The sequence below is a fragment of the Rhizobium sp. SSA_523 genome, from assembly GCF_030435705.1.
GTDB lineage: Bacteria > Pseudomonadota > Alphaproteobacteria > Rhizobiales > Rhizobiaceae > Neorhizobium.
Genome location: NZ_CP129382.1, coordinates 565,096 through 678,371, shown reverse-complemented (window position 1 = coordinate 678,371; position 113,276 = coordinate 565,096). Strand labels below are relative to the sequence as shown.

The 113,276-nt window shown below is 61.3% G+C and carries 108 protein-coding genes, 5 tRNA genes and 1 pseudogene (2 of these 114 only partly in view); 32 read left to right on the top strand and 82 right to left on the bottom strand.

Annotated features, from left to right (window positions below; all coding sequences use genetic code 11):
- The 4 genes from QTJ18_RS11535 to QTJ18_RS11520 form a co-directional block, all read left to right on the top strand.
- A protein-coding gene (locus QTJ18_RS11535) for a cysteine synthase A (RefSeq protein ID WP_252754773.1) crosses the window boundary here: on the top strand, positions 1-676 show its 3' portion. 362 nt of this gene lie to the left of the window's left edge; 676 of the gene's 1,038 nt are visible here — the last part of the coding sequence; the start codon falls outside the window, past its left edge; it ends in the stop codon at positions 674-676.
- A 10-nt stretch (positions 677-686) separates the two neighbouring features.
- Positions 687-1,421, top strand: a complete 735-nt coding sequence (locus QTJ18_RS11530; protein ID WP_252754772.1) for an alanyl-tRNA editing protein — start codon at positions 687-689, stop codon at positions 1,419-1,421.
- Between the two features lie 36 nt (positions 1,422-1,457).
- A complete protein-coding gene (gene sseA, locus QTJ18_RS11525) occupies positions 1,458-2,879 on the top strand; it encodes a 3-mercaptopyruvate sulfurtransferase (protein ID WP_252754771.1) in 1,422 nt (473 codons plus the stop codon).
- Positions 2,880-3,127: 248 nt separating this feature from the next.
- On the top strand, positions 3,128-3,571 hold the full coding sequence (locus tag QTJ18_RS11520; protein WP_252754770.1) for a DUF1203 domain-containing protein: 444 nt from the start codon (positions 3,128-3,130) through the stop codon (positions 3,569-3,571).
- A 226-nt stretch (positions 3,572-3,797) separates the two neighbouring features.
- Here the strand turns inward: QTJ18_RS11520 and ald are convergent, their stop codons facing one another.
- Positions 3,798-4,916, bottom strand: a complete 1,119-nt coding sequence (ald, locus tag QTJ18_RS11515) for an alanine dehydrogenase (RefSeq protein ID WP_252754769.1) — start codon at positions 4,914-4,916, stop codon at positions 3,798-3,800.
- 180 nt (positions 4,917-5,096) lie between these two features.
- Here ald and QTJ18_RS11510 point away from each other — a divergent pair, with 180 nt between their 5' ends.
- From QTJ18_RS11510 to QTJ18_RS11500, 3 genes are all read left to right on the top strand, one after another.
- Positions 5,097-5,558, top strand: a complete 462-nt coding sequence (locus QTJ18_RS11510; protein ID WP_252754768.1) for an Lrp/AsnC family transcriptional regulator — start codon at positions 5,097-5,099, stop codon at positions 5,556-5,558.
- Positions 5,559-5,707: 149 nt separating this feature from the next.
- Positions 5,708-7,696 carry a bifunctional 2',3'-cyclic-nucleotide 2'-phosphodiesterase/3'-nucleotidase gene (locus tag QTJ18_RS11505; protein ID WP_252754767.1) on the top strand — a complete coding sequence of 663 codons (1,989 nt, stop codon included), beginning with the start codon at positions 5,708-5,710 and terminating at the stop codon, positions 7,694-7,696.
- A gap of 206 nt (positions 7,697-7,902) precedes the next feature.
- Entirely contained in the window at positions 7,903-8,622 is a 720-nt protein-coding gene (locus QTJ18_RS11500) for a Crp/Fnr family transcriptional regulator (protein ID WP_252754766.1), read from the top strand.
- A gap of 55 nt (positions 8,623-8,677) precedes the next feature.
- Here the strand turns inward: QTJ18_RS11500 and QTJ18_RS11495 are convergent, their stop codons facing one another.
- The gene (locus QTJ18_RS11495) at positions 8,678-9,325 is read right to left on the bottom strand and encodes a Crp/Fnr family transcriptional regulator (RefSeq protein WP_252754765.1); all 648 of its coding nucleotides are present in this window, start codon (positions 9,323-9,325) and stop codon (positions 8,678-8,680) included.
- 298 nt (positions 9,326-9,623) lie between these two features.
- On the opposite strand from QTJ18_RS11495, the gene QTJ18_RS11490 reads away from it, so the two are divergent.
- Entirely contained in the window at positions 9,624-10,034 is a 411-nt protein-coding gene (locus tag QTJ18_RS11490) for a hypothetical protein (protein ID WP_252754764.1), read from the top strand.
- Between the two features lie 12 nt (positions 10,035-10,046).
- On the opposite strand, the gene QTJ18_RS11485 is transcribed toward QTJ18_RS11490, so the two are convergent.
- Both QTJ18_RS11485 and QTJ18_RS11480 read right to left on the bottom strand, forming a co-directional pair.
- Positions 10,047-10,409, bottom strand: coding sequence for a hypothetical protein (locus QTJ18_RS11485; protein WP_252754763.1), 363 nt, complete (start codon positions 10,407-10,409; stop codon positions 10,047-10,049).
- Positions 10,410-10,554: 145 nt separating this feature from the next.
- On the bottom strand, positions 10,555-11,523 hold the full coding sequence (locus QTJ18_RS11480; RefSeq protein WP_252754893.1) for a LysR family transcriptional regulator: 969 nt from the start codon (positions 11,521-11,523) through the stop codon (positions 10,555-10,557).
- A gap of 118 nt (positions 11,524-11,641) precedes the next feature.
- Between QTJ18_RS11480 and QTJ18_RS11475 the strand changes: the two genes are divergently transcribed.
- A complete protein-coding gene (locus QTJ18_RS11475; RefSeq protein WP_252754762.1) occupies positions 11,642-12,256 on the top strand; it encodes an FMN-dependent NADH-azoreductase in 615 nt (204 codons plus the stop codon).
- A gap of 111 nt (positions 12,257-12,367) precedes the next feature.
- Here QTJ18_RS11475 and amt read toward each other — a convergent pair whose 3' ends face one another.
- The 3 genes from amt to ilvA all read right to left on the bottom strand — a co-directional run bounded on the left by amt (position 12,368) and on the right by ilvA (position 17,414).
- Positions 12,368-15,586, bottom strand: a complete 3,219-nt coding sequence (gene amt / locus QTJ18_RS11470; RefSeq protein WP_252754761.1) for an ammonium transporter — start codon at positions 15,584-15,586, stop codon at positions 12,368-12,370.
- A 134-nt stretch (positions 15,587-15,720) separates the two neighbouring features.
- A complete protein-coding gene (locus tag QTJ18_RS11465) occupies positions 15,721-16,044 on the bottom strand; it encodes an HlyU family transcriptional regulator (RefSeq protein ID WP_252754760.1) in 324 nt (107 codons plus the stop codon).
- A 119-nt stretch (positions 16,045-16,163) separates the two neighbouring features.
- Positions 16,164-17,414 carry a threonine ammonia-lyase gene (ilvA, locus tag QTJ18_RS11460; protein WP_252754759.1) on the bottom strand — a complete coding sequence of 417 codons (1,251 nt, stop codon included), beginning with the start codon at positions 17,412-17,414 and terminating at the stop codon, positions 16,164-16,166.
- A gap of 102 nt (positions 17,415-17,516) precedes the next feature.
- On the opposite strand from ilvA, the gene QTJ18_RS11455 reads away from it, so the two are divergent.
- Positions 17,517-18,971, top strand: a complete 1,455-nt coding sequence (locus QTJ18_RS11455) for a TrkH family potassium uptake protein (protein ID WP_252754758.1) — start codon at positions 17,517-17,519, stop codon at positions 18,969-18,971.
- 1 nt (position 18,972) lies between these two features.
- Here QTJ18_RS11455 and QTJ18_RS11450 read toward each other — a convergent pair.
- A tRNA-Leu gene (locus QTJ18_RS11450) sits at positions 18,973-19,057 on the bottom strand.
- Positions 19,058-19,279: 222 nt separating this feature from the next.
- Here QTJ18_RS11450 and QTJ18_RS11445 point away from each other — a divergent pair.
- Both QTJ18_RS11445 and QTJ18_RS11440 read left to right on the top strand, forming a co-directional pair.
- Positions 19,280-19,534 carry a hypothetical protein gene (locus tag QTJ18_RS11445; protein ID WP_252754757.1) on the top strand — a complete coding sequence of 85 codons (255 nt, stop codon included), beginning with the start codon at positions 19,280-19,282 and terminating at the stop codon, positions 19,532-19,534.
- 171 nt (positions 19,535-19,705) lie between these two features.
- The gene (locus QTJ18_RS11440) at positions 19,706-20,119 is read left to right on the top strand and encodes a response regulator (RefSeq protein ID WP_252754756.1); all 414 of its coding nucleotides are present in this window, start codon (positions 19,706-19,708) and stop codon (positions 20,117-20,119) included.
- 188 nt (positions 20,120-20,307) lie between these two features.
- On the opposite strand, the gene wrbA is transcribed toward QTJ18_RS11440, so the two are convergent.
- Positions 20,308-20,907 (bottom strand): NAD(P)H:quinone oxidoreductase, encoded by a 600-nt coding sequence (gene wrbA, locus QTJ18_RS11435; protein ID WP_252754755.1) that lies wholly within the window; start codon positions 20,905-20,907, stop codon positions 20,308-20,310.
- A gap of 254 nt (positions 20,908-21,161) precedes the next feature.
- On the opposite strand from wrbA, the gene QTJ18_RS11430 reads away from it, so the two are divergent.
- The 3 genes from QTJ18_RS11430 to gpt all read left to right on the top strand — a co-directional run bounded on the left by QTJ18_RS11430 (position 21,162) and on the right by gpt (position 23,571).
- Positions 21,162-21,932 (top strand): competence/damage-inducible protein A, encoded by a 771-nt coding sequence (locus QTJ18_RS11430; protein ID WP_252754754.1) that lies wholly within the window; start codon positions 21,162-21,164, stop codon positions 21,930-21,932.
- Between the two features lie 129 nt (positions 21,933-22,061).
- Complete coding sequence (locus tag QTJ18_RS11425) at positions 22,062-22,904, top strand: universal stress protein (RefSeq protein ID WP_252754753.1); 843 nt, start codon at positions 22,062-22,064, stop codon at positions 22,902-22,904.
- Between the two features lie 169 nt (positions 22,905-23,073).
- On the top strand, positions 23,074-23,571 hold the full coding sequence (gene gpt, locus QTJ18_RS11420) for a xanthine phosphoribosyltransferase (protein ID WP_252754752.1): 498 nt from the start codon (positions 23,074-23,076) through the stop codon (positions 23,569-23,571).
- 176 nt (positions 23,572-23,747) lie between these two features.
- Here the strand turns inward: gpt and QTJ18_RS11415 are convergent, their stop codons facing one another.
- On the bottom strand, positions 23,748-25,664 hold the full coding sequence (locus QTJ18_RS11415; RefSeq protein ID WP_252754751.1) for a methyl-accepting chemotaxis protein: 1,917 nt from the start codon (positions 25,662-25,664) through the stop codon (positions 23,748-23,750).
- 673 nt (positions 25,665-26,337) lie between these two features.
- Between QTJ18_RS11415 and QTJ18_RS11410 the strand changes: the two genes are divergently transcribed.
- Positions 26,338-30,147, top strand: coding sequence for a vitamin B12-dependent ribonucleotide reductase (locus QTJ18_RS11410; RefSeq protein WP_252754750.1), 3,810 nt, complete (start codon positions 26,338-26,340; stop codon positions 30,145-30,147).
- Between the two features lie 263 nt (positions 30,148-30,410).
- Here QTJ18_RS11410 and treS read toward each other — a convergent pair whose 3' ends face one another.
- The 6 genes from treS to QTJ18_RS11380 all read right to left on the bottom strand — a co-directional run bounded on the left by treS (position 30,411) and on the right by QTJ18_RS11380 (position 37,883).
- Positions 30,411-32,474 (bottom strand): maltose alpha-D-glucosyltransferase, encoded by a 2,064-nt coding sequence (gene treS / locus QTJ18_RS11405; RefSeq protein WP_252754749.1) that lies wholly within the window; start codon positions 32,472-32,474, stop codon positions 30,411-30,413.
- A gap of 167 nt (positions 32,475-32,641) precedes the next feature.
- Complete coding sequence (locus QTJ18_RS11400; RefSeq protein ID WP_252754748.1) at positions 32,642-32,989, bottom strand: hypothetical protein; 348 nt, start codon at positions 32,987-32,989, stop codon at positions 32,642-32,644.
- A gap of 1,197 nt (positions 32,990-34,186) precedes the next feature.
- Positions 34,187-35,215 carry a metallophosphoesterase family protein gene (locus QTJ18_RS11395; protein ID WP_252754747.1) on the bottom strand — a complete coding sequence of 343 codons (1,029 nt, stop codon included), beginning with the start codon at positions 35,213-35,215 and terminating at the stop codon, positions 34,187-34,189.
- A gap of 115 nt (positions 35,216-35,330) precedes the next feature.
- Positions 35,331-36,302, bottom strand: coding sequence for a cell division protein FtsZ (gene ftsZ, locus QTJ18_RS11390; protein ID WP_252754746.1), 972 nt, complete (start codon positions 36,300-36,302; stop codon positions 35,331-35,333).
- Between the two features lie 303 nt (positions 36,303-36,605).
- Positions 36,606-37,247, bottom strand: a complete 642-nt coding sequence (locus QTJ18_RS11385; protein WP_252754745.1) for an outer membrane protein — start codon at positions 37,245-37,247, stop codon at positions 36,606-36,608.
- Positions 37,248-37,490: 243 nt separating this feature from the next.
- Positions 37,491-37,883: a c-type cytochrome gene (locus tag QTJ18_RS11380; RefSeq protein ID WP_252754744.1), complete on the bottom strand. Its 393-nt coding sequence runs from the start codon at positions 37,881-37,883 to the stop codon at positions 37,491-37,493.
- 549 nt (positions 37,884-38,432) lie between these two features.
- Here QTJ18_RS11380 and QTJ18_RS11375 point away from each other — a divergent pair.
- Positions 38,433-38,738, top strand: coding sequence for a DUF1883 domain-containing protein (locus tag QTJ18_RS11375; RefSeq protein ID WP_252754743.1), 306 nt, complete (start codon positions 38,433-38,435; stop codon positions 38,736-38,738).
- Between the two features lie 23 nt (positions 38,739-38,761).
- Here the strand turns inward: QTJ18_RS11375 and QTJ18_RS11370 are convergent, their stop codons facing one another.
- Positions 38,762-40,078, bottom strand: coding sequence for a replication-associated recombination protein A (locus QTJ18_RS11370; protein ID WP_252754742.1), 1,317 nt, complete (start codon positions 40,076-40,078; stop codon positions 38,762-38,764).
- A complete protein-coding gene (locus tag QTJ18_RS11365; RefSeq protein ID WP_252754741.1) occupies positions 40,075-41,523 on the bottom strand; it encodes a DegQ family serine endoprotease in 1,449 nt (482 codons plus the stop codon). The genes QTJ18_RS11370 and QTJ18_RS11365 overlap by 4 nt, the downstream gene beginning before the upstream one ends.
- A gap of 414 nt (positions 41,524-41,937) precedes the next feature.
- Between QTJ18_RS11365 and QTJ18_RS11360 the strand changes: the two genes are divergently transcribed.
- The gene (locus QTJ18_RS11360; protein WP_252754892.1) at positions 41,938-42,258 is read left to right on the top strand and encodes a lysozyme inhibitor LprI family protein; all 321 of its coding nucleotides are present in this window, start codon (positions 41,938-41,940) and stop codon (positions 42,256-42,258) included.
- Between the two features lie 177 nt (positions 42,259-42,435).
- Here the strand turns inward: QTJ18_RS11360 and QTJ18_RS11355 are convergent, their stop codons facing one another.
- Positions 42,436-42,768: a hypothetical protein gene (locus tag QTJ18_RS11355; protein WP_252754740.1), complete on the bottom strand. Its 333-nt coding sequence runs from the start codon at positions 42,766-42,768 to the stop codon at positions 42,436-42,438.
- Positions 42,769-43,135: 367 nt separating this feature from the next.
- Positions 43,136-44,971: a dihydroxy-acid dehydratase gene (ilvD, locus tag QTJ18_RS11350; protein ID WP_252754739.1), complete on the bottom strand. Its 1,836-nt coding sequence runs from the start codon at positions 44,969-44,971 to the stop codon at positions 43,136-43,138.
- A 290-nt stretch (positions 44,972-45,261) separates the two neighbouring features.
- On the opposite strand from ilvD, the gene msrP reads away from it, so the two are divergent.
- The 4 genes from msrP (at position 45,262) to QTJ18_RS11330 (ending at position 48,944) form a co-directional block, all read left to right on the top strand.
- Positions 45,262-46,209 carry a protein-methionine-sulfoxide reductase catalytic subunit MsrP gene (gene msrP / locus QTJ18_RS11345; RefSeq protein WP_252754738.1) on the top strand — a complete coding sequence of 316 codons (948 nt, stop codon included), beginning with the start codon at positions 45,262-45,264 and terminating at the stop codon, positions 46,207-46,209.
- Positions 46,210-46,246: 37 nt separating this feature from the next.
- Entirely contained in the window at positions 46,247-46,897 is a 651-nt protein-coding gene (gene msrQ, locus QTJ18_RS11340; protein ID WP_252754737.1) for a protein-methionine-sulfoxide reductase heme-binding subunit MsrQ, read from the top strand.
- A gap of 242 nt (positions 46,898-47,139) precedes the next feature.
- Positions 47,140-47,568: a YciI family protein gene (locus QTJ18_RS11335; RefSeq protein ID WP_252754736.1), complete on the top strand. Its 429-nt coding sequence runs from the start codon at positions 47,140-47,142 to the stop codon at positions 47,566-47,568.
- Between the two features lie 53 nt (positions 47,569-47,621).
- Positions 47,622-48,944, top strand: coding sequence for an RNA polymerase sigma factor (locus QTJ18_RS11330; protein ID WP_252754735.1), 1,323 nt, complete (start codon positions 47,622-47,624; stop codon positions 48,942-48,944).
- A 106-nt stretch (positions 48,945-49,050) separates the two neighbouring features.
- Here the strand turns inward: QTJ18_RS11330 and rplQ are convergent, their stop codons facing one another.
- From rplQ to rpsL, 31 genes are all read right to left on the bottom strand, one after another.
- On the bottom strand, positions 49,051-49,476 hold the full coding sequence (gene rplQ, locus QTJ18_RS11325) for a 50S ribosomal protein L17 (RefSeq protein ID WP_165220107.1): 426 nt from the start codon (positions 49,474-49,476) through the stop codon (positions 49,051-49,053).
- Positions 49,477-49,521: 45 nt separating this feature from the next.
- The gene (locus QTJ18_RS11320) at positions 49,522-50,532 is read right to left on the bottom strand and encodes a DNA-directed RNA polymerase subunit alpha (protein WP_252754891.1); all 1,011 of its coding nucleotides are present in this window, start codon (positions 50,530-50,532) and stop codon (positions 49,522-49,524) included.
- Between the two features lie 186 nt (positions 50,533-50,718).
- Positions 50,719-51,108: a 30S ribosomal protein S11 gene (rpsK, locus tag QTJ18_RS11315; protein ID WP_015915761.1), complete on the bottom strand. Its 390-nt coding sequence runs from the start codon at positions 51,106-51,108 to the stop codon at positions 50,719-50,721.
- Positions 51,109-51,230: 122 nt separating this feature from the next.
- A complete protein-coding gene (gene rpsM, locus QTJ18_RS11310; RefSeq protein ID WP_252754734.1) occupies positions 51,231-51,599 on the bottom strand; it encodes a 30S ribosomal protein S13 in 369 nt (122 codons plus the stop codon).
- A gap of 244 nt (positions 51,600-51,843) precedes the next feature.
- Entirely contained in the window at positions 51,844-52,434 is a 591-nt protein-coding gene (locus QTJ18_RS11305) for an adenylate kinase (protein ID WP_252754733.1), read from the bottom strand.
- Entirely contained in the window at positions 52,431-53,771 is a 1,341-nt protein-coding gene (gene secY / locus QTJ18_RS11300; protein ID WP_252754732.1) for a preprotein translocase subunit SecY, read from the bottom strand. Before secY ends, QTJ18_RS11305 begins: the two co-directional genes overlap by 4 nt.
- Before the next feature lie 230 nt (positions 53,772-54,001).
- Positions 54,002-54,475, bottom strand: coding sequence for a 50S ribosomal protein L15 (gene rplO, locus QTJ18_RS11295; RefSeq protein WP_252754731.1), 474 nt, complete (start codon positions 54,473-54,475; stop codon positions 54,002-54,004).
- Between the two features lie 16 nt (positions 54,476-54,491).
- Complete coding sequence (rpmD, locus tag QTJ18_RS11290) at positions 54,492-54,689, bottom strand: 50S ribosomal protein L30 (protein ID WP_252754730.1); 198 nt, start codon at positions 54,687-54,689, stop codon at positions 54,492-54,494.
- 11 nt (positions 54,690-54,700) lie between these two features.
- Positions 54,701-55,270 (bottom strand): 30S ribosomal protein S5, encoded by a 570-nt coding sequence (rpsE, locus tag QTJ18_RS11285; protein ID WP_252754729.1) that lies wholly within the window; start codon positions 55,268-55,270, stop codon positions 54,701-54,703.
- 132 nt (positions 55,271-55,402) lie between these two features.
- Positions 55,403-55,765, bottom strand: coding sequence for a 50S ribosomal protein L18 (gene rplR / locus QTJ18_RS11280; RefSeq protein ID WP_252754728.1), 363 nt, complete (start codon positions 55,763-55,765; stop codon positions 55,403-55,405).
- A 12-nt stretch (positions 55,766-55,777) separates the two neighbouring features.
- Positions 55,778-56,311 (bottom strand): 50S ribosomal protein L6, encoded by a 534-nt coding sequence (rplF, locus tag QTJ18_RS11275; protein ID WP_252754727.1) that lies wholly within the window; start codon positions 56,309-56,311, stop codon positions 55,778-55,780.
- A 42-nt stretch (positions 56,312-56,353) separates the two neighbouring features.
- Complete coding sequence (rpsH, locus tag QTJ18_RS11270) at positions 56,354-56,752, bottom strand: 30S ribosomal protein S8 (protein WP_252754726.1); 399 nt, start codon at positions 56,750-56,752, stop codon at positions 56,354-56,356.
- Between the two features lie 12 nt (positions 56,753-56,764).
- On the bottom strand, positions 56,765-57,070 hold the full coding sequence (gene rpsN, locus QTJ18_RS11265; RefSeq protein WP_252754725.1) for a 30S ribosomal protein S14: 306 nt from the start codon (positions 57,068-57,070) through the stop codon (positions 56,765-56,767).
- 32 nt (positions 57,071-57,102) lie between these two features.
- The gene (gene rplE / locus QTJ18_RS11260) at positions 57,103-57,660 is read right to left on the bottom strand and encodes a 50S ribosomal protein L5 (RefSeq protein WP_252754724.1); all 558 of its coding nucleotides are present in this window, start codon (positions 57,658-57,660) and stop codon (positions 57,103-57,105) included.
- A complete protein-coding gene (gene rplX / locus QTJ18_RS11255; protein WP_252754723.1) occupies positions 57,653-57,961 on the bottom strand; it encodes a 50S ribosomal protein L24 in 309 nt (102 codons plus the stop codon). The genes rplE and rplX overlap by 8 nt, the downstream gene beginning before the upstream one ends.
- Before the next feature lie 15 nt (positions 57,962-57,976).
- The gene (rplN, locus tag QTJ18_RS11250) at positions 57,977-58,345 is read right to left on the bottom strand and encodes a 50S ribosomal protein L14 (RefSeq protein WP_052638136.1); all 369 of its coding nucleotides are present in this window, start codon (positions 58,343-58,345) and stop codon (positions 57,977-57,979) included.
- Positions 58,346-58,581: 236 nt separating this feature from the next.
- Positions 58,582-58,818 (bottom strand): 30S ribosomal protein S17, encoded by a 237-nt coding sequence (rpsQ, locus tag QTJ18_RS11245; protein WP_210102768.1) that lies wholly within the window; start codon positions 58,816-58,818, stop codon positions 58,582-58,584.
- 12 nt (positions 58,819-58,830) lie between these two features.
- A complete protein-coding gene (gene rpmC / locus QTJ18_RS11240; RefSeq protein ID WP_085423143.1) occupies positions 58,831-59,031 on the bottom strand; it encodes a 50S ribosomal protein L29 in 201 nt (66 codons plus the stop codon).
- Positions 59,032-59,043: 12 nt separating this feature from the next.
- Positions 59,044-59,457, bottom strand: a complete 414-nt coding sequence (gene rplP / locus QTJ18_RS11235) for a 50S ribosomal protein L16 (protein ID WP_252754722.1) — start codon at positions 59,455-59,457, stop codon at positions 59,044-59,046.
- A gap of 38 nt (positions 59,458-59,495) precedes the next feature.
- Entirely contained in the window at positions 59,496-60,215 is a 720-nt protein-coding gene (gene rpsC / locus QTJ18_RS11230) for a 30S ribosomal protein S3 (RefSeq protein WP_252754721.1), read from the bottom strand.
- Positions 60,215-60,604: a 50S ribosomal protein L22 gene (gene rplV, locus QTJ18_RS11225; protein ID WP_165220158.1), complete on the bottom strand. Its 390-nt coding sequence runs from the start codon at positions 60,602-60,604 to the stop codon at positions 60,215-60,217. The genes rpsC and rplV overlap by 1 nt, the downstream gene beginning before the upstream one ends.
- A 2-nt stretch (positions 60,605-60,606) precedes the next feature.
- The gene (rpsS, locus tag QTJ18_RS11220; protein ID WP_252754720.1) at positions 60,607-60,885 is read right to left on the bottom strand and encodes a 30S ribosomal protein S19; all 279 of its coding nucleotides are present in this window, start codon (positions 60,883-60,885) and stop codon (positions 60,607-60,609) included.
- A gap of 16 nt (positions 60,886-60,901) precedes the next feature.
- Positions 60,902-61,738 (bottom strand): 50S ribosomal protein L2, encoded by an 837-nt coding sequence (gene rplB / locus QTJ18_RS11215; RefSeq protein WP_252754719.1) that lies wholly within the window; start codon positions 61,736-61,738, stop codon positions 60,902-60,904.
- Positions 61,739-61,755: 17 nt separating this feature from the next.
- Positions 61,756-62,049 carry a 50S ribosomal protein L23 gene (locus tag QTJ18_RS11210; RefSeq protein WP_252754718.1) on the bottom strand — a complete coding sequence of 98 codons (294 nt, stop codon included), beginning with the start codon at positions 62,047-62,049 and terminating at the stop codon, positions 61,756-61,758.
- Positions 62,046-62,666, bottom strand: a complete 621-nt coding sequence (gene rplD / locus QTJ18_RS11205) for a 50S ribosomal protein L4 (RefSeq protein ID WP_252754717.1) — start codon at positions 62,664-62,666, stop codon at positions 62,046-62,048. Before rplD ends, QTJ18_RS11210 begins: the two co-directional genes overlap by 4 nt.
- Positions 62,667-62,680: 14 nt before the next feature.
- Complete coding sequence (gene rplC, locus QTJ18_RS11200; protein ID WP_252754716.1) at positions 62,681-63,322, bottom strand: 50S ribosomal protein L3; 642 nt, start codon at positions 63,320-63,322, stop codon at positions 62,681-62,683.
- Between the two features lie 38 nt (positions 63,323-63,360).
- On the bottom strand, positions 63,361-63,669 hold the full coding sequence (rpsJ, locus tag QTJ18_RS11195) for a 30S ribosomal protein S10 (RefSeq protein WP_003547547.1): 309 nt from the start codon (positions 63,667-63,669) through the stop codon (positions 63,361-63,363).
- 579 nt (positions 63,670-64,248) lie between these two features.
- A complete protein-coding gene (tuf, locus tag QTJ18_RS11190) occupies positions 64,249-65,424 on the bottom strand; it encodes an elongation factor Tu (RefSeq protein WP_301557802.1) in 1,176 nt (391 codons plus the stop codon).
- 75 nt (positions 65,425-65,499) lie between these two features.
- Positions 65,500-67,599, bottom strand: coding sequence for an elongation factor G (gene fusA, locus QTJ18_RS11185; RefSeq protein WP_252755586.1), 2,100 nt, complete (start codon positions 67,597-67,599; stop codon positions 65,500-65,502).
- A gap of 33 nt (positions 67,600-67,632) precedes the next feature.
- On the bottom strand, positions 67,633-68,103 hold the full coding sequence (rpsG, locus tag QTJ18_RS11180; protein WP_252755585.1) for a 30S ribosomal protein S7: 471 nt from the start codon (positions 68,101-68,103) through the stop codon (positions 67,633-67,635).
- Between the two features lie 76 nt (positions 68,104-68,179).
- Positions 68,180-68,551 carry a 30S ribosomal protein S12 gene (gene rpsL, locus QTJ18_RS11175; protein WP_003507760.1) on the bottom strand — a complete coding sequence of 124 codons (372 nt, stop codon included), beginning with the start codon at positions 68,549-68,551 and terminating at the stop codon, positions 68,180-68,182.
- 869 nt (positions 68,552-69,420) lie between these two features.
- Here rpsL and QTJ18_RS11170 point away from each other — a divergent pair.
- Positions 69,421-69,714 (top strand): transcriptional regulator, encoded by a 294-nt coding sequence (locus QTJ18_RS11170; protein WP_252755584.1) that lies wholly within the window; start codon positions 69,421-69,423, stop codon positions 69,712-69,714.
- Between the two features lie 204 nt (positions 69,715-69,918).
- Here the strand turns inward: QTJ18_RS11170 and rpoC are convergent, their stop codons facing one another.
- From rpoC to QTJ18_RS11105, 13 genes are all read right to left on the bottom strand, one after another.
- Positions 69,919-74,133: a DNA-directed RNA polymerase subunit beta' gene (gene rpoC / locus QTJ18_RS11165; protein WP_252755583.1), complete on the bottom strand. Its 4,215-nt coding sequence runs from the start codon at positions 74,131-74,133 to the stop codon at positions 69,919-69,921.
- Positions 74,134-74,326: 193 nt separating this feature from the next.
- A complete protein-coding gene (rpoB, locus tag QTJ18_RS11160) occupies positions 74,327-78,463 on the bottom strand; it encodes a DNA-directed RNA polymerase subunit beta (RefSeq protein ID WP_252755582.1) in 4,137 nt (1,378 codons plus the stop codon).
- Between the two features lie 256 nt (positions 78,464-78,719).
- A complete protein-coding gene (rplL, locus tag QTJ18_RS11155) occupies positions 78,720-79,100 on the bottom strand; it encodes a 50S ribosomal protein L7/L12 (RefSeq protein WP_252755581.1) in 381 nt (126 codons plus the stop codon).
- Positions 79,101-79,160: 60 nt separating this feature from the next.
- A complete protein-coding gene (gene rplJ / locus QTJ18_RS11150; RefSeq protein ID WP_252755580.1) occupies positions 79,161-79,679 on the bottom strand; it encodes a 50S ribosomal protein L10 in 519 nt (172 codons plus the stop codon).
- A gap of 353 nt (positions 79,680-80,032) precedes the next feature.
- Entirely contained in the window at positions 80,033-80,728 is a 696-nt protein-coding gene (rplA, locus tag QTJ18_RS11145; protein WP_252755579.1) for a 50S ribosomal protein L1, read from the bottom strand.
- Positions 80,729-80,730: 2 nt separating this feature from the next.
- Positions 80,731-81,162: a 50S ribosomal protein L11 gene (gene rplK, locus QTJ18_RS11140; protein ID WP_252755578.1), complete on the bottom strand. Its 432-nt coding sequence runs from the start codon at positions 81,160-81,162 to the stop codon at positions 80,731-80,733.
- Between the two features lie 137 nt (positions 81,163-81,299).
- A complete protein-coding gene (nusG, locus tag QTJ18_RS11135; protein ID WP_252755577.1) occupies positions 81,300-81,830 on the bottom strand; it encodes a transcription termination/antitermination protein NusG in 531 nt (176 codons plus the stop codon).
- Between the two features lie 17 nt (positions 81,831-81,847).
- A complete protein-coding gene (gene secE / locus QTJ18_RS11130) occupies positions 81,848-82,048 on the bottom strand; it encodes a preprotein translocase subunit SecE (protein WP_252755587.1) in 201 nt (66 codons plus the stop codon).
- Positions 82,049-82,237: 189 nt separating this feature from the next.
- Positions 82,238-82,313, bottom strand: a tRNA-Trp gene (locus QTJ18_RS11125).
- Positions 82,314-82,436: 123 nt separating this feature from the next.
- Positions 82,437-82,793, bottom strand: a complete 357-nt coding sequence (locus tag QTJ18_RS11120; RefSeq protein WP_252755576.1) for a hypothetical protein — start codon at positions 82,791-82,793, stop codon at positions 82,437-82,439.
- 201 nt (positions 82,794-82,994) lie between these two features.
- Positions 82,995-84,170 (bottom strand): elongation factor Tu, encoded by a 1,176-nt coding sequence (gene tuf / locus QTJ18_RS11115; protein WP_301557802.1) that lies wholly within the window; start codon positions 84,168-84,170, stop codon positions 82,995-82,997.
- A 194-nt stretch (positions 84,171-84,364) separates the two neighbouring features.
- Positions 84,365-84,438 (bottom strand) — tRNA-Gly (locus tag QTJ18_RS11110).
- Positions 84,439-84,463: 25 nt separating this feature from the next.
- Positions 84,464-84,548 (bottom strand) — tRNA-Tyr (locus tag QTJ18_RS11105).
- 197 nt (positions 84,549-84,745) lie between these two features.
- On the opposite strand from QTJ18_RS11105, the gene rlmB reads away from it, so the two are divergent.
- Entirely contained in the window at positions 84,746-85,636 is an 891-nt protein-coding gene (gene rlmB / locus QTJ18_RS11100) for a 23S rRNA (guanosine(2251)-2'-O)-methyltransferase RlmB (protein WP_252751369.1), read from the top strand.
- Between the two features lie 103 nt (positions 85,637-85,739).
- Here rlmB and QTJ18_RS11095 read toward each other — a convergent pair whose 3' ends face one another.
- The 6 genes from QTJ18_RS11095 to QTJ18_RS11070 form a co-directional block, all read right to left on the bottom strand.
- Positions 85,740-86,135, bottom strand: coding sequence for a response regulator (locus tag QTJ18_RS11095; protein WP_252751370.1), 396 nt, complete (start codon positions 86,133-86,135; stop codon positions 85,740-85,742).
- A 52-nt stretch (positions 86,136-86,187) separates the two neighbouring features.
- Entirely contained in the window at positions 86,188-87,249 is a 1,062-nt protein-coding gene (locus QTJ18_RS11090) for an HD-GYP domain-containing protein (protein ID WP_252751371.1), read from the bottom strand.
- An 11-nt stretch (positions 87,250-87,260) separates the two neighbouring features.
- Positions 87,261-89,510 (bottom strand): ATP-binding protein, encoded by a 2,250-nt coding sequence (locus tag QTJ18_RS11085; protein WP_252751372.1) that lies wholly within the window; start codon positions 89,508-89,510, stop codon positions 87,261-87,263.
- Positions 89,507-90,013 carry a putative pterin-binding protein gene (locus tag QTJ18_RS11080; protein ID WP_252751373.1) on the bottom strand — a complete coding sequence of 169 codons (507 nt, stop codon included), beginning with the start codon at positions 90,011-90,013 and terminating at the stop codon, positions 89,507-89,509. The genes QTJ18_RS11085 and QTJ18_RS11080 overlap by 4 nt, the downstream gene beginning before the upstream one ends.
- 129 nt (positions 90,014-90,142) lie before the next feature.
- Positions 90,143-90,610 (bottom strand): chemotaxis protein CheW, encoded by a 468-nt coding sequence (locus QTJ18_RS11075; RefSeq protein WP_489667173.1) that lies wholly within the window; start codon positions 90,608-90,610, stop codon positions 90,143-90,145.
- Positions 90,611-91,041: 431 nt separating this feature from the next.
- Positions 91,042-91,117 (bottom strand) — tRNA-Thr (locus QTJ18_RS11070).
- A 153-nt stretch (positions 91,118-91,270) separates the two neighbouring features.
- Here QTJ18_RS11070 and QTJ18_RS11065 point away from each other — a divergent pair.
- Positions 91,271-92,044 carry an NAD kinase gene (locus tag QTJ18_RS11065; protein ID WP_252751374.1) on the top strand — a complete coding sequence of 258 codons (774 nt, stop codon included), beginning with the start codon at positions 91,271-91,273 and terminating at the stop codon, positions 92,042-92,044.
- A gap of 75 nt (positions 92,045-92,119) precedes the next feature.
- On the opposite strand, the gene prfB is transcribed toward QTJ18_RS11065, so the two are convergent.
- The 3 genes from prfB to QTJ18_RS11050 all read right to left on the bottom strand — a co-directional run bounded on the left by prfB (position 92,120) and on the right by QTJ18_RS11050 (position 97,482).
- Positions 92,120-93,251 (bottom strand): peptide chain release factor 2 gene (gene prfB, locus QTJ18_RS11060; RefSeq protein ID WP_252751375.1). Its coding sequence is split into 2 segments (ribosomal slippage): positions 92,120-93,181 and positions 93,183-93,251, totalling 1,131 coding nucleotides; the frame shifts between segments, so codons are not numbered across the junction.
- Between the two features lie 210 nt (positions 93,252-93,461).
- Entirely contained in the window at positions 93,462-95,915 is a 2,454-nt protein-coding gene (locus QTJ18_RS11055) for a penicillin-binding protein 1A (protein ID WP_252751376.1), read from the bottom strand.
- 391 nt (positions 95,916-96,306) lie between these two features.
- On the bottom strand, positions 96,307-97,482 hold the full coding sequence (locus QTJ18_RS11050; RefSeq protein ID WP_252751886.1) for an N-acetylmuramoyl-L-alanine amidase: 1,176 nt from the start codon (positions 97,480-97,482) through the stop codon (positions 96,307-96,309).
- Positions 97,483-98,609: 1,127 nt separating this feature from the next.
- Here QTJ18_RS11050 and QTJ18_RS11045 point away from each other — a divergent pair.
- From QTJ18_RS11045 to aat, 6 genes and pseudogenes are all read left to right on the top strand, one after another.
- Positions 98,610-101,606, top strand: a pseudogene (locus tag QTJ18_RS11045) (Rne/Rng family ribonuclease); the annotation flags it as partial.
- 561 nt (positions 101,607-102,167) lie between these two features.
- Complete coding sequence (locus QTJ18_RS11040; protein ID WP_252751378.1) at positions 102,168-102,932, top strand: DsbA family protein; 765 nt, start codon at positions 102,168-102,170, stop codon at positions 102,930-102,932.
- 119 nt (positions 102,933-103,051) lie between these two features.
- On the top strand, positions 103,052-103,489 hold the full coding sequence (aroQ, locus tag QTJ18_RS11035; protein ID WP_252751379.1) for a type II 3-dehydroquinate dehydratase: 438 nt from the start codon (positions 103,052-103,054) through the stop codon (positions 103,487-103,489).
- A gap of 25 nt (positions 103,490-103,514) precedes the next feature.
- Positions 103,515-103,994: an acetyl-CoA carboxylase biotin carboxyl carrier protein gene (gene accB, locus QTJ18_RS11030; RefSeq protein WP_252751380.1), complete on the top strand. Its 480-nt coding sequence runs from the start codon at positions 103,515-103,517 to the stop codon at positions 103,992-103,994.
- Between the two features lie 19 nt (positions 103,995-104,013).
- Positions 104,014-105,363 carry an acetyl-CoA carboxylase biotin carboxylase subunit gene (gene accC, locus QTJ18_RS11025; protein ID WP_252751381.1) on the top strand — a complete coding sequence of 450 codons (1,350 nt, stop codon included), beginning with the start codon at positions 104,014-104,016 and terminating at the stop codon, positions 105,361-105,363.
- Between the two features lie 2 nt (positions 105,364-105,365).
- Entirely contained in the window at positions 105,366-105,986 is a 621-nt protein-coding gene (gene aat / locus QTJ18_RS11020; RefSeq protein ID WP_252751382.1) for a leucyl/phenylalanyl-tRNA--protein transferase, read from the top strand.
- Positions 105,987-106,090: 104 nt separating this feature from the next.
- On the opposite strand, the gene QTJ18_RS11015 is transcribed toward aat, so the two are convergent.
- The 6 genes from QTJ18_RS11015 to QTJ18_RS10990 form a co-directional block, all read right to left on the bottom strand.
- The gene (locus tag QTJ18_RS11015; RefSeq protein WP_252751383.1) at positions 106,091-106,513 is read right to left on the bottom strand and encodes a DUF2155 domain-containing protein; all 423 of its coding nucleotides are present in this window, start codon (positions 106,511-106,513) and stop codon (positions 106,091-106,093) included.
- A 98-nt stretch (positions 106,514-106,611) separates the two neighbouring features.
- Complete coding sequence (locus QTJ18_RS11010; protein WP_252751384.1) at positions 106,612-107,010, bottom strand: NADH:ubiquinone oxidoreductase subunit NDUFA12; 399 nt, start codon at positions 107,008-107,010, stop codon at positions 106,612-106,614.
- Between the two features lie 99 nt (positions 107,011-107,109).
- Complete coding sequence (locus QTJ18_RS11005) at positions 107,110-107,577, bottom strand: GNAT family N-acetyltransferase (protein ID WP_252751385.1); 468 nt, start codon at positions 107,575-107,577, stop codon at positions 107,110-107,112.
- Between the two features lie 129 nt (positions 107,578-107,706).
- Positions 107,707-108,207, bottom strand: coding sequence for a GNAT family N-acetyltransferase (locus QTJ18_RS11000; protein ID WP_252751887.1), 501 nt, complete (start codon positions 108,205-108,207; stop codon positions 107,707-107,709).
- Positions 108,208-108,284: 77 nt separating this feature from the next.
- Positions 108,285-109,790 carry an Asp-tRNA(Asn)/Glu-tRNA(Gln) amidotransferase subunit GatB gene (gene gatB / locus QTJ18_RS10995; protein ID WP_252751888.1) on the bottom strand — a complete coding sequence of 502 codons (1,506 nt, stop codon included), beginning with the start codon at positions 109,788-109,790 and terminating at the stop codon, positions 108,285-108,287.
- A gap of 117 nt (positions 109,791-109,907) precedes the next feature.
- Positions 109,908-110,417, bottom strand: coding sequence for a GNAT family N-acetyltransferase (locus tag QTJ18_RS10990; RefSeq protein ID WP_252751386.1), 510 nt, complete (start codon positions 110,415-110,417; stop codon positions 109,908-109,910).
- 273 nt (positions 110,418-110,690) lie between these two features.
- Here QTJ18_RS10990 and QTJ18_RS10985 point away from each other — a divergent pair, with 273 nt between their 5' ends.
- Entirely contained in the window at positions 110,691-110,948 is a 258-nt protein-coding gene (locus tag QTJ18_RS10985) for a YjhX family toxin (RefSeq protein WP_252751387.1), read from the top strand.
- Between the two features lie 102 nt (positions 110,949-111,050).
- On the opposite strand, the gene gatA is transcribed toward QTJ18_RS10985, so the two are convergent.
- From gatA to QTJ18_RS10970, 3 genes are all read right to left on the bottom strand, one after another.
- On the bottom strand, positions 111,051-112,532 hold the full coding sequence (gatA, locus tag QTJ18_RS10980) for an Asp-tRNA(Asn)/Glu-tRNA(Gln) amidotransferase subunit GatA (protein ID WP_252751388.1): 1,482 nt from the start codon (positions 112,530-112,532) through the stop codon (positions 111,051-111,053).
- Between the two features lie 62 nt (positions 112,533-112,594).
- Complete coding sequence (gene gatC, locus QTJ18_RS10975; protein WP_252751889.1) at positions 112,595-112,882, bottom strand: Asp-tRNA(Asn)/Glu-tRNA(Gln) amidotransferase subunit GatC; 288 nt, start codon at positions 112,880-112,882, stop codon at positions 112,595-112,597.
- Positions 112,883-113,087: 205 nt separating this feature from the next.
- Positions 113,088-113,276 carry the 3' portion of a DUF3857 domain-containing protein gene (locus QTJ18_RS10970; RefSeq protein ID WP_252751389.1) on the bottom strand. It continues 1,677 nt past the right edge of the window, so 189 of the gene's 1,866 nt are visible here — the last part of the coding sequence; its start codon lies beyond the right edge, outside the window — the gene reads right to left on this strand; it ends in the stop codon at positions 113,088-113,090.

The window sequence follows — 113,276 nt, the reverse complement described above, 5'->3', positions numbered from 1 at the left end:
CAAGAACCCGAACAATTACGTGAAATTGTCGGGCCGGCTGGCCGAGCAGCTGGCCAGGACCGAACCGAATGGCGCAATCTGGGCGAACCAGTTCGACAATGTCGCCAATCGCACGGCCCATATCGAGACGACGGCGCCGGAGATTTTCGAGCAGACGGACGGCAAGGTGGATGGTTTCATCTGTGCGGTGGGATCGGGCGGAACACTGGCCGGCACGGCGATCGGGCTGAAATCCAGAAATCCCGACATCAAGATCGGCCTTGCCGACCCGGAAGGCGCCGCGCTCTACGAGTATTATGCGCATGGCGAACTGAAATCGGACGGTTCCTCGATTACCGAAGGCATTGGTCAGGGCCGCATCACCGCCAATCTCGAAGGCTTCACGCCGGATTTCGCCTATCGCATTCAAGATAGCGAAGCCTTGCCGCTCGTCTTCGACCTGATCGAGAAGGAAGGTCTCTGCCTCGGTGGGTCGTCGGGCATCAATATTGCCGGCGCCATCCGGCTCGCCAAGGATCTCGGACCCGGTCACACCATCGTGACGATCCTCTGCGACTACGGCAATCGCTACCAGTCGAAGCTGTTCAACCCGGATTTCCTGAGATCCAAGGGCTTGCCCGTCCCGGCCTGGCTGCTAGAAAAGAGCAGGATCGACATACCGTTTCAAACAGTCTGAGTGAGCTTGCATGACCAGGGCCCTGTATCGCGACGATTTTTATCTTTCGACGGCGGAGGGCGTGGTCACCGCCGTGGCGGAGGATGGCGCAATCGAGCTGGACCAGACCTGCTTTTACGCCAGTTCCGGCGGCCAGCCGGGCGATACCGGTTTTCTCGAGCGGGCGGATGGCAGCCGGATAAGCCTGGGGCAGACCCGACACGGAGCGACCAAGGACATCATCCTGCATGTTCCGCTGGAAGGCGAGCCCCGCCCCGACATCGGCGAGACGCTGACGCTCCACGTGGACTGGGCGCGCCGCTATCGGCTGATGCGCATGCATACGGCCTGCCATCTTCTCTCCGTCGTGTGCCCCTACCCCATCACGGGGGCCGCGGTCGGCGAAGACGAGTCGCGCGTCGACTTCGACATGAGCGAGACCATCGACCGGCAGGAGGTGACCGCCGCTCTGATGCGTCTCGTCGACGAAAACCACCCGGTCTTCGTCAAATGGATCACCGATGAGGAACTGGCCGCCAATCCGGATATCGTCAAGTCGAAGAATGTCCGCCCGCCTACGGGGCTCGGCCGGGTCAGCCTTGTCTGCATCGGCGAAGACTTGAGCGTTGACAGCCAGCCATGCGGCGGCACACATGTTTCCGAGACCCAGGAAGTCGGGGCGATTCACATCGCCAAGATCGAGAAAAAGGGCAAGGAGAATCGCCGCTTCCGCATCCGCTTCGGCTCCGGCGCAGAGGAGGCGTAGGGCGCCGGCTCTCCTGCCGATCATGGAGAGGTTAGGATGAGTACTGGCAAGAGCCGCTTTGTCGTATCGGGCGATTGGGTCGAGCAGCAATTGGGCAGGCCCGATTTCAGGATAATCGACGCCTCCTGGTATCTTCCCGCGCAAAAGCGCAATGGCGCGGTCGAATATGCAGAGGGCCATATCCCAGGCGCTGTCTTTTTCGATCAGGATGCCATTGCCGATCATGCCACCGGCCTTCCGCATTCCCTGCCCTCCCCGGATTTTTTCGCCGAGGAAATGAGCAAGCTCGGCATCAGCGAGCAGGATGTCATCGTGGTCTATGACGGCCCGGGCTTTTTCTCGGCGCCCCGCCTGTGGTGGATGCTGCGCGCCATGGGCGCCGAAAAGGTCTATGTCCTGGATGGTGGTCTGGACGGCTGGAAAAAGGACGGGCGGCCGCTGGAATCCGAATTGCCGGAACCCGAACCGGCGGTGTTTTCCGCCAGGTTCCGCGGCCGGCGCGTCACGACGCTGGAGGAGATGCGCCGCATTGTCGACAGCCGTTCCTCGCAGATCGTCGATGCCCGGGGCGCCGGCCGCTTCACCGGCGAGGAACCGGAACCGCGCGAAGGCATGCGCTCCGGCCACATGCCCGGCGCCCGCAGCCTGCCCGCAGCAAGCCTTTCTGAAAACGGGCAGTTGAAGGATCTCGATGCCTTAAAGGCGCTCATGGATGAGGCGGGGATCGATCTGTCGCGGCCGGTCGTCACCAGCTGCGGTTCGGGCGTCACCGCTGCCGTCGTGACGCTGGCACTGGAATCACTCGGCCATACCAATAACTCGCTCTATGACGGATCCTGGTCCGAATGGGGCGGCCGGGCGGATACGCCGGTCGAAACAGGACCCGCCGAGGCTCTGGAAAAGCCGGAGCATGGCCCGGTCAAGGCGCATGTGACGCGGCTCGAAATGACCAGCCCGCCGCGCCAGAGCCTGCCCATGCCGGTCAATCTGCACACGGCGATCATCGTGGCGAAGGACATACCGCTCCATTATTACCGCTATCTCTACCGGCAGGTCGGCAAGCGATGGCACTGGTATAACCGGCTGCGGCTGTCGGATGACGAATTGCAGACGATCCTGCGCGATGAACGCGTCACGGTCACCGTGCTCTACGTCAATGGTGCGCCGGCCGGTTTCTTCGAACTGAACCGGCTCAATGATGATGAAGTGGAACTGGCCTATTTCGGCCTTATCGAACATGCGCTCGGTCTGGGCATCGGCAAATGGTTCCTCCTCCAGGCGCTCTACTCCGCCTGGCAGATGAACCCGAAGCGGGTGACCGTCACGACCAATACGCTCGATCATCCCCGGGCGCTGCCGCTCTACCAGATGATGGGCTTTGCCCCCGTCGGGACAAGCGAAGCCTGGGTCGAGCCGATGTCGGATGCCGAATTGCTGGCCCTCGCCAAGCGCGACTGAGCCTTGGCTTCCTTGGCAGGAATCGGGTGGCGGCATTCCGCCATCCGCGCAACATGTCTCCACATAGTTTCACTTGAGCGGAGACAGTCATGCCAGACACAGGTTTTGCCCACACGCAGGCGCCCGACGCATCCAATCCCGAACCCTATTCCCCGGATTTGCGGTTCGCCGACCCTGGTTCTGCGCGACACTTCTCTGCTCCAGTGCCAGACCGTCCGGCGCGGCATGCTTCAGTCCGGTTTGTCTGCATGCCGGAGGCAGATGCCGATGCCCTGCGTGGGGGCGCGCCCGATGCCTATGGCCGGCCTGCAGAGCGCCAGGTTTCACCGGGGGGAATGCCGTGCCGGCACTGCCTGGACAAGATCGAGGCGCAAGAGGAGATGCTTGTTCTCGCATACCGGCCCTTCCCCCGGCTCCAGCCCTATGCCGAAACGGGGCCGATTTTCCTGCATGCGCGCAGCTGTCGAGGCTATGGGGCATCGCATGTCCTGCCGCCCATGCTCGACAGCCCCGATTATATCGTGAGAGGCTATGGCGCCGATGACCGCATCGTCTATGGCACCGGCGCCGTGACGCCGACGGCAGAGATTGTCGAACGGGCTGCGGCTTTACTGTTGCGACCTGAAATCGCCTATCTGCACGTGCGCTCCGCCCGCAACAATTGCTATCAGTGCCGGATCGAGCGCAGTTGACGCCTCAGGACAGTGCATCCGGCCGGGCGCGGACCGGCGTCTTGCCACCACCTCCCGGAGGTGGAGAAGAGCGGCATCGACGCTGCGGGGCAGAGCCGGCCCGGGCTCGTCGCGCCATTCAGACCGCCTTTGCTGCGTTGGAGACAGATCATAAAAAAGATGCGGCCGAAGCCGCATCCCACTCACTTTTCGATATATCTCAGTTTTTCGGGCAGGAAACTCTGCGTCACGCGACGTTGAGCAGGCTGTCCGGCGAATGGCTCTCATAGCCAAGCGCCTCCGCGACGGCGCGGTTGGTGACGCGGCCGCGATGGACGTTCAGGCCGTTTTTCAGGTGGCGGTCTTCCGCCAGGGCTCGCAGGCCGCGATCGGCCAGCGCAAGCCCATGCTGCAGGGTGGCATTGTTGAGGGCGTGAGCCGAGGTGATGGGAACCGCGCCGGGCATGTTCGCGACGCAGTAATGGACGATGCCTTCCACCACATAGGTCGGATCGGAATGGGTGGTCGGCCGCGAGGTTTCAAAGCAGCCGCCCTGGTCGATCGCGACATCGACGATCACGGCGCCCTTCTGCATGCCTGTCAGCATGTCGCTGGTCACCAGCTTGGGGGCTGCCGCGCCGGGGATAAGGACGGCACCGATGACGAGATCGGCGGAGAAGACTTCTTCCTCCACAGCATCGATGGTGGAGTAGCGGGTATGAATGCGCCCGGCAAAGATGTCGTCCAACTGCCGAAGGCGTGGCAGCGACCGGTCCAGGATGGTGACATCGGCGCCAAGGCCGACCGCCATCCGCGCTGCATGCAGCCCGACGACGCCGCCGCCGATCACCGTCACCTTGGCCGGCAGAACACCCGGCACGCCGCCCAGCAGGATGCCGCGGCCGCCATTGGCCTTCTGCAGCGCTGTCGCGCCTGCCTGGATGGCCAGCCGGCCGGCAACCTCCGACATGGGCGCCAGAAGCGGAAGGCCGCCGCGATCATCCGTGACGGTCTCATAGGCGACGGCCGTCACGCCGGAGGCCAGCAGGCCCTTGGTCTGTTCCGGATCGGGCGCCAGGTGCAGATAGGTGTAGAGGATCTGCCCCTCGCGCAGCGCGCTCCATTCGCTCGGCTGCGGCTCCTTCACCTTGACGATCATGTCGCACCTGTCGAAGATCTCCCTCGCCGATCCGGCAATCTTGGCGCCGGCGGCGACATAGGCCGAATCCTCGGCGCCGATTCCGGCACCGGCCCTGGTTTCGATCAGAACCTCATGACCATGGGCCACATATTCGCGCACCGCCCCCGGGGTGAGCCCGACGCGATATTCATGATCCTTGATTTCCTTGGGACATCCCACACGCATTGCTGTTCTCCTCCAGCGAAACCATTCGTGCACACTCCTCCGTGCACGCGCCGCAGAAAAAGCGGCTCAACGTCCAGTGGACCAGAAAGGCCGCGCAATGTGTTTGCGAAGTTGCGCTTGCCAAACCTCCATTTTCGCAGAATCTTGCAGCTTTGGCTCGCACAACGGGGAAATCTTCGAATGACGTCACTGGATGCGACGGATCGTGCCATATTGCGGGCTCTCCAGACCAATGGCCGGATGTCAAACGCCGAACTGGCACAGAAGGTCGGCCTTTCGGCCTCCGCGTGCTCACGGCGGCTCGACAGTCTGGAAACGAGCGGCGTCATCAGTGGCTATCACGCCCGCCTGTCGCACAAGGCGATGGATTACAAGATGATGGTCATCGTCCACATCTCGCTTTCCGGACAATTCGCCAAGACGCTGTCGGAATTCGAAGCGGCGGTGAAGCTCTGCCCGAATGTCCTCGTCTGCTACCTGATGTCAGGCGAATATGATTATATCCTGCGGGTGGCTGCGAAAGACCTCGAAGATTACGAGCGCATTCACCGGGACTGGCTGTCGGCCCTGCCGCATGTCGTCAAGATCAATTCGAGTTTCGCGCTGCGGGAGGTCATCGACCGGCCGAATATCGGCCTCTGACGGTGGTTGCGGCACGAACGGGCATGCCGGTTCCCCCCTGCCGGACGGCGGCGCGCTGCCGGACGCTTGTGGATGGCCTGTCATTTTCCTGATGCTTTGCCATGACATTGCCCCTACAGTTTCGTCGCAAACGACCGAGGGAGTTCTCCATGTCATTCCTGTTCACACAACCGAAAATGTCTCGCCGCTCCCTGCTTGGCGGGATCGCCGCGGGCTCGGCACTGGTGATGCTGCATCCCTTTGCCGCCCGCGCCCAGGCCAATCAGGCGCATCTGCGGATCATGGAGACGACCGATATCCATGTGAACATCATGCCGTACGATTATTATGCCGATAAGCCGAACGATACGATGGGCCTGGTGCGCACTGCGAGCTTCATCGATCAGGTTCGCTCGGAAGCCGGCAATTCAATGCTGATCGACAATGGCGATCTGCTGCAGGGCAATCCCATGGGCGATTACATGGCCTATGAGAAGGGCATGAAGGCGGGAGACCTTCACCCGGTCATGAAGGCCATGAACGCGCTGGGCTATGATTGCGGCACGCTCGGCAATCACGAATTCAATTACGGCCTCGACTTCATGTTCAACGTGTTGAATGGAGCGGCATTCCCTGTCGTCTGCGCCAATCTCACAAAGGGGCAGCTGGCTTCCGATCCGAAGCAGGACGAGCTGTTCTTCAAGCCCTATGTGATCCTCGAAAAGCAGATTAAGGACGGTTCCGGATCGTCGAGCCCGATCAAGGTCGGCTTTATCGGCTTCGTCCCGCCGCAGATCATGGTGTGGGATGCCAAGAACCTGGAAGGCAAGGCGCAAACGCGCGACATCGTGCAGGCGGCAAAGGCCTGGGTTCCCGCCATGAAGGAAGAAGGCGCCGATATTGTCATCGCGCTCTCGCATTCCGGCATCGACGCGTCCGGCCAGACCGAGCGGATGGAGAATGCCTCCCTCTATCTCGCCGGCGTCGAAGGGATCGACGCCATTTTCACCGGGCATCAGCATCTTGTCTTCCCCGGACCCAAGGACTTCGAAGGCATTGCCGGCGCCGATGCGAAGAAGGGCACGCTGCAGGGCAAGCCTGCCGTGATGGCGGGGTTCTGGGGGTCCCATATGGGGCTGATCGACCTGCTTCTGGAAAAAGACGGCAAGAGCTGGAAGGTGGTCGACTTCACCACCGAGCCCCGGCCGATCTATCATCGTGACGACAGCCGCAAGGTCATTGCCGATGCCAAGGACAAGCCGGAGATTGTGGCGGCCGTGAAGGCGGAGCACGAGGCCACGCTTGCGTATGTGCGACGGCCCGTCGGCAAGACCTCCGCGCCGCTCTATTCCTATTTCGCTCTCGTTGCGGATGATCCGTCGGTGCAGATCGTTGCCAATGCGCAGACCTGGTACGTCAAGGATCTGCTGAAAGACGGAGAATACAAGGATCTTCCGGTTCTGTCGGCGGCGGCTCCGTTCAAAGCCGGCGGTCGTGGCGGCCCGGATTATTTCACCGATGTGCCAGCCGGCGACATAGCCATCAAGAATGTCGCGGACCTCTATCTGTACCCGAATACGGTGCAGGCCGTCCTCATCACCGGGGACCAGGTGAGAAACTGGCTGGAAATGTCGGCCGGCATGTTCAACCAGGTGGCCGCCGGCACAAAGGACGCCGCTCTGCTGAACCCGAAATTCCCCTCCTACAATTACGATGTCATCGATGGCGTGACCTACCAGATCGACCTCTCGCAGCCGGCGCGCTTCGATGGCGACGGCAAGCTTGCCAATCCCGATGCGCATCGCATCGTCAATCTCCAGTTCGACGGCAAGCCGATCGATCCGGCGCAGAAATTCGTGGTGGCGACCAATAATTATCGCGCCGGCGGCGGCGGCAAGTTTCCCGAGATCGCCGGCGACAAGGTCATCCTCGTCGCGCCCGATACCAATCGCGACGTGATCGTGCGCTACATCATCGAGCAGGGCACGATCAATCCCTCGGCGGATGCCAACTGGTCCTTCAAGGCTCTGCCGGGCACCACGGCTGTGTTCGAAAGCGGACCGAAGGGACGCCAGTATCTCGCCGAGATCAAGGGCGCCAAGATCGAAGATGCGGGCGAAGGCGCCGAAGGCTTCGCGAAATTCCGCCTAGTGCTTTGAATTGTCTCGCATTCACGGGCTTTAGCCGCCGGTTTTCGACCGGCGGCTTTTTCATGTGCGAGCGCTGTTTTTCGAGCGGCTGGAACTTCGTCTGCCAGCGTACGCATCACCACGGACAGGTTGAGGATGCTATAGGGGGCAACCGACTGAAATCACAGGGGCAAGAACGGCAGAGACATTTGGTCTTGCCTCAGCCAGCGAGAACCATGTCCGCTTATCAAAAGTCCGAAATCCGCAATCGATTGCTCTACACGCTTCCGGAACATGAGTTCGAAATCATCAGGCCCACCCTCAGACCGATCACGCTGACCAAGGGATTCGTTATCGTCGAACCGGACCAGCCGATCGACTATGTCTATTTCCCCTTTACCGGGATCGGCTCGGTCGTCACCGTCTCGCCGGAAGGCCATAAGGCGGAAGCAGGCATGTTCGGCCGCGAGGGTTTCTCGCCAACGCCGGCCGGCGTCGGCGGCAATGTCAGCATTCATGAAGTGATCATGCAGGTCGAAGGCGAAGGCGTTCGCATCGAGCTCGATCACCTAGCCGAATTGTTGAAGCAATGTCCCGTCTTCGCCAATTATCTGGCCCGCTTCATCCAGGCATTCGGCTCGCAGATCTCCTTCACCGCCCTGTCGAATGCCGTGCACAGTATCGACGAGCGGTTGGCGCGCTGGCTCCTCATGTGCCACGACCGCGTCGATGGCGACGAGATCGCGCTGACCCATGAGTTCATCTCGCTGATGCTGGCGGTGCGCAGGCCAAGTGTGACGACCGCCCTGCACGTGCTCGAAGGGCATAAGCTCATTCGGGCCGAACGCGGCAGAATCACCATTCGGGACCGGGCGGCGCTGGCCGCCTTTGCCGGCGACGCCTATGGCAAGCCCGAGGAAGAATATCGCCGGCTGATCGGCGAATTATGGGTCTAACCTTTGCTGCGGCTCGCTCGGTCTACATCGGCCATGGCAGCCGCGGCGGATCCGCTCAGACGGTCTCCAGATCCAGCCTGTCCTGCGGTACGGTCATCAGCCGCTCATAGGCCACCTCGGCCTGCCCATAGGCATCCTCGGCAAAGCGCTCCATGGCCGGCCGGTTGCGGATCGTGGTTCGGCCCCGCTCGGAGCGGATGAAGCCGTGCCCCTCCAAAACGTGAAGCGCAGACGTGACGCTCGGCCGCCGAACGGCGAGCATCAAGGCCAGGAATTCATGCGTCAGCGCGATCTCGTCGCCATCGACGCGGTCGTGGCACATGAGCAGCCAGCGCGTCAGCCGCTCGTCGACCGTGTGGACGGCATTCGACAGGGCGGTGGCCGCAATCTGGGCCGTGAAGGCCAGGATCGCCCGCATCACCAGCTCGCGCAGGTCCGGCATGTCCTGCTGCAGCCGAATGAAGGTCGATGCAGACAGCCGCCATCCCCAGCCTTCCAACTGCATGATGATGTCGGTCTCCGCATCCTGGCCGGCGACGGAGCCGGCAAGCGGCAGAAATCCTTCGCGTCCGAAGAGACCCGCCTCGGCACGTTTGCCCTGAGGCGACACCGCGACGGCAGAGGCGATGCCACCGCCGAGAAAATAGACGTGGTCAACTTCCACGCCCGCCTGTGCCAGTTGCATCCCTTTCGGAAGTTCCATCGGAACCACTTGCTGATTCAACCGGAGCAGATCGCGTTCCGGCAGGAGAGCCAGCAAGCGGTTGGACGTTGCGGAAGGGTGTGAGGTGAGCACGCCATCTCCTGTTGCTCCGCCATTTCGGCGGTGGTGATCTAATTTTCCGTGACAAGGGGGAACACAAATGACCGCAAGGAGTTCCCTCAAAATCCTGGAGCAATCCTATTTTTCGTACGGAACCGTACCGGAACGGTTGCAGCGTCTCGTGCATTGCATCGCATTGGTGCCATGTCATGGCATGAGGGGGCTAGGAGCGAACAAAGTGAGAAGTATCCGCTTTCCGAAAGGGATCACACTTTCCGACGACGCCAGTATCGATGATGCCGATGCCGACGGGGCCGATGTGAACGATATCGATGAAAACGATATCGATTCCAGCAATGCCCGTCCGGCCAGGCGGCTGAAGTTTCAGCAGCGCGTACCGGATATCGAACGGATGGCGGGACGGTACTGCCCCATACGCGCCGACGCGCTGCGCCTTGCGCAGGAGACGCTGCGGCAGACCGTTGCTGCACTGGCCGGCGAAAAACGCCTGCTTTCCCCCTTGCAGCTCGAACGGCTCATCTTTCGCATCATGCATGGCATCGCCCATTCCAGCCTCTTTGCCGGATCGGTCGAGGCGGCTGTCGACGACACGCCGCATCCGGAAGAGCGACGGCACCGGGATCTCTAGGATCTACAGACCCTAATGGACGCCGGCATCTTCCTGTGCCTGGCAGTCTCTCGTCAGCGCCTCGACGATCGCGTCGCGGGCCGCCATGTCGGTCGACAGGATATAGGGCTGGGCAGTTGCCGATTCCGGCATGTTCGGCATGACATAGAGGAAGGGGACGTCGCGCTCGTCAAGATCCTCCGACAATTGCAGCAGGTCATCGGCCGGCAGAGAGAGATCGAGCAGGATCCCGCCCGAACGACGTGCAAGATCCATATCCAGTGCGGCCGGCGCTATCGGTCCGTGCAGGCGCACCCCTGACCGCATCCAGGCTTCGCGTATGGCATCGTCAACCAGACCGTCCGGCCCGACCACGATCACATCAAATCCAATCACCAGCGTCCCTTTCAGCGGGCAATCATCTTCAGTCAGAGGTTACGCCGCAAGGCGGCGCGGCCGGTTCATGGCATTGTCACGCGCGCACTCAGGCTCGCCATGAACAGGCGGACATGCTGCGCGATCAACATGAATGACCTTCCGCCTATTCGGCAGCGAGTGCCTTGCGGCGTTCTTCGAAAGAATGCAAGGGCAGTTCATGGCTGGAGAGGTTCGGGCAGCGACTTAATTGCTGCGCCAGCGAATTGATCAGCCACAGGGTGGCGGGACCGGGGGAATCGGCGATGCGGCGTATGGCGTAAAGCGGGTATTCCGCCGTCTCATAGGCATCGATCTTCAGCGGGCAAAGGCGGCCGCTCGCCAGGTCTTCGAGAATGAGCGAGGCCGGCAGCCCGCCCCAGCCCAGGCCGCCGCGGATCAGCTGGTGCTTCGTGGCGATGTCGCTCACCCGCCAGATCTTGTAGGACAGGACGTTGAAGGTCTGGCCTTGGGTGATGCCGGAGGCGTCGGTGACCACCAGTTGCACCTCCTCCCGCACGTCCACCCGGGTGAGCGGACGTCCAAGCTGCGCCAGCGGATGATCATAGGCCGCCACCGGCACCATGTAGGAATGGCCGATCTTCTGGACGGTCAGCGAATCATCCTGCTTCATCAGCATGCCGCCGACGCCGACGGAAGCCTTGCCGCTCAGCACCATGTCCATCACCATGCCGAGCTCGCCGGAATTCAGGCTGAGCGCGACGGACGGAAAGAGCTTGCCGAACTCAGACAGGGTCTCCACCACCGCCTGGGTCGGAACCATTGTGCTGATGGCGAGCGACACTTCCGCCTCAAGCCCCTGTTTCAAGGCCTTGGCGCGCGCCCGCATGATCTGCAGATCGGAGACGATGCGGCGGGAATCGGCCAGCATCGCCTTTCCGGCCTCGGTCAGATGGGTCTGGCGGGTGCCGTTGCGCTCGAACAGCGACACTTCAAGCTGTGCTTCGAGATTGCTGATCGTATAGCTGATCACCGATTGCGCGCGGTTGAGATTGCGCGCCGCGGCACTGAAGCTGCCAGCTTCGGCCACCGCCAGAAACACCTGCAACTGATCCAGCGTCGGGTTCGGCTCCATCATCCATCCATTTCGTCGATAGGTAATTTCTATATTATCTCGATTTTCTTGATGAGTGTCCACTTCTAAATAGGGCGCAACGCAGCCGCGTTCCCGATCAAACCGTATGGATATGATGATGTCGAAGATCCTTCTCGTGACCTCGAGCCCCCGCGGAGACGAATCCGTTTCCTCCAAGATCGCCGCAGATCTGGCGCAGGCGCTTGCCGCGTCCACCGGCGCGACCATTGCCCGCCGCGATGTCGGCCAGCAGCCGATCGCTCATCTGGATACCGTCACCACGGCAGCGATCCGCAAGGCACCGGCCGACCGCACCGCTGAAGAAGCGGCAGCGGCCAAGACGTCCGATACGCTGATCGAGGAGCTTCTGTCGGCAGACCAGATCGTCATCGGCACCGGCCTCATCAACTTCAACATCTATTCCGGGCTGAAAAGCTGGATCGACAATATCGCACGGGCCGGGGCAACGTTCCGCTATACGGCTGCCGGTCCGGAAGGGCTTGCCACGGGCAAGAAGGTCTACATCGTCCTGGCAGCCGCCGGCGTCTATTCCGAAGGCCCGGCCGCCGGCATGAACCACGCCGTCCCCTACCTCAAGACCGTGCTGGGCTTCATGGGCATGACCGATATCGAAGTGGTCTATGTGGAAGGCCTGGCCTTCGGACCGGAAGCCGTGGCCAAGGCTCTGGCCTCTGCCGAAAGCCGCACGGCCGAACTGGCACGCGCCGCCTGATCCCACAAACCTGATCTAAGGCGCCTCATCGGGGGCGCCTCATCCGGGGGGCGCCTGATAGGGGGCGCCTCGTCCGGGGGGCACCTCTTCCGAGACGCCGGGATCCCGCCTTCAGGCCTGGAAGGCGAGCCGCCGTTCGCGATCATTGGCAATGGCGGCTCTATCCAGCGGGCGGTGCGCCAGACCCGCCTCACCCCCTCTGGCAGGAACCAGGCCGGGATCGATCTGCGTCAGCCGCTGGTCGAGCGGCACCGGACGGCCCAAGAGAAAGCCCTGCAACTCGTCGCAGCCGGCGGCGCACAGGAATTCCGCTTCCTCGATCCGCTCCACCCCTTCCGCGACGATCTTCATGCCAAGACTCGTGCCGAGATTGATGATCGTCTGGACGATGGCCTGCGCCTTTTCCGAATCATCGACAAAGGACACGAAGCTGCGGTCGATCTTGATGGAATCGAAGGGATAGCGCGAGAGATAGCTGAGCGAGGAATAGCCGGTGCCGAAATCGTCAAGCGCGATGGAAAAGCCGAGCTGTTTCAAGTCCTTCAAAGTCTGCACCGCCCGCTTGTCATTGTCGATGAGCATGCTTTCGGTGATTTCCAGCTCGATCAGATGCGCCGGCGCTTTCGTGATGCGCAGCGTCTCCACCATATTGGACAGGAAATCCGAATGGCGGAACTGCAACGGGCTGACATTGATGCTGATGCGCAGGCCGCCGAGGGAGGGAAGGATGCGACAGGCTTCCAGAACCACCCAGCGGCCAAGCGCGATGATCTGGCCGGAGGCTTCGGCCACGGGAATGAAATCGGAGGGCGGGATCAGCCCCTTTTCCGGATGACGCCAGCGCAAGAGCGCCTCATAGCCGCTGATCGTCGCGGTGGCCGTCTCGATGCGCGGCTGCAAATAGAGCTCGAATTCCCGCCGCTCCAGCCCGAGATCCAGATCCGCCTCCAGCGCTCGCCGCTTCTCGATCAGCTCATTCATGCCGTGCTTGTAGATGCAGGCCGTGTTCCGGCCATTCTCCTTGGCGCGGTAGAGCGCGATATCGGCACAACCGACAAGGCTGTCGACATGGCCGGCATGGTCGGGGCAGAGCGCGCTGCCAATACTGACCGTGACATGAACCTTCTCGCCCTGCCCCACGACGATCGGCTCGCGCATGGCCCGCAGCAGGCGATGAGCAAAATCCTCCAGCTGATTGCCGAAAGCCGCCTTTGTCAGGATCACGGCGAATTCGTCGCCGCCGAGACGCGCGACGACATCCGTCGGCGTCACCAGCTTTCGCAAACGCTGCGCCAGTTCGCGGATGACCGTATCGCCCGCCTGGTGACCGTGTACATCGTTGATGTCCTTGAAATGATCGATATCCACCAGCACGACGCCGCATCGCGCGCCACGGTCGGACCAGTGCACGAGGCTCTCCAGCCGTTCGGTGAACAGGGTCCGGTTGGGAAGCGCCGTAAGCGGATCATGCAAGGCCAGGAAGCGGATCCGATGCTCCGCCTCCTTTCTCTCGCGCAGATCGACGATACAGCCGATCCTTGCCTTGCGGCCGCGATAGACGATGTCGCGGCCCTTGACCTGAACCGGCACCCGCTCGCCATTGCTGCAGATCAGCGTCAGTTCATGGGCGCTGTCGTCGTTCAGCTCCGTCAGCGCCTTCAGCTCGACCCCGGCTTGCGTTTCGAGCAGTTCCGACAGGTGGCGGCCGGCCAGATCGGATAGCGGCGAGCCGACCAGCGCCTCGAGCTGACGGTTGCCGTCGACGAGGACGCCGTCGACATGAATGAGAATGGCTTCGAAGGTCGTATTGGCAAAGGCGGCAACGCGCTCCGCCTCCTCCTGGTCGCGCTGCATTTCCAGCAGGGCTCCGCGGCCCCGCTCGTCCTGCTCGATCGAATCCATCAGCCGGTTGAAAAGCCGCGTGAGCCGTTCGGATTCATCACCGCGCACCGGCGTCAGGCGCTTGGTGAGATCGGCCTGGCCCGCCAGAAGATCGGAAATGGCATCCTCGACATGACCTATGCCCATGGGCGTCGCATGTTCTGCGGCGTTCAGCCCGTCCTCTTCCGCCTTGGCCGTGACGCGCAGCCTGATTGTCCGGTCACAGATCCAGAAAAAGGCAAAGCCCAGTCCGAACGCCCAGTAGAAATTGATCCCCGCCCCCAGGGTCTGGATGTAAAGCTGGTCGATGCGGCTGCCGGCCGGCAGGTTTTCCACCGGCGCCAGCAGCGCGAGGCCGAGCGTGCCGACCACGCCTGCAAAGGCGTGGATGCCGATGGCGCCGACGGCGTCATCCACCTTCAGGCGCCGCTCGACAAAGGCATTGCCGAACAGCGCCACGGCACCGCCCGCAGCGCCGATGAGCAGCGCGCCGCCCGGCTCCAGCAGATGGCATCCGGCCGTGACCGCCACAAGGCCACCCAGCATGCCGCCATTCGATTTTTCCGGCAGGATCACCCCATCCTGATAAAAGCCGATGATATAGCCGACACAGGCGCCCATGCCGCCGGCAAGCACGGTATTCAAAATGATCGGCGCGATCTGCGCGCCGGCATGCAGGGTCGATCCCCCGTTGAAGCCGATCCAGCCGATGAACAGCAGGAAGGCCCCGGTGGTGGACAGAACGGGATTGTGACCGGCAATGCGGATGGGACTTCCATCCGCGTCGAAACGATCGAGCCGCGGGCCGATGACCATGCAGGCCGCCAGAGCGACCCAGCCGCCGGTGGCATGCACCACCGTCGATCCGGCGAAATCCACGAATCCCCAGTCGGCCAGGAAGGCGGAATTTTCGCCGCCAAGTGCCGCGCCCCATGTCCAGTGCGCAAAGATCGGATAGATCAAAGCCGACAGGAAGACCGAGCCGAAGACATAGGCCGAAAGCCGCATGCGCTCGGCCACCGCACCCGATACGATGGTGGCGGCCGTTCCGCAAAACATCACCTGGAATACGAAGAAGCCGGCCTGCCAGGGATCGAGGTTGCGCAGGAAGTAGAAGTCGCCGTCCCAGCCGAAGGGCAGGCCTTGCGACTTGCCGAAGGCCAGCATGAAGCCGATGGCCGCAAAGGCCACCACGCCGAAGACGAAGTCCAGAAGGTTCTTCTGTGCGACATTGATGGAATTCTTGGACCGGACCATGCCGGCTTCCAGCAGCAGAAAGCCCACCTGCATCATCATGACGAGGCCGGAGGCGGCCATCAGCCAGGTAAGATCGATCGAGAGGCGCGGATCGACGGGTGTCGTCTGTGCTGCAAGCGCGCCATCCGCCGCGATGATCACAATGCTCCAGGCGGTCGCAAAGGCAGGAAAACGTCTGGAGCAAAGCTTCATCAATACACCCGGCAATATTCATCGGCGAATATCGTTCGAGTCTAACCGAGAGGCTTTAATACAAGGTGATCATCGCAAGGCCGAGGCCAAAAGGCGCAAGCCTTTCCATGACTTGCCGTCGAGCTCGCCGAACGTCAGGCGGAGCGGCTCTCAACGCCATCGGCAAACAGGGACGCACCGTTCTGGTCGATGATCTGACGGCCCTTGCGGAAGGTGCAGTCCAGCGCATCTTCCATGGAGGTGAACATGTCGGCGCGAACGAAATTGCGCACCAGTTCCTGCCCTTCAACCTGCTTGACGATACGGCCGGCCAGGCGAAGCTGCGAGCCCTCCCGCACGGGTTCGGCATAGATCAGGCAGCCGGCATGTTCCTGAGGCTCGGCTTTCGCAGCCGGTTGCGCGCTGCTCTGGCCGCCGCCGGAAAAGGCAGACCGGATCTTTGAGAAGAGAGATGTCATGCTGCGTTCGCCTTTCAAGAAACAATCAATGTGTCATCCGTATATAGGGCATCCGGACGAGGGTCGATATCTTGCGATAGCTTAGGGTCAAAACCCGGCTGCAGCAAAGTGCGGCCCGGTCAGATGATGAGGTTGGCGAGGATCTCGTTGTCGGTAATGTCCTGGTAGCCGAGGCCGGCCGCATCGAAGCGGCCCAGAAGATCGGCGAAATTCTCCGGATCGCGGGTCTCGATGCCGATCAGGATGGAGCCGAAATTGCGCGCCGATTTCTTCAGATATTCGAAGCGGGCAATGTCATCGTCCGGTCCGAGAAGATTGAGGAAATCGCGCAGCGCGCCGGGCCGCTGGGCGAGGCGCAGAATGAAGTATTTCTTCAGCCCGGCATGCCGCATGGCGCGTTCCTTTACATCCGGCAGACGTTCGAAGTCGAAATTGCCGCCGGATACGATCGCCACGACCGTCTTGCCGCGCAGCTGATCGGGATCGAGCGCTGCAAGCGCCGTCAGCGACAGGGCGCCGGCCGGCTCCAGCACGACACCTTCGATGTTCAGCATGTCGATCATCGTGACGCAGATGGCGTTTTCCGGCACCGCCATCACCTGCGCTTCGGAAAATCGCTGCAGGGCGGCAAAGTTCATGTCGCCGATGCGGGCGACGGCCGCGCCATCGACGAAATTGTCGACCTTTGCCAGCGTGACCGGATGGCCGGCCTTCAGGCTCTCTTTGAGGCTCGGCGCACCCTCGGGCTCCACCATGAGGAAAGCCTCCTCGTGAAGCTCATCGCCGAGATAGCCGGTAAGGCCCGATGCAAGTCCGCCGCCGCCCACCGGCATGACCACGAGATCGGGACGCGTGCCTTCGGGCAGCTGCTGCCGGATCTCGGCTGCTACCGTTGCCTGGCCTTCGATGATATCGGCATGATCGAAGGGCGGAACCATCACGCCCTCGATCTCTTCGACATGGGCGCGCGCGGCAGCGTAGCACTGGTCGAAAATATCGCCCACCAGACGGATGCGGATGAACTCGCCGCCGAACATGCGCGTCTTGTCGATCTTCTGCTGCGGTGTCGTGACCGGCATGAAGACGACGCCATGCACCTGGAAATGGCGGCATACGAAAGCGAAGCCCTGTGCATGGTTGCCGGCCGAGGCGCAGACGAAGATGCGGGTCCGGTCGCCGTGCTGCAGCGCCTTGCGGAAGAAATTGAACGCGCCGCGGATCTTGTAGGAGCGCACGGGCGAGAGATCTTCGCGCTTGAGCCAGATGTCGGCATTGAAGCGGCGGCTGAGATGCTCGTTCAATTGGAGCGGCGTTTCGGGAAAGATCTCCCGCATCGCCTGCATCGCCTCATCCACAGCCTTGCTCGTCATCTTCGTCCATCCGTTGAATTTCCATCCGCGGCCCGCTATGCCATAGCTGATCGTGAGAGACAAAAGCTTCTTTCCGCAGCCAACAATTCGGGACTCACGCTTTTGAACGCGAACCTCTTCCGCTCTTCGATCTATGTGGCCGGCCTGTGCGGCCTTTACCTTGCAGCGGCGATGTTCGTGCCGGCGCTCGCCGATCTCTATTATGGCAATCGCGACTGGACGATCTTCGTGATCTCCGGCGTACTGGTCGGCGGTCTGTCGCTGGCAGCCGCCATGGCGACGCGCGGCACGCCTCCGGTCTTCAACAAGCGTTTCGGCTTTTTCATCGTCAACCTGCTATGGGCGGTGTTCTCGATCATCGGTGCCTTTCCCTTCTATGTCTCGCCGATCGGCCTGAGCTTCGCGCAGTCGCTGTTCGAATCGATCTCCGCCATCACCACCACCGGATCGACCGTGATCACGGGACTGGACAACATGCCGCCGGGAATCCTTCTGTGGCGCTCGCTGCTGCACTGGCTTGGCGGTATCGGCATCGTCGCGCTCGGCCTGTTCGTGCTGCCCTTCCTGCGGGTGGGCGGCATGTCCTTCTTCAAGCTGGAATCCTCCGACACCAACGACAAGCCCTTCGCCAAGCTGGCAAGCTTTACCCGCGCCTTCATGGCTGTCTATGTCGGCATCACCATTGCCTGCACGGTGGCTTTCGATCTTGCCGGAATGAGCCATTTCGACGCGCTCAACCATGCCATGGCGACAGTCGCGACCGGCGGCTTTTCCACCCATGACGCCTCGTTCGGCTATTTCAACAGCCTTCCGCTGATGTGGATCGCCACGATTTTCATGACCCTCTGCAGCCTGCCCTTCTCGATCCTGATCCTGTTTGCGGTGCGGCGCAGGCTGGACAGTCTTCGTGATCCGCAGGTCGCCTTCTTCCTTGGCTATCTCACCGTATTTTCACTGATGGCCGGCCTCTACAATCACCTGCGCAATGGGGTGGAGATCCCGGTGGCCATGGCGCATGCCTTCTTCAATATCTCGTCCCTGCTTTCCACCACGGGTTATGCCAGCGAGGATTACACGCTCTGGGGGCCTTTCGCGATCACGCTGGCCTTCATCGTGACCTTCATCGGCGGGTGCTCCGGCTCGACCGCCGGCGGCATCAAGGCCTATCGCTTCGTGGTGATCTTCAATGTCATCCGGGCGGGCATCAAGAAGCTGATCTATCCGAATGCCATCTATCCGGTGCGCTACGGCAATGCGACAGTCGATCCGGAAGTGCTGCGCGGCATCTTCATGTTCGTCAGCCTCTATATCCTGCTCTGGGCCTTCGGAAGCCTGTGCATGTCGCTTCTGGGATACGATTTTCTCACGTCGATCTCCGCCTCTATCACCTGCCTGTCGAATGTCGGGCCGGGCCTCGGCAGCATTATCGGTCCGGTCGGAAATTTCTCGACCCTGTCGGAGCCGGCGCTTTACCTGCTCTCGCTGCTGATGCTTCTGGGACGCCTCGAGGTTCTGACCGTTCTGGTGCTGATGTCGCCGCTCTTCTGGCGGCGCTGATTGGTGCGGACGACGGGGGTCGAACCCGTATACCCGAAGGCGAGGGATTTTAAGTCCCTTGCGTCTACCAGTTTCGCCACGTCCGCAATCGAGGTGCTTTATTCAGCGGGTTGCGCGAAAAATGCAAGGGCAGGATGAGAAAGAATCGTTCGCTCGGAGCGGCTCCGGCATGCTAAAGCCACCGCCCTCCCCGGCGGCGGAGATCACCCTCATCGCGCCGCATCCGCGGGTGCAACCAGGTGCACCCAAAGGAACTCCGAGCCCGCCATACCGTTTACAACGCAAGCCAAACGGATCAGGATCCGACCATGAAAAAGCGCATCGCGTCCCTCCTCAGCATCCTGTTGCTGACCGCCTGCACGACAGGAACCGTGGAGCCCATCCCCGGCAGCATCACCTATGGCGGCCAGCCGCGCACCAAGCTCACCAAATCGCCGGTGGGCAGCCTTCTGACGCATCAATTCTATTCCGAAGGCCGCGTGGCGCAGGAAACCTATGTGCTTCAGCCGGACCGCAGCCTGAAGCTGATCGAACGCACATGGCGCCCGATCGTGAATTTCTAGGGACCTGCCTCGGCTGGACGGGCGCGCGCTTGCGCCGGCGCGGCAGGCAAATGACGGGCGGCGGCATGTTTGCCGTCACGCCGAAGGCCTGTGGCGTGGAGCGCTCGGGACCGGAGTCCTTGCCGTCTGCGGAGAAAGACCTATTTTGCGCAAAAAAGCAGAGGGATGATCGTGAAGTACCGGTTTCTAATCGTTGAGGACAGCCTCCTCATCGCCATGGATCTAGAGGAAGCGGTGGCGCGTGCCGGCCACGAGGTGATCGGCATTGCACCGGACATGACGGTTGCGCTGAATTATGCGAAAGAAAGCGACATCGCCTTTGTCGACGTGCGGCTCGCCGACGGCGAAACGGGTCCGCGGCTTGCCCGCATGCTGGTGGATCGCGGCGTGCTGGTCGTCTTCGTCACCGGCAATCCGATGCTGGTGGAAGGCCGCGATGCCGGCGCGCTTGGCGTGATTCCAAAGCCGCTCACGCAGCAGGCGGCGGCCGATGTGATCGATTTCGTCGTCGACTGGAAGAGCGGCCGCAAGCGGCATCCGCCGGCGCGCATGCGCCTTTTCCAGCCGCTTGCGCCCACTCTCTGAGCCTGCCTGCTTGAACGCTTGGGGCGAGGCGCCTCAAATCCTTCGGCTTCAGTTCCGGGCTTGACGGCGCAGGGCGTCATGGTCCGGGGTTCCGTGCCCTCGTCCGCGCCGGCCCGATCTTGACGGCTGGATGAGCGCCTGCGAGCGCCGGCCGGAAAGCACGGCGCCCGCAAATCCGTCACATCCGCTCAGCCAGCCAGTTTAGCAGCAAGTTTCGCGACATGGGCGCCCTGGAAGCGCGCGCCTTCCAGTTCAACGGCGGAAGGCTGACGCGATCCGTCGCCATTGGTGATCGTCGAAGCGCCATAGGGCGAGCCGCCCTTGACTTCTTCCGTGCCCATCTGGCCCTGGAATGTGTAGGGCAGGCCTGCCACCACCATGCCCTGGTGCAGGAATGTCGGGATGAAGCTCAATATGGTCGATTCCTGGCCGCCATGCTGGGTCGCGGTCGAGGTGAAAGCGGAGCCGACCTTGCCGACCAGCTTGCCCTGGAACCACAGGCCGCCCGTCTGATCCCAAAAATTGCGCATCTGCGAAGCCATGGTGCCGAATCGCGTGCCGGCGCCGACGATGATGGCATCATAGTCGACAAGATCATCGACCTTGGCGATCGGAGCCGGCTGATCCATCTTGTAATGCGAGGCCTTGGCCACCTCTTCCGGAACCAGTTCCGGCACGCGCATCACGGTCACGTCCGCGCCTTCGGATTTGGCACCTTCCGCCACGGCATAGGCCATGGTTTCGATGTGACCATAGGTGGAATGATAAAGAACCAGAACCTTCGCCATATTTCTCTCCGTTGATGTCCGGGGCAGAAATCCGCCCGCGTCCGCTGTAATTTATCCGAGTTTCCCCGACTTGCCAGACCATGGCTTGCGGACGGACTGTTTGCAAAACGCGAACGATCCGGCCGCCACGGTCACAAAGCCTTGACAATCGCCGCGCAATTGCCCGGCAATGCCGCGTCAAGAACCGCTCGTCTCTTCTCTGCTTTTTTGGCATAAGCAGTCTTGTCGATTTTTGAGTTCAAGAGGGAATTCCCATGCCCACCGAGATTGTCACGGCTGCCATGCTGGCGATTGGCGACGAACTTCTGTCCGGCCGGACGAAAGACAAGAATATCGGCCATCTGGCCGATGTGCTGCTTTTGGCGGGCATTGATCTGAAGGAGGTGCGCATCGTCGCCGATGATCAGCACGCCATTGTCGATGCGCTGAATGCCCTTCGCGCACGCTACACCTATGTGTTTACCTCGGGCGGCATCGGGCCGACGCATGACGACATTACCGCCGATGCCGTATCGGCGGCGTTCGGCCTGCCCTGCGAGCATGATCCGCAGGCGATGCAGCTCTTGAGCGCCATGTATGCCGGACGCGGCATGGACTTCACGGAGGCGCGGCAGCGCATGGCCCGCATGCCGCGCGGCGCCCGCCACATCGCCAATCCCGTGTCCACGGCACCGGGCTTCATCGTCGAGAATGTCTATGTCATGGCCGGCGTCCCGCAGGTCTTCCAGGCCATGGTCGACAATATCCTGCCGGACCTGAAAACCGGCAGCCCCATGCTGACGCGTGCGCTTGCCTGCCCCTATGGCGAAGGCGATATCGGCACTGCGCTCGCTGCCATCCAGCAGGCGCATCCGGAGACGAGCATCGGCTCCTATCCCAAATATGACGGGCAGCGTTTCTCCACCGAACTCGTCGTGCGGGCGCGGACGGCCGAGGCGCTGGAAGCCGCCAGCGAAGCCATTGCCGCGATGATCACCAATATGGACAAAGCCCGTTCGGTGACCCGCCCCGGCCCGGAAGCCTGACGCCGCCAGGGGACATCGGTGATCACGGCGGATGATTTCGGGCCGCCTTGACCCACCTCAATGCAACCCCATGTCTTGATGAGGATGGTGGATCATCATCTACCGAGATCTTTATCAGGAGGCACCACAATGGGCTACCGGACGATCGTCGCCATTCTCGACAATCAGCATCATGCCGCGCCGATCAGCGATTTCGCCGTCGCATTGGCGCGGCAGTTTTCGGCACATGTCATCGGACTGCATGTCGAAGCGGTCGCGACGGTGCCGTTGATCGCACCAATGGAAATTCCGGATCCGACGGCCATCGAAGTCCTGCAGAAGGCAGCGCAGGAAGAGACGCGGGCGATCGAGGCGATCTTCCGCAAGCGGATGGATGCCGAGGGCCTGTCCTATGAATGGCGCAATGCGATTTCCACCTCCGGCTATCATTGCGATCTGGCGCTGTCGGTTGCCCGCACCAGCGACCTGATCCTCGCCTATCAGGCGGATGAGCGCCAGGGGGGCGAGCCGGCGGCGGATCTCGAGGCCCTGCTGATCGAGACCGGACGGCCGCTTCTTCTCGTGCCGCACGTGCTGATGGAAGCGCAGCCGATCCGTCGAGCGCTGATCGCCTGGAACGGATCGAAGGAAGCGGCGCGCGCCGCCTTCGATGCCCTGCCTTTGTTGAAGGATGCCGAGAGCGTCGAGATCTTCTCGGTCGACCCGCCCGACATGGCGGGCCAGTCTCCGGATCTGGCCGGCGCCGACCTTGCCTCCGCTCTGGCCCGGCACGGCGTCAATGTCGCCTTGCGCACCGAAGAGAACTGCCAGATCCCGACAGCGGCCGCGATCGAGAACAGGCTCACGGAAGATGGCGTCGACCTTCTGGTGATGGGCGGCTATGGCAGTTCGCGCTGGTGGGAATTCCTGTTCGGCGGCGTTACCCGCAGCGTGCTGGAAAGCATGACGGCGGTGACGCTTCTGTCGCGCTGATTGCCGCTTGCATAAGCGTTAGCCAATATCACGCTTGTGCTTGCCATATCTGATCATCTGCCGCTAATAGCAACGGCCAACGGGATGCGCGACACGTGCGTATCCCGCGGGCTGCACCGCAAGGCCGGCGCGCCCTCCACTCTCGAACACTGCGCGCCTGGAGCCATCGATGTCATTACCCGAAAAAGCCTTTCCCGTATCCTGGGATCAGTTCCACCGCGATGCCCGCGCGCTTGCCTGGCGGCTTGCCGGCCTGCCGCAGGATTTCCGCGCGATTGTCTGCATTACCCGCGGCGGTCTGGTTCCGGCGGCGATCATCTCGCGCGAACTCAATATCCGGCTGATCGATACCGTCTGCGTCGCCTCCTATCATGACTATGTCAACCAGGGCGAATTCAACCTGTTGAAGGGAATCGCCCCGGAACTGATGACGAATGAGGGCGAAGGCATTCTCGTCATCGACGATCTGACGGATACCGGCAAGACCGCTTCGGAGGTTCGCAGCCTGATGCCGAAGGCGCATTTCGCCTGCGTCTACGCTAAGCCGAAGGGTGTGCCGACGATCGATACCTTCATCACCGAAGTGTCGCAGGATACCTGGATCTATTTCCCTTGGGATATGGGCTTTACCTATCAGGAGCCGATCGCCAAGGGACCAAAGGGCTGATCGCCGAAAGCGGCTGAGAGCCCGGCCCCCGATCCTGCCGTTTCGACGGGCGTGGACTGCGGGCCAAACACGTCCGGGGACACGCTGGCGTGCCCCCGGGTCTTTTTATAGGTCTTTCCCGAACATCTTTTTCAGACCTTCATCCCGACGTCTTGTCGGTCCGGATGGACCGGATCTCAGGCTGCCGTGCGATAGGAATTTGCAGTCGCGCTGGCACTGGCGCCGCCATCGAGGCGGAAATGGGCCAGCGTCTCGCTGAGCTGCCGGCTTTCGGATGCGAGAACCTGGCTTGCGGCCGTCGTCTCTTCCACCATGGCGGCATTCTGCTGGGTCATCTGGTCCATGTGGTTGACCGAAGTGTTGATTTCGCCCAGCGCCGCCGACTGTTCCGACGCGGCCCGCGCGATCATGACGACCTGTTCGTTGACGCGGTTGACGAAGTTCTCGATCTCCTTCAGCGCCTCGCCGGTGGAGAGAACCAGCGATACGCCGCCCTTCACCTCATCCGCCGACGTATTGATCAGCGTCTTGATTTCCTTGGCGGCATTGGCGGACCGCTGGGCCAGTTCGCGCACTTCCTGGGCAACGACGGCGAAGCCGCGGCCCGCCTCGCCGGCCCGCGCCGCCTCGACGCCGGCATTCAGCGCCAGAAGATTGGTCTGGAAGGCAATTTCGTCGATGACGGAGATGATCTGGCTGATCTTCTGCGAGGATTGCTCGATGCGGCCCATGGCGTCGATCGCATCGCGCACGATGCCACCGGACCGGCTGGCGCTGACCTTGGTATCGCCCACCAGCTTCGTCGCCTCATTGGCGCGATCGGTCGACATTCGCACGGTCGTGGTGATCTCTTCCAGCGCGGCAGCCGTCTCCTCAAGCGCGGCGGCCTGTTGCTCGGTCCGACGCGACAGCTGGTCGGCCGCCGAGGAGAGTTCGCCGGAATTGTCGGAAATGGTTCCGGCAGCCGTGCGGACATTCGCCATGGTGCCGCGCAGGGTCGCCATGGTCGCGTTGACATTCTGCTGCAGCTCGGCAAAGGCGCCCTGGAACTGGCCGTTCATATCTTGGGTCAGATCCTGCTCGGCCAGCGCTGCGATCACGCGGCGGACTTCGGTAATGCCGCGATCCACGTTCTCCACCAGTTCGTTGACCCCGGTGGCGAAGCGCGCCAGATCCTCATCCTCATAGCTCTTGGTGATCCGGCGGCTGAAATCGCCGGATGCGGCCGCGGCCACCATATCGCTGATGGAGACCTGCAGGTCCTTGCTCTGACGGTTGAGTGCCGCTTCCTGCTGTTCCAGTTCGCGCATGTGGATTTCATTGGCGCGGAAGATTTCCAGCGCCCGGGCCATTTCACCGATTTCGTCCTTGCGATCGGTATCGGTGACGGCGTTCGACGAATCACCCTTGGCCATGGCGCTCATGACGAGCGTCATGCGGCGGATGGGTCTGGCAATCTCGCGCCGTGCGATGATGAGGCTGAGCGCCACCCCTGCCGCAATGCAGATGAGTGCCGTCACAGCCAGGATGAGAACCGTGGTGCTCGACTTGTCCAGCGCGAAAGTGCGGGACTGGGAGAGGGTCTTGGCCGAATAGGTGCTGTAGACCTTGATGGCGGCGGTAACGGTCTTCTGACCCTCGAGCGCTGCATCAAGAGCGGCTGCCATGGCCTTGGGATCCTTGCCGGCATCGGTTCCGGCGATCTTCACCATGCTGCGAATCGTATCGAAATAGGCGTTCAGGCTGGTGCGGATATCCGAAAGCTGCTTCTGCTCCTCCTGATCGGCAGTGGCGGCGATCTTGGGCAGGCGCTCCAGCATTTCCTTGGCCCGCTTCTCCGTCTCGGCGGCGAAATCGGCCGCCTTTTCCGGCGCAAACGCCAATTGGTAGGTCATTCTGGAAATGGCGATGACGTCGATGCGCAGATCCATGGCCTCGCGGGCAACCTCCTCGCGGGCGCCGGTATCCTTCAAGGCAGATCCCAGCGAGAACAGGCCATTGGCGCCCACGGCCGCAATCGCGGCAGAGGCGGCGCCCATCAGCACGACGACAAGGCTGATCTTTTTCAATATGCTTAGGTGACGGATTTTCATCAGTGAACCCCTGGCTCGGACGGACAAGAATGCGGAAAGGCCGGGGCTCGAAGGCGCGCCACCGTCTTTTCTGTCAGTCAATTATAATTTTCGAACGTTAAAAATTTTTCCGGTGTGCCGCACTGCGGCAAAGCCCGCATTTGCAGGCCTTCCGGAGCGTGAGCCTGAAAGGCCAATCCTTCACCGCGAATGAGCTGCCGCGGCCAAGGCATTGACTTTCCTCAGCGATTCGTTTCTCCCCGTTTTCCACAGCTGCGAGCCACAATATCTTGTGGTTAAAAATCCATTGCGAGCTACGCCTTGACGAATCTATGCGGGCGGACGAGATTGCTGTTCATGTTGCGGCGGCGACTGGACCGGGCATGACGAGGCCGGTTCCAACAAGCGTAATCCTGTTTCCTGCAGGCCTGAAACGTGGCGATTTCTCACAAAGCGCCCGGTGGAGAACTGCGCCGTTCGCTTGGCTGTGCCGCGATGAAAAAGGAATGGTGGAAATCGATTATTTACGCTATATTTAGTATTGGCGACCACCATACACGCAATATATAGGCTAAACCATCTGCGGATGATTTACCATTCGAGCTGAAGACGGAACGGTTGCCGGTGGCATTGCGCCATTGCGACCGAGAGGACATTTCGCGCCCAGCGGAGCGCGGCAACGAGGACGAGAGACATGCGCATTGAACGTCGCTTCACAAAACCCGGCGCAGGCGCCTATGCGGAGATTAAGTTCCGCAAGGCCACCAGCGAGATCCGCAATCCGGATGGCTCCATCGTCTTCCGCCTGGCCGATATCGATGTGCCCTCGCAGTTCTCGCAGGTCGCGACCGATGTCCTGGCCCAGAAATATTTCCGCAAGGCCGGTGTTCCGAAGGTTTTGAAGCGCGTCGAGGAGAATGACGTTCCCTCCTTCCTGTGGCGTTCGGTTGCCGATGAGAAGGCACTGCGGGATCTGCCGGAGGCGGAGCGCTACGGATCGGAAACCGATGCGCGGCAGGTCTTCGACCGGCTGGCCGGCACCTGGACCTATTGGGGCTGGAAGGGCGGCTATTTCTCCTCCGAGGAAGATGCATCCGCCTTCCGCGACGAGCTGGCCTATATGCTGGCGACGCAGCGGGTTGCTCCCAATTCCCCGCAATGGTTCAACACCGGCTTGCACTGGGCCTATGGCATTGACGGTCCCGGCCAGGGCCATTTCTACATGGATCCCTTCACGGGCAAGCTGACCAAGTCCAAGTCGGCCTATGAGCATCCGCAGCCGCATGCCTGCTTCATTCAGTCCGTCGAGGACGATCTCGTCAACGAGGGCGGCATCATGGACCTTTGGGTTCGTGAGGCGCGCCTGTTCAAATACGGCTCCGGCACCGGATCCAACTTCTCCTATCTGCGCGGCGAAGGCGAAAAGCTGTCGGGCGGCGGCCGTTCGTCCGGCCTGATGAGCTTCCTGAAGATCGGCGACCGCGCGGCGGGCGCCATCAAGTCCGGCGGCACGACGCGCCGCGCCGCCAAGATGGTGGTGGTCGATATCGACCATCCGGATATCGAGGATTATATCGACTGGAAGGTCAAGGAAGAGCAGAAGGTCGCGGCCCTCGTCACCGGCTCCAAGATCGTCTCCCAGCATCTGAAGGCCATCATGAAGGCCTGCGTCAACTGCGAAGGCGATGGCGACGATTGCTTCGATCCGGCCAAGAACCCGGCGCTGAAGCGGGAAATCCGCGCGGCCAAGAAGGACCAGGTTCCGGAAAACTATGTCAAGCGCGTCATCCAGTTCGCTCGCCAGGGCTACAAGGATCTGGAATTCAAGACCTATGATACGGATTGGGATTCGGAAGCCTATCTCACCGTGTCGGGCCAGAATTCGAACAATTCGGTCTCGCTGAAGGACGACTTCCTGCGCGCCGTGGAAAAGGACGGCGACTGGAGCCTGACCGCCCGCAAGGACGGCCGCGTGATGAAGACGCTGAAGGCGCGCGATCTGTGGGAGAAGATCTCCTATGCCGCCTGGGCCTCTGCCGATCCGGGCCTGCACTTCAACACAACCATGAACGACTGGCACACCTGCCCGGCGGCCGGCCCGATCCGCGCCTCCAATCCCTGCTCGGAATACATGTTCCTGGATGACACGGCCTGCAACCTGGCCTCCTTGAACCTGTTGCAGTTCAAGGATGCGGCGACGAAGCGGATCGATATTGCCGATTACGAGCATGCTGTGCGGCTGTGGACGGTGGTTCTGGAAGTGTCCGTCATGATGGCGCAGTTCCCCTCGCGCCGGATTGCCGAACTGTCCTACGAATACCGCACGCTCGGCCTCGGCTATGCCAATATCGGCGGCCTGCTGATGTCCTCCGGCATTCCCTACGACTCTGCCGAAGGCCGCGCCATTGCCGGTTCGCTGACGGCGATCATGACCGGCGTCGCCTATGCGACCTCGGCGGAGATCGCCTCGGAACTCGGCCCCTTCCCGGGCTTTGGGCCGAACCGCGAGAACATGCTGCGGGTCATCCGCAACCACCGCCGCGCGGCCTATGGCGAGGCGACGGGCTATGAGGCCCTCTCCGTCAACCCCGTACCGCTGGTGCATGCGGAAAATCCGGATCAGGACCTCGTGGCGCATGCCAAGGCGGCCTGGGACAAGGCGCTGGAACTGGGCGAAAAGCACGGTTACCGCAATGCTCAGACGACCGTCATTGCACCGACCGGCACGATCGGTCTGGTGATGGATTGCGACACCACCGGTATCGAGCCGGATTTCGCCTTGGTGAAGTTCAAGAAGCTGGCCGGTGGCGGCTATTTCAAGATCATCAACGGCGCCGTGCCGGAAGCGCTGCGGTCGCTCGGCTATAGCGAAAGCCAGATTGCCGAGATCGAAGCCTATGCCGTCGGCCATGGCAATCTCAACCAGGCGCCTGGCGTCAACCCCTCGACGCTGCGCGCCAAGGGCTTCACCGACGAGAAGATCGAGGCCGTCAACGGCGCGCTGAAGGCCGCCTTCGACATCAAGTTCGTCTTCAACCAGTGGACGCTGGGCGCTGACTTCCTGAAGGACGTGCTGAAGGTCTCCGATGCCCAGCTCTCCGATATGAGCTTCAACCTGCTGGAGCATATGGGCTTTTCCCGCAAGGACATCGAAGCGGCGAATATCCATGTCTGCGGCGCGATGACGCTGGAGGGCGCGCCCTTCCTGAAAAACGAGCATCTGCCCGTCTTCGATTGCGCCAATCCCTGCGGCAAGATCGGCAAGCGCTACCTGTCGGTGGAAAGCCATATCCGCATGATGGCGGCGGCCCAGCCCTTCATTTCAGGCGCGATCTCCAAGACGATCAACATGCCGAACGAGGCGACCGTCGAAGATTGCGGTGCAGCCTACATGCTGTCCTGGAAGCTGGCACTGAAGGCCAATGCCCTCTATCGCGACGGCTCGAAACTGTCCCAGCCTCTGAATGCCTCCCTGATCGAGGACGAGGAGGACGAGGATGCCCTGGAAGAGCTGCTCCAGGCACCGGCGGCGGCGCAGGCCGTGCAGGTAACCGAGAAGATCGTCGAGCGCGTGGTCGAACGCCTCGTCCGCAGCCAGGAAAAGCTACCGTCGCGCCGCAAGGGCTATACCCAGAAGGCGAAGATCGGCGGCCATACCATCTTCCTGCGCACCGGCGAATATGACGATGGCCGTCTTGGCGAGATCTTCCTCGACATGAACAAGGAAGGCTCGGCTCTGCGCGCCTTCATCAACAACTTCGCCATCTCCGTCTCGCTCGGCCTGCAATATGGCGTGCCGCTGGAAGAATATGTCGATGCCTTCACCTTCACCAAGTTCGAGCCGGCAGGCATCGTGACGGGCAATGATGCGATCAAGAACGCGACGTCGATCCTCGATTACGTGTTCCGCGAACTGGCCGTCTCCTATCTCAGCCGCCACGATCTGGCGCATGTCGATACATCGGACTTCTCCTCGACGGCGCTGGGCCGTGGGGTATCGGAGGGCAAGGCGGACATCGTCTCCAAGGGGCTGACGCGTGGCTACCGGCCGACGCTGGTGGCCGGTGGCGCCGCTGCCGGGGAGCCGCGCGGCTCTGCATCCGCTGCTCCGGCCAAGGCCGCGCTGGCCAGCGGTGGCAGCAGCAATGTGACGGCCTTTTCCGGCTCTGCCGCGCGCAAGCTGGAACCGGCTCTTGCCGTTTCCTCTTCCGAAGTGGTCTCGTTCAAGCGGGATTATGAGGAGCGCGCACGCGAACTGGCCGAGGAAGTGGCCGAAGAAGTGCTGGCCGACGAAGTGACGACCGGTCTCTTCTCCGACCAGGCCGCCGCCGACGCCGCATCCGCCAAGGCCGACGCGAAGAAGGTGGAGGCCGAACGCCGCATGCGCTCGATCGCGCAGGGCTATACCGGCAATATGTGCACCGAGTGCCAGAACTTCACCATGGTGCGCAACGGCACCTGCGAGAAGTGCGACACCTGCGGCGCCACGAGCGGCTGCAGCTGAGCAGGCGCAGAGGTGAAAAACGGCTGTGGCGCGCAACCGGATCGGACAGCGCGCCACGCCTGCGGATATTCGATCTCAAGGCTGCGCCCCAGCCGCAAGCTCCAGGTGCCAAAGGGCGCCTGGAGCTTCGATCTGCTTGAGGGCAAGCGCCGAAGGCGACCCCAGCGCCGCCTGTCAGGTGATGTCCTGAGCGTCAGGGCCTGACCGTCCGGGTTTGACCCTCAGGGCTTGCTCATCACCGCCCGAATTTCAAGGCTTGACCATCACGGCATGGAAGGCAAGGCTCCGACGATCCGAAGCGAGAGCCCCTCGTAAGGATCGAGCCTCAGGGAAAGCGCACCATCTTCCTGCAGGTCGCCCTTGATCGTCTCGGCGATCATGTCGACCACCGGTCCGGCCGCGACATGCGGCAGAAGCACGACCTCTTCCACCGGCACGCTGCTGAAGTTGAGCGCCGTCACCTGCGTCCCGCGACCATCGGGCAATTCATGAACCATGACGAGCAGGCCCGGCGCCGCCGTATCGGGGATCAGGGTCTGTCTGGCTGCGGCAATGCCATAGGCGTCGCGGACAGCCAGAAGCCGCTTCAGCTGACTGGCGAAGGAATCGGGCTGTTCAAGCTGATCGCAGATGGATCCGTATAAGGCGCGGGCGCGCGGAACGCCTTCGGCCGACTGCGCTTCGTTCGACTGCCCCGTCAGGTCATAGGCGCCGCGCTCGATCCAACGCGTATCGCCATCTCCCATCAGGTGCTTCACCTCCTCCGGCCTGACCGGCAGAGCCCCGACGAGATCCCAGCCCGAAAGCGCGAAAATGCCGGGCTGGAAGGCGTTGTACATGACCAGCAGGAGATGGATCTTGCGGATCAGCTTCACCGTCTCGTCGTTGATCGTCTCGAGATCGTCAATTCCCAGGGCAGCCGCGATGACGCTTGCCGTCGTGCAGGCGATACCATTGGTGACGAAGGGGAGATTATAGGGAGCGCTGGTTCCGGAGAGGCGCTCGCGGATCACGTCTCGCAGATGCATTCGCAGTGTGCGGCCCTGCCAGCTCTGTCCTGCGAAGGTATAGATGTCGTCTGCATGCAGCGTCCAGAAATGCACCAGTTCCGTCGTCAGTTCGTCGTGATTCTGAAGCGCATGAATGAGCGAGGCAGGATCGATGCCGAGGTCATGGGCGGTGCGCAGCATCAGGCGCAGGAATTCCACATCGCCGGTCAAAAGAGCATGATGGTAGGCCGGGCGGGTGATGAAGTCATAGGAAAGATCCGCGCCACCCTTGGACATCGCCGCAATATCGTCGACCGTCAGGTTGAGCTCCTGGAAGGAAAAGCCGCCAGCCTTTCGAATCATGCCGGCCAGAAGCGCATTGCCTGTCATGGACAGCGGGTGGCTTTCGGACCAGGCGGCTCCTTCCGTTCGGCGCTCGACCCCGAGGAAGCCGTTCGCGTCGAGCCGAAGTCCGCGCGCACCCAGATGATCGATCGAGTGAAGTGCGTCGCCGATGATCATCTGCTGCGCTGCAAAGGATGGATCAAGCCAGTTGAGGCTCGGCTGCCCTTCCTTGAAATAGTGGAGGTAGATCCAGCGGCGTGTCTTGCCGTCAACGCCTTCCACGGGCGAAGTGGCGCTCCAATCGGTTTCCTTCACGCCGGGCTCGAAGAAGATGACGCGTTGCAGATGGCCGACGATGAAGCCGCGATCCTTGAAATAGTCGACGGCGTCCGGGCTGAGATTTGCCGCGTCCCTTCCATCGGGCACTTCGGGAAGGTGCGGCCATTCTTCCTCGGGTATCTCCACCATGTGATAGAGGCCGGGATAGGAGGAGTGGCGCATCTCTGCCAGACGGAAATCCGCGCCCTTGCCCGTATGAGAGGGAATGACATCGTCGATCACGATGGCATTGTGAGCGGCGGCCATACGGCTGATCGCGACGAATTCCTCTGTCGTGCCGAAGGCAGGATCGATCTCGAAGCTGATCCGGTCGAAATTGCCGTCAATGGTCGGCGTAAAGGCGCCGTCCTTCAGCCCGCCCGCACGCTTGGTGGGCCCGACATGGATGCCGCGCACGCCGATGGAGGACAATGCGGACCAGAGGTGAGGATCTCCGAGCGTCTTCAGGACCGATTCGCCGGGCTTGGTCAGAAGCGACGGCGGATAGGCGGTGAACCAGACCGAGGCGATCGCCGAGGCCGACCGGGGGCGCGGCTCGGCATAGGGGCGCTGCCACAGGCGGCCCTGCCCGCCATAGGTCTCGGCCATCCGCCTCGCTTGTTCGAGCATGGAAGCGGCGACAAGTTCTTCTATGGTCTCACGTGTGACTGGCATTCAGGTTCCCAACTTCATCGCGACGGACCGTCCCGTCCCAGACATACGATCTAGGCCGAACTTCCCGAAAGGGAACCGGCTAGCCGCAGGATTGCATCGGGCACCGAGCCGTCGCCTGCCGGTCGACAGCCTCATCGAATGGTGTTCGGCAACGCCGGGCGCCTGCCTCATGGTTGCGGTGAAGGATCTTGCGATGGCGTGACGGGACCGGGCAGACGGGGCAGGTCCTGCCTCCGCTCCGCGGTCAAAGCTTTGCACCCGGCATCCACGCTCAACGGCGTCACGAATGCCTCGGCCTCGACAAGCCTGTCTTTGCGGTGGCGCGGGACATAGGGCGCGGCCATAGCGGCAGGGGGGCCGGCCTGGCCCTTTCGGCGATCCCGCCCGCCCCGCATGGCAAGTCCGATCACGCCCAGCACGAATGCCGGCGGCACGACGAGCCACAAGGCCTTGATGGCATCCGGCGAAGCCCGAAAGGTGGCGAGGAGATCCGCCCAGAAATTATAATCCTGCATGCCGCCTGCCGTCTTGCCCCAGGTTCAAGCTGAACGGAGGACGGCGCACCAGGAGGCGCAAGCGCCCCTGGCGACCGGGGAGTTCGTAAATCGTCAACATACGACCGCCCCGACCTTTAGGTGCGCGCACCTTGGACATACGTCGGGGCCTCCCCAGCCATAGATGGTTGGAGAACCTATTTGGCACAGGTGATCTCCCAGCCACAACTGAAATGGCCGAGAGGGTGCCGCGGGCACCAGCCGATATTGAAGGGGTTACGAGCCCCGGGACCAAGCCGTTCACTCGATCCCGCAAAGACGATAGGTCAGCCCGGTCGGGGCATCCACTGCAAGAAATGACGGTTAGTTTCCGTGGATGCGCATCTTTTTGTGAAGAGAGCAGGCATGGACGCTGTGCGCTGATCCGACGGCGTCAGCGCGCACGGGAATGGAGGCAACGGGTATTTCTCCGGCGAGACAGGACGTTAGATCTGCCGGAAATCGTAACCCTGCATGCTGCATGCCGTCTTGCCCCAGGGTTCAAGCTGAACGGAGGACGGCGCACCAGGAGGCGCAAGCGCCCCTGGCGACCGGGGAGTTCGTAAATCGCTCATGAACGACCGCCCCGACCTTTAGGTGTGCGCACCTTGGACATACGTCGGGGCCTCCCCAGCCATAGATGGTTGGAGAACCCATTTGGCACAGGTGATCTCCCAGCCACAACAAGCATAGCTAGGAGGATGTCTCGTATCGCGGACATCAGTCGTCATGAGAGGGGTTACGAGCCCGGGACCAAGCCGTTCACTCGATCCCGCAAAGACGATAGGTCAGCCCGACCGGGGCATCCACTGCAAGAAATGACGGTTAGTTTCCGTGGATGCGCATCTTTTTGTGAAGAGAGCAGGCATGGACGCTGTGCGCTGATCCGACGGCGTCAGCGCGCACGGGAACGGAGGCAACGGGGATTTCTCCGGCGAGACAGGAAGAATGGGGATGCACGGCATCCGGTGCCGCACACCACCGACAGCGATTACGCCGCGTGACGTCCTTCGAGACCGGTTGCCACGACAGAGACGCGGAAGCGGCTTAACCAGTCCAGTCCAGTCCAGTCCAGCCCCGCCTCGCCCGCCCGGTCCGCCTCAGGGCAGTCGGAAGACGTGCGGTGCGACTGTCCAGCGCGGCCGCCAAATGCGGCCGCAAGCGCTTTGCCTATGGCTCTCAATAGGCGAGCGTCTGACCACTTTCACCATCCAGATCCAGCAGGCCATTGAGGCGCAGGTTCACGTAAGAGGGGCCGTTCGCGGTCATGGTGACATTGATGACATGGTCGATATTGCCTGGCCCCGGGCGCTGCCGGATACCGCCGCAGGTGGCCATGTTGATATAGTCATGGCCGTCAATGATCTCATGCGTGAAGTAATGCGGATGGCCCGCGATCACCGTATGCTTCTTGCCGGCAAGCATGGACTGGATCCGGGCAAACTGCTTGTCCTTCGTCTTCCAGGCCGGCTTGTGGAGAACCACGAAGGTCCAGGCCGGATCGGGGTGCCGCTTCAGGGTCTCGTCCACCCAGGCGACCTGGCGGTCGCTGATATTGACGACATTGCCCGAATCCTTCGCCGCCGCGATTTCCGGCAAAGCGATGAAGCCAGCCATGTCCCGCATCGCCTTTTGCGGGTCCTTCTTCATCAGATCGACCATGTCGTAATAGGGCGCGATGGTCTTGTCCGGGATCCGGATAAACGGATCTTCCGTATTGAGAACGAGAAACAGCGCCTTCTTGTAGGTAAAGCTGTAATAGGTCGGTCCGCGCCGATCCCGCCAGGCGCGCGCCGTCGCCTCATTGTTCACATCGTGATTGCCACAGCAGCAGAAGAAGGGGCAGCCAAGCTTGGCGATCGACCGTTCGGCCTCGTTCCACTGCGCATCGATGACGGCCTGATCCTCATGATATCCTTCAATGATATCCCCAACGGACAAGACAAAATCCGGCTTCAGCCAGCTCACCTGCACCATGGCGCGATCGAAGACGCCGGGACGACCGAAGGCCGTATTGTCCCCCACAATGGTGAAGCCGAGGGGTCGGTCGGTCAGGTCGGGCGCCATGGTCCAGGGAAAGGCGCCGGTGGGAACTTCGCTTCTGAACTCATCGCCATAAGCCGCAGCGTCCTCAGCCAGAGCGGCGGAGGGCAGCGCCACGGCGCTCGCAAATAGACCGCTTAAAAATTCGGAACGGGTAATCTTCATAATACTCTCCGGGTTCAAATGCTCCCGGAAAGCTAGGTTCTCGCAATGACAGGATCGTGAAGGGCATGCTTCTCCTGCAGCCACCTTCTTACCGGCCGCACATCTGCCGGAAGGCTTACGCCGCGTGACGTCCTTCGAGACCGGTTGCCACGACAGAGACGCGGAAGCGGCCGTCGAGATTGCGGTCGAAGATGGCACCGACGACGATGTCGGCCTCATCCTGCACCTCGTCGCGGATGCGGCTGGCGGCTTCATCCACTTCGAAGAGCGTCATGTCGGAACCGCCGGAAATCGAGATCAGCACACCGCGGGCGCCATGCACCGAGATATCGTCGAGCAGCGGATTGGCGATCGCCGCTTCGGCGGCGCGCATGGCGCGGTTCTGGCCTTCGGCCTCGCCGGTGCCCATCATGGCACGACCCATGCCGCGCATGACGGATTTCACATCGGCGAAATCCAGATTGATGAGGCCTTCCTTGACGATGAGATCGGTGATGCAGCCGACGCCGGCAAACAAGACGCGGTCGGCCGTCATGAAGGCGTCGGAGAAGGTCGTCTTGGCATCGGCAATGCGAAACAGGTTCTGGTTCGGAATGACGATCACGGTATCGGCCGCTTCACGCAATGCTTCAATGCCGGCCTCTGCCATGCGCATGCGCCGGTTGCCCTCGAAGGAAAAGGGCTTGGTCACGACGCCGACGGTGAGGATACCGGCCGAGCGGGCCGCACGCGCTATGACCGGCGCGGCGCCGGTGCCGGTGCCGCCGCCCATGCCGGCCGTGACGAAGCACATATGCGAGCCGGCAAGCTCGTTCATGATCTCATCGATCGATTCTTCCGCCGCGGCATGGCCCACATCCGGATGCGAGCCGGCGCCGAGGCCCGCCGTGACATGCGCCCCCAGCTGAATTCGGCGCTCGGCGCGCGAGGTTGCCAGGACCTGCGCATCGGTATTGGCGGCGATGAATTCAACACCCGCCAATTCCTCGGCGATCATGTTGTTGATGGCATTGCCGCCGCCGCCACCGACGCCGATGACGGTAATGTGCGGCCGCAATGCAGAAATACCGCTCTTGGCGTCGATCATTCCACTCTCCTTCGATCGAAATCGCGATGCCCTTCAACCCGTCCGAGGGTTTGCGAATCGCGCAGAAGACTAACATACGCAACATGGCGGGGCCGAGGCGAAGCCGGCAGCCACCAGCGGTCGATGGCGAAATTGAGGCGCCTGCCGCTCTTTGCCATCAAAAACGGCTCCCCCGGGATCGTTCGGGGGAGCCGTAGGGGTTGGACCTGTCGCCTGGCGCCTGGCTTTGCAGGCACGGCTGGAACGCGTTTCGGCGAGGCCTTCCCGATGGCGCAAACGCGGCACGGGCTCCTGCCGCACGCCTTAGAACTTGTAGTTCAGGCCGAGGCGGACCGAATGATCGTGCACATCCTTCTCGGATGTCACGCCGGCCACCGAGCTGCGCACATTCGGCGTGCTCGTATAGTTATATTCGACGCTGGCGGAGATCTTGTCGTTCAGCTTCTGCTCCATGCCGGCACCGACAATGTAGCCAGCCTTCCAGCCGTCCGGTCCGGTTACGCGGCCGTTGTCGCGCATATTCGTCATGGCAAAGCCACCGGTGCCGTAGACCAGCGTCTGATCCAGGGGAACGCCGGCCTTGCCCTTGACGGCCAGACGGTGGCGTTCCTTCAGGGAGCCGCCATCCACCTTGACCTTGGTATCGCCGAGATAGCTGACTTCGCCTTCGCCGCCGATCACCATGCCGCCGATATCGGCATTGTAGCCGCCGTGAACGCCGACCACGCCACCATTGCCGCCGGAAAAGAGGTTGAACTTGCGGGATGCGACGCCGCCATGGGCACCGACATAGGCGCCGGTCCAGTTGCTGCCGGAGCTGACGGGCTCGTTATAGCTCGGCGCCGGCTCGTAAGAGGTGAGATCGGCCGCCAGGGCCGAACCGCCGAAAGTTGCAGAAGACATGACAGTGGCAAAGATTGCCAGGGCAAGCGGTTGTTTGATCATTGTACTAACTCCATACACAGCCTGCATGCGGCGGATGCGCAGGCGAAACATCGGGCTTTTCCCAGGGCTGACGACCGGCGGCCCACTTGGCCCCTTCACCGCAGGCGTCGTCCCGTGCCTGACGCTATTCATTTTCACGAATCCATAAACACTTCCTTAACTGCGCGCGCCGCCCCCCAGCTTCCTGCAAAAACAGTGATCACGCCGGCGTGAGCAGAGCGATCGCACAGCATGACGCTACGTCTAGGGATTACGCTTAAGGTAGGCGATGACATCGTCAATGGAGGACTGGAACCAGAAGCCGAAGAACCGCATCTTGGTGCCCGGCACCTGTTTCTGCGGGCTGGAGAGAAAGGCCGAAAGCGCCGCCTCGTCCCAGACCAGGCCCTGCTCTCCGGCCCTGCGCATCGCATCCGAATAGGCATAGCCGGCAATGCTTGCCGCCCTGCGGCCCACCACGCCTTTCAGATGCGGACCGAAGATATTGGCTTCGTCCACAATTGCGTGACAGGAGGCGCAGGCGCTCTTGAAGCTCGCCTCCCCCTTGCCGGCATCGCCTGCAATCGCGCGCAGCGGCATAGCCAGAATGAGCAGCAGGAGGCCGGGCAGGATAAGCGGAGAAGGCTGGTGAGGCATGCCCGCAATGCTAAGCGGAACGTGCCCGGCAAGCCAGCAATTCCTGTGGCGCGCTTTGCCACTGTTCCGCCCAGCGGACTTGTCGCAAAAGAAAGCCCCCGCTCGCGCAGGGGAGACGCGGCGGGGGTCAAGACGGGAGGTCATTCTTGTCGTTGTCGGACCGTTGGCAGGGGAACCTGGTCCATATTCTTTGCATCGGCCGATCACCGTTGCTGGTCAATCAACGGAGACATGCCGCTTTGGTTCCACCCTTCCTTAACTTCCGAAGTCTAATTTGGGGTATCACCCAGATGACGACATGTGCCGGGGTCCGATCATGATGATGTCAGACCTGCGCCGTCGAGCCTCTGAATCAGGAATAAAACGACAAAGGGAGAGAGCAGGATTTGCAGCGAAGCCCGCTCCCATGCTTCGCCATCCCGCTCTCATGCCACGAACACACCTGCAGCCGCCGGCGATCGAGCCGGTGGGCAGGATCGGTATCGCGCAAGGCAGCGGCGGTGCAGCGCCCTCGCCTATCGTCTGAACGGCCATTCATCGGAGGTTTCTATGGCTCCTCAACCTTTCCGCTTCACCCATTACGATCTCAAGCAGTTGCGCGCCGGAACCACGGTGGAGGTGACGCTGTCGGCCGTCAACAATGTCCGTTTGCTGACGCCTGCCAATTTCCAGCGTTTTACCGAGAAGCTCGATTTCAAATGCCTGGGAGGCGTGGCCAAGAAATCGCCGGTCAGGTTCGTCATCCCGGAAAGCGGTCACTGGCACCTGATCGTCGATGCCGAAGGCCATCACGGCCTGGCGGACTCCTCCGTCAAGATGATCGCCGCGCCGGCCCGCCAGCAAGCCGCCTCCTGACCGCATGCCGGCCTGATGGATGGTCAGGGCGCGCTTCTTTCGCGGCGCAGCCTGGCCCACCATTCGAGACGCTTGCGGATTTCCCGTTCGAAGCCGCGCTCCGGCGGATCATACAGCGTCTGCCGGCCAAGCTTTTCGGGAAAGTAATCCTGGCCTGAAAAGGCGTCGGGCTGATCATGGTCATAGAGATAGCCGTCGCCATAGCCCTCGCCTTTCATCAGCTTGGTCGGCGCATTCAGGATATGCTTCGGCGGCACCAGGGAGCCATGCTCCTTGGCAAGCCGCATGGCGGATTTGAAGGCCGTGTAGACCGCATTGGATTTCGGGGCCGTTGCGAGGTAGACGCAGGCCTGCGCAAGCGCCAGTTCCCCCTCGGGCGAGCCCAGATAATCATAGGCATCCTTGGCGGCATTGCAGACCATCAGCGCCTGCGGATCGGCAAGCCCGATATCCTCCACCGCCATGCGCACCAGACGGCGCCCGATATAAAGCGGGTCTTCTCCGGCATCGAACATACGGGCGAGATAATAGAGGGCCGCATCGGGATCGGAGCCGCGCACCGATTTGTGCAGGGCGGAGATGAGATTATAGTGGCCGTCCTGCGCCTTGTCATAGACCGGCGCGCGGCGCTGGACGATGCGGGTCAGGCCCTCGACATCGAAGCTTTCCTCCGGACGCGCGGCGCGCCAGACCTCTTCCGCAAGCGTCAGCACCGCCCGTCCATCGCCATCGGCCATGCGCAGAAGCGTGGCGCGCGCCTCCGGCGTCAGGGGCAGCAGTTTCTCCTCCACCTGCTCGGCCCGGGCAAGCAGTTCGCTCAGGCTCTCCTCGTCATGGGCGCGGAAGGTCAGCACGCGCGCGCGGGACAACAGAGCCGCATTCAGCTCGAAACTCGGATTTTCGGTCGTCGCGCCGATCAGGATAACCGTCCCATCCTCCATCACCGGCAGGAAACTGTCCTGCTGGGCGCGGTTGAAGCGATGGATCTCGTCAACGAACAGCAGAGTCTGGCGACCGTCCAGCCGGCGCATCCGGGCCGTCTCGAAAACCTTCTTCAGATCGGCGACGCCGGAAAAAATGGCCGAGATCTGCTCGAATGCCAGCCCCGCCTCGCCGGAAAGAAGGCGCGCCACCGTCGTCTTGCCGGTGCCCGGAGGCCCCCAGAAGATCATCGAGCCCAAAGAGCCGGACGCGATCATGCGCCGCAGGACACCATCCTCGCCGGTCAGATGCGGCTGGCCCGTCACCTCGCCCAGCGCGGTCGGGCGCAGGCGATCGGCCAGCGGCCGCCGATTGGCAACCGCTTCCGGAATGCGGGGCGCGAAGAGATCGTTGCTCATCGGAAGAATTGCCGGATGCGCTGGCCGCCGCGCTCGATCTCCACGCGCCAGAAACCGGGATTGTCGCCGACCAGCGATTCCATGGCCTGGGTGGTCGGCACGGGGCTGCCATTGATGGCCACCATGATGTCGCCCGACTGGAAGCCGAGCCTTGAGGCCGGCGATCCACGCACCACTTCGGTGATCACCACGCCGGCCTTGTCGGAGGGAAGATGGAGTTCGGTCGCGATGCGGGGCGACAGATTGGCGATACGGCTGCCGGCAAAGGGATTGCGCCCATCGATCAGCCGTTCATCGCGCGGCACTGTCTCCGGTGCCGTATCGAGGGTGAGATCGACCTCCCGCGCCTTGCCTCCGTCTTCAACCGTCAGCTTCGCCACACTGCCGAGCCCGACAGTGGTCAGACGGTAATTCAGTGCATCCGGGTGCTCCACCGGAATGGCATTGACCGCGGTTACGACCTCGCCCGGCTTGATGCCCGCTTTGTCGGCAGGGCTGCCGCGCGTCACCGCCACGACCAGGGCGCCGCGGGCGCCTTTGAGGGCCAGAGCCTCGGCGACATCGGAGGTGACAGCCTGGAACGTGGCGCCCACATAGGGGCGCTCGAAGCTCTGCTTGCCCTCCTCGGCGGCGGTCAGAAAGACCTTCACCAGATTGGCGGGAATGGCGAAGCCGATGCCGTTCGAGCCGCCGCCGCGCGAGAAAATGGCGGTATTGATGCCGATCAGCTCGCCATTCATGTTCATCAGAGCGCCGCCGGAATTGCCGGGATTGATGGAGGCATCCGTCTGAATGAAGAAGCCGACATCGCCATCCGTCACCTGCGTCCGCGCCAGTGCGGAGACGATGCCGCTCGTGACCGTCTGACCGACGCCGAAAGGATTGCCGATGGCCAGCACCAGATCGCCGACCTCCACACCATCCGAATTGCCGATCGGCAGGACCGGAAACTCTTCCTGTCCCTTGATCTTCAGAACCGCGAGATCGACACTATCGTCCTTCAGCAGAACTTCGCAGGGAAACTCCCGGCCGTCGGCCAGGGCGATCTTGATATCATCCGCGCCGTTGATGACGTGATTGTTCGTCACCACCAGACCGTTATGCGAGACGATGACGCCCGAACCCAGCGAAGACTGCTTTTCGGAGCGGTTGGGCATGCGCTGGCCGAAGAACTGTTCGAAGAAGGGGTCGCCGGCAAAGGGATTGCTGCGCTGGACCACCCGCTCCGCATAGACATTGACCACCGCACTCGCGGTCCGCTTGACCAGCGGCGCAAAGGAAAGCTGCATCTCGGTCCGGCTTTCCGGGACGACCTTGTCCTGTGCATAGGCGCCGGTTGCCCAACCGGCAGACAGGCCCAGAGGCAGGCCCACAGAGAGGCCGAAGGACAGGATGGGAGACAGGATCAGCAGAGAGACGGCGACGCGCTTCGGCAGATTAAACATAGATTTCCTCTTGGACTGGCGACGGTCGGTTTTTTTGAGAGGCAGGCGAATGAAATTCAAAACCAGACCTTTAGACATAGAAGATGGCTGAAAATGGGGAAGCCTCCCCTCAAGCAATTGCGGCATGGTGATAGCAAAATTCGGCGTGCCGCAAGAGCTTGAAGTCTTGCGCCCGCGTTTTTGCGCCTCGCCTGAGACAACCGGGATCTTTGTCTCGATGGATCCCGCTGCGAACAGTCGCCGTCACGATGCGCGGCGGAACAAATGCGTCGGTCGTCCGTAATCTCCCCGACAATGGAGACAGGTCACATGCATCGCTTCTTCTCTCATCCGAATGCCCTTTGCCGCCCGACCCGCGTCACCGGGACGCGCCTCTGGCTTCGCGCAGCCTATCCGCTCGCGCTGGCAGGCCTTATGGCCCTCTCCGCAGGCGCTATGTCCTCTCCGGCGCGGGCTGCGAGCTTCGACTGCGCCCGACAGGATCTTGCAGCCGATGAAACGGTGATCTGCGAAGACCGCGCCCTGAACGACATGGACGTGCGCATGGTGACGACCTTCGAATTGCTGACCGGTTTGATGCCCATGGGCAATCGCGACATTCTGCGCGAGGATCAATCCGCCTGGCTGAAAACGCGGCAGGCCTGCGGCGGCGACAATGCCTGCATCAGCAAGGCTTATGCAACCCGCATGGAGCAATTGCAGGAAGCCTATAAGGGACTGATCAAGCCGCTCTAAGCAGGTTCCGGAAAAGCATCCCACGGTTTTGCGACCAGAACCGGCGTCAAATCAATTAACCAAGCGGACGAAGCCTCGGCGGGCCAATGCAAGTCTGCTTGGGACTGGCAGCCTACGAGGCAGGCGACCGACCATCGAAATGATCGGTCGCCTGCACCTTTCGCGTCGCGCCGGGTCTCAATCCCAGCTGAAACCCCTGTCCTTCATGTAGATATTGCTGACGCCCTTGCACCAGTCGACCTTGAAGTCATCGGTGCCGTAATTGTCCCAGCTGACGCGGAAGGGCACGATGCACTCCCCCTCATTGCTGAACCAGTCCATATCGACGGTCTCACCCGGCCGCACCCGGCCATCCAGCCAGTTGTCGCTCCACTGGCCATCTTGATAGGTGTAGAAGCCGTTGATCGTATAGCCATGGGCGCGATTGTGCAGACGGAAAGCATAATCGCTGGCAGACGCAGGAATAGCTGCGCAGACGGCAAGGCCGAGCGCAAACATGATTGTCTTCATGAACGAACCCCGAGATTTGGTTGTGTTGCAATGGCATCGGACGTCGCCCAACCTTCTCCGGGTCAGGCCGCCATCGCAATCTATTATCATCAAAATGAATTGATGATGAATATGTTCACGATTTCAAGATCAGAAGAGAGCTTGTCGGTCTTCTTCTTGACTGTTTCCCGCTTAAAAACAGGCAATTCCGGCGGAATTATACTTGATGTGATAAGCAATCATTTTCTCATTGACGTGCCGGAGCGCGCAAGGCGCGGACGGCCTTCCACCCCAGATCGAAAACAAGGGTGCATTTCGGAATTCACAGGAATGGGAGAAAAGCCGCCGATCCCGCGCCAAAGGCACAGGGATCGGCTGTCGCAGGCCGTTATTCCGGCAGGATGCGGACGGCGCCCTTGTCGGCACTGGAGGCAAAGGCTGCATAGGCCTTGAGCGCAGTGGTGACATTGCGCTTGCGCGGGGCAGAGGGCTTCCAGCCGAGCCTGTCCTGCTCTGCCCGGCGGGCCGCCAGTTCGGCATCGCTGAGCTTCAGATTGATCGTGCGGTTCGGAATGTCGATCTCGATCAGGTCGCCATTTTCGACGAGGCCGATGGCGCCGCCATTGGCGGCTTCCGGCGAGGCGTGGCCAATGGACAGGCCAGACGTGCCACCCGAGAAGCGACCATCGGTGATGAGCGCGCAGGCCTTACCGAGACCCTTCGACTTCAGATAGCTGGTGGGATAGAGCATTTCCTGCATGCCAGGGCCGCCCTTCGGTCCCTCGTAGCGGATGACGACGACATCGCCGGCCACGACTTCGTTGCCGAGAATAGCTTTCACGGCCGCATCCTGGCTCTCATAGACCTTTGCGGGACCGGTAAAGGTGAGGATCGATTCATCAACGCCTGCCGTCTTCACGATGCAGCCATCCAGTGCGATATTGCCGTAAAGCACGGCCAATCCGCCTTCCTTGGAAAAGGGCTTTTCGACCGAACGGATGACACCGCCTTCGGAATCCGTGTCCAGATCGTCCCAGCGGGAAGACTGCGAGAAGGCGACCTGGGTCGGAACGCCGCCCGGCGCTGCCTTGAAGAAGGTGCGGACAGTCTCCGAATTGGTGCGTGTAATGTCCCAGCGATTGATCGCATCGCCGAGGGTCGCCTCATGCACCGTCTTGCACTCGGTGTTCAATAGCCCGCCGCGCTCAAGCTCTCCCAGAATGCGCATGATGCCGCCGGCGCGGTGCACATCTTCCATGTGCACATCCTGCTTGGCGGGCGCCACCTTCGACAGGCAGGGAACCCGGCGCGAGAGGCGGTCGATATCGTCCATGGTGAAATCGACATTGCCTTCATAGGCGGCGGCCAGGATGTGCAGGACCGTGTTGGTGGAACCGCCCATTGCGATATCCAGCGCCATGGCATTCTCGAAGGCCTGCTTGGTGGCGATCGACCGCGGCAGGACGCTGTCATCCTCCTGTTCGTAATAGCGACGTGCAAGATCGACGATCAGGTGCCCGGCCTCGACGAACAGGCGCCGGCGGTCGGAATGGGTTGCGAGCGTGGAGCCGTTGCCCGGCAGCGAAAGGCCGAGCGCTTCCGTCAGACAGTTCATCGAATTGGCGGTGAACATTCCCGAGCAGGAGCCGCAAGTCGGACAGGCCGAGCGCTCGATGACCTGGACGTCCTCATCGGTCACCTTGTCATCGGCGGCAGCCACCATGGCATCGACCAGGTCGAGCGCCACCGTCTTGCCATGCATCACGACCTTGCCGGCTTCCATCGGGCCGCCGGAGACGAAAACGGCGGGAATGTTGAGCCGCATGGCGGCGTTCAGCATTCCGGGCGTGATCTTGTCGCAGTTGGAAATGCACACCATGGCATCGGCACAATGGGCATTCACCATGTATTCGACGCTATCGGCGATGATCTCGCGAGACGGCAGCGAATAGAGCATGCCGTCATGGCCCATGGCGATGCCGTCATCCACGGCGATCGTGTTGAATTCCTTGGCCACACCGCCCGCGGCTTCAATTTCGCGGGCAACGAGCTGGCCGAGATCCTTCAGGTGGACGTGGCCCGGCACGAATTGCGTGAAGGAATTGACCACGGCAATGATCGGCTTGCCAAAGTCGCTATCCTTCATGCCCGTGGCACGCCAGAGACCACGCGCACCAGCCATGTTGCGGCCGTGGGTCGTCGTTCTCGAACGGTAAGCAGGCATGATGTCATCCTCGCATCTGAGTATCTGGTCTCGTCGCCTATCGAGTGCGGCAGCATCGGCGCGACAGAGCCTGTTTTTCGAGGTTTTCCTACTCCAATCGCGCCGGGCTGTCACTATCAGGACAGGCAAATGCGGTACGGTTAAGGCCCGGCGCGCGCGTTCGCTCCCCGTCCCGCACGGGCGATCACGGCATCGTGGCTTTGTTTTTCTACCTCTGCGTTGAAACTAATAGGAGCAAATCTGCGTAACAGATCAGACGACGCCCATTTTCATCACGCAGGAGATCGATCATGCCGCTCTACCGCCCGCCCCGCATCAAGCCGTCGGACATCACGCCACGGGACCTCTATCTTTCCCGCCGGGCGCTGATGGGTGGCGGCGCCGCCGCACTTGCCATGGCCGGTCCGGGATCTGCGCTCGCGGCAGCCTTGTCCGCCGCGCCGAGCCGCTACACGGTGGATGAGAAGCCCACTCCGAAGAACGATGTGACGACCTACAATAATTTCTACGAGTTCGGCACGGGCAAGGCGGATCCGGCCCAGAATTCCGGCCAATTCCAGCCGCGTCCCTGGACGATCGAGGTGGGTGGCCTGGTGGCGAAGCCGCAGACCATCGACATGGAAACCGTCCTCAAGGAATTTACCATGGAGGAGCGGCTCTACCGCATGCGCTGCGTCGAGGCCTGGTCCATGGTCATCCCCTGGATCGGTTTTCCGCTCGCTGCCTTGCTCGATCGTGTCGAGCCTCTTGGCAGCGCGAAATATGTGGCATTCGAAACCATTGTGCGGCCGGAACAAATGCCCGGCCAGAGCGGCTTCTTTCAGCCGCTGGATTGGCCCTATGTCGAAGGCCTGCGCCTGGACGAGGCACGTCATCCGCTGACGATTCTCGCAACGGGGCTTTACGGCGAGACGCTGCCCAACCAGAACGGCGCACCGATCCGGCTCGTCGTGCCGTGGAAATACGGGTTCAAGGGCATCAAGTCGATCGTCAAGATCACTCTCACCGAGGCCGAGCCACCCTGCACCTGGAACAAGTCGGCGCCGCAGGAATACGGTTTCTATGCCAATGTAAATCCGGCGGTCGACCATCCGCGCTGGAGCCAGGCAACGGAACGCAAGATCGGCGGGTCGGGCGGCCTGTTCGGCGGCGCCCGCACCGATACGCTGCCCTTCAATGGCTATGCGGATGAGGTGGCCAGCCTCTATGCCGGCATGGACCTGAAGAAATTCTACTGATCATGAACGCCTTTTCTCAAAAACTGCTTTTCTGGCCATGACTGCTTTTGTGACCATGAACGCCTTGTCGATCCCGCCGCGCTACCGCGCCCATTCCGTCTGGGCGCTCTACGCGCTTGGCCTCCTGCCCGGCCTCTACGCCTTCTATCAAGGCATTTACGGCGGTCTGGGCGCTGATCCCGTGCGGGCTTTCGAGCACCTGCTGGGGATCTGGGCGCTGCGCTTCCTGTGTCTCGGCCTGGCCATCACGCCGCTGCGCGATCTCTTCGGCGTGAACTGGATCGCCTATCGGCGCGCACTGGGCCTCCTCGCCTTCTATTATGTTCTCGCGCATTTCGCCGTCTATCTGACGCTGGATCGCGGTTTGATCTTCTCCTCCATTTTGGGCGACATCGCAAAACGGCCTTATATCATGCTGGGAATGGCAGGGCTTCTCATGCTCATCCCGCTGGCGGCGACCTCCAATCGCTGGTCCATCCGCCGACTTGGACCGCGCTGGACAAAATTGCACAAGCTCGCTTATCCCACCCTCCTGGCCGGTCTGCTGCATTACGTGCTGTCGCTGAAGTCCTTCACGCTGGAGCCCGCCATTTATAGCGCCATCGTCGTTCTTCTGCTCGGCTACCGGCTCGTCCGTCCCCGGGTGATGGACTGGAAACGCGCACGCCGGGCGACGAGTTTGCGATAATCCGCCCCCGCCACCTGCCCCAGACACCCTGCCCCCGACACCCTGCTCCGGAAACCGCGTTCAGGCAGACCTGCCTGTGTCTCCTTCCTCTCCCTGATCTTTTCTTCTCTTTTCGCTGATGTACCTTCTATCGTCACAGCTGCAGATTTTTCGCCATTGCCATGTCGAATCTGCCTGAGCCCGTTCGTTACAGGCGTGGGAGCGCCAGACGGTGCCCGAAAAGCACAGAAGAGGAGACGACGATGCGTGTCATGGTATTGGTGAAGGCAACCGAGGACAGCGAGGCCGGCATCATGCCGGAACCGGACATGTTCGAGGCAATGGGCAAGTTCAACGAGGACCTCGTTCAGGCGGGCATCATGCTGTCCGGCGACGGGCTGAAGCCGTCGAAGCTCGGCAAGCGTATCGCCTTCGACGGTGGCGAGCGGCGGATCATCGACGGCCCGTTTGCCGAAACGCGCGAACTGGTTGCCGGCTACTGGATCTGGGAGGTGAAGGACATGGATGAGGCCGTCGCCTGGGTAAAACGCTGCCCCAACCCGATGCCGGGGCCGAGCGAGATCGAGATCCGTCCCTTCTACGAGATGGAGGACTTCGCGGACGTGATCTCACCGGAGGGACAGGCAAGCCATGACCGCGCCGCCGAGGGCCTGGCCGCCCGGCAGAGCTGAGCGTTTGCCGACCCGCTCGACCCGCCCTTGGAGCCAGCATCCGGAGTGACGGCATGACAGAGCATGGCCATCCGCCGACATCGGGGCGGCACGCGCCCGCAAACGGCGTGGACGCGGTCCGGGCGGTCGAGACGATCTATCGCATGGAACGGGTCCGGCTGATTGCCGGGCTCGCCCGCCATCTCGGTGACCTCAATCAGGCGGAAGACCTGGCGCAGGACGTCCTGGTCCTGGCGCTGTCGCGGTGGCCGCGTCTCGGCATCCCGCAAAATCCGGGCGCCTGGCTGATGATGGCTGCCAAACGGCGCGCGATCGACCAGTGGCGCCGCCGCCGGATGATGGATCGCCAGCAAGCCGCTCTCGTCCACGGGATAGAGATCCATCAGCCTGATCCCTTCGCCGCGATCGAGGCGACACTCGATGACGAGATCGGCGATGAGCGGCTATCGCTGATATTCGCGGCCTGCCACCCGCTTCTTGCCCGCGACCAGCGGACGGCCCTGACGCTCAAGATCCTTGCCGGCCTGAGCACGCAGGAAATTGCGCGCGCCTTTCTCGTCGAGGAGACGACGATTGCCCAGCGAATCGTCCGGGCGAAGAGGATCCTGCGTGACGCCGGCATTGCCTTCGACGTGCCCCGCGGCGCAGAGCGCGACGCCCGTCTCGCCTCCGTCCTCGAAGTCATCTACCTGATCTTCAACGAAGGCTATGCCGCAAGCCGCGGCGAAGACCTGATCCGGCCGCAGCTCTGCGAGGAGGCCATGCGCCTCGGCCGCATCCTTGTCGGCTTGGCGCCCGAAGAGCCGGAGGCCCATGGACTGCTGGCTTTGATGGAGCTGCAGGCCTCGCGCTTCAGGGCCAGGACAGCGCCGGATGGCAGCGCTCACACCCTGGAGACGCAAAACCGCCGCCTGTGGGACCGGCTTCTCATTCAACGCGGGCTCGAGGGGCTGGCAACCGCAAAGCGCCTTGGCGGAGAGGATGGCATCTATGCGCTCCAGGCCCAGCTGGCCGGGGTGCATGCCCGCGCGCCCACTTTCGCGGACACCGACTGGACCATGAGCGCGGATCTCTATGATCGGCTCCTGGGCCGGCTCCCGTCCCCCGTGGTGGCGCTGAACCGGGCCGTCGCGCACGCCATGGCTTACGGGCCCCAGTCGGGGCTGAGACTTCTCGCCGAGCTGGAGGCATCCCCCGCCCTCTCGCGCTATGCACCTTTTTATGCCGCCAAGGCGGATTTCCTGATGCGGCTTCGAAAATGGAGCCAGGCCGCCGCCCTGTTCCGGCACGCCGCCGATCTTAGCAGCAATGCCGTCGAACGGGCTTTCCTCCTGCAGCGAGCGCAGAGCTGCGAGACGGCGCCTCCCATGGCTTGATCGGTGAATTGACCACATCGGCCAAATCGGCCAAGCGGCTGCGCAAACGAGAAGGGCCGGGTGATCGCTCACCCGGCCCTCAAGCTTTATCCCGTTTCGGGAATTCTTATGCAGCTTCAGCAGCTTCTGCTTCGGCAGCCACGCGAGCCTTGTCGGCTGCGCCCTTGGCATTCACGTCGCGCTCGACGAACTCGATGACGGCGAGCGGCGCATTGTCACCCTGGCGGAAGCCGGCCTTCATGATACGCAGGTAACCGCCGTTACGGCTGGCATAACGCGTGGCGATGGCATCGAACAGCTTGCGGACGGCATCGACGTCCTTGATCTGCGAAATGGCCTGACGGCGAGCGTGCAGGTCGCCGCGCTTGCCGAGCGTGACCAGCTTTTCGACGATCGGGCGAATTTCCTTCGCCTTCGGCAGCGTGGTGACGATCTGCTCATGGGTGATGAGCGAAGCAGCCATGTTGGCAAACATTGCCTTGCGGTGGCTGGCGGTACGGTTGAGCTTGCGGCCGGAATTCTGGTGACGCATCTCGTGTCTCCTTTACTTGCAGGCATGCGCCTGCAGTTTAAATGGTTAGTACTGGTCTTCGTAGCGCTTGGCGAGATCTTCGATGTTCTCCGGCGGCCAGGCCGGAACTTCCATGCCCAGATGCAGGCCCATGGATGCGAGAACTTCCTTGATCTCGTTCAGCGACTTGCGACCGAAGTTCGGCGTGCGCAGCATTTCCGCCTCGGTCTTCTGAATAAGGTCGCCGATATAGACGATGTTGTCGTTCTTCAGGCAGTTGGCCGAACGGACGGAAAGCTCCAATTCGTCGACCTTCTTCAACAGCGCAGGATTGAAGGCGAGTTCGGTGACCGACTCTTCTTCGGCTTCCTTCTGCGGTTCGTCGAAATTGACGAAAACCGAGAGCTGGTCCTGAAGGATGCGGGCCGCGAAAGCGACAGCATCTTCACCGGTAACGGAACCATCGGTTTCGATGGTCATCGTCAGCTTGTCATAGTCGAGAACCTGGCCTTCGCGGGTGTTTTCCACCTTGTAGGACACTTTCTTGACCGGCGAGTAGAGACTGTCGACCGGGATGAGGCCGATCGGAGCATCCTCTGCACGGTTACGCTCGGCCGGGACATAGCCCTTGCCGTTGTTGACCGTGAATTCCATGCGGATTTCAGCGCCTTCGTCGAGCGTGCAGATGACATGGTCCGGGTTCAGGATCTCGATATCGCCGACCGTCTGGATATCGCCAGCGGTGACAACACCAGGGCCCTGCTTGCGCACGACCATGCGCTTGGAATCATCGCCATCCATCTTGATGGCGATTTCCTTGATGTTCAGCACGATGTCCGTCACATCCTCGCGCACGCCGGGGATGGAGGAGAATTCGTGCAGGACGCCGTCGATCTGAACGGCGGTCACAGCCGCGCCGCGCAGCGACGACAAGAGAACGCGACGAAGGGCATTGCCCAGCGTCAGACCGAAGCCGCGTTCCAGCGGTTCCGCGACGAGCGTGGCCTTCGTGCGGCCCGACGAGGTGAATTCCACCTTGTTCGGCTTGATCAGTTCCTGCCAGTTCTTCTGGATCATATGTTTCAAACCTTCCATTCGCTGCCACTATCCAATCGTGGCAACCGAGCATGAGAAGCGCCAGGCAGAGAAGTCTGTCCCGGCGTTACGGCAAAGCCGCCATACCTCGAACACGAGATAAGGCGGCAGAACCGGACTTCCAATCGGGACCACACGGCGCGCGCCGGGCGGTCACCGAACATTGCGTTAGACGCGGCGCTTCTTGCGCGGGCGGCAGCCATTGTGCGGGATCGGCGTCACATCGCGAATGGAGGTGATCATGAAGCCGGCAGCCTGCAGGGCGCGCAAAGCCGATTCACGACCCGAACCCGGACCGCAGACTTCGACTTCCAGGGACTTCATGCCATGTTCCTGCGCCTTCTTGGCGCAATCTTCAGCTGCGATCTGAGCCGCAAACGGGGTCGACTTACGCGAACCCTTGAAACCCTTTGCACCGGCCGAGGACCAGGCAATCGCATTGCCCTGCGCATCGGTGATGGTGATCATGGTGTTGTTGAACGTCGAGTTGACGTGGGCAACGCCCGAAGAGATATTCTTGCGTTCGCGACGGCGGACGCGTGTGGCTTCCTTGGCCATGGTCTTCCTTTCTTGGATCTCAGCGCCGCCGTAATGCCAGCGGCTACACCACTCGAGGCAACGGCTTTCGAGCGGTCGGCGTTCTCACGCCTGCCGCCCGATCGGCCAATGTCTCGAATAAATTACTTCTTCTTACCGGCAATCGCCTTTGCCGGACCCTTGCGGGTGCGGGCATTGGTGTGCGTGCGCTGACCGCGGACCGGAAGGCCACGGCGATGACGCAGGCCGCGATAGCAGCCAAGGTCCATCAGACGCTTGATGTTCATGGACGTTTCGCGACGCAGGTCACCTTCGACGCGATAGTCGCGGTCGATGGCTTCGCGGATCTGCAGAACTTCCGCATCCGTCAGCTGGTGTACGCGACGATCAGCCGGAATACCGACCTTCTCGATGATTTCCTGTGCAAACTTCGGGCCGATCCCGTGAATATAGGTCAGCGCGATAACAACGCGCTTCGCAGTCGGGATGTTGACGCCAGCGATACGTGCCACGCCTATTCTCCTTGCGTTCCAGTTGCCATCCGGCAAGTGGTACTTCTTCCATGAGAGCAGCCAGTTGCGGCCGCCAGTTCAAATCTCATCCGAGACAAGTCAATACGACCGGATCGGATATCCCGAGGGATGATCCGCGCCGATCGCCGTCAAATGTCGCGAGTTGGCGCGGTGTTTAGCGGAATCGGTCAAAAATTGCAACCGGCCCCGCCAAGATTCTTTAACAGTTGATGGTCAGCACCGCTCAGGCGGCCGAGTTTTCCAAAACTGTTTCGATCGAACGCGTCACGGCGTCGACATCGGCCATGCCGTCCAGCACGACCAGCTGCCCCTGCCCCTGATAATATTCCGAGAGAGGCGCCGTCTTTTCACGATATTCCGCAAGACGCTTGCGGAATGCTTCCGGATTGTCGTCGGAGCGGACGGTTCCGCCTGCGGCAACCGTTTCGGCGACGCGCGATTCGATTCGGCGCACCAGCGCCTCCTCGTCCACCTTGAGCTCGATGACTGCATCGAGCTTAAGATCATTGGCAGAGAGCGTTTCCGACAGCACCTTGGCCTGCGGAACGGTCCGCGGATAGCCGTCAAGGATGAAGCCCTTGCCGCAATCCGCCTGGGCGATCCGCTCGGCGACGATCTGATTAACGATATCGTCGGATACCAGCCCCCCGGCATCCATGACCGCCTTCGCACGCTTGCCGATTTCGGTACCGGCGCTGACCGCCGCCCGCAGCATGTCGCCCGTGGACAATTGCGGGATACCGTATTTTTCCGTCAGACGCTTTGCCTGGGTTCCCTTACCCGCGCCCGGCGGCCCCAAAAATATCAGTCTCATCGTCCCCTCTTTCCTCCACGCAACTTGGACTTCTTGATCAGCCCCTCATACTGCTGAGCAATGAGGTGGCCCTGGATCTGTGCTACCGTATCAAGGGTAACACTGACAACGATCAAAAGCGAAGTACCACCAAGGGCTAATGGGATCCCGGTGCGGGCGATCAGCGTCTCGGGCAGAATGCAGACGAAGACGAGATAGATCGCGCCGACGACCGTGATGCGCGTCAGGACATAGTCGATATATTCCGCGGTCCGCTCGCCCGGACGGATGCCCGGAATGAAGCCGCCATGCTTCTTCAGATTGTCCGCCGTATCCTTCGGATTGAAGACGATGGCGGTGTAGAAGAAGGCAAAGAAGGCAATCAGCGCGCCGTAGAACACCATGAACAGAGGCTGGCCGTGCTGCAGGGCACCAATGATCATGGTGGCCCAGGATGGCAGATTGGCATTGCCGGAGAAACCGGCCAGCGTCGCCGGCAAGAGCAGCAGCGAGGAGGCAAAGATTGCCGGGATGACGCCTGCGGTGTTCAGCTTCAGCGGCAGGTGCGAGGTATCGCCCTGGAACATCCGGTTGCCGACCTGGCGCTTCGGATATTGGATCAGCAGGCGGCGCTGCGCCCGCTCGACGAAGACGATCAGGGCCACGACGAGGATGGCGATCAGGACGACGGCGAGAATCAGCACGGTCGAGAGCGCTCCGGTGCGGCCGAGTTCCAGCGTACCGGCCAGTGCCGTGGGCAGGCCTGCGGCAATGCCGGCGAAGATGATCAGCGAAATGCCGTTGCCGATACCGCGCGAGGTGATCTGTTCACCGAGCCACATCAGGAACATGGTGCCGCCAAGCAGGGTGACGACGGTCGAGATGCGGAAGAACCAGCCCGGATCGGCGACGATTCCCTGGCCGCTTTCCAGACCGACGGCGATGCCATAGGCCTGCAGCGTGCCGAGAAGCACCGTGCCATAGCGGGTATACTGGTTGATGATCTTGCGGCCCTGCTCGCCTTCCTTCTTCAAGGCTTCGAGCGAGGGAACGACGGAGGTCATCAGCTGCACGATGATCGATGCGGAAATATACGGCATGATGCCGAGCGCGAAGATCGCCATGCGCTGGACAGCGCCGCCGGCAAACATGTTGAAGAGGCCGAGAATGCCGCCCGCCTGACCCTGGAAGGCCTGTGCATAGGCTTCCGGATTGAGGCCCGGCAGCGGGATATGCGTGCCCAGTCGATAGACCAAAAGCGCAGCCAGGGTGAACCACAGGCGCTTCTTGAGGTCGGTGGCCTTGGAAAAGGTCGAAAAATTAAGATTGGAGGCCAGTTGTTCAGCTGCAGAAGCCATGCATTTCTCCGCCTGACCAATTCCGGAGGCGGTGGTTCGGCCCAGCCGGAAAGCAGTCCAAATTCAGTTTCAGAAAACCGGGAGACGATGGGGCTGCTGCGCAACCGAATGCCTCACCTCATTTTCCGCGATAGCCCGGTTGTCACCGACGATGCGGCCCAGGCGTGTGAGGCTCACATATGGGAGCAAAATCGCCCGAAGTGAAGCACTCCGGGCGATTCCATAACAGATTATTCGGCGGATTCCACCTGCGGCATCTTGATCGATCCGCCGGCCTTCTCGATCTTCTCGACGGCAGCCTTGGAGGCACCGGCGACGTCGAAGGAAACCTTCGCGGTCAGCTCGCCATCGGAGAGAACGCGAACGCCATCCTTCTCGCGACGGATCACGCCTGCAGCCTTCAGAGCCGCGGCATCGATCACTGCAGAGGCGTCGAGCTTCTTGGCATCGATCGCAGCCTGAATGCGGCCGAGCGATACGGTCACGAATTCCGACTTGAAGATGTTGTTGAAGCCGCGCTTCGGCAGACGACGATAGATCGGCATCTGGCCGCCTTCGAAGCCGTTGATGGCAACGCCGGAACGGGCCTTCTGGCCCTTGACGCCGCGACCACCGGTCTTGCCCTTGCCGGAACCGATACCGCGACCAACGCGGATCCGTTCCTTGGTGGCGCCTTCGTTATCCTTGATTTCGTTCAGTTTCATGGTCTCTACTCCCGTCTCACTTCTCGTCGACGACGCGAACGAGATGCTGGACAGACCGGATCATGCCACGAACGGAAGGCGTATCTTCCAGCGTGTTTACCCGGTGCATCTTGTTGAGGCCGAGACCGATCAGCGTCTGACGCTGAACAGCAGGCCGGCGAATGGGGCTTCCGATCTGTTCGACCGTAACCGTCTTCTTGGTGTCATTGGCCATCAGAAAGCTCCTTATTCTTCCGCTGCATTGCCGGAAGCGGCACGGCGAGCCTGAAGCGTGGCGTATTTCAGGCCGCGCTGAGCTGCGATGTCCTTCGGATGCACCTGGTGCTTCAGGGCGTCGAATGTTGCGCGAACCATGTTGTAGGGGTTCGAGGAACCGGTCGACTTGGCAACCACGTCGTGAACGCCGAGCGTCTCGAACACGGCGCGCATCGGGCCGCCGGCGATGATGCCGGTACCAGCCTTGGCCGAGCGCAGCAGAACCTTGCCGGCGCCATGACGGCCGTTGACGTCGTGATGCAGCGTACGGCCATCGCGCAGCGGTACGAAAATCAGATCGCGCTTGGCAGCTTCGGTGGCCTTGCGGATGGCTTCCGGCACTTCACGTGCCTTGCCATGACCGAAGCCGACGCGGCCCTTCTGATCGCCAACGACGACGAGAGCGGCAAAACCGAAGCGACGGCCGCCCTTGACGACCTTGGCAACGCGATTGATGGCGACCAGCTTGTCTACGAATTCGCTGTCGCGCTCTTCACGGGCACCGCGATCTTCGCGCGAGCCCCTTCTTTCCTGTGCCATTGTCCTTTTCCTTTTTCTTTTCCGGGTGCGAACGGCAGGTTTTTAAAAAGCCGGCTGCCCGAACAAGGGCATGCCGGCCGGTGATGGCGTGGAAACGCCTGAAAGCCGGACCACAAGGGCCCGGCATTCAAATCAGAAGCTCAGACCGCCTTCGCGGGCGGCATCGGCCAGGGCCTTGACACGGCCGTGATAGAGGAAGGCGCCGCGATCGAACACGACTTCCTTCACGCCGGCAGCGGTTGCCCGCTCGGCGACGAGCTTGCCGACCGCCGCAGCGGCCTCAACGTCGGCGCCCGTCTTCAAAGACGTGCGCAGACCGGTGTCCAGCGTCGAAGCAGCTGCCAGCGTACGGCCGGCAACGTCATCGATGATCTGGGCGTAGATGTTCTTCGACGAGCGATGAACCGACAGACGCGGGCGGCCATTGGCGACCGCCTTGAGCTGGCGGCGCACACGGCTCGCACGCTTCGAAAGTACTTCTTTCCTGCTAGCCATAACGCGTCAACCTTACTTCTTCTTGCCTTCCTTGCGGACGATCCGTTCTTCGGCGTACTTGACGCCCTTGCCCTTGTAGGGCTCCGGACCGCGGTATTCGCGGATTTCCGCGGCTACCTGACCGACCTGCTGCTTGTTGATGCCGGTGACGACGATTTCCGTCGGCTTCGGCACGGCAATGTTGATGCCCTGCGGAGGCTCATAGACGACATCATGGCTGAAACCGAGCGAGAGCTGCAGGTTCTTGCCCTGCATGGCCGCGCGGTAACCAACGCCGTTGATTTCCAGCTTGCGCTCGAAACCGTCCTTGACGCCCTTGAAGAGGTTCTCGATCATCGTGCGGGACATGCCCCACTTTGCGCGAGCATCCTTGGTTTCGTTGGCCGGAACCACCGAAACAGCGTTATTTTCGAAAGAAAGCTTTACTTCGTCGTTTGCAACGAAAACCAGCTCGCCCTTCGGGCCCTTGGCAGTCACCGTCTGTCCTTCGACAGCAGCCGTCACACCTGCCGGAACCTGAACGGGCTTTTTACCGATACGAGACATGTTTCAATCCTGTCTGTCCGTTAAGGAGGGCTCTGTCCGATCTTAGAAGACCGAGCAGAGAACCTCGCCACCAACGTTCTGTTCGCGCGCCTGATGATCGGCCATCACACCCTTCGGAGTCGAAAGGATGGTGATGCCGAGGCCGTTCGCGACCTGCGGAATGGACTTCACCGAGACATAGACCCGGCGGCCCGGCTTGGACACGCGGCCGATCTCACGGATCACCGATGCGCCTTCGTAATACTTCAGTTCGATTTCGAACTCGGACTTGCCGTTGCCGTAATCGACCTCAGAGTAACCGCGGATGTAGCCTTCGGCCTGCAGCACGTCGAGAACGCGTGCACGCAGCTTGGATGCCGGAGTCGAAACGGACGACTTGCGGCGGGCTGCACCATTGCGGATGCGGGTGAGCATATCGCCCAGAGGATCAGTCATGGTCATTGAACCGTCTCCTTACCAGCTGGACTTCACGATACCGGGAACCTTGCCCAGGTTGCCCAGTTCGCGCAGGGCGATACGGGACATCTTGAGCTTGCGGTAAAAGGCGCGCGGGCGGCCAGTCACTTCGCAACGGTTACGGATACGGGTCTTCGAACCGTCACGCGGCAGGGAAGCCAGCTTCAAGGTCGCCTTGAAGCGATCTTCGATCGGCAGCTCCTGGTTCATGATGGTTGCCTTCAAGGCAGCACGCTTGGCCGCATGGTTGGCAACCGTCTTGCGGCGGCGCTTGTTCTTTTCGATTGCGCTTGTCTTCGCCATATCGAGTTCCTTTTCTACGCTCGTCGTTACGGTTACTGACGGAACGGGAAGTTGAACTCTTTCAGAAGAGCCCGAGCTTCGTCGTCCGAGGTTGCCGTCGTGCAAACGATGATGTCCATGCCCCACATCTGATCAACCTTGTCGTAATTGATCTCCGGGAACACGATGTGTTCCTTGATGCCCATGGCGAAGTTGCCACGGCCGTCAAAGCTTTTCGGATTCAGGCCGCGGAAGTCGCGAACGCGCGGCAGCGCGATGTTGACCAGGCGATCCAGGAATTCATACATGCGGGCACCGCGCAGCGTCACCTTTGCGCCGATCGGCATGCCTTCGCGGACCTTGAAGCCGGCGATGGAATTGCGAGCGCGCGTGATGACCGGCTTCTGGCCGGCAATGGCAGCCAGGTCACCGGCAGCAATCGTGGGCTTCTTGGAATCGGCTGTCGCCTCGCCCACGCCCATGTTGATCACGACCTTGTCGACCCGGGGGATCTGCATCTCGTTGGCGTAGGAGAACTGCTCCTGCATCGCCTTGCGGATGCGGGACACATATTCTGCCTTGAGACGCGGTTCGTACTTTGCCTCAGCCATCGATCACATCTCCCGTACGCTTGGCCACACGGACCTTCTTGCCGTCCACGACCGAGAAACCTACGCGGGTCGGCTTGCCGTCCTTCGCGACGATCGCGATGTTCGACAGATGGATGGAGGCTTCCTTGTTGATGATGCCAGCTTCCTGGTTCTGGGTCTGGCGCTGGTGGCGCTTGACCATGTTCACACCGCGCACGAGAGCGCGATCTTCCTTCGGCATCACTTGAATGACTTCACCGGTGCGGCCCTTGTCCTTGCCGGTGAGTACGACGACGTTGTCGCCCTTGCGAATCTTTTGCATGGCTATCCCGCTCCCTTAGAGTACTTCCGGAGCCAGCGAGATGATCTTCATATGGTTCTTGGCGCGAAGCTCGCGCGGAACCGGTCCGAAGATACGGGTGCCGATAGGCTCTTTCTTGTTGTCGATGAGGACCGCTGCGTTGTTGTCGAAGCGGATGACGCTGCCGTCAGCACGGCGGATGTCCTTGGCGGTGCGAACGACGACGGCCTTCATCACGTCGCCCTTCTTGACGCGGCCCCGCGGGATCGCTTCCTTGATCGACACGACGATAACGTCGCCGATCGAAGCGTATTTGCGCTTGGAGCCGCCCAGCACCTTGATGCACATGACACGACGTGCGCCGGAATTATCCGCGACGTCGAGGTTTGTTTGCATCTGAATCATGTCAGGTCGCCTTCTCGTAATGACCGGAACGGTTGGGCGCAAAGCCCCCTTTTCCGGCTCATGGACATATTTTTTTCGTGCGCGGGTGGGGTCTTGCCAAGGCGGTTTCCGAAGCCGGACCTTCCCTGCGCTCTCAAAGCAAAAGAACGCCCGTCAACCGGGCGTTCTGCGCCAATGCGCTGCTTCATACAGAATTCTGCGGCAGACGCAAGGGCCTGCCGCAATTTACTGCATTATCAAGCCTGGGCGGAAATGACCGTCCAGCACTTATCCTTGGAAATCGGTGCACACTCCTGGATGGAGACGACATCACCGGTCTTGTACTGATTGTTCTCGTCGTGGGCCTTGTACTTCTTGGAACGACGAACGGTCTTCTGGAGCAGCGGGTGAGCGAATCGACGCTCGACCCGGACAACTACCGTTTTGTCGTTCTTGTCGCTGACCACGACGCCCTGCAGAATGCGCTTCGGCATATTGTTCTTCCCTTAGGCCTTTGCTTCTGCCGCCTTCTGGCGGGCAATGGTTTTCACGCGAGCGATGTCCTTGCGAACTTCATTGATGCGCGAGGACTTCTCAAGCTGACCGGTGGCCTTCTGGAAGCGCAGGTTGAACTGCTCCTTCTTGAGCTCCGCAAGCTTGTCCTTGAGCTGGTCGGCCGTGAGGCCGCGTACTTCTTCGGCTTTCATGTGCCTAACCCCTTACTCTGCGATGCGCTGTACAAAGCGCGTCTTGACCGAGAGCTTGGCGGAACCGAGACGCAGCGCCTCGCGGGCGATTTCCTCGGACACACCGTCGATCTCAAACATCATGCGGCCGGGCTTGACCTTGCAAGCCCAGTATTCCACCGAACCCTTGCCCTTACCCATACGCACTTCGGTCGGCTTTGCCGTGACCGGAGTATCCGGGAAGACGCGGATCCAAACGCGACCAGCGCGCTTCATGTAACGGGTGATCGCACGACGTGCTGCTTCGATCTCACGAGCGTTCACACGGTTCGGTTCCAGAGCCTTGAGGCCGAATTCACCGAATGCCAGGTCGAAGCCACCCTTGGCCACGCCCTTGATGCGGCCCTTGAACTGCTTGCGGTACTTGGTACGCTTTGGCTGCAACATTTTCTTACTTCTCCGAGCTTATCTTTCGCCAGCGCCAATCAAGCGTTTTCGCGACGACGGTCACGGTCGCGGCTAGCCGGACCCTGCGCATCGCCTTCGAGAGCGCGACGTTCGGAAGCCATCGGATCATGCTCAAGGATTTCGCCCTTGAAGATCCAGACCTTGATGCCGCAGATACCGAATGCGGTCTCGGCTTCCGCCGTACCGTAATCGATGTCTGCACGCAGCGTGTGAAGCGGAACGCGGCCTTCGCGATACCATTCGGTACGCGCGATTTCCGCACCGCCGAGACGGCCGGCGCAGGTGATCTTGATGCCTTCGGCACCCAAACGCATGGCCGACTGAACCGAGCGCTTCATGGCGCGGCGGAAAGCCACGCGGCGTTCCAGCTGCTGAGCGATCGACTGCGCAACCAGGGTTGCGTCGACTTCCGGCTTGCGCACTTCAACAATGTTGAGATGCGTTTCGGCGGACGTCATGTCGGAAAGCTTCTTGCGGAGCTTTTCGATGTCGGCGCCCTTCTTGCCGATGATCAGACCCGGGCGGGCCGAGTGGATCGTGACGCGGCACTTCTTGTGCGGACGCTCGATGACCACCTTGGCGATGCCGGCCTGCTTCAGTTCCGACATCAGATAGGCGCGGATCTTCAGGTCTTCGTGCAGCAGCTGGCCGTATTCGGCATTGTCTGCGAACCAGCGGCTATCCCATGTGCGGTTGATGCCGAGGCGGAAGCCGATCGGATTGATTTTCTGACCCATTATGCGGCCTCCCCTTTTTCCTCGACTTCACGAACAACGATCGTGAGGTGCGCGAACGGCTTCTCGATGCGGGAAGCGCGGCCGCGGCCACGAGCGTGGAAACGCTTCATGGTGATCGACTTGCCGACATAGGCTTCCGCCACGATCAGGCTGTCGACGTCGAGGTCGTGGTTGTTCTCGGCATTGGCGATCGCCGATTCCAGGGTCTTCTTGACCTGGTCGGAGATGCGCTTGCGGGAGAATTCGAGTTCTGCCAGAGCGCGGTCAACCTTCTTGCCGCGGATCATGGCGGCAACCAGGTTCAGCTTCTGCGGGCTGACGCGGAGCGTACGGGCAACGGCCTGGGCCTCGTTGTCCTTCAGCCGGCGTTCGGTCTTAGCCTTCGCCATGATTACTTCCTCTTTGCCTTCTTGTCCGCACCGTGACCGTAATAGGTCCGGGTCGGAGAGAATTCACCAAACTTGTGGCCGACCATGTCTTCGTTGACGCTGACCGGAACATGCTTGCTGCCGTTGTAGACGCCGAAGGTCAAGCCGACGAACTGCGGCAGGATCGTGGAGCGACGGCTCCAGATCTTGATCACTTCACTGCGACCGCTCTCGCGAACCTTCTCAGCCTTCTTGAGAAGGTATCCGTCAACGAACGGGCCTTTCCATACTGAACGAGCCATACCTGACTTCCTTCTCTTACTTCTTCAGCTGATGGCGCGAGCGCATGATGAACTTGTCGGTCGACTTGTTCGAACGCGTGCGCTTGCCCTTGGTCGGCTTACCCCAGGGGGTAACCGGGTGACGGCCACCGGAGGTGCGGCCTTCACCACCACCATGCGGGTGGTCGACAGGGTTCATGACCACGCCGCGAACATGCGGGCGCTTGCCCCGCCAACGCGAACGACCGGCCTTGCCATCGTTGATGTTGCCATGTTCCGGGTTGGAGACCGCACCGATGGATGCCAGGCAGGAGCCGTGCACCAGGCGCTGTTCGCCGGAGTTCAGACGAAGGATCGCCATGCCCTGATCGCGGCCGACGAGCTGGGCGTAAGCACCAGCCGAACGTGCGATCTGGCCGCCCTTGCCGGGCTTCATTTCCACATTGTGGATGATGGAGCCGACCGGGATGGACTGCAGCGGCATAGCATTGCCGGGCTTGACATCGACGGTCTTGCTGGAGGCGATGACCTTGTCGCCGACAGCCAGGCGCTGCGGCGCCAGGATGTAGGCCTGTTCGCCATCCGCATAGGAGATCAATGCGATGAAGGCGGTACGGTTCGGATCGTATTCCAGACGCTCTACCGTGCCCTCGACGTCGAACTTGCGACGCTTGAAGTCGATCAGGCGATAGGTGCGCTTGTGCCCGCCGCCACGAAAGCGGACGGTGATGCGGCCGAGATTGTTGCGGCCGCCCTTGGACGTCAGACCCTGGGTCAGCGCCTTGACGGGCTTACCCTTGAAGAGGCCCGAGCGGTCGACAATGACCAGCTGGCGCTGGCTCGGTGTCGTCGGGTTAAAGGTTTTCAATGCCATTGTTCTTATTCCCTCGCTCAGACGCCCGTCGACACGTCGATGGACTGACCTTCGGCGAGCGTGACGACGGCTTTCTTGACGTCCTTCTGCTTGCCGATGAAGCCGCGGAAACGCTTTGTCTTGCCCTTGCGGATCAGCGTGTTGACGGCCGTGACCTTGACGCCGAAGAGCGCTTCAACCGCAGCCTTGATTTCAGGCTTGGAGGCATCCTTGGCGACATTGAAGACGACCTGGTTCTGTTCAGAGACCAGCGTCGACTTTTCGGTGATCGCAGGCGATACGATCACATCATAGTGGCGAAGATCCGTCATTTGAACCGCTCCTCCAGAGCTTCCACCGCCGCCTTGGACAAGACGAGCTTGCCGCAACGCAGGATGTCGTAAACATTGATGCCCTGAACCGGCAGAACATCGATGTTCGGGATGTTCTGAGCCGCGAGCTTGAAATTGGTGTCGACTTCAGCACCGCCGATGACCAGCGCATTGGTCAGGCCGAGACCTGCAAGCGTACCGGCAACAGCCTTGGTCTTGGCGTCGGAGGCGACGATCTGATCGACGATGATCAGCTCTTCGGCCTTCAGCTTTGCAGACAGAGCGTGGCGGAGCGCCAGAGCGCGCACCTTCTTCGGCAGGTCATGCTCGTGGCTGCGGACAACCGGACCATGAGCCTTACCACCGCCGCGGAACTGCGGAGCGCGTGCTGAATGGTGACGAGCGCGGCCCGTACCCTTCTGCTTGTACATTTTCGAACCGGTGCGAGCGACCTCGGAACGGCTCTTTGTCTTGTGGGTACCCTGCTGCTTCTTGGCAAGCTGCCAGCGTACCATGCGTGCCAGAATGTCCTGGCGGGGATCGAGGCCGAAGATCTCATCCGAAAGGGAGACTTTGCCTGCGTCCTTACCCTCAAGGGTCGTGACGTTGAATTCCATGTGCTTAGGCTCCCTTACTTCGCGGCCGACTTGACGGCGTCGCGGACGATGATCCAGGAACCCTTCGAACCGGGGACGGCACCCTTGACGAGGATCAGACCGCGATCTTCGTCGGTCGAAACCACTTCGAGGTTCTGGGTGGTGACACGCGTCTGGCCCATATGGCCGGCCATGCGCTTGCCCTTCCAGACCTTGCCCGGGTCCTGGTTGTTACCGGTCGAACCGTGCGAACGGTGCGAGACCGACACACCGTGCGTGGCCCGAAGACCGCCGAAGTTGTGGCGCTTCATGGCGCCGGCGAAACCCTTACCGATCGAGGTGCCGGTAACGTCCACCAGCTGGCCGGCCGTAAAATGGCTCGGCGTCAGCGCAGCGCCGACATCGACGAGGTTGTCGGCATCGACGCGAAACTCGACGAGTTTCTGCTTCGGCTCGACCTGGGCAACGGCGAAATGGCCGCGCATTGCCTTTGTTGTGTTCTTGACCTTTGCCTGGCCAGAGCCAAGCTGAACAGCTGTGTAGCCGTTCTTTTCGACGGTCCGCTGCGCAACAACCTGGCAGTTGTCGACGCGCAGAACCGTTACCGGAACATGTTCGCCGGCGTCGTTGTAGACGCGGGTCATTCCGACCTTCTGTGCAATTACACCTGAACGCATCGGTTCAATCCTTCTCACTCAGCCTAAGACTTTCAGCCTCAGAGCTTGATTTCCACGTCGACGCCTGCGGCGAGATCGAGCTTCATCAGCGCGTCTACCGTCTGCGGGGTGGGATCAACGATGTCGAGAAGACGCTTATGCGTGCGCATCTCGAACTGTTCGCGACTCTTCTTGTCGATGTGAGGGGACCGGTTAACCGTAAACTTCTCGATGCGGGTCGGAAGCGGAACGGGGCCCCGGACGCTAGCACCGGTGCGCTTCGCCGTCGACACGATCTCGCGCGTAGAAGCATCGAGGATCCGGTGATCGAACGCCTTCAGGCGAATGCGGATATTTTGGCCGTTCATTCGACGTTATCCTTGTTTCTCTGTTCTTCCCCGGCACCAAACTGACGGCACAGGGGCGTTTTCTCTCAAAGGCGGACCACCGGTGTCAAAGATCGAGGGGGACAGAGGAGCCAGCTCTGCTGGTCCCTATCCCCATCCACTCTTCGGGCCAAAAGCCCACCTTCTGGATTGGTCTGCCTGCCCGAAAAGTCGAAGCAGGCGGCAAATCGCGCTCGCGCGCCATTTGCTACATTTTTGTGTCACAAGCAAGGGGCTTTCGCCCCCTGCCCGCGTATTTTTTCATAGTCTCGCCGACTGGCGGCGGGCAAACTGCGCTCGCGCATGCTTGCTTGTCTTTTGGCAAAGCGCGCTTGCGCGACTTTGCCGAGAGTCCAAATAGCAAAGCGCGCTTGCGCGACTTTGCCCGTCCTTCAAAGCGTCGGCAGCTTTCGGCTCGCCGCCCAAAGCTGCCGAAATTGCCTTACTCGACGATCGAAGCGACGATGCCGGCGCCGCTGGCAAAGCGCGCTTGCGCGACTTTGCCCGCCCTTCGAAGCGTCGGCAGCTTTCGGCTCGTCGCCCAAAGCTGCCGAAATTGCCTTACTCGACGATCGAAGCGACGATGCCGGCGCCGACGGTACGGCCACCTTCGCGGATAGCGAAGCGCAGCTTTTCTTCCATCGCGATCGGAACGATCAGCTCGACGTCAACGGTCACGTTGTCGCCAGGCATAACCATTTCCGTGCCTTCCGGAAGCGTCACGATGCCCGTCACGTCCGTCGTGCGGAAGTAGAACTGCGGACGGTAGTTCGTGAAGAACGGCGTATGACGGCCGCCTTCTTCCTTCGTCAGGATGTAGGCTTCGGCCTTGAACTTCTTGTGCGGCTTGACAGTGCCCGGCTTGCACAGGATCTGGCCACGCTCGACGCCGTCACGGTTCACACCGCGGATCAGCGCGCCGATATTGTCGCCGGCCTGGCCCTGGTCGAGCAGCTTGCGGAACATTTCAACGCCGGTCACCGTCGTCTTGGAGGTGGCGCGGATGCCGACGATCTCGACTTCTTCGCCAACCTTGACGATACCACGCTCGACGCGGCCCGTCACAACCGTACCACGACCCGAGATCGAGAACACGTCTTCGATCGGCATCAGGAACGGCTGGTCGATCGGACGCTCAGGCGTCGGGATGTAGGCGTCAACCTGGGCCATCAGTTCGCGAACAGCATCTTCGCCGATGGTCTTGTTGCTGTCTTCGAGAGCGGCCAGAGCCGAGCCCTTGACAACCGGAACATCGTCGCCCGGGAAGTCGTAGGACGACAGGAGTTCGCGCACTTCCAGCTCGACGAGCTCGAGAAGCTCGGCGTCGTCAACCTGGTCCACCTTGTTCAGGAACACGACCAGAGCCGGAACGCCAACCTGGCGGGCGAGCAGGATGTGCTCGCGCGTCTGCGGCATCGGGCCGTCAGCGGCAGAGCATACCAGGATCGCGCCGTCCATCTGCGCTGCACCGGTGATCATGTTCTTGACGTAGTCGGCGTGGCCGGGGCAGTCAACGTGGGCGTAGTGGCGGTTCGCCGTCTCGTATTCGACGTGTGCCGTCGAGATCGTGATGCCGCGGGCCTTCTCTTCCGGTGCAGCGTCGATCTGGTCATACGCCTTGAACTCACCGAAGAACTTGGTGATCGCTGCCGTCAGAGACGTCTTGCCATGGTCAACGTGGCCGATCGTGCCGATGTTCACATGCGGCTTGGTACGCTCAAACTTGCTCTTTGCCATTTCAGGCTCTCCATCTGTTTCCCCGCGAAGGGCGGAGTTATTCTAGGTCTTTTTGTCTTTTAGGGGTTACCCCGGTCACTTCTGACCGGAGTACTTTGCCTGGATTTCCTGTGCGACGTTGCTCGGAACCGGCGCGTAATGATCGAAGACCATCGAATACTGTGCGCGGCCCTGAGACATGGAGCGCAGGTTATCGACGTACTTGAACATGTTGGCGAGCGGAACATGCGCGTTGATGACAACGGCGATGCCACGGCTTTCCTGGCCCTGGATCTGACCGCGACGCGAGTTCAGGTCGCCGATGACGTCGCCGACATAATCTTCCGGCGTCACGACCTCGACCTTCATCATCGGCTCGAGCAGCTGTGCACCTGCCTTCTTGGCAGCTTCACGGAAGCAGGCACGCGATGCGATTTCGAAGGCGAGAACCGAGGAGTCGACATCGTGGAAGGCGCCGTCGATGAGGGTCGCCTTGACGCCCAGCATCGGGAAGCCAGCCAGCGGACCGGAGGACAGAACGCTTTCGATGCCCTTCTGAACGCCCGGGATGTATTCCTTCGGAACGGAACCGCCGACGATCTTGGACTCGAACTTGAAGTCTTCGCCTTCCGGGTTCGGTTCGAAGATGATCTTGACGCGCGCGAACTGGCCGGTACCACCGGACTGCTTCTTGTGCGTGTAATCTTCTTCGTGTGCCTTGGTGATCGTCTCACGATAGGCAACCTGCGGAGCACCGACGGTGGCTTCGACCTTGAACTCGCGACGCATGCGGTCGACGATGATGTCCAGGTGAAGTTCGCCCATGCCGGCGATGATCGTCTGGCCCGATTCGGTATCGGTCTTGACGCGGAAGGACGGGTCTTCTGCTGCCAGGCGGTTGAGGGCGAGGCCCATCTTTTCCTGGTCGCCCTTGGACTTCGGCTCGATCGCGATCTGGATGACCGGCTCGGGGAATTCCATGCGCTCCAGGATAACCGGCTTCAGCGGATCGCAGAGCGTGTCACCCGTGGTGGTTTCCTTCAGACCGGCCAGCGCAACGATGTCGCCTGCAAAGGCTTCTTCGATGTCTTCACGGCTGTTGGAGTGCATCTGCAGCATGCGGCCGACGCGCTCGCGCTTGTCCTTGACCGTGTTCATGACCGATGCACCCTTTTCCAGCTTGCCGGAATAGATGCGGGCGAAGGTGAGCGAACCGACGAAGGGGTCGTTCATGATCTTGAAGGCCAGCATGGACAGCGGCTCGCTGTCGTCTGCGTGACGCTCGATCTCGGCTTCGGTCTTCACGTCGACGCCCTTGATGGCCGGGATATCGGCCGGCGACGGCAGATAGTCCACGACGGCATCGAGAAGCGGCTGAACGCCCTTGTTCTTGAAGGCCGTGCCGCAGAACATCGGATGGAACTTGACGTCGATCGTGCCGCGGCGAACCAGCTGGCGGATCTTCTCATTGTCCGGCATTTCGCCGTTCAGATAGGCTTCCATCGCTTCTTCGTCGATTTCGACAACCGTCTCGATCAGCTTTTCGCGATATTCCTCGGCCTTTTCCTTCAGGTCTTCCGGAATCTCGACGACGTCCCACTGGGCGCCGAGCGATTCGTCGCGCCAGACCAGAGCGTTCATTTCGATCAGGTCGACAACGCCCTTGAACTCGGTCTCGGCGCCGATCGGCAGCTGCATGACAACAGCCGTCGCACCCAGGCGGGTCTTGATCATCTCGACCGAGCGGTAGAAGTCCGCACCGGTCTTGTCCATCTTGTTGCAGAAGATCATGCGCGGAACATGATACTTCTCGGCCTGACGCCAGACGGTTTCGGTCTGCGGCTCAACGCCGGCATTGGCGTCGAGAAGCGCGATCGCGCCGTCGAGAACGCGCAGGCTGCGCTCGACTTCAATGGTGAAGTCGACGTGGCCGGGCGTGTCGATGATGTTGAAGCGGCGCATCTTGCCGTCGCGGCCCTTCCAGAAGGTCGTGGTCGCAGCCGAGGTGATGGTGATCCCGCGTTCCTGCTCCTGCTCCATCCAGTCCATGGTCGCGGCGCCGTCATGGACTTCGCCGATCTTGTGCGACTTGCCGGTGTAATAAAGGATACGCTCGGTGGTCGTCGTCTTGCCGGCGTCGATATGCGCCATGATACCGAAATTTCGGTAGTCTTCGATTTTATAGTCGCGAGCCATAGGACTGCCTTTCGGAATTCGAACGGAGAAAGATTACCAACGGTAGTGCGAGAATGCGCGGTTCGCGTCGGCCATCTTGTGGGTGTCTTCACGCTTCTTGACGGCGCTGCCACGATTGTTGGCGGCATCCATCAGTTCGCCGGAGAGACGGTCGATCATGGTGGTTTCGTTGCGCTTGCGGGCAGCCGCGATCAGCCAGCGAATGGCGAGGGCCTGCCGGCGCTCCGGGCGCACGTCAACGGGAACCTGATAGGTCGCACCACCAACACGACGCGAACGGACTTCGACGTGCGGAGCAACATTTTCGAGCGCCTGATGGAAGATCGGCAGCGGCTCCTGCTTGGCCTTGCCCTGGACCGCGTCGAACGCACCGTAAACGATGCTTTCCGCAACCGACTTCTTGCCATGCAGCATGATGGCGTTCATGAATTTGGTGACAACCAGGTCGCCGAACTTGGGATCCGGGTTGATTTCACGCTTTTCTGCTCTGTGACGTCTGGACATACGTTCTCGTCTCTTCGAATGATTGGAAGACGCCTTAACACGCGGAGGACCTCGCGCGGCGCCTGGATTGATCTAATTACTTCGGACGCTTCGCGCCGTACTTGGAACGACGCTGCTTGCGGTTCTTGACACCCTGCGTATCGAGAACGCCGCGGATGATGTGATAACGCACACCCGGCAAGTCCTTGACGCGGCCGCCACGGATCATGACGACAGAGTGTTCCTGCAGGTTGTGACCTTCGCCCGGAATATAGCCGATGACTTCAAAGCCATTGGTCAGGCGGATCTTGGCGACCTTACGCAGAGCCGAGTTCGGCTTCTTCGGGGTCGTGGTGTAGACGCGGGTGCAAACGCCGCGCTTCTGCGGGTTTTCCTGCAGAGCAGGTACCTTATTGCGCTTTACCTGTGCCTGGCGGGGCTTACGGATCAGCTGGTTTACGGTAGGCATATACCCATCCCTTGCAAAATCTTGTCTTGGACCCATCCTCCCGGGAGGACAGGCCGTGGTTTCGCCGTCTCCGGCCACAGCACACATTTCAACATGCGCAAAACGTGGCCCAGACGGAATATTCCGTTGGACCACATAAAGCAGAGGACGCATCACGTGCGTCATGCGTGCAGCATACTTGTCTTCAACGTGCGTTTTGGACGCTTGTTTGAGGCCAAGAGAGGAACAGGCGTTCCAATCGGGCAAGCCTCACATCGCTTCCGATGCCGGGCGTTTACTGTTTTACCCCCGTGACGTCAAGACCTGGAGGTAAAGAAAGTCCCCCAAGCCCTTGCGCGACGGGCGCTGCAGCGGCTAGGGTCAAAACTCAATCAGGTTTCGGGCGTGGCGCGAGCGGATTTTGTTTGCGAATAGGAGAAGAGGCTGCCGTGAAGCAAAACTCCACAAAGCCTGTTCGACGCCTTCGCAGGGAAAATCCGCCGCGTCCCGTAGGGATATGGCGAAAATCGCCCATTTCCACGTCGCGAAGCCTTGATGGATATTGGATCCACCGGCGGCTTCGCTCCTCGAACTGAACGATTTTCTCTCATACCACGCTCCAAATCCTGACTGAGTTTTGACCCTAGATCGGGAGGCCGCAGAATGCCTGCGGTCTTGGCCGCAAGGCCCGCATTAACCCTTTAACCTGGGTCATTATCCACGGTTTTGACCGGACAGGCCTGAAATCGCGATGATCCAGCAGGAGGATTTCGGCGGTTTTCGCCGAAGCAGATTATTAACCACTGTGTTTTGGTTGGCAAGCCGCTAAGTATCGGCAAGAGATACCGACTGGAACATGAGTCGCCCCTTCCAACCAGGAGTGCATCGCGATGATCACCTCGCCCGACAATGACAATAACTCCGATTCGCCGATGGTCTTCATCATCATCGGCAAGGGGTATGAAACGAAAGACAGCGAAGGCACCGATCTGCATATCCTGCTGACGGCGCCGGACGATGATACCGCCGTGCGCGAGGCCCTGAACGCGCTGTCGGAAGAAGGCTTCATCGAAGCCGATCTCGACCAGATCGGTGTCTTGACCGACGAGCCGGTCGAGGAGCCGCATGCCGCTGCCTATCAAGGCGCGCTGGAGGGAGAGGTCTCCATCATCCGCTTCGGATGAGGCGGAGCCAATCTCGCTGACCGTGCGCCTGCGCAACGGATTGAGCACGAAGGACTGAGCACGAAGGCCCGCACGAGGAACTCAGCACCAAGGACTGAGCACGAGCCGCCGATGTAGAACGAGAAAAGCGCCCGGGTCTCCCCGGGCGCTTTCTTGTTTGGTCTTACGCGACAGAAGGAGGGCGGCGGACCGCCCTCCCCGCACTTATTCGCCTGCCGGAATGGTGTCCGAGCCAGCCATATCCTGCAGCATCGGGGTCGCCGAAGAGGCACCCGTCGACTTGCGGCGCTCGTCGAGGATCATCTCGTCGCGGCCGGTTGCGATGCGGCGGATCTGCGTCATGGTCCCACCGGTACCGGCCGGGATCAGGCGGCCGACGATGACGTTCTCCTTCAGGCCCTGCAGCGTATCCATCTTGCCGGCGATCGCAGCTTCCGTGAGAACCTTGGTGGTTTCCTGGAAGGATGCGGCCGAGATGAAGGACGGCGTCTGCAGCGATGCCTTGGTGATGCCGAGCAGAACCGGCTCACCGAATGCAGGCTTTTTGCCCTCTTCCATGAGACGCTCATTGGCATCGTCCAGCTCGATGCGGTCGACATTGTCGCCCACGATATACTGGCTGTCGCCGGAATCGGTGATCTCGACCTTCTGCAGCATCTGGCGAACGATCACCTCGATGTGCTTGTCGTTGATCACGACGCCCTGCAGACGGTAGACTTCCTGGATTTCGTTCACGAGATAGGAAGCCAGAGCCTCCACACCCTTGATCGCCAGAATGTCGTGCGGCGCCGGGTTACCGTCGAGGATGTAATCACCCTTTTCGATATAGTCGCCATCCTGAAGGTGGAAGGGCTTGCCCTTCGGGATCAGGTATTCGACCGGCTCCACACCATCTTCCGCCGGCTCGATCATCACGCGACGCTTGTTCTTGTAGTCGCGGCCCATGCGAACCGTACCATCGATCTCTGCGATGATGGCATGGTCCTTCGGACGGCGAGCCTCGAACAGTTCGGCAACGCGCGGCAGACCGCCGGTGATGTCCTTGGTCTTGGCGCTTTCCATCGGAACACGCGCAAGCACATCACCCTGGCTGACCTTGTGACCGGGCTCGACCGACAGGATTGCATCGACCGACAGCATGAAGCGTGCTTCGCCGCCACGGGCGAGCTTCATGATGGCGCCGCTGGCATCCTTGATGACGATCGCCGGCTTCAGATCATTGCCACGCGGGGTCGAACGCCAGTCGATAACCTGGCGCTTCGTGATGCCGGTGGATTCGTCCGTCGATTCGAGAACCGAAATGGAGTCCACGACATCTTCGAATTCGACCGTACCGGCCACTTCGGTCAGCATCGGGCGGGTATAGGGGTCCCATTCCGCCAGGCGCTGGCCGCGCTTGACCTTGTCGGCATCGTCGACAAACAGCTTCGAACCATAGGCGACGCGCTGCGAGGACCGCTCCACGCCACGCTCGTCCAGGATCGTGATCGCCATGTTGCGGCCCATGGCAACCAGGTTGCCGTCGGAATTGCGCAGCACATTGCGGTTCTTGATCTGGATCGTGCCCTCATAGGAGGCTTCCAGGAAGGACTGGTCAACCACGTTTGCCGTACCGCCAAGGTGGAAGGTACGCATGGTCAGCTGGGTGCCCGGCTCGCCGATCGACTGCGCCGCAATGACGCCGACGGCTTCGCCCATATTGACGGGCGTGCCGCGTGCGAGGTCGCGACCGTAGCAGACAGAGCAGACGCCCGTCTGGACTTCGCAGGTCAGTGCCGAGCGAATGCGGACCGACTGGATGCCGGCCTTTTCGATCTCGATCACATGCGGCTCGAGGATCATCTGCCCGGCCTTGACGAGGTTTTCGCCGGTGACCGGGTTGTCGATGTCGTCGAGCGCGGTGCGGCCGAGGATACGTGCACCGAGCGAAGCCACGACCTGGCCGGCGTCGACGATCGCCGTCATGGTCAGGCCCTTGTCGGTACCGCAATCGACCATGTTGACGATGCAGTCCTGCGCCACGTCGACGAGACGACGCGTCAGGTAACCGGAGTTTGCCGTCTTCAGCGCGGTGTCGGCCAGACCCTTACGGGCGCCGTGAGTCGAGTTGAAGTACTCGTTCACGGTCAGGCCTTCCTTGAAGTTCGAGATGATCGGCGTTTCGATGATCTCGCCCGACGGCTTGGCCATCAGTCCGCGCATGCCGCCCAGCTGGCGCATCTGGTTCGGAGAACCACGAGCACCCGAATGGGACATCATGTAGATCGCGTTCATCGGCTTCTGGCGACCCGTCTCGGCGTCGAACTCGACCGCCTTGATGCGCGCCATCATGTCTTCGGCGACCTTTTCGGTGGCCTTGCCCCAGGCATCGACGACCTTGTTGTACTTTTCGCCCTGGGTGATCAGGCCGTCATTGTACTGCTGCTCATATTCCTTCACCAGGCTTTCCGTCTCGCCGACGATCTTGGCCTTGGTTTCCGGGATGATCATGTCATCCTTGCCGAAGGAAATGCCCGCACGGCAGGCATGGGTGAAGCCCAGCTGCATGATGCGGTCACAGAAGATGACCGTGTCCTTCTGTCCGCAATGGCGATAGACCGTGTCGATCATCTTGGAGATGTTCTTCTTGGTCATTTCCTGGTTGCAGATGTCGAAGGGCACATTGACGTTCTTCGGCAGAAGTTCGCCGATGATCATGCGGCCCGGCGTGGTTTCGAAAATGGTCGAGACCGGGTTACCCTCGGCATCCACCGTCTTGAACCGGCCCTTGATCTTCGCGTGCAGGGTGACGACCTTGTTCTCCAGAGCATGGTGCAATTCGCCCATGTCGGAGAAGGCCATGCCTTCGCCCGGCTCGTTCTGGTTCATGATCGACAGATAGTAGAGGCCGAGAACCATGTCCTGCGAGGGAACGATGATCGGCGCGCCGTTTGCCGGATGCAGGATGTTGTTGGTGGACATCATCAGCACGCGGGCCTCCAGCTGCGCTTCGAGCGACAGAGGCACGTGAACGGCCATCTGGTCGCCGTCGAAGTCGGCATTGAAGGCCGTGCAGACGAGCGGATGCAGCTGGATGGCCTTGCCTTCGACCAGGATCGGTTCGAAGGCCTGGATGCCCAGGCGGTGCAGCGTCGGTGCGCGGTTCAGAAGCACGGGATGCTCGCGGATGACCTCGTCGAGGATATCCCAGACTTCCGGCTTTTCCTTCTCGACCAGCTTCTTGGCCTGCTTGACGGTCGAGGAGTAACCCTTGGCGTCGAGACGGGCATAGATGAAGGGCTTAAACAGCTCGAGCGCCATCTTCTTCGGCAGGCCGCACTGGTGCAGCTTCAGTTCCGGACCTGTCACGATGACCGAGCGGCCGGAATAGTCGACGCGCTTGCCGAGCAGGTTCTGACGGAAGCGGCCCTGCTTGCCCTTCAGCATGTCGGAGAGCGACTTCAGCGGACGCTTGTTGGCACCCGTGATGACGCGGCCGCGACGGCCATTGTCAAACAGCGCATCGACGGATTCCTGCAGCATCCGCTTTTCGTTGCGGATGATGATGCCAGGTGCGCGCAGTTCGATCAGACGCTTCAGGCGGTTGTTGCGGTTGATCACGCGACGGTAGAGATCGTTCAGATCCGACGTGGCGAAACGGCCGCCGTCCAGGGGAACGAGCGGACGCAGATCCGGCGGGATCACCGGGACCACCTTCATGATCATCCATTCCGGACGATTGCCGGATTCGATGAAGTTCTCGACGATCTTCAGCCGCTTCATCAGCTTCTTCTGCTTCAGATCCGACGTGGTGTCGGCAAGATCCGAACGCAGTTCGCCAGCCAGCTTGTCGAGGTTCATCGAGGCCAGCATTTCATAAATGGCTTCGGCGCCGATCATGGCGCTGAACTGGTCTTCGCCATACTCGTCGATCGCCAGCATATACTCCTCTTCGGAGAGAAGCTGGTGCTCCTTGAGCGCCGTCAGGCCCGGCTCGGTGACGATGTAGTTCTCGAAATAGAGAACCCGTTCGACATCCTTCAGCGTCATGTCGAGCAGGGTGGCGATGCGCGAGGGCAGCGACTTCAAGAACCAGATATGGGCAACCGGAGCTGCCAGTTCGATATGGCCCATGCGCTCGCGCCGAACGCGCGACAGCGTGACTTCCACGCCGCACTTTTCGCAGATGATGCCCTTGTACTTCATGCGCTTGTACTTGCCGCACAGGCACTCGTAGTCCTTGATCGGCCCGAAGATGCGCGCGCAGAAAAGACCGTCGCGTTCCGGCTTGAACGTACGGTAGTTGATGGTCTCCGGCTTCTTGATTTCGCCGTAGGACCAGGAGAGAATCTTCTCGGGAGATGCGATCGAAATGCGGATCGAATCGAACTGCTGCGCAGGCACCTGCGGGTTGAAAAGATTCATGACCTCTTGGTTCATGCCTATCTCCTTATGGGGCTGTTCGCCCTCGGCTTGCAGACGGTACCGGCCCTACTGTTCCCGGGGGAGCCGATCCGCCGCCTAAAACGGTCATAGCCGCGAAATGCGGCGAAATTCCCCTACCCTTCTCCTTAAACGGGAAACGGGCGGGGCAGCGCGCGCCAGAGCGGCGCGCGCTTCGATCTTCTCGATCTTATTCCGCTGCGTCGGGCAGCTGGCCGGGCTCGTTCGGGTCGATCTTCGAGTTCTCGAGTTCGACGGAAAGGCCGAGCGAGCGCATTTCCTTCACGAGAACGTTGAAGCTTTCCGGAATGCCGGCTTCGAACGTATCGTCGCCACGCACGATCGCTTCATAGACCTTGGTCCGGCCAGCCACGTCGTCCGACTTGACCGTCAGCATTTCCTGCAGGGTGTAGGCGGCACCATAGGCTTCCAGAGCCCAGACCTCCATTTCCCCGAAGCGCTGACCGCCGAACTGCGCCTTGCCGCCCAGAGGCTGCTGCGTCACGAGCGAGTAAGGACCGATCGAACGGGCGTGGATCTTGTCATCGACCAGGTGGTTCAGCTTGATCATGTACATGTAGCCGACGGTCACCTTGCGGTCGAAGGCTTCACCGGTACGGCCGTCATAGAGGACGGACTGACCGGATTCATTCAGACCAGCCTTCTTCAGCATGGCGGCGACGTCGGGCTCATGCGCACCGTCGAAGACCGGCGTTGCGATAGAGACGCCACGCTTTGCCTCTTCGGCCAGCTTCACCAGCGATTCGTCGTCGAAACGAGCCACTTCGTCATGGGATTCGCTCGCATAGATTTCCGTCAGCTCGCTGCGCAGCTCGCTGATGTCCATCGTCTTGCGATACTCCTCCAGCATGTCGCCGATCTTCTTGCCCATGCCGGCGCAAGCCCAGGCAAGGTGGGTTTCGAGGATCTGTCCGACATTCATGCGCGAGGGAACGCCGAGCGGGTTCAGGCAGATGTCGACATGGGTTCCGTCTTCGAGGAACGGCATGTCTTCCACGGGCACGATCCGCGATACGACGCCCTTGTTGCCATGACGGCCGGCCATCTTGTCGCCCGGCTGGATCTTGCGCTTCACGGCGACGAAGACCTTGACCATCTTCATGACGCCCGGAGGCATTTCATCGCCGCGCTGGACCTTTTCGACCTTGTCCATGAAGCGCTGCTCAAGGCGCGACTTGGATTCATCGTACTGGCCGCGCAGAGCTTCGATCTCAGCCTGAACCTTTTCGTCTTCGACGGCGAACATCCACCATTGCGAGCGCGGATATTCCGAAACGATCGCGTTGGAGAGCTCGACGCCCTTCTTGAAGCCCTTCGGTCCGGCGACCGATACCTGGCCGCGCAGCATGTCGACCAGACGGCCATAGACGTTGCGGTCCAGAATGGCCTGCTCGTCATCGCGGTCCTTGGCCAGGCGCTCGATTTCCTCGCGCTCGATCGCCATTGCGCGCTCGTCCTTTTCCACCCCGTGGCGGTTGAAGACGCGCACTTCGACGACTGTGCCGAATGTACCGGGCGGCATGCGCATGGAGGTGTCGCGCACATCCGATGCCTTTTCGCCGAAGATGGCGCGCAGAAGCTTTTCTTCCGGCGTCATCGGGCTTTCGCCCTTCGGCGTGATCTTGCCGACCAGGATATCGCCCGGCTGAACTTCCGCACCGATGTAGACGATACCGGCTTCATCGAGATTCTTCAGCGCTTCTTCCGATACGTTCGGAATGTCGCGGGTGATTTCTTCCGGACCAAGCTTGGTGTCGCGGGCCATCACTTCGAATTCTTCGATATGGATGGAGGTGAACACGTCGTCCGAGACGATGCGCTCCGACATCAGGATCGAATCTTCGTAGTTGTAGCCATTCCACGGCATGAAGGCGACGAGTGCGTTGCGGCCGAGCGCCAGATCGCCGAGATCCGTCGAAGGACCGTCTGCGATGATATCGCCCTTGGCAATCACGTCACCGACATTCACCAGCGGACGCTGGTTGATGCAGGTGTTCTGGTTCGAACGCTGGAACTTCTGCAGGCGATAGATATCAACGCCCGACTTTCCGGCATCCAGATCTTCCGTCGCGCGGATAACGATACGCGTCGCATCCACCTGATCCACCACGCCGCCGCGGCGGGCGGCGATCGCAGCGCCGGAATCGCGGGCAACGACAGGCTCCATGCCGGTACCGACGAAGGGCGCTTCTGCCCTGACCAGCGGCACGGCCTGGCGCTGCATGTTCGAACCCATCAGCGCGCGGTTGGCGTCGTCGTTTTCCAGGAACGGAATGAGAGCGGCGGCAACCGAAACGAGCTGCTTCGGCGAGACGTCCATCAGGTTGATGTTGTCGCGCGGAGCGAGCATCACTTCACCGGAATGGCGGCAGACGACGAATTCCTCGGAGAAGGATCCGTCACCATCCAGCGGCGCATTGGCCTGCGCGACGTAATACTTGGCCTCTTCCATGGCGGAGAGGTAGATCACGTCATTGGTCACCCGGCCCTCGACGATCTTGCGGTACGGGCTTTCGATGAAGCCGTACTTGTTGACGCGGGCGAAGGTGGCAAGCGAGTTGATCAGGCCGATATTCGGGCCTTCCGGCGTTTCGATCGGGCAGATACGGCCGTAATGGGTCGGGTGAACGTCTCGCACTTCGAAGCCGGCACGCTCACGGGTCAGACCACCCGGTCCAAGAGCCGAAAGACGACGCTTGTGAGTGATTTCCGAGAGCGGGTTCACCTGGTCCATGAACTGCGACAGCTGCGAGGAGCCGAAGAATTCGCGAACCGCGGCGGCGGCCGGCTTGGCGTTGATCAGATCCTGCGGCATGACAGTATCGATTTCGATCGACGACATGCGTTCCTTGATCGCGCGCTCCATGCGGAGCAGACCGAGGCGGTACTGGTTTTCCATCAATTCGCCGACGGAGCGGACACGACGGTTGCCGAGATTGTCGATATCGTCGATTTCGCCCTTGCCGTCGCGCAGATCGACCAGCATGCGAACCACCGCAAGGATGTCTTCCTTGCGCAGGGTACGCACCGTATCCGGGCAATCGAGGTCCAGACGCATGTTCATCTTGACGCGACCGACGGCCGAAAGGTCGTAGCGCTCCGCATCGAAGAACAGCGAGTTGAACATGGCTTCGGCCGATTCCATGGTCGGCGGCTCACCCGGACGCATCACACGATAGATATCGAAGAGCGCATCCTGGCGGTTCTCGTTCTTGTCGGCGGCAAGCGTGTTGCGGATATAGGCGCCGACATTGATATGGTCGATGCCGAGAACCGGGATCTCGTCGAAACCGGCATCCAGCATCAGCGCCAGGGACTTCTCGTCGATTTCGTCGCCGGCTTCGAGATAGATCTCGCCGGTTTCGAAATTGACGATGTCTTCGGCGAGATAGTTGCCGTAGAGGTCGTCATTGCTGGCCTTGAGGGCTTTCAGGCCCTTGTCCGACAGCTGCCGCAGCAGGCGCGGCGTCAGCTTCTTGCCGGATTCGACCACGACTTCTCCGGTATCGGCATCGATCATGTCCGACAGCGTCTTGGCACCCTTCAGCGTTTCCGGCTGGAAGGGAATGCGCCAGCCATCGCCGGCGCGCTCATAGGTCGACTTGGTATAGAAGGTCGACAGGATGTCTTCGCCGTCCATGCCGAGCGCCATCAGCAGCGAGGTCGCAGGGATCTTGCGGCGGCGGTCGATACGCGCATAGACGATGTCCTTGGCGTCGAACTCGATGTCGAGCCAGGAACCGCGATAGGGGATGACGCGCGCGGCAAACAGAAGCTTGCCCGACGAATGGCTCTTGCCCTTGTCGTGATCGAAGAACACGCCCGGCGAACGGTGCATCTGGGAGACGATGACGCGCTCGGTACCATTGACGATGAAGGTACCGTTATCGGTCATCAGCGGCATGTCGCCCATGTAGACCGACTGTTCCTTGATGTCCTTGATCGACTTCGAACCTGTGTCCTCGTCGATATCGAACACGATCAGGCGCAGCGTCACCTTCAGCGGCGCTGCATAGGTCAGGTCGCGCTGGCGGCATTCCTCGACGTCGAATTTCGGCGGCTCGAATTCGTAGGACACGAATTCCAGCATGGAGGCGCCGGAGAAATCGGTGATCGGGAAAACCGACCGGAAAACGGCGTTCAGCCCCTCATCGGGGCGGCCGCCTTCCGGCTCTTCAACCATCAGGAACTGATCATAGGATGCCTTCTGAACCTCGATGAGGTTTGGCATCTCAGTGACTTCGGGGATCTTTCCGAAAAACTTGCGTACGCGCCTGCGACCGTTGAACGAAAGGGTCTGAGCCATCGTCGCTCCTTCAAAAACTGCATCCGGGCCTGCAACGGACGGGGCACGCTGGCCAGTCGACCCCGTCTATCATGGGTTGGTTCAATCTCGTTCCGTCTCTCGCGCCGCCGGCCGGATTGCCGTGCACCTCGAGGAGAAACCATCCTCTTGAAGAACCCATTACCCAAAAGCCGTTTCACCGGCTTTTGGGTAATCAGGTCCGAAGAAATGCTGACCGGGAGAGGGCATGGCTGCCCTCCCCCAAGACATTTCGAAATTACTTGACGTCGACCTTGGCGCCGGCATCCTCAAGCTTCTTCTTGAGGTCTGCAGCTTCAGCCTTGGAGACGGCTTCCTTGACGGGCTTCGGAGCGCCTTCGACGAGGTCCTTGGCTTCCTTGAGGCCGAGGCCGGTGATGCCGCGGACTTCCTTGATGACGTTGATCTTGTTGGCGCCAGCGTCAACGAGGATAACGTCGAATTCAGTCTTTTCTTCTTCAGCCGGAGCAGCAGCGCCTGCACCGCCGGCAGCAGCAGCCACAGCAACCGGAGCAGCTGCAGAAACGCCCCACTTCTCTTCCAGCATCTTGGACAGCTCGGCAGCTTCCAGAACGGTCAGAGAGGAGAGGTCTTCAACGATCTTAGCGAGATCAGCCATTTTAGTAGTTCCTTGTATGTTCGGTTCGAACTGGTTGATTTGTTACAGCGAAAAACCGCCTCAAGCGGCTTCGTCCTTCTTTGCGTAGGCCGCGAAAACACGGGCAAGCTGGCCTGCCGGAGCCTGAACGACGCCTGCGATGCGGGTTGCCGGGGTTTGAATCATACCCAGCAGCTTTGCGCGCAGTTCGTCCAGCGAAGGCAGGGTCGCAAGCGACTTGATGCCTTCCGCGTTAAGCGTGGTCGAGCCCATGGCGCCACCCAGAACAACGAGCTTGTCGTTGGTCTTGGCGAAATCCATGACGACCTTGGGAGCCGTGATAGGGTCTTCGCTGTATGCAATCAGCGTCTGGCCCTTGAAGAGATCTGTCATCCCTTCCGACTCCGAGCCCTGAAGAGCGATCTTGGCCAGACGGTTCTTCGCGACTTTGACGGTGCCGCCAGCCGCGCGCATTTTCGAACGGAAGTCGTTCATCTGCGCAACGGTGACACCAGCATAGTGGGCCACGACAACTGAACCAGAAGCCTTGAAGACTTCGCTCAGCTCCGTGACGAATTCGCGTTTTTCCGCTCTTTCCACTGTCTGTCTCCAGTTGACAGGACCGATCGAAGGATCGGACCCTGCCGGGTTGCCTTTGCCCCAAGGGATCTCAATAGCAAGATCCCGAGCGGCGCTCGAGGATCCTGTCCCCCCGCACTTGAGCCAGAAGGCTCGCGGCACAAGGCACATCAGGTTCGAACCGGAACCCTCAGGGGCGCATCACGCGCGCCTGTTGAAAATCCAGGTCTTACCCGTCTCATGCAGGTCATACGATTAAGGTCGAAACCACCCACAATCTCGGACAGGAATATCCGGGTTTCCCCGGACTTCCCGGGCCCGAAGGCCCGGAAATTCAGTTGCGGACGAGGCGCTTGCGCCCCGTTCCGATACAATCAGGCGACGACCGTCGAAGGCTCGACGCGAACGCCAGGACCCATGGTCGAGGAGAGCGCGACGCGCTTGAGGTAATTGCCCTTGGCGCCTGCCGGCTTCGCCTTCAAAACGGCGTCGGCAAATGCCTTGATGTTTTCTTCCAGAGCCTTGGCGTCGAACGAAGCCTTGCCGATACCGGCATGGATGATACCAGCCTTTTCGACGCGGAATTCGACAGCGCCGCCCTTGGATGCCTTTACGGCGCCGGCAACGTCCATGGTGACCGTACCGACCTTCGGGTTCGGCATCATGCCACGCGGGCCGAGCACCTTGCCGAGACGGCCGACCAGCGGCATCATGTCCGGCGTGGCGATGCAGCGATCGAAATCGATCTTGCCGCCCTGGACGATCTCGACGAGATCTTCCGCACCGACGATGTCCGCACCGGCTGCCTTGGCTTCATCGGCCTTGGCGCCACGCGCGAAGACGGCGACGCGAACGTCGCGGCCCGTGCCGTTCGGCAGGTTGACGACGCCGCGAACCATCTGGTCGGCGTGGCGCGGGTCGACGCCGAGATTCATCGCGATTTCGACGGTCTCGTCGAATTTCGCGGTGGCGCGGTCCTTGACCAGCGAGATCGCTTCGGTAAGGGCGACGAGCTTTGTCGGATCAATGCCTTCGCGGCTCTTCTGAATACGCTTTGCAAGCTTTGCCATGATCAAGCCACCACTTCCAGGCCCATGGAGCGGGCAGAGCCCTCAACCATCAGCATTGCGCCTTCGACGTCTGCCGCGTTCAGATCCTTCATCTTGGCTTCGGCGATCGCACGGACCTGAGCCTTGGTGATGGTGCCGGCCTTGGCGCCCTTGCCAGGCGTCTTGGAACCGGACTGGATCTTCGCTTCCTTCTTCAGCCAGTAGGTGACCGGCGGCTGCTTCATGGCGAAGGTGAAGGACTTGTCCTGGAAATAGGTGATGACGACCGGGATCGGCATGCCCTTTTCCATTTCCTGCGTGGCTGCATTGAACGCCTTGCAGAATTCCATGATGTTGATGCCACGCTGACCAAGTGCGGGGCCGATCGGCGGGGACGGGTTTGCCGATCCTGCCTTGACCTGCAGCTTGAGCTGGCCTGCGACTTTCTTAGCCATTTCTCTGCCTTTCTGTTCAGACCGGTTGCCCGGTCGAAATGCCGACCGGTGACGGTCGGCGGCTGCGGTTGCGTGGTCTGGTCTCTAGCGCCCGGCTACAGGCAGACCTCCCACGCGGATTGGGGCAAGCCCCGCGCTCAGACCTTTTCGACCTGTGCGTATTCCAGCTCGACCGGCGTTGCGCGGCCGAAAATGGAGACTTCGACCTTGAGGCGCGAACGCTCCTCGTCCACATCCTGAACGATGCCGTTGAAGGATGCGAAGGGGCCGTCGGAGACCCGAACCTGCTCGCCGATCTCATAGGAAATCGAGGACTTCGGCCGCTCGACACCTTCCTGGACCTGACCGAGAATGCGGTCGGCCTCGAAGTCGGGGATCGGTACCGGCTTGCTGTCCGAACCGAGGAACCCGGTGACCTTCGGCGTGTTCTTGATCAGGTGATAGGCTTCGTCGGTCAGATTGGCGCGAACAAGGACATAGCCGGGGAAGAACTTCCGCTCGCTGTCCACCTTGCGTCCGCGACGCACCTCAACCACCTTTTCAGTGGGAACGAGGATCTTCTCGAACAAATGCTCCAAGCCCTTCTGGCGAGCCTTGTTCTCGATATCCTCGGCAACCTTCTTTTCAAAATTCGAATACGCGTGGACGATGTACCAACGTGCCGCCATTTTCATCTCCACAGATGTCAGATGCTGAAATTCAGCACGAGGCCGATGAGCCAGCCGATCAGCTGGTCCGCGGCGAAGAAAAACAGAGCGGCGAAAATCACCATCACAAGAACCATGGCCGTGGAGATCATCGTCTCACGACGCGACGGCCAGGTCACTTTCGACGTCTCGGCGCGAACCTGCTGCAGAAACGTAAATGGATTGGTCTTGGATGCCATATCTGCCCACGCGATTACGGCACGTAAAGCTGAAAAGGTCAGCCCCACGCACCGCGTGTCTGTTTCACCCTACATAAACGCCGGAACTGCCTTTCACAAGAGCAAAATCGGCATTCTGCGATTTTTGCCGCCAATGGCGGTCCATCCCTATCACGTCTCCATGAAGATCACATGTCGTCGCTATGGTAATGGCAGGGGCAGAGGGGCTCGAACCCCCGACCTGCGGTTTTGGAGACCGCCGCTCTACCAACTGAGCTATACCCCTTCAGATCCTTGGAACAACAGTCTGCCGCGTTCCAAGCATGGCGCTCCCTTTAAGATGGGTTGGCGGGCTTGGCAAGTCTATTTCGACAGGCGGACGCGAATTTCCGTCAGCCTGTGGAAGATGTTAGCGCGCTTTCTTCGCTTCCCTGGGCTGCAGGGCGCAATCACGGTTGGCGCCCGTGCCCGGCGCGTTCTCGAAGGTGCAGCGGGTCTCCGGCGGCCGGCCGCAGATCCTGTCCAGCGCCTTGAAACCGACACAGCGGCCATCGGGCCCTCGATAGCCCGGCCCGCCCTTGCATCCGCAACCGGTACAGGACGGCCGCTCCGGACAGGCCGCAAAGGCAGGCGCCGGATCGCCGATCGGCATCAGGCTGCAGGCGAGCAGGATCAGAGGCCCGGCGGCGAATCGCGCCCAGGCAATGTTCGCGCCGATGGGTCGCCCTGCTCCGATCCGCTTCATGTTTCCGTCGGAACCAGACATGTCCCCTCGCTCACGGCTTCATCGACAGGGCGCAGCCTTCGTGCATTTCTTTGAAAACGAAAAGGCCCCGCCATATCCGGCGAGGCCTTTATCTTGAGACGTTGAGCAGGAGGAGACCCCCTCGCCCAGCCGGCAATTATTCGATGATCGAAGCAAGCGTCGGCAGCTTTCGGCTCGTCGCCCAAAGCTGCCGAGATTGCCTTACTCGACGATCGAAGCGACGATGCCGGCGCCGACGGTACGGCCACCTTCGCGGATAGCGAAGCGCAGCTTTTCTTCCATCGCGATCGGAACGATCAGCTCGACGTCAACGGTCACGTTGTCGCCAGGCATAACCATTTCCGTGCCTTCCGGAAGCGTCACGATGCCCGTCACGTCCGTCGTGCGGAAGTAGAACTGCGGACGGTAGTTCGTGAAGAACGGCGTATGACGGCCGCCTTCTTCCTTCGTCAGGATGTAGGCTTCGGCCTTGAACTTCTTGTGCGGCTTGACAGTGCCCGGCTTGCACAGGATCTGGCCACGCTCGACGCCGTCACGGTTCACACCGCGGATCAGCGCGCCGATGTTGTCGCCGGCCTGGCCCTGGTCGAGCAGCTTGCGGAACATTTCAACGCCGGTCACCGTCGTCTTGGAGGTGGCGCGGATGCCGACGATCTCGACTTCTTCGCCAACCTTGACGATACCACGCTCGACGCGACCCGTCACAACCGTACCACGACCCGAGATCGAGAACACGTCTTCGATCGGCATCAGGAACGGCTGGTCGATCGGACGCTCAGGCGTCGGGATGTAGGCGTCAACCTGGGCCATCAGTTCGCGAACAGCGTCTTCGCCGATGGTCTTGTTGCTGTCTTCGAGAGCGGCGAGAGCCGAGCCCTTGACAACCGGAACATCGTCGCCCGGGAAATCGTAGGACGACAGGAGTTCGCGCACTTCCAGCTCGACGAGCTCGAGAAGCTCGGCGTCGTCAACCTGGTCGACCTTGTTCAGGAACACGACCAGAGCCGGAACGCCAACCTGGCGGGCGAGCAGGATGTGCTCGCGCGTCTGCGGCATCGGGCCGTCAGCGGCAGAGCATACCAGGATCGCGCCGTCCATCTGCGCTGCACCGGTGATCATGTTCTTGACGTAGTCGGCGTGGCCGGGGCAGTCAACGTGGGCGTAGTGGCGGTTCGCCGTCTCGTATTCGACGTGTGCCGTCGAGATCGTGATGCCGCGGGCCTTCTCTTCCGGTGCAGCGTCGATCTGGTCATACGCCTTGAACTCACCGAAGAACTTGGTGATCGCTGCCGTCAGAGACGTCTTGCCATGGTCAACGTGGCCGATCGTGCCGATGTTCACATGCGGCTTGGTACGCTCAAACTTGCTCTTTGCCATTGATGCTTCCTGTGATCTTAAAGAATGGTGGATCCGCGGCTGCGGATTTGGTGTCGCCGTTTAAGGCTTTCGCGTGCGATACGCAAGACATAAATGCGACAGGGACAAGGAGGTGCCGACCGCCTCGAAGAGGGGATGGACGTCAGGTCAACCTGCTGACCTTCCAGGCTGAGAAAGACCGGCCTTAGAGAGAGTGGAGCGGGTAGCGGGAATCGAACCCGCGTATTCAGCTTGGAAGGCTGCTGCTCTACCATTGAGCTATACCCGCGGGGCTTGTCGGTCGAAGAGCAGAATGGTGGAGGGAGTTGGATTTGAACCAACGTAGGCTGAGCCAACGGATTTACAGTCCGTCCCCTTTAACCACTCGGGCATCCCTCCAGTATTCTGTCTGGACCGAAGACCAAGCTTGCGACCCGCGTCGTCCGCTGCAGTCACGGCGGCGTATATGACTGCGAGTTTCGCTGCTGTCAACACGAGGTCGGACGAAAATTTATGGAAAAAAGAATTCGCGTCATCCGCCTGTCATCTCCCTGCCCGGGGCTATGCCCGCTCCCGACGCGCGGCTATAAGACCCCATGAGCAAGAAAGAGCCGACAGACCCATCCGCCCGTGACAGCCACTATGCGACCCTGCGCCGCCAGGTTCGCGATGCCAAGCGCGAGCGCGGCGAAATCCCCACGCCGGGGCCTTCGAACCGCCGCGACAAGGCACGCGAAAAGGGCGCCTGGACGCCACCGCAGCTAGCGCCGGAACAGGTCTATCTCTACGGTCTTCACACGGTGCGGGCGGCGCTCGACAATCCGCAGCGAAAGCTCATCCGCCTGTCGGTCACGCAAAATGCGCTGGCCCGCCTGGATCTCGATCCGGCAAAGCCGCCCGCCTGCCCTGTGGATATTGTTTCGCCCCAGGACATCGACAGGATGCTCGGCCCCGATGCAATCCACCAGGGCGTCATGCTGGAAACCCGCCCGCTGCCCGTGCGCCGTCTGGAGGCCCTCAAGGACAGCCCTCTGTTGCTGGTTCTCGACCAGGTCACCGATCCGCACAATGTCGGCGCGATCATGCGATCGGCCGTGGCCTTCGGGGCCGGCGCCGTTATCACCACACAGCGCCACAGCCCGACCGAATCCGGCGTCCTGGCCAAATCGGCCTCCGGCGCACTGGAATTGATTCCCTATATCCAGGTGACCAATCTGTCCGATGCCCTGGGCGAGCTTCATCGACTGGGTTTCGCGACGATTGGTCTTGATTCGGAAGGTCCGGCACCGCTCGAAACGAGCCTTGCGGGAGAGCGCATTGCGCTCGTGCTGGGCTCGGAGGGCAAGGGCCTGCGCCAGAAGACGCGCGATACCGTGACGGCGCTGGCGCGGCTCGATATGCCGGGCGCGATCAAATCTCTCAACGTCTCCAATGCCGCCGCCATTGCGCTCTACGCCACCCGCCTGCATCTGACGCGAGCGGGCTGAGCGCCCGCTCCTCGCCGATAGCGGAAACCTTCGATTGGAAACTACGGGGCGAGCCGGGGGCGGGTCAGGGAGATTGGTCTGTTGATCGGCTGGACGCTGTGCGTCAGGTGAACCGGCGCAGACGTTCCGGCGGCAAGGGATCGCCCCCCGCGCAGATTTCGGCCGCATATTGCACGGCGCCGATCAGTTCCAGATCGAAGAGCGGCTTCGATATCACACCGAGCGTTCCCGGGACGCCGCCGGCAAGCGCTTCGGGATTGGCGGTCATGAACACCACGGTTATGCCCTTTTCGGCCAGGCTGCGGCCGATCTCGGGACCGGTTGGCCCATCCTGCAACTGAACATCGACAAAGGCCACGTCGCAATCATCCGATTGAGACAATGCGTCACGCCGATTCGCCGCAATACCGACCACCTCGTGGCCGAGAGCCAAGACCGCCTCCTCAATATGAAGCGCGATCAATAGCTGGTCTTCAACGACCAGAACCTTGCACACCATGGCCCCCTCATTTTCGCCAGTCCGCCTCAACGCGGCAATCAAGGAATGGTTCCTATTCCGCGGCAGCAACCAGCGAGATATTATGCGGCTCCTGACTGGTCATGATGGCGATGATCTCGGGCAGCGCCTTTTCGAACGCCTTGACGCAGTTGGGATCGAACTGGGATCCGGCTTTCTCGCGGATATGGCTGACAGCTTTGTCGACGCTCCAGGCAGGCTTGTAGGGACGCACCGTGGTCAGCGCATCGAAGCTGTCGGCAACGGCAACGATGCGGCCGGCCAGCGGGATGTCCTCGCCCTTCTTGCGCCTGGGATAGCCCTGCCCGTCCCAGCGTTCGTGATGGGCTTCGGCAATCTCCGCCGCCAATTGCAGCAGGCTCGATCGCGACTGACCGAGGATCTGGCTGCCGATCGAGGTGTGACACTGCATCTGGGAGCGCTCGCTCTCCGTATAGATTCCGCGCTTCAGGAGCACGTTATCGGGAATGCCGACCTTGCCGATATCATGCATGGGCGCCGCCAGACGGAGATCGGCGCAGGCTTCCGCTGAAAGACCGTAGGCCTTTGCGATGAGTTCCGAATAGGCGCCCACCCGCATCGTATGCAGGGCGGTTTCGGGATCCTTGTAGCTCGCCGCCAGCGTCAGCCGATAGATGATCTCCTGCTCCCGCTCACGCAATTCCTGCACCACCTTGTCAACTTCGCGCCGCAGCCAATCCGCCCGGTCCGCCAGCTGGTTCCGCGCATCCGTCAAGGCGGCGAGATTGCGGATGCGGGCACGAAATTCCAGCGGATTGACGGGCTTGGTCAGGAAGTCGATCGCCCCGGCATTGAGCGCCGACATGCGCGTCTGGGTATCGCCGTCGGCGGTGACGACCACGAAAGGCTTGTCACGATATTTCTCGAAGCGACGGATTTCCAGGAGGAGATCGACACCGTTATAGACAGGCATCTGGAAATCGATGACGCCGATGTCGAAGTCGAGTTCCGGCATTGCATGCAAGGCGTCTTCCGGGCTGATGAAGCCGACAGCCGAACAGCCTTCGACGGTTCCTGCGAGCTTCTTGAGCAGCGTCAGATTGGTTTTGTTGTCATCCACGACAAGTATTTTCATGGCGTTCCCCTTCACGCGGCCAGCATTTGCTTCACGGCATTCAATCGATCTGCGATGCGATCAAGATCTTCCGAGGTCGGTTCGGTCTGCCGCAGAGCCTGGCTTGCCTCTGCGACATCAGATAAGCCTACATTATCTGCCACTCCTTTAAGATTATGCAGCAGATGGTCGATATGGTCGCTTCGACCTTCGTTCAAGGACTGCCGCAGCTTCGTCAGGAGCTCGACGGCGTCGTCGAAGAAGGACTGCATCAGCTCGTCGAAGGCCTCCTCGCCCAGAATGGATGCGATTTCCTGCCGGCGGGCCTCCAGAGTTGGCGTCAAGCCGGCCGGCGATTGCTCGGACGTGTCGGACGGCGGCAGCGCTGCGGGGCGATCCGCTTGCGCTTGCGCGCCCATTTGGCTCTGCGGGATCTGCCTTTGGGTTTCCAGAAGCAGGCGATGCAGGGTGGCGATCGACAAAGGCTTGGCCTGGAAGCCGGCCATGCCGACATCGAGACACAATTGCCGGTCCTCTTCCGACGCATTGGCGGTCAAAGCGATGATCGGCGTATCGGCCGAAAGCCCGCCCGAGGCGCGGATCCGCCTGGTCGATTCAATTCCGTCCATGACCGGCATCTGCATATCCATCAGGATGAGGTCGAAGCGGTGAGCGCATGCCTCCCGCAGCGCGATCTCGCCATGTTCCGCCAGGACCACCTTCTGGCCGAGGTGCTGAAGATAGCCGAGGATCACCTGCTGATTGACCTTGTTGTCCTCCGCCACCAGGATCGTCATGGCGCGAAGGGAAGCGAGTTCTCCCGCCTGCGGCTGGGCCGGGGCCAGCACCGGCGGCGCCGTGGCCTCCACCGGCAGCTCGAACCAGAAGGTGCTGCCCTTGCCGAGCCGGCTGTCCACCCCGACGCGCCCGCCGAAGCGATCGATGATCTCCTTGCAGATGGTCAGGCCGAGGCCCGTGCCGCCATATTTGCGATTGATGCTGGCATCGACCTGCGAGAAGGGCCGGAAGAGCTTCGCCTTGCCCTCTTCGTCGATGCCGATGCCGGTATCCTCCACCTCGACCCGCAGCCAGAGCGCGGTCGGGCCGCGGAACTGGCGCAGACGCAGGGTGACCGTGCCCTGGCTGGTGAACTTCACGGCATTGCTCATCAGGTTGAGGATCACCTGGCGCAGGCGCGTCGGATCCGACAGGATATGGCGCGCCCGCCATTCGGACGGCAGATCCACGAGGATGCCTGTGCCTGCCTCCGTGGCCCTGCCCCGCATCATTTCGACGCTCGTTTCAGCAAGCATCAGCAGATCCACCGGACGCTGTTCAAGCTCCAGCTTGCCATGTTCGATCTTGGCATAATCCAGGATCTCGTTGATGATATCGAGGAGTGCCTCGCCCGAACGGCGGATGGTGCGGATGCGCAGGGCGGCTTCGGGCGACAGGCGCGTCAGCTCGAGAAGCTCGACCGTGCCGAGAATCGCGTTGAGCGGCGTGCGGATCTCGTGGCCCATGGTGGCCATGAACTGCGACTTCGCCCGGTTGCCCGCTTCGGCGGCCTGACAGGATGCCGTCATCTGCTCCGCCATCGCCTCGAGCCCGATTCCCGCCGCCTGCACGCTCTTCAACTGGCGCTGCAGGGTGAAGATCAGGAAGACCACGGACAGGACCAGCAGACCGATCAGTGCCATGGATTTGCGCTGCAGGGATTCAAGCTCGATCCGCCCCTCCGCCCGCTCGACGCTGATTTTCGTATTGGTGTAGACGAGAAGATCGGCGGTCTCGCGCGCCAGAATATCCAGTTCGTATTGCAGCGTCCGCAGGCTGGCATGCGACAGCGCCTGGCCGGCATTGATCGCATCGAAAATGCCCTCGCTATTGCCGATCAGGCTCTCGATCTTCTCAAGCTGGGCGATGACGGCGGTATCGCTGAGGAAATGCTCGTCGAATTTCGTCTGTCGCAGGGTCTTCATGCGCGAATAGACGACGTCGTAACGCAAAGACAGCGCCGAGAGCCAGGCCTTGTCGAAGTGCGGCAGCGAGAGCATCAGTTCCGCATGATGCTCCAGCTCGTGGGTCTCGCGGTTGAACTGATAGACCGACCAGACGGCATCCTCCCGCACCGCATCGCGCAGATTGCTCTGCCGGCTGGCGATGTCGATATAGACGGAGACGAGGATCGCCAGGAGGATGACCGCGAAAGCCTGCAGGATGATCGTCGTGCGGCCGGCCTTGCGCATCTCTTCGCCGCTGAAGACAGTGGGTGACGTCACGGCTTGACCTCGATGTCCTTGATCTGCCAGACCGAGCGCGAAAAGTACTTCTCATTATAGAGGGTGGGGTCGAGGTCGAAGGGATAGATGAGGAAAAGCGGTCCCTTCTGCCTGACGGACATCGGCTCGCCGTTCAGGCGCGTGGCAAGGATGGTTTCCATACCCGTCGCATCACTGAGCGGGATTTCGGCGAAATAATCGTTGAGCGCCCGCACGCGCATCGTCTGGCCCTTGGCGCCGGCAGCATCCAGAACGGCGCGCAGGAGCGGTCCGGAAAACACCACCTCACCCGCCGTCCAGGGCGTTTCCATGCGGGCGCTGCGACCCGACAGCGCCTCCAGCATGGCCAGGTCGAACTGCGCCGTCTGGCCGACATTGGGGGTGGAAAGATCGCCCCGCAGTGTCAGGATGACCGGACCCTTCGGCGCATCGAGCGCCAGAACCGGAAACGCCGACAGGCAGGCGCCGGCCAGGAGGGCCAGGCAAGCGGTCATGAGCTTCATTGCATAATGCTCCCGTTCTCGTGAGGCATGGCACCGCATGTCCGCCAGCAAACAGCCGGCAGATCCAGTCGGTCATTATTGGTGATGGAAGGCGGTTGTCGCCGGAGGCGGCGGCCGGCAGGTCGACCGTCAGGCCGCCTGCGGGATGGCGTCGTTCTCGAACAGCCGGCCAAGATTGACGAAGCAGATCATCCCGGTTTCGTGGGTGATGATCCCGTCGCAATAGCGACTGTCGAAGCCGGTGAAAACGTCCGGCACCGGCTGCAGCTGATCGACGGGCACCGTCAGCATGTCGGTCACCTGGTCGACCACGAGGCCGATGACGGACGAGCCGGCTTCGGCAACGACGATGGCGCTGCGATCCGTCCGTTCCGCCGCCACCATGCCGAGACGGTGCGAGAGATCGATCGTCGGGATGACATTGCCGCGCAGGTTGATCACGCCAAGGACATAGTCCGGCGCATTGGGAATCGGCATGGAAGGACACCAGCCGCGGATTTCGCGAACCGCCGTGGTGCGGATGCAGAAATCCTGCTCACCGAGACGGAATGCGATGATTTCGAGACTTGCAGTCGAGGCATTTGCAGACATTGGCATGATCTCCCGGAGGCGATCCGACACCGCATCGGCCGATCCTCGATGCCTGGCCGAAACCGGGCGCACCGAACGAGAGGCGCATGTGACGTCAGATTTGAACCTGTGCTTACTGGACATCGCCGTTTTGCGTCATGGCGCGCCGGCAAGGCGCCCTCATGCGTGTGCGATGCTCTGCCGGATCTGGAGTCATTTCAGCACCGATGCCACGGCATCCTCCGGTCATCCCAGAAATAGGGGAAAGACTTTAATATCCTCTGCCGCCGACCATTCAAATTGAATGTAATCCCGAATTTTCGAATATTATGACCCTGTTGGAGCCATGCCGCGGTTCACCATGCACCGGTCGCTTGCCGCAAGGCTTGCCGCAGGACAAGGGGATCACACGGCCTTGCGAGCGGTGCGTTTTCCGTCAGTGCTGTCTTGGGAAGAAGTGGTGCCCCCGGCAGGGTTCGAACCCGCGACCCCCTGATTACAAATCAGGTGCTCTACCAACTGAGCTACAAGGGCATCCGGGGTGGGAGGTAGCATATTTTGCCTGCGTGTAAAGGGCAAAAGCGCTAAAAAATGAAAGCGCTCACTTTGCGCTGCCGGGGGCCGATGCAAGGCTTGTGGCCGGATCGTCTTTTCCTGTAGCTAGAAGATGACGCGAAAGGGGCGCCGATGTCTGTAGATAGTATGCGACTTTCCTTCCTGGCTTCGACGGCGCCCGAGGCGCAGCTCGCATTGCAGGACCTTAGCCGGGTCTATGGCAATCATAGCGTGGACGAATCAGATGTCATCGTGGCCCTTGGCGGCGATGGCTTCATGCTGCAGACGCTGCACCAGACGATCAACAGCGGCAAGCGGATCTACGGCATGAATTGCGGCTCGGTCGGCTTCCTGATGAATGACTACCGGCTGGACGGGCTGGTGGACCGGATCGAAGGCGCGGTGGAAAACGACTTCCATCCTCTCGAGATGCGCACCGAGAATGCCGATGGCACGAGTTCCATCGCGCTGGCCATCAACGAGGTCTATCTGTTCCGGCAGTCCTATCAGGCCGCCAAGATCCGCGTTACCATCGACGGCCATATGAGGCTCGACGAGCTGATCTGCGATGGACTGATGATTGCCACGCCTGCAGGCTCCACCGCCTATAATCTCTCCGCACATGGGCCCATCCTGCCGCTGGAGGCGCCGCTTCTCGCCATGACGCCGGTCAGCGCCTTTCGCCCGCGCCGGTGGCGCGGCGCGCTGCTGCCCAACAAGGTCTGCGTGCAGCTCGATATCCTCGAGCCGGATAAGCGACCGGTGAACGCCGTTGCCGACAATACCGAGATCAAGAGCGTGTTGTCGGTGCGGATTTCCGAATCAAAGGTCAAGACCGCGCGGATCCTGTCCGATCCGGATCACTCCTGGTCCGAACGGATCCTGGCGGAACAGTTCTCCTACTGAGCGGCACCCTGCCAAGAGAAACGGCGCGCCCCTTTGAGGAACGCGCCGTCGATTCTCTTCATCTTGCCACAGGCGTCAGTCGATATCGGCAACATCCTGACCCGCTGCCCCATCGATCCGGTGCGCCAGCGCGGCTTCCATGAATTCGTCAAGATCGCCATCCAGAACATCGCCCGGCGCGGAGCTTTCCACACCCGTGCGCAGATCCTTCACCAACTGGTAGGGCTGCAGCACATAGGACCGGATCTGGTGGCCCCAGCCGATATCGGTCTTTGACGCCGCCTCGGCATTGGCTGCATCCTCGCGCTTCTTCAGCTCCAGTTCGTAGAGACGGGCGCGCAGCATGTCCCAGGCTTTCGCACGGTTCTTGTGCTGCGATCGCTCCTGCTGGCAGGCGACGACGATGCCCGTCGGAATATGCGTGATGCGCACGGCCGAATCGGTCGTGTTGACGTGCTGTCCGCCGGCGCCCGACGACCGGTAGGTGTCGATGCGGCAATCGCTTTCGTTGACCTCGATCTCGATCGTATCGTCAATGACCGGATAGACCCAGATCGACGAGAAGGAGGTATGACGCCGCGCATTGCTGTCATAGGGCGAGATCCGCACCAGGCGATGCACGCCCGATTCGGTCTTCAGCCAGCCATAGGCATTGTGGCCCTTCACATGGATCGTGGCCGACTTGATGCCGGCTTCTTCGCCTTCGTGGACTTCCAGCACTTCGACCTTGAAGCCGGCGCGCTCGGCCCAGCGAGTATACATGCGCAAGAGCATGTTCGCCCAGTCCTGCGATTCGGTGCCGCCGGCACCGGAATGGACTTCGAGATAGGTATCGTTGCCATCGGCCTCGCCGGAGAGCATGGCTTCCACCTGACGGCGGCCGGCTTCCGTCTTGAGCGTCTTCAAGGCGTCTTCCGCGTCGCGCACGACGGAATCGTCGCCCTCTTCCTCACCGAGCTCGATGAGTTCGACATTATCCTTCAGCTGCTGCTCCAGCGCCTTCACGCCGCCGATCGCGTCATCCAGCTGCTGGCGCTCGCGCATCAGTTTCTGCGCTTCCGAGGCATCGTTCCAGAGGTTGGGATCCTCGGCCTTGTTGTTCAACCAGTCCAGTCGTCTTACCGCCTGATCCCAGTCAAAGATGCCTCCTCAGCAGGCTTATGGCCTGCTTGATTTCGTCGATGATATTCACGGTTTCATTGCGCATGGTATCGTTTTCGGTCCTTTTGGCAAGATCGAGGCGTTGCATAGTGGCAGGGGCAAAAGATGTAAAGCCCGCTTGGCCGATCGGTTCCGGCGCGCCGAACGAAGGCATGTGTCACAATAAGGCGGCCGAAAGGTCAAGGAGGGATCCTGTCGCGCCCCGGAACCGTTGCGAGACAGAATCAGGCTCAACCCGTAAGGCGCGGAAACTGCATCAGAAAAGCCCGCCGGCTCCAGACGTCACCGCCTGGTTGACCTGCGGCGAGGATTTCAGGATCTCCTCCGGCGCGACCTGGTTGTCCATGCCGATGACCGAGAAGGAATCGGCCGGCCCGGTGCCGGGCTTGAAGGCCTCGATGATCGTATCCGGTTCGCCTTCGAGTGCGAACATGCCGGTCTTGCGATTGACGGGAACGAACTGCATGCCCTCCGGCACCTGGAACTTGCTGGGCGGCACAACTTTGGCCGCCTGCGCCAGGAAATCGCCGAAGATCGGCGCAGCCAGGCCACCGCCCGTTCCGCCGCGGCCGAGCGGTGTGGGCGTGTCGAAGCCGATATAGAGGCCGGCGACGAGGTTGGGCGTGAAGCCGACGAACCAGGCATCCTTCTCGTCATTGGTCGTTCCGGTCTTGCCTGCCACCGGGCGATCCTTCACCGGGATCTTGCCCGCCGCGGTGCCGCGCTGGACGACGCCTTCCATCATCGAGGTGATCTGGTACGCCGTCATCGGGTCGAGAACCCGCTCGCGCTTGTCCACCAGCGTCGGCTCATCCTGATTGGCCCAGCTGTTGAAATTGCAGCCTTCGCAGGTGCGCTCCTCATGCCGGAAGATCGTCTTGCCGTAACGGTCCTGAATGCGGTCGATCAGCGTCGGCTTGATCTGCTGGCCGCCATTGGCGATCACCGAATAGGCAGAGACCATGCGCAGCACCGTCGTCTCGCCGGAGCCCAGCGACATGGCCAAAAGCGGCGGCATCTTGTCGTAGATACCGAAGCGCTCGGCATATTCGGCCACCAGTTCCATGCCCATGTCATTGGCCAGCCGCACCGTCATCTGGTTTCGCGACTTTTCGATGCCGGTGCGCAAGGTGGACGGACCGGCCGACTCGCCGCCGTAATTCTCCGGCTTCCAGACCTGACCGCCGGAGACATATTCGACCGGCGCATCGAGAATGACCGATGCCGGCGTATAGCCATTATCCAGCGCCGCGGCGTAGACGATCGGCTTGAAGGATGAGCCGGGCTGGCGCATGGCCTGGGTCGCGCGGTTGAATTCGGATTGCGAGAACGAGAAGCCGCCGACCATTGCCAGCACGCGGCCGGTATGCGGATCCATGACCACCATGCCGCCCTGAACCTTCGGCGGCTGGCGCAGGCGATAGGCATCGTCTTCCTCATCGATCGGCTCGACATAGACGACGTCGCCCGGCGACAGGACGCCCTCCGGCGATTTGCTGGTCTTGCGCTCGCCCTTGGCGTCGCGGAAGGCCCACTTCATATTTTCGGCGGAGATGACGCCACGCTGCCGCTGATCCTCCAGCTTGCCGCCCACTACCGAGGGCTGCAGGCCGATATCGACGCGGGCGGAGGAGACGGCCAGAACGACGGCCAGTTTCCATTCCGGCACGTCGCGCAGCGGGGCAATCTTGGCCAGTTCCGGCCCCCAGTCGCCGTCCACGGAGATCTTGCTCACCGGACCATGGAAGCCGCGACGCTGATCGTAATCCTCAAGGCCCTTCTGCAGCGATTTGCGCGCCAGGACCTGAAGTTCCGCATCCAGCGAGGTGCGGACCGAGAGGCCGCCTTCGTAAAGCGCCTTGTCGCCGTATTTTTCGATGATTTCCCGACGCACTTCCTCGGAAAAATATTCCGAGGCGAAAAGTCCGCCGGCCCCGCGACGCGAGGTGACGCCGAGCGGCTGGGTCTTGGCCTCCTCGGCATCGCTGACCGTGATGTAGCCATTCTCGGCCATCCGGTCGATAACCCAGTTGCGGCGCTCGACGGCCGCTTTTTCGTGGCGGAAGGGGTGGTAATTGGCGGGCCCCTTGGGAAGAGCGGCGAGATAGGCCGCCTCGGCAATGGTGAGTTCGGTCACCGATTTGTCGAAATAGGTCAGTGCAGCACCCGCGATGCCGTAGGAATTCAGGCCGAAGAAGATCTCGTTCAGATAAAGCTCAAGGATCTTGTCCTTGGAATAGGCCTGCTCGATGCGGAAGGAGAGGATCGCTTCCTTGACCTTCCGGTCGATCGTCTGGTCGGCCGTGAGAAGAAAGTTCTTCGCCACCTGCTGGGTGATGGTGGAGGCGCCTTCAGGCCGGCGTCCCGAGCCGAGATTTTGCACATTGTTGACCACGGCGCGCGCCAGGCCCCAGAAATCAACGCCGGGATGGTTATAGAAATTCTTGTCTTCCGCGGAGAGGAAGGCTGCCTTCACCCGGTCGGGAATGGCCTGGATGGGCAGGAAGAGCCGCTTCTCACGCGCATATTCCGCCATCAGGGCGCCGTTGCCGGCATGTACCCGCGTCGCCACGGGTGGCGCATAGGAGGCCAGAACTTCGTAATTTGGCAGATCCTTGGATACGCCGCTCAGATAGACGGCGACGACGACGGCAACCGCAAGAAATGCGGCGCAGGCCAGTCCGAAAAGGTATCCAATTAATCTGATCATTCGCTGTTACCGCTTATCGTTTTCGTGGGCGCCTCCAGGACATCACGACCTGGCGAGCGCGGCTGCAATCCGGACTGGCTTTCGCCCTTCGGTGCGGCATCGGTTGCGGGTCCTGCACCGACGGTGCATGCCAGCAGCCTAATATCGATCCCGAAGCATATTCGCATATTCCGAGGCGTTTTGCACGGAGGTTGAACCGTGGCAAGTCGCATCGGCAAGTCGCATCAGCAAGCCGCTTCGGGATTCGCCAGGCCGGTGCTGTTGCTGGAGTAACCCCCCGAATGTGAGAAAAATAGGGCTTCGGCACGATTGAAGAAGGCGCGTCCCCGCATTTGTCCCGCAGAAGGCCCGGTCCGGCGCAAAGCGTTGCCAAACTGCCACCCTCCCCGCCTCAGCCGCCGCCGGCCACCGTCTGCTGGCGATAGGTCATCACCGCATCCACGAGCCGTTGCGCGACCTTTGCCCGCCATGCTGGATCGAGCAGGAGCTTTTCGTCCTCTTCATTGCTCAAGAAGCCCAGTTCGAGCAGGATCGAGGGAATATCCGGCGCCCGCAGCACCTGGAAACCGGCTGAGCGGTGCGGATTGTTGATCAGTCCGATCTGGCCGTCGAAGGCGTTGACGACCCGGTTCGCCAGCGAGATCGAAAAGGCCTGCGTTTCGCGTCGTGCAAGATCGAGAAGAATGTCGGCGACTTCCGGCGGCCCGGATTCAATCGAAAAGCCGGCAAGCTCGTCGGAGAGGTTTTCACGCGTGGCAAGCGCTGCCGCCATGCGGTCGGACGCGGTGTCGGAGAGCGTATAGACGGTCGCCCCGCGAATCGCCTTCTGTCCCAGCGTATCGGCATGCAGCGAGATGAACAGGTCCGCCCCGCCCTGGCGTGCCAGCGTCACCCGCTGCGACAGCGAGAGGAATGTATCGTTGCGCCGCGTCATGAAGGCCTTCACCCCGGCCTGCCGGTTGAGGTCCTCGGTCAGGATTTTTGCGAAAGCAAGCGTGATCTCCTTTTCCGGCGTGCCGCTCTTGATCCCCGTGGCGCCCGAATCAATGCCGCCGTGCCCGGCATCCACGGCAATCGCGAAGATTGCGTCACGAGCCGGATCGCTCATCGCATCCGCGCCGGATCCCGCGCCCCGCGCAGGATCCGCCTCGGTCCAGCGCTGCGTCTTCACAAGCTCGGCCACCACCTCCGGCGTCGTCATTTCGGCGTCGAGCACCAGCCGGTAGCCGTGCCCCTCATTCTTCTGCACCTCAGCCAGCGCCAGCTTGACCGGCCGGTTGGGGGTGAAGACGATTCTCGCGCTCCCCTCACCCATCGCGCCGTAGCGAATATCCTTGAACAGGCCGCGCGGCGCGAGGTCGGAGGCCGGAAAGCCGAAAGCCGTGGCCGGAAGATCGATGACGATCCGCTCGGGCGAGGAGACATAGTGAACGGAGAAATCCGGCTTGCCGTCGAAATCGATGACCACCCGGCTGCGCGCATCGTCGCCTGCGATTCGGGCCGAAAAGGCGAGCAGCGTATCCGGCTCGCCGCTATCGGTCGCCCTGGCCACGGGCATCGACGCCATGGCGCAGACGATCGCCAGCCAGCCCAGCAGCAGGAGCCTGACAAGCCTTCCGCGCCCGCAAAGCCCTCCAGACCCGGCGAGAATGCTCATCGCGCCGGGCCTATCGGCTGCAGCGGGCATGGTCCACCTCCGGGTAGAGCCGGATCGCTGTTCTTCCTGTAGCGGCAATGATCGGCTATCCATGCTCACGGCCGGCATGTTCCTGCGCAAAATGTCGCCCTGTCGTTCGCTCGGTCCACGCCTTTCCCCTTGTTCATCCCGCCGCGCATGCCTCGCCATCATCCTGACCGGCGCCAACCCGTTCCGCCATGGATCGGGACAACCCTCGGCTGCGAAATCTGACTCGGCCCGCTGTCTTTAGGCCGCCTCCGGCGCCTCAACCACCTGTCGTCCAGCGCCCGAGCGATCGACTGCAGCGTGCTGTAATCTGCCGACCCTGTTAACCTTCCGCCTCACCCTTGAAAAGCCCGGCCATTGCCCGGATGCCATGGCTGCGGCCGCAGAAATTCCCCGCAGAGATCCGAATTTCCGGCACCAGGCGGCAAACCCGGACGCCAGAGACACAGGCCACGGCGAACCGCCCTTGCCGATCCCGCCGGCAAATCAGCAATCCCGCATTGGGCTATAAGGCCGGCAAATTGATCCATAATATGGCAGGTTTGGCTTTCCACTTGCTATTGTGACGGATAAAACTTACAAGGGTTTTGAGGGTTTAAGTGTCGACGGGATAGCCTGTCGATTGGCTGCCAGCGTGAAAGTTCTGGCGCCGCGCACCGAGGGCATCTGCCGTCTCTACACTTCAACCTGGAAAACTATCCGAACTCCGGCGGTGGCCGGGACAGTACCGGATGGCTCGCCATCCATGCTCGTTGGGAGCAAATTCATCGGGCCCTGGCCGGGCCTATTGTTTTCGTCATTCTCGTATGGACTTGGACGTTGCGGCACGGATTGCATAAACTGGAAGAGCAGATGGGGCGCAAGGCTTCGTTAAGCATCTGGTCTGCGCTGTCGCAAAACAATTCTGCGGGAATTTTCTTATCCGGCGCACCGGACGCAAGACACGACAAGCCCCTCATGATGATGGGCTCCTCGGCGTATGCTCGTCCGCGCCGAGGAGCACACATTCAATGGCAGACAAAATGCTTATCGACGCGTCTCATCAAGAGGAGACACGCGTAGTCGTCGTTCGGGGCAACCGGATTGAAGAATTCGACTTTGAGTCGCAACACAAGAAACAGATCCGCGGCAATATCTATCTGGCGAAGGTGACGCGAGTCGAACCCTCGCTGCAGGCCGCCTTCGTCGATTACGGCGGCAACCGCCACGGCTTCCTGGCCTTCGCCGAAATTCATCCCGATTACTACCAGATTCCGCTGGCCGACCGCCAGGCGCTCATCCAGGCGGAGATGGAAGATCAGCGCAAGCACGCCGATCACGATCTCGAACCGGCTGTCGACCTGTCCAAGATGGAACAGCCCGATGTCGGCATCGTCGCACAGGTCGATGCGGCCCTCGGCACGCCCGACGAAGAGCCGGCCGGTGGTGAGCCGGCCGCCGAGGCGGCAGCTGCCGCGCCGGACGGCGCCGAAGACGAGGCCGCCGCTGAGACGGTCGCGGCTGAAAAGCCGAAGGCCAAGCCGCGCAGAAGCCGTGCGCGCAAGAAGGTTGCAGAGCCCGCCGCCGATGCTGCGACGGACGCGGCCACCGCGGCAGATGCGGACACGCAGTCCAGTGCCCCGTCGGATGCACAGTCCGGCGCAGAGGGCGATACGGACGCACAGGCGAATGGGAACGCACAGGCGGATGGGGAAGCCCGATCCGATGTGGATGCCGAGGATGACAGCACGCCCGACAGCATGGCTGCGATGATCGAGACCGACGCCATTTCCGAAAACGTTCGCGGCCGCCGTCGCGATGACGACGATGATGACGATGACGATCACGAGAAGGAAGAAATCGAATCGGTTGGCGCCGAAGACGCCATGGAGGAGGTTCCCGATCGCGTGTTCCGCAAGCAGCGGAAGCAGTATCGCATTCAGGAGGTCATCAAGCGCCGGCAGATCCTGCTGGTGCAGGTGGCCAAGGAAGAGCGCGGCAATAAGGGCGCGGCGCTGACCACCTATCTCTCGCTCGCCGGCCGCTATTCGGTCCTGATGCCCAACACGGCGCGTGGCGGCGGGATTTCCCGCAAGATCACCAATCCGACGGACCGCAAGCGCCTGAAGGAAATCGCCCGCGAGCTGGAAGTGCCGCAGGGCATGGGCGTGATCCTGCGCACGGCGGGTGCCAACCGCACGCGCGTCGAAATCAAACGCGACTTCGAATATCTGATGCGTCTTTGGGAAAATGTCCGGACGCTGACGCTGAATTCGATCGCCCCCTGCCTCGTCTATGAAGAAGGCTCGCTGATCAAGCGGTCCATCCGCGATCTTTACAACAAGGATATTTCCGAGATCATCGTCGCCGGCGAAGACGGCTATCGTGAAGCGAAAGACTTCATGAAGATGCTGATGCCGAGCCATGCCAAGGTGGTTCAGCCCTATCGCGATCTGCATCCGATCTTCTCGCGCTCCGGCATCGAGGCGCAGCTCGACCGCATGCTGCAGCCGCAGGTCACCCTGAAATCGGGTGGCTATCTGATCATCAACCAGACCGAAGCGCTGGTGGCGATCGATGTGAACTCGGGACGGTCGACCCGCGAGCATTCGATCGAGGAAACGGCGCTGCAGACCAATCTGGAGGCTGCGGAGGAAGTGGCGCGTCAGCTTCGCCTGCGTGACCTTGCCGGTCTTATCGTGATCGACTTCATCGACATGGAAGAGAAGCGCAACAATCGCTCCGTCGAGAAGAAGCTCAAGGATTGCCTGAAGAACGACCGCGCCCGCATCCAGGTCGGCCGGATCTCGCATTTCGGCCTTCTGGAAATGTCGCGCCAGCGCATCCGTGCCAGCGTTCTGGAATCGACGACGCAGATCTGCTCGCATTGCGGCGGAACAGGCCATGTGCGCTCGCAGTCGTCTGTGGCGCTCCACGTGCTGCGTGGCGTCGAAGAATATTTGTTGAAGAACACGACCCACGACATCACCGTGCGCACCACGCCGGAGATTGCGCTCTACATTCTCAACCAGAAGCGCGGAACCGTGGTGGATTACGAGAAGCGCTTCGGCGTTTCCATCGTCATCGAAGCCGATACGGATCTGTCTGCCGTGCATTTCGCCATTGATCGTGGCGAGGCGGTGGCCAATCCGGTCCGCATCGAGAGCCTGATGCAGTTCGCCGCCATTCCCGAGGATGAGGACGATGACGACATCGCGATCATCGAGGAGGATGACGAAGAAGAGATCGAAGCCGCTGCCCCGGCCAGCGCGCCGGAGGCCCGTGCCGAAGACGAAAACGGCAATCGCAAGCGCAAGCGCCGCCGTCGTCGTCGCAGCCGTGGCCGCAATGGCGAGCAGTCGGAGCTGAACGCCGCAGACCAGGGCGATGAGGCCGGCGACGAAGAGGATTCCGAAGGCGACGAGGATGACGACGCCGTGGCATCGGCTGCGGGCGATGCCGGCGATCCGGATGGCGACAGCGAAGAGAGCCAGCGCCGCAAGCGCCGTCGCCGCGGCAAGCGTGGCGGACGCCGCAACCGCCAGGGCGAAGACGGCGCGCTGGACGCATCCGATGCGGATGGTGACGAGACTGGCGAGGAAGCCGGTGAAGAGGCCGGTGACGAGGCAGGCGACGATCTCGCGAACCGCGACCAGGACGAAGGCGCCGCAGCCGGTTCCGGCAAGGATAGCGGCATTGCCGCAGCCTCTGCGGGCGAGACAGCGCTCGATGCTGTGGCGGGCGCCCCCGAAACGGACGACAAGCCGGTGAAGCCGCGCCGCACACGTCGCGGCAAGGCAACGATCGGCAAGGATGCAGCCACAGACACGCCGTCTGTCGCCGTAGCGGCCGATGCGGCGCCGCTCGACGCCGGGCCTTCTCTCGACACCGGGCCTTCTCTCGACACCGGGCCTGCGCTTGAGACCGGCTCCGCCGAAGCAGCGGCCACCGAGGCATCTGCGGGGGCAAGCTCTGAAGCAAGCGCTTCTTCCGACACCACCGATGCAGAGCAGGCGGAAGCCGGCGCGGCCGATGTTTCGGACGCATCCCCGGCTGACGAGACCGGCGACGCTGCCATGGCGGCTTCCGAGGTCGCGGCCGCTGACGAGACGGGTTCTACCGCCGAAGAGGCTGTGGCAGACGAGCAGAAGCAGCGGGCCAATCGTGCCTCCAGCATGGGTACTTCCGAGCCTGTCTTGCGGTCGCAGAACCCCAAGGAGACGGATGGCGAGCCTGGCGACAGCGCAAAGCCCAAGAAGGCGGGCTGGTGGCAGCGCCGCGGCTTCCTCTAAGGCATGAAAGCAGGCGCGGCGGGGTCCCGCCGATCCGCTGAGTGGCAGGATCGGCGTGGCTCGACCAGGCGCCCCGCAACGGCCAGAATGCCGAAACGATTGCGAAACGGCCGTGCCCTCTGGCGCGGCCGTCTTTCTTTTGCCTGCTTTGGCGGCTTCCACGTCAGGCAGGTGGCGGCGATGCGCCGCATGCCTTTCACTTCATGCAGGCCTTCGGGACCTTTATGCTGCACTCCCAAGAGTACTCCCAGGCGAATCGCTGCCGGAGACCCAATGATCCACCGGATGAGGACCCATATGACGCCGTTTTCCAAGCTCTTCACCGCGCTCCTGCTTGCCGGCAGTGCCGCGATTGCCGCTGCGCCACCGGCGCGCGCGCTTGATGACCGACAGAAGGAAGAGATCGGCGCCTTCATCCGCGAATATCTCATCGCCCATCCGGAGGTGATGCTGGAAGTGCAGGATGCGCTGGAGAAGAAGAGCCAGGAATTGCGCGCGGCCCAATCGGCGAATGGCATCGCCTCCAACAAGGCCGCAATCTTCAATTCGCCGGATGATATCACTGTCGGCAATCCGCAGGGCGATGTCACGGTGGTCGAGTTCTTCGACTATAATTGCGGCTACTGCAAACGAGCGCTCACCGACATGGATGAAGTCCTGGCGAAGGATAAGAAGGTCCGCTTCATCCTGAAGGAATTCCCGATTCTCGGCCCGGATTCCATGGCGGCGCACCGGGTGGCCAATGCCGTGCGGCTCGTCGCGCCGGACAAATACCTGACCTTCCACCGCGCTTTGCTCGGCGGCCAGGCGCGCGCGACGGAAGAGACGGCCCTGCAGGTCGCCGCCATGCTCGGCATTGCCGAGGCCGATATTCGCCAGACCATGGCCGACAAGCCGAATGATCCGCAGGTGCAGGCGACTTACGAACTTGCCAATGCGCTGGGCATTTCGGGCACGCCTTTCTACGTGGTCGGCGACGAGGCCGTCTTCGGCGCTGTCGGCCACGAGGATCTCCTGTCCAAGATCGGCAATATCCGCAGTTGCGGAAAGACCGATTGCTGATCGACGATCCGCGGGCGGCTCATCCTTCCCCCTGGCTTATGCACGGCTTTGAATGCCGGGGGCTTTCCCTTGCCGTCGCGCCGGTCTATAGGTTGCCCTGATCTTTTGACGGGACATCCATGAGCAAGACCATCTTCGTCCTCAACGGACCGAACCTGAACATGCTGGGCAAACGCGAACCTGGTATTTATGGCGGCCAGACGCTGAAGGATATCGAGGCCAATTGCGTGGCGGCCGGCGAGACGCTGGGCTTCTCTGTGGAGTGCTTCCAGAGCAATCACGAGGGCGTCCTGGTCGACAGGCTGCACGAGGCCGATGAACGCGCCGCCGGCGTGATCATCAATCCCGGCGCCTATGGCCATACCTCGATTGCCCTGCATGATGCGATCCGCGCCATCCGGGTGCCGGTGGTGGAGGTTCACATCTCCAATATTCATGCCCGGGAAGAATTCCGTCACAAGTCGATGATTGCACCTGCAGCCAAGGGCATGATCTGCGGATTTGGCCCGCAAGGCTACGTGCTGGCACTGCATGCCCTGCGCGACATCACAAGCTAAGAACAACAGAACATATAGGTTGACCATGTCTGAGAAGAAGAACGGTATCGACAAGGGGTTGATCCGCGACCTGGCGAACATCCTGAAGGATACGGATCTCACCGAGATCGAAGTGGAGCAGGAAGATCTGCGCATTCGCGTTTCGCGCAATATCCAGGCACCGCAATTCGTCCAGGCTGCGCTTCCTGCATCCTACGCGCCGCAGGCCGCTCCCCAGGCTGCCGGCGCCCCGGCGGCAGCCGCTCCGGCCGCCGATGCCGGCAAGGATCGCGCCAATGCGGTAACGGCGCCGATGGTGGGCACCGCCTATCTGTCCCCCGCCCCCGGCGCACGCGCCTTCATCGAAGTGGGGACCATGGTCAAGGAAGGCCAGACCCTTCTCATCATCGAAGCCATGAAGACCATGAACCAGATCCCTGCACCCCGCTCCGGCAAGGTGACGGAAATCATCGTCAACGATGCGCAGCCGGTCGAATATGGCGAGCCGCTCGTCATCATCGAGTGATTCCAACTAAGGCCTCCTCATGATTTCCAAGATCCTCATAGCCAATCGCGGCGAGATCGCACTGCGCGTCCTTCGGGCCTGCAAGGAGCTCGGCATCGCAACTGTGGCCGTTCACTCGACCGCCGATGCCAATGCCATGCATGTCCGGCTTGCCGACGAAAGCGTGTGCATCGGTCCTCCGCCCTCGCGAGACAGCTATCTCAACATTCATCAGATCGTTGCCGCCTGCGAGATCACCGGCGCCGATGCCGTGCATCCGGGGTACGGCTTCCTGTCGGAAAACGCCAAGTTCGCCGATATTCTTGAAGCGCACGGCATCACCTTCATCGGACCGACGGCGGAGCATATTCGCCTGATGGGCGACAAGATCACCGCCAAGCAGACCGCCGTCGAGCTCGGCATCCCGGTCGTGCCCGGCTCTGCCGGCGAGGTGACGCAGGAAAACGCGCTGGAAACGGCGCGCCAGATCGGCTTCCCGGTCCTCATCAAGGCGACCGCCGGCGGCGGCGGACGCGGCATGAAGGTGGCCAAGACAGAAGCCGATCTCGACGAGGCCTTCAATACGGCCCGTACCGAAGCCTCTGCCGCCTTCGGCAATGCTGCGGTCTACATGGAGAAATATCTCGGCAAGCCGCGCCATATCGAGGTGCAGGTGGTGGGCGACGGCGCCGGCAATGCCATCCATCTCGGCGAACGTGACTGCTCGCTGCAGCGGCGCCACCAGAAGGTGTGGGAAGAGGCCAATTCTCCGGCGCTCAACGTCGAGCAGCGGATGAAGATCGGCCAGATCTGCGCCGACGCGATGGAGAAGATGAAATATCGCGGCGCCGGAACCGTCGAGTTTCTGTACGAGAATGGCGAATTCTACTTCATTGAAATGAATACGCGCCTGCAGGTGGAGCATCCGATCACGGAGGCCATTACCGGCATCGATCTCGTTCACGAGCAGATCCGTGTCGCCTCCGGAGCCGGCCTGTCGGTCACCCAGGACGAGATCACCTTTTCCGGCCATGCCATCGAATGCCGCATCAATGCGGAAGATCCGCGGACGTTCGTGCCCTCGCCCGGTACGATCACGCATTTCCATGCCCCGGGCGGTCTTGGCGTTCGCGTCGATTCGGGCGCCTATGCCGGCTACAAGATCCCGCCTTATTACGACAGCCTGATCGGCAAGCTGATCGTGCACGGACGCACGCGCGTCGAATGCATGATGCGTCTTCGCCGTGTTCTCGACGAATTCGTCGTGGACGGTATCAAGACGACGTTGCCGCTGTTCCAGGATCTGGTGTCCAACCAGGATATTGCGAATGGCGATTACGACATTCACTGGCTCGAGAACTACCTGGCTAACGACAAGCCGCAAGGATAAGCATGGCAGGGCGACGCGGCAGATATTATCCAGCCATCACACCGGATGTTCTGCTGCGCGCCTATTCCATCGGCCTGTTCCCCATGGCCGATTCGGCCGACGATCCGGAGATCTTCTGGGTCGAGCCGGAAATTCGCGGCGTTCTTCCCCTTGATGATTTCCATGTCTCGAAAAGCCTGCGCAAGGTCATCCGGAAGAGCCCCTTCGACATCCGCGTCAACACCTGCTTCGAAGCGGTGATGCGGGGCTGTGCTGCGGAAACGGAAGACCGGCCGAGCACCTGGATCAACAGCACAATATGTCAGCTTTATACCGATCTGCATCGCATGGGGCATGCGCATAGCGTGGAAGCGTTCGAGCAGGATCAGCTGGTGGGCGGGCTCTACGGTGTCTCCCTCGGCGCGGCCTTCTTCGGCGAGAGCATGTTCTCGCGGCGCACCAATGCCTCGAAGATCTGCCTCGTCCACCTTGTCGAGCGGCTGAACGCCAATGGCTTCCGCCTCCTCGACACGCAATTCACCACGGAACACCTGAAAACCTTCGGCGCGATCGACGTGCCCAAGTCGGATTATCTCGTCCTGCTGAAAGCGGCGACGGAATCACCGCACAGGCCTTTCCCCTGACATTGCCGCCTGCGGCCAGCCCCCTTCCCCCTGACCGGGCGCTAGCAGCAGTTTCCGCCGATATCGCCATCTGCGGGTGCGAGGGTCTGTACCTGCGCTAAACCCTATTTCTTGGCGGAGGCCGGCGGCGGTACGTCGGACTTCTGCTTGCAGCCGGTCAGCCAGACGTCGTAGATCGGATGTTCCACGGCATTGAGGCCAGGACTGTCGGCAAACATCCAGCCCGTAAAGATGCGGCGGATCTTGCGGTCTAGGGTGATCTCGTCCACCTCCACGAAGCCGTCGATACGTTGCGCTTCGCTGTCGTCGCGGGAATAGCAGACCTTCGGCGTCACCTGGAGTGCGCCATATTGCACCGTCTCGTTGACATAGACGTCGAACTTGGTGATACGGCCGGTGATCTTGTCGATCCCGGCAAATTCGGCCACCGGATTGTCGATACGCGCTGCAGCGGCGGGCAAAGCTGTCGTGACGGACAACGCAGCCCCCGCTGCCAGCAGGATGACGATCGGGCGAAGATGTTTCATTGGCATGGATCCCACCACATGATTGGACTGGTTCCACGGGAGGCTGCAGAACCAGAACGCGCTATCGTGCAAATGTGGCGTCAGCGCGGAGAGGAGCCTCAGGCGCCAGGCGTCCAGGCATCATAATCGCCTGTCACGCGCGGACGTTCGCCGGTGGCTTCCAGCGAGCCTTTGGGGCGATAGGCGAAGGCGGTTCCGGTGAGGTTGGGCAGGTGCGGCTTCTGCCACTCGCGCACCACATAGTCTTCCCGGCTCGGCGGCGTATCGGTGCGGTAATGCATCCAGCCATGCCAGCCGGCGGGGATTGCCGAGGCTTCCGTCGGGCCCTTGAAGATCACCCAGCGGCGCGGCAGACCGAAGGAGGTCATGCCGCCTTCATAATACACATTGCCGAATTCATCTTCACCGACGCGCTTGCCGTGGCGCCACGTATAGAAGCGAGTGCCGATCGTCTGGCCGTTCCACCAGGTGAAGATCTGAAGAAGAAGATTTTTCATGAGTTTTCCAACGTCCTCGCGAGAGACAAGGAATGTATCCTTGCCCCGCTTATGCAATGTCGAACCGGCAATGTCCAGCGCTTCGCGGCCTGCTCTCCGCTATTTGAGCGGCATGCGGAAGCCGGCATGGGAGGGAGCAAAACCAAGCCGCTCATAGAAGCGGTGGGCATCGGTGCGGCGCGCATTGGAGATTACATAGGCCGCCTTGCATCCGTGCCGGCGGCCCTCTTCAAGCGCATGCGCAATCATGCGGGCACCGATCCCCTGCCCGCGCAGATCGGCGCGGGTCTGCACCGCTTCGATGCGCATATTCAGCGCGCCGCGGCCCGGCAGGCTGCGCAGAAAACTGATCTGGAACGTACCGACGACCGCATCCTGCGCCAAGCAGACGAAAAGATGGTCCTGCGCCGACGCATCGATGGCGTGAAAAGCCTTGAGATAATCCTCATGCGCCTCGGGATCGGTCGTGTCGCCATGGCCGCCAAGCGCATCCTCTGCGAACAATGCGACGAGATCGGGCAGATCCTCCTCCCGCGCCTTGCGGATTACAATCGTGCCGCCATCCATCCTGCTGCTCCTCCTCCTGCCAAGTCCATCAGCAGCGTAGCGCGTCCACGGAGGTCGCTCCACCGCAAATTGCTCGAACGCTCGCTCGCCGAGACCCAGACGTCCACATCCAGGCAAAGCCGGCGGGCTCTACGCAAGCAGCGGCTTTTCGAGAATCAGGGCCTCGATGCCGCTCGCGGCATCACCACAATTCTTCGTGCGATCCACCTCGACAAAGCCCAGGCGCTTGTAGAAGGATATGGCGCCCTGATTGCGCGGCTCCACCTCGAGACGCATGATCTCGGCATCGGGAAAACAGGTTTCCAGTTCGGCGAAAATGTCCCGGCCGATCCCCTCGCCCTGAAAGGCCGGGAGCACGTAAAGCTGGTGCAGGATCGCGGTCTTGGTCATGGTTTCGGACATGGCGGCAAAGCCGATGCCGCCGATCTGCCGCCCGTCATCCGCCACCAGATATTCGCCGTCGCGCTTGTTGATCCGCGCCTTGATGGCAGCAAGAGAGTGCCAGGCAGCGATCAGCTCATTGACCTTGGCCTCCCCATAGAAGCCGTCATAGGTCGCGTGCCAGGTTTCGACCAGAAGGCTGCGAATGACCTCCGCATCCTTATCGCTGGCGCTGCGGACGAAAAACACCATCTCACTCTCCGGATCCTGCTCTGCCGAGCCCGGCGGCACGCGCACTGGGTTTCGCGGTCACCGAACGCCCATGCCTATTCGTCTTCGATACCGAGCTTGGACTTCACCAGTGCCTGCACCGCCTGTGGGTTGGCCTTGCCGCCAGTCGCCTTCATGACCTGGCCGACGAACCAGCCGGACAGCGTCGGCTTCGCCTTGACCTTGGCAACCTGATCGGGGTTGGCAGCGATGATATCGTCCACCGCCTTTTCGATGGCGCCGGTGTCGGTCACCTGCCGCATGCCGCGCGCCTCGACGATCTCCGCCGGGTCGCCGCCTTCGGCAAAGACGATCTCGAACAGGTCCTTGGCGATCTTGCCGGAAATCGTTTCCGCCTTGATGAGATCGATGATTCCGCCGAGCTGAACGGGCGAAACCGGAGTCTCTTCAATGCCTTTGCCGGCTTTGTTCAAGGCACCCAGCAGGTCGTTGATAACCCAGTTCGCCGCCGTCTTGCCGTCACGGCCTTCGGCCACGGCTTCGAAATAATCGGCAATCGCCTTTTCCGAAACCAGCACGGACGCGTCGTAGATCGAAAGGCCGAGCTCGCGCACGAAACGCGACTTCTTGTCATCCGGCAGTTCCGGCAGATGCGCCTTCAGCTCCGCCACAAAGGCGTCGTCGAATTCCAGCGGCAGAAGGTCGGGATCGGGGAAATAGCGGTAATCATGCGCATCCTCCTTGGAGCGCATCGAGCGCGTTTCGCCCTTGCCGGGATCGAAGAGCCGGGTTTCCTGGTCGATCGAGCCGCCTTCCTCCAGAATGGCGATCTGGCGTCGCGCCTCGTATTCGATGGCCTGGCCGATGAAGCGGATGGAGTTGACGTTCTTGATTTCGCAGCGCGTGCCGAAACCTTCGCCGGGACGGCGCACGGAGACGTTGACGTCCGCCCGCATCGAGCCCTCGTCCATATTGCCGTCGCAGGTGCCGAGATAGCGCACGATCGAGCGCAGCTTCGTCATATAGGCCTTGGCCTCGTCGGAAGAACGCATATCGGGCTTGGAGACGATCTCCATCAGCGCCACGCCGGAGCGGTTCAGGTCGACATAGGACATGGTCGGATGCTGGTCATGCATGGATTTACCGGCGTCCTGCTCCAGATGCAGGCGCTCGATGCCGATCTCGATATCCTCGAACTGGCCCTGACGGTCGGGGCCGAGGGAAATGACGATCTTGCCTTCGCCGACAATCGGATCCTTGAACTGCGAAATCTGGTAGCCCTGCGGCAGATCCGGGTAGAAGTAATTCTTGCGATCGAAGATCGAGCGGTTGTTGATCTGCGCCTTCAGGCCGAGCCCCGTGCGCACCGCCTGCTTGACGCATTCCTCGTTGATCACCGGCAGCATGCCCGGCATGGCGGCATCCACCAGCGAGACATTGGAATTGGGAGCACGGCCGAATTCTGTCGACGCCCCCGAAAACAGTTTGGATCTCGAGAGAACCTGGGCATGCACTTCCATGCCGATGATCACTTCCCAATCACCAGTGGCACCGGGAATGAAGCGTTTCGGATCAGGCGTGCGAACATCGACAAGGGTCATCGGCTGGCTCTTCGTGCGGTCTGTTTGAATGCTCGTCAGGTAGAACAAATGCGGCAGGGGCGCAAGCTTTGCGAGGAACAAGCCTCTGCACGGCGCCATGTCCGGGTTCTCCGCCTGTCAGATACCGGGTCCATAGGTATCGCCCTCGTCTGCGAGAAGCGATTTCGACATGCCGACCGACTGCACGTCCTGATCGAGCTTTGGCGAATAGGCGACCGAAAGCCAGTTGATGTGGAAGCCGTTCCGCTCGAAAAAGGTCACTGCGTCGCTGTTGAGCGCGTGGGTCTCAAGCCTCACTTCGTCGAATCCGTGATTGCGGATCTCCGCCTCCATCTCCTGCAGCAGCATGGCGCCGATCCCCCGCCGCTGATGATCCGGATCCACCCAGAAGTCGGTGATGACTTCATCGAGATTCTCCCGCGCCGCCCAGGCCACGGCCTGACCGTTTTCGTCGACCACGACAATGGTCAGCCAGGACTGGGAGACGAAACTCGAAAAGGCGGTGATGGCATTGTCGCGAATCTCTTCATTGCCGCCAATCGGCCCGATCGCCTGGGCCCAGGCGCGCAGGCCGATTTCGGTCAGGATCGCCACATCCTCTTCACGGGCATTGCGAATGGTCAGCATACTCGTCCCGCTCGTTGCTGGCCCTGAGTAGACCATTGCCTGTCACAGTTTCCAAGCGAAACCTTCACGGCAAACAGTTGAAAGTGCGCGTTATTCTCGATATCCTTCAAAGGTCACAGGAGTTTTGATGTCCAATTCGTCCGAGTCCCGCTGAAGGGCGGCCTGCCGGAATCCCCTTGCAGGTTGCCCAGAACAAGACCGAGCCCCGGCGCAATGCAATTGCGTCCGGACCCTTCTTGTTGTGTCCCCAAGGGACAGTCGGACGAAACGATCATGGATATTTCACGCGCGGAACAGCGCATTCTTCACCTGCTCGCCCAGGGCGGCAGGATCGAACTCACCCGTGACGATCAACGCAAGATCGAGGCTGTACAGCTCATTACCCGCGAGGGCTGGGCCTTTTGCGGCCTCGACCTTCGAACCTTCCGGAAACTGAAGCAGAAGCGTGCCATCGCCTCCCGAGGCGGCAAGCCATACAGGATCACCGAACGCGGGCTGGTTCTGGTGCGATCGGAACTGAACAACCGGTGACGAACAAGGCCGGCGCCAGGATCTGGCGCCGGCCTTGTCTGTGACGATGTTCCGTCTTCGCTGGTCGCATCTCCGCCGCTCACGGGCGGATAAGAGGCTCGATTACCACCACTGCTTCGGCGAGAAGGTGCCGGCCGCCTGCTCGATGACATGCGCCGTCTTGAACAGCGTTTCTTCATCGAAGGGCTTGCCGATCAGCTGCAGGCCGAGCGGCAGACCCTTGTGATCGAGACCGGCGGGAACCGACAAGCCCGGCAGGCCGGCCATGTTTACCGTGATCGTGAAGACGTCCTGCAGGTACATCTTCACCGGATCCGCGGCGAGTTCCTTATCGCCGATGGCGAAGGCTGAGGATGGCGTGATCGGCGCCAGGATGGCATCGACGCCGGCATGGAAGGCATCTTCGAAGTCCCGCTTGATCAGCGTGCGCACTTTCTGCGCCTTCAGGTAGTAGGCGTCGTAATAACCGGCGGAGAGAACATAGGTGCCGATCATGATGCGGCGCTGCACTTCCTTGCCGAAGCCGCTGGCGCGCGTCTTCTCGTACATATCGGCAATGTCCCGGCCTTCGACGCGCAGGCCGTAGCGGACGCCGTCATAACGGGCAAGGTTGGACGAGGCTTCCGCCGGTGCGACGATATAATAGGCCGGCAGGGCGTATTTCGTGTGCGGCAGCGAGATCTCCACCACGTCGGCACCGGCATCCTTCAGCCACTCGACACCTTGTGCCCAGAGCTTTTCGATTTCCTCCGGCATGCCGTCAATGCGATATTCCTTCGGAATGCCGATCTTCATGCCCTTCAGCGACTGGCCGAGCGCGGCTTCGTAATCCGGCACGGCGACATCGACGGAGGTCGTATCCTTGGTGTCGACGCCGGCCATGGATTTCAGAAGAATCGCCGCGTCGCGCACGTCGCGGGCGATCGGACCTGCCTGGTCGAGCGAGGAGGCATAGGCGACGATGCCCCAGCGCGAGCAACGGCCATAGGTGGGCTTGATCCCGACCGTTCCGGTGAAGGCTGCCGGCTGGCGAATGGAGCCGCCGGTATCGGTGGCTGTTGCACCGGCGCATAGATGCGCCGCAACGGCAGCCGCGGAGCCGCCGGACGAACCGCCCGGCACGAGCTTCTCGTCGGAGCCTTCCGCCTTCCAGGGATTGACCGCCGGCCCGTAATAGGAGCTCTCATTGGAGGAGCCCATGGCGAACTCGTCCATGTTGAGCTTGCCGAGCATGACCGCGCCTTCGCTCCAGAGCTTTCCGGTCACCGTCGATTCATATTTCGGCAAAAAGCCGTCGAGGATGTGGCTGCAGGCCTGGGTATGCACGCCCTCGGTGGCGAAGAGGTCCTTCACCCCCATCGGAATGCCTTCCAGAGCGCCGCCTCGGCCGCCGGCCAGGCGCTCGTCGGAGGCTTTGGCCATGGCCAGCGCCTTGTCCGGCGTCACCGCCACATAGGCATTCAGGGCGCCGTTGGCGGCCTCGATGGCATTGAGATAGCTCTGTGTCAGCTCGACGGCGGAAATCTCGCGGGCGTTCAGCCGGTCACGGGCAGCGGCAATGGTCAGGCTTGTCAGGTCGGTCATGGTGCTTGTTCAGGCTCGTTCGACGGTGCGGGATGGGAAGATCGGAGAAGAGCGACGGCCGCTCACTCGACGACCTTCGGTACGAGGAAGAAATTCTGGTCCGAGATCGGGGCATTGGCGACAATATCGTCCGCCTTGTCGCCGTCCGTGACCGCATCTTCGCGTTGGCGCATGGTGATCGGCGTGACCGAGGTCATGGGCTCGACACCGGACACATCGACTTCCGAAAGCTGCTCCACGAAGCCCAGAATGCCGTTCAGCTCCGCGGTCATCCGCTCCGCCTCCTCATCGGTCACGGCAATACGGGAGAGGCGCGCAACGCGCTTTACGGTAGCAAGGTCGACGGACATCATCTTTCTCCGGCTCTGATTTCCCTCCCGCTATAATGGCCCGGCCAGAGCTGCGCAACGGCTTTAGCGAAGGCAGCTGTCGCAAAGACTGCCGGACAGACATCAGTCGGTCAAAGAGAGGGCGGCCCGGTGCCAAGGGCTTGTCTGGGACGTCGCTGCCCGCCTCGAAGTCTGCAGGGGCCGCTTTCGCACCTGCAGGAGCCTCTCACGATTTGCCCGGCGCCTTGCGCAAGGCGACAACCGAACTCTGATCCTCGATCCAGGCTCTGGCGAGAGCATCGACAGCCGCATAGCCATCGGCAGACATTTCCATCGGCTTCAGCACCAGCCTGCGGCTGACGAGGAGGCTGCCATCCTGGCTGCGGTAATGCGCCTCATAACTCCCGGCGGCGTT

Bases quoted from the DNA above. Each gene is read 5' to 3' on its own strand.
- amt (WP_252754761.1), bottom strand. From the start codon at position 15,586: ATGAAGCTTTGCTCCAGACGTTTTCCTGCCTTTGCGACCGCCTGGAGC.
- QTJ18_RS11365 (WP_252754741.1), bottom strand. From the start codon at position 41,523: ATGTTTAATCTGCCGAAGCGCGTCGCCGTCTCTCTGCTGATCCTGTCT.
- QTJ18_RS11360 (WP_252754892.1), top strand. From the start codon at position 41,938: ATGGCCCTCTCCGCAGGCGCTATGTCCTCTCCGGCGCGGGCTGCGAGC.
- rpoB (WP_252755582.1), bottom strand. From the start codon at position 78,463: ATGGCTCAGACCCTTTCGTTCAACGGTCGCAGGCGCGTACGCAAGTTT.
- rplA (WP_252755579.1), bottom strand. From the start codon at position 80,728: ATGGCAAAGCTTGCAAAGCGTATTCAGAAGAGCCGCGAAGGCATTGAT.
- rplE (WP_252754724.1), bottom strand. From the start codon at position 57,660: ATGGCTGAGGCAAAGTACGAACCGCGTCTCAAGGCAGAATATGTGTCC.
- QTJ18_RS11170 (WP_252755584.1), top strand. From the start codon at position 69,421: ATGATCACCTCGCCCGACAATGACAATAACTCCGATTCGCCGATGGTC.
- aat (WP_252751382.1), top strand. From the start codon at position 105,366: ATGGCAGGGCGACGCGGCAGATATTATCCAGCCATCACACCGGATGTT.
- rpsH (WP_252754726.1), bottom strand. From the start codon at position 56,752: ATGACCATGACTGATCCTCTGGGCGATATGCTCACCCGCATCCGCAAT.
- QTJ18_RS11475 (WP_252754762.1), top strand. From the start codon at position 11,642: ATGTCGAAGATCCTTCTCGTGACCTCGAGCCCCCGCGGAGACGAATCC.
- wrbA (WP_252754755.1), bottom strand. From the start codon at position 20,907: ATGGCGAAGGTTCTGGTTCTTTATCATTCCACCTATGGTCACATCGAA.
- gatC (WP_252751889.1), bottom strand. From the start codon at position 112,882: ATGTCCGTCGACCTTGCTACCGTAAAGCGCGTTGCGCGCCTCTCCCGT.
- QTJ18_RS11530 (WP_252754772.1), top strand. From the start codon at position 687: ATGACCAGGGCCCTGTATCGCGACGATTTTTATCTTTCGACGGCGGAG.
- tuf (WP_301557802.1), bottom strand. From the start codon at position 84,170: ATGGCAAAGAGCAAGTTTGAGCGTACCAAGCCGCATGTGAACATCGGC.
- nusG (WP_252755577.1), bottom strand. From the start codon at position 81,830: ATGGCGGCACGTTGGTACATCGTCCACGCGTATTCGAATTTTGAAAAG.
- QTJ18_RS11370 (WP_252754742.1), bottom strand. From the start codon at position 40,078: ATGAGCAACGATCTCTTCGCGCCCCGCATTCCGGAAGCGGTTGCCAAT.
- ftsZ (WP_252754746.1), bottom strand. From the start codon at position 36,302: ATGATCGACGCCAAGAGCGGTATTTCTGCATTGCGGCCGCACATTACC.
- QTJ18_RS11510 (WP_252754768.1), top strand. From the start codon at position 5,097: ATGACGTCACTGGATGCGACGGATCGTGCCATATTGCGGGCTCTCCAG.
- QTJ18_RS11305 (WP_252754733.1), bottom strand. From the start codon at position 52,434: ATGAGACTGATATTTTTGGGGCCGCCGGGCGCGGGTAAGGGAACCCAG.
- rplX (WP_252754723.1), bottom strand. From the start codon at position 57,961: ATGCAAAAGATTCGCAAGGGCGACAACGTCGTCGTACTCACCGGCAAG.
- sseA (WP_252754771.1), top strand. From the start codon at position 1,458: ATGAGTACTGGCAAGAGCCGCTTTGTCGTATCGGGCGATTGGGTCGAG.
- rplK (WP_252755578.1), bottom strand. From the start codon at position 81,162: ATGGCTAAGAAAGTCGCAGGCCAGCTCAAGCTGCAGGTCAAGGCAGGA.
- tuf (WP_301557802.1), bottom strand. From the start codon at position 65,424: ATGGCAAAGAGCAAGTTTGAGCGTACCAAGCCGCATGTGAACATCGGC.
- ilvA (WP_252754759.1), bottom strand. From the start codon at position 17,414: ATGACGAGCAAGGCTGTGGATGAGGCGATGCAGGCGATGCGGGAGATC.
- msrQ (WP_252754737.1), top strand. From the start codon at position 46,247: ATGACTGCTTTTGTGACCATGAACGCCTTGTCGATCCCGCCGCGCTAC.
- QTJ18_RS11500 (WP_252754766.1), top strand. From the start codon at position 7,903: ATGTCCGCTTATCAAAAGTCCGAAATCCGCAATCGATTGCTCTACACG.
- rpsC (WP_252754721.1), bottom strand. From the start codon at position 60,215: ATGGGTCAGAAAATCAATCCGATCGGCTTCCGCCTCGGCATCAACCGC.
- rplO (WP_252754731.1), bottom strand. From the start codon at position 54,475: ATGAAACTGAACGAAATCAAGGATAACGAAGGCGCCACCAAGGAACGG.
- secY (WP_252754732.1), bottom strand. From the start codon at position 53,771: ATGGCTTCTGCAGCTGAACAACTGGCCTCCAATCTTAATTTTTCGACC.
- fusA (WP_252755586.1), bottom strand. From the start codon at position 67,599: ATGGCTCGCGACTATAAAATCGAAGACTACCGAAATTTCGGTATCATG.
- rpmC (WP_085423143.1), bottom strand. From the start codon at position 59,031: ATGAAAGCCGAAGAAGTACGCGGCCTCACGGCCGACCAGCTCAAGGAC.
- rplQ (WP_165220107.1), bottom strand. From the start codon at position 49,476: ATGCGTCACCAGAATTCCGGCCGCAAGCTCAACCGTACCGCCAGCCAC.
- QTJ18_RS11395 (WP_252754747.1), bottom strand. From the start codon at position 35,215: ATGAAGATTACCCGTTCCGAATTTTTAAGCGGTCTATTTGCGAGCGCC.
- rplL (WP_252755581.1), bottom strand. From the start codon at position 79,100: ATGGCTGATCTCGCTAAGATCGTTGAAGACCTCTCCTCTCTGACCGTT.
- rpmD (WP_252754730.1), bottom strand. From the start codon at position 54,689: ATGGCCAATGACACCAAGAAGACGGTTACGGTCGAACAGATCGGAAGC.
- rlmB (WP_252751369.1), top strand. From the start codon at position 84,746: ATGAGCAAGAAAGAGCCGACAGACCCATCCGCCCGTGACAGCCACTAT.
- QTJ18_RS11445 (WP_252754757.1), top strand. From the start codon at position 19,280: ATGAAAAAGCGCATCGCGTCCCTCCTCAGCATCCTGTTGCTGACCGCC.
- QTJ18_RS11465 (WP_252754760.1), bottom strand. From the start codon at position 16,044: ATGACATCTCTCTTCTCAAAGATCCGGTCTGCCTTTTCCGGCGGCGGC.
- accB (WP_252751380.1), top strand. From the start codon at position 103,515: ATGTCTGAGAAGAAGAACGGTATCGACAAGGGGTTGATCCGCGACCTG.
- rpsK (WP_015915761.1), bottom strand. From the start codon at position 51,108: ATGGCCAAGGAAGCCACACGCGTCCGCCGTCGCGAACGCAAGAATATC.
- QTJ18_RS11335 (WP_252754736.1), top strand. From the start codon at position 47,140: ATGCGTGTCATGGTATTGGTGAAGGCAACCGAGGACAGCGAGGCCGGC.
- QTJ18_RS11095 (WP_252751370.1), bottom strand. From the start codon at position 86,135: ATGGTGTGCAAGGTTCTGGTCGTTGAAGACCAGCTATTGATCGCGCTT.
- rpsL (WP_003507760.1), bottom strand. From the start codon at position 68,551: ATGCCTACCGTAAACCAGCTGATCCGTAAGCCCCGCCAGGCACAGGTA.
- gatA (WP_252751388.1), bottom strand. From the start codon at position 112,532: ATGACCGACCTGACAAGCCTGACCATTGCCGCTGCCCGTGACCGGCTG.
- QTJ18_RS11430 (WP_252754754.1), top strand. From the start codon at position 21,162: ATGCCCACCGAGATTGTCACGGCTGCCATGCTGGCGATTGGCGACGAA.
- rplV (WP_165220158.1), bottom strand. From the start codon at position 60,604: ATGGCGAAGGCTAAGACCGAACGCCGGCTGAAGGACAACGAGGCCCAG.
- accC (WP_252751381.1), top strand. From the start codon at position 104,014: ATGATTTCCAAGATCCTCATAGCCAATCGCGGCGAGATCGCACTGCGC.
- QTJ18_RS11055 (WP_252751376.1), bottom strand. From the start codon at position 95,915: ATGATCAGATTAATTGGATACCTTTTCGGACTGGCCTGCGCCGCATTT.
- QTJ18_RS11400 (WP_252754748.1), bottom strand. From the start codon at position 32,989: ATGCAGGATTATAATTTCTGGGCGGATCTCCTCGCCACCTTTCGGGCT.
- QTJ18_RS11355 (WP_252754740.1), bottom strand. From the start codon at position 42,768: ATGAAGACAATCATGTTTGCGCTCGGCCTTGCCGTCTGCGCAGCTATT.
- ilvD (WP_252754739.1), bottom strand. From the start codon at position 44,971: ATGCCTGCTTACCGTTCGAGAACGACGACCCACGGCCGCAACATGGCT.
- gatB (WP_252751888.1), bottom strand. From the start codon at position 109,790: ATGACCCTTGTCGATGTTCGCACGCCTGATCCGAAACGCTTCATTCCC.
- QTJ18_RS11520 (WP_252754770.1), top strand. From the start codon at position 3,128: ATGCCGGAGGCAGATGCCGATGCCCTGCGTGGGGGCGCGCCCGATGCC.
- rpsJ (WP_003547547.1), bottom strand. From the start codon at position 63,669: ATGAACGGCCAAAATATCCGCATTCGCCTGAAGGCGTTCGATCACCGG.
- rplR (WP_252754728.1), bottom strand. From the start codon at position 55,765: ATGGCTAGCAGGAAAGAAGTACTTTCGAAGCGTGCGAGCCGTGTGCGC.
- QTJ18_RS11495 (WP_252754765.1), bottom strand. From the start codon at position 9,325: ATGGAACTTCCGAAAGGGATGCAACTGGCACAGGCGGGCGTGGAAGTT.
- QTJ18_RS10990 (WP_252751386.1), bottom strand. From the start codon at position 110,417: ATGCTGACCATTCGCAATGCCCGTGAAGAGGATGTGGCGATCCTGACC.
- QTJ18_RS11065 (WP_252751374.1), top strand. From the start codon at position 91,271: ATGTCTGTAGATAGTATGCGACTTTCCTTCCTGGCTTCGACGGCGCCC.
- rpsQ (WP_210102768.1), bottom strand. From the start codon at position 58,818: ATGCCGAAGCGCATTCTGCAGGGCGTCGTGGTCAGCGACAAGAACGAC.
- gpt (WP_252754752.1), top strand. From the start codon at position 23,074: ATGTCATTACCCGAAAAAGCCTTTCCCGTATCCTGGGATCAGTTCCAC.
- QTJ18_RS11320 (WP_252754891.1), bottom strand. From the start codon at position 50,532: ATGATCCAGAAGAACTGGCAGGAACTGATCAAGCCGAACAAGGTGGAA.
- QTJ18_RS11015 (WP_252751383.1), bottom strand. From the start codon at position 106,513: ATGAAACATCTTCGCCCGATCGTCATCCTGCTGGCAGCGGGGGCTGCG.
- QTJ18_RS11120 (WP_252755576.1), bottom strand. From the start codon at position 82,793: ATGTCTGGTTCCGACGGAAACATGAAGCGGATCGGAGCAGGGCGACCC.
- QTJ18_RS11480 (WP_252754893.1), bottom strand. From the start codon at position 11,523: ATGGAGCCGAACCCGACGCTGGATCAGTTGCAGGTGTTTCTGGCGGTG.
- QTJ18_RS11010 (WP_252751384.1), bottom strand. From the start codon at position 107,010: ATGAAAAATCTTCTTCTTCAGATCTTCACCTGGTGGAACGGCCAGACG.
- rplP (WP_252754722.1), bottom strand. From the start codon at position 59,457: ATGTTGCAGCCAAAGCGTACCAAGTACCGCAAGCAGTTCAAGGGCCGC.
- QTJ18_RS11375 (WP_252754743.1), top strand. From the start codon at position 38,433: ATGGCTCCTCAACCTTTCCGCTTCACCCATTACGATCTCAAGCAGTTG.
- QTJ18_RS11075 (WP_489667173.1), bottom strand. From the start codon at position 90,610: ATGCCAATGTCTGCAAATGCCTCGACTGCAAGTCTCGAAATCATCGCA.
- QTJ18_RS11005 (WP_252751385.1), bottom strand. From the start codon at position 107,577: ATGGATGGCGGCACGATTGTAATCCGCAAGGCGCGGGAGGAGGATCTG.
- QTJ18_RS11380 (WP_252754744.1), bottom strand. From the start codon at position 37,883: ATGCCTCACCAGCCTTCTCCGCTTATCCTGCCCGGCCTCCTGCTGCTC.
- rpsG (WP_252755585.1), bottom strand. From the start codon at position 68,103: ATGTCCAGACGTCACAGAGCAGAAAAGCGTGAAATCAACCCGGATCCC.
- QTJ18_RS11080 (WP_252751373.1), bottom strand. From the start codon at position 90,013: ATGAAGCTCATGACCGCTTGCCTGGCCCTCCTGGCCGGCGCCTGCCTG.
- QTJ18_RS10985 (WP_252751387.1), top strand. From the start codon at position 110,691: ATGGATATTTCACGCGCGGAACAGCGCATTCTTCACCTGCTCGCCCAG.
- QTJ18_RS11330 (WP_252754735.1), top strand. From the start codon at position 47,622: ATGACAGAGCATGGCCATCCGCCGACATCGGGGCGGCACGCGCCCGCA.
- rplD (WP_252754717.1), bottom strand. From the start codon at position 62,666: ATGGAATTCAACGTCACGACCCTTGAGGGTAAGGACGCAGGCAAAGTC.
- rplF (WP_252754727.1), bottom strand. From the start codon at position 56,311: ATGTCTCGTATCGGTAAAAAGCCCGTTCAGGTTCCGGCAGGTGTGACG.
- ald (WP_252754769.1), bottom strand. From the start codon at position 4,916: ATGCGTGTGGGATGTCCCAAGGAAATCAAGGATCATGAATATCGCGTC.
- rplB (WP_252754719.1), bottom strand. From the start codon at position 61,738: ATGGCATTGAAAACCTTTAACCCGACGACACCGAGCCAGCGCCAGCTG.
- QTJ18_RS11505 (WP_252754767.1), top strand. From the start codon at position 5,708: ATGTCATTCCTGTTCACACAACCGAAAATGTCTCGCCGCTCCCTGCTT.
- aroQ (WP_252751379.1), top strand. From the start codon at position 103,052: ATGAGCAAGACCATCTTCGTCCTCAACGGACCGAACCTGAACATGCTG.
- QTJ18_RS11415 (WP_252754751.1), bottom strand. From the start codon at position 25,664: ATGAAAATCCGTCACCTAAGCATATTGAAAAAGATCAGCCTTGTCGTC.
- QTJ18_RS11425 (WP_252754753.1), top strand. From the start codon at position 22,062: ATGGGCTACCGGACGATCGTCGCCATTCTCGACAATCAGCATCATGCC.
- QTJ18_RS11410 (WP_252754750.1), top strand. From the start codon at position 26,338: ATGCGCATTGAACGTCGCTTCACAAAACCCGGCGCAGGCGCCTATGCG.
- msrP (WP_252754738.1), top strand. From the start codon at position 45,262: ATGCCGCTCTACCGCCCGCCCCGCATCAAGCCGTCGGACATCACGCCA.
- secE (WP_252755587.1), bottom strand. From the start codon at position 82,048: ATGGCATCCAAGACCAATCCATTTACGTTTCTGCAGCAGGTTCGCGCC.
- QTJ18_RS11385 (WP_252754745.1), bottom strand. From the start codon at position 37,247: ATGATCAAACAACCGCTTGCCCTGGCAATCTTTGCCACTGTCATGTCT.
- rpoC (WP_252755583.1), bottom strand. From the start codon at position 74,133: ATGAACCAAGAGGTCATGAATCTTTTCAACCCGCAGGTGCCTGCGCAG.
- rplN (WP_052638136.1), bottom strand. From the start codon at position 58,345: ATGATTCAGATGCAAACAAACCTCGACGTCGCGGATAATTCCGGCGCA.
- treS (WP_252754749.1), bottom strand. From the start codon at position 32,474: ATGCCAGTCACACGTGAGACCATAGAAGAACTTGTCGCCGCTTCCATG.
- QTJ18_RS11040 (WP_252751378.1), top strand. From the start codon at position 102,168: ATGACGCCGTTTTCCAAGCTCTTCACCGCGCTCCTGCTTGCCGGCAGT.
- QTJ18_RS11050 (WP_252751886.1), bottom strand. From the start codon at position 97,482: ATGGCGTCGATGCCCGTGGCCAGGGCGACCGATAGCGGCGAGCCGGAT.
- rpsS (WP_252754720.1), bottom strand. From the start codon at position 60,885: ATGGCTCGTTCAGTATGGAAAGGCCCGTTCGTTGACGGATACCTTCTC.
- rpsE (WP_252754729.1), bottom strand. From the start codon at position 55,270: ATGGCACAGGAAAGAAGGGGCTCGCGCGAAGATCGCGGTGCCCGTGAA.
- rpsN (WP_252754725.1), bottom strand. From the start codon at position 57,070: ATGGCGAAGACAAGCGCAATCGAAAAGAACAAGCGCCGCCGCAAGACG.
- rplC (WP_252754716.1), bottom strand. From the start codon at position 63,322: ATGCGTTCAGGTGTAATTGCACAGAAGGTCGGAATGACCCGCGTCTAC.
- QTJ18_RS11210 (WP_252754718.1), bottom strand. From the start codon at position 62,049: ATGACGGATCTTCGCCACTATGATGTGATCGTATCGCCTGCGATCACC.
- QTJ18_RS11090 (WP_252751371.1), bottom strand. From the start codon at position 87,249: ATGAAAATACTTGTCGTGGATGACAACAAAACCAATCTGACGCTGCTC.